The following is a 113,791-nucleotide window of genomic DNA, read 5'->3' as shown; positions in this document are numbered from 1 at the left end:
GAAGCAGAAAGCGCAGACATTTTGGCAGCGAACGAGCAGGATCTGGCGGATGCGCGCCAAAACGGTATGAGCGAAGCGCTGCTCGATCGCCTGACGCTCAACCCGCAGCGCCTGAAAGGCATTGCCGATGACGTGCGTCAGGTGTGTCGTTTGGCCGATCCGGTCGGTCAGTTGATTGACGGCGGCCAGCTTGATAGCGGCTTGCGCATCGAGCGTCGTCGCGTGCCGCTGGGCGTGGTTGGTGTGATTTATGAAGCACGTCCTAACGTGACAGTTGATGTGGCATCGCTGTGCCTGAAAACCGGCAACGCGGCGATTCTGCGCGGCGGCAAAGAGACTTATCGCACCAACGCCGCCACCGTGCGTGTGATCCAGAATGCGCTGACCCAGCACGGTTTACCGGCGGGCGCGGTGCAGGCGATTGAAAACCCGGATCGCGAGCTGGTGAATCAGCTGCTGAAGCTCGATCGTTATGTCGATATGCTGATCCCACGCGGCGGCGCGGGTTTGCACAAGCTGTGCCGTGAAAACTCTACCATTCCGGTGATCACCGGCGGCATCGGCGTGTGCCATCTCTATCTCGACGAAACCATGGAGACTGAGGCCGCACTGGAAGTGATCGTTAATGCTAAGAAGCAGCGCCCAAGCGCCTGCAACTCGCTCGAAACCTTGCTGATCCATCGCGATCAGGCGGACAACTTCATTCCGGCTTTCCTGCATCGCATGGCGCAAGAGAAGATTGCGCTGCACGCCGACGAAAATGTGCTGGCGCTGCTGCAAAACGGTGCCGCCGAGGTGGTAGCGGTGAAAGCAGAAAATTATGATGACGAATGGTTGTCCAACGATCTGAACGTCAAGCTGGTGGCGGATATCGGTGAAGCCATCGCGCATATCCGTGAACACGGCACGCAGCACTCTGATGGCATTCTGACGCGCAGCATTGGCAACGCCAATCGCTTCGTCAACCAGGTTGACTCATCGGCGGTATACGTTAACGCCAGCACACGCTTCACCGACGGCGGCCAGTTTGGCCTTGGTGCCGAAGTGGCGGTGAGCACGCAGAAGCTGCACGCGCGCGGTCCAATGGGACTTGAAGCGTTGACCACCTACAAATGGATAGGTTGGGGCGACGATACGCTGCGTCGTTAATGTTCGCCTCTGCATGACAATGGGCACCGAAAACGGTGCCCATTTTTTTTGCTTTCGATCCACTCATTCCAAGAGCTTTTTGATTTATTTCTGTCATCTATGGCGGGCTCGCGGCTTTTCACCCATTTTTTCCTTTAGATGCTGGTCTTATAGCTACAGAACAATCCTGAAAACCCCTGTCAGAACAAGCGATATAGCACTGAACACTGGTTTCGGCCTAACCGAAAGGGATAATGATTGTCCAGCTTCATTGATAAAAGCGGTTGGGTAGTAAACTGCCGGTAATATAAAATGAACTGGTAGCAAAAATGAAAATAACATTCAGTCTTTTACTGAAGGCAGATTATTAACTGATGGTTAAAAAAGAGAGTACGAGACAAGCATTCACTGCCAGGCTGATTGCCGCATGCGAAAGCGCGGGAATTGTCGGACATGGACGAAACAAACAGGTTGCGCTTGCGCTGCAAGAGAGGGGATGCAAGATCTCAACGCCGGGGGTGTGGAAATGGTTTAACGGACAATCGATACCTGATGATAATAATTTACTGGCGCTTAGCCAGTTACTCGACGTGCGCGTTGAGTGGCTGCAATTTGGCATGGAAAAACCGGCCGCTTTGCTAACGCAGCGCAGTTTGGTGAATCCACAGCATCTGTTTCGCGTTGAAAGTTTGGATATCGGCCAGCACGGCGTGCGCAGTAGTTCTACGCGCGATGAACTGGTGGAGACCATTCAAGCCATTGAATATGGGCTGGAAGAGGCGCGGGTGCTGTTTAACGGCCGCCCGGCCGAGAATATTCGCCTCATCGCACTCAATAGCGATTCGATGGCTGGCACCTTTGCGCCGCGCGATCAGCTGTTTGTCGATATCAGCGTGCATCGCTTCGACGGCGATGGCATTTATCTGTTCACGCTTGACGATCAGCTCTATCTCAAACGCCTGCAACTTCAGCACAAAAAAGTCGCAGTGATCTCCGATAACAAGCGCTATGAAACCTGGTATCTCACGCTGGAAGAAGCCAGGACGCTGCAAGTGGTGGCGCGGGTGATCATGAGCCAGGCGCGGGATTATCAAATTCTAGGCTGATCACAAAACGCCAGATTGCGACAAAAAAATATTTTGGCTGAAATCATAAATTTAACTGATGGTAAATAAAAAATTAACCATTGGTGTTTGCCAATGCATTAGAACCTGTTAATAATTTGAGCATGGATGGACAACATATCTGCTCACGGATGAGCCCGCTCTTAAACAATTGAGGCGCTGCACAAGCGCGATACATACCATCCAAAGTTAGTGAACTTTGGGATGGGGTGGATACGCACTTTGCAGCGTTGTCAGTTGCCCTCTGTTTTTCACTCTCCTCTACTTCACCCTGGCCGCGAATGCAGCCGGGTGAGTTGACGTCGAGTATTTTCCAGAGGAACAGCGAACGCGTCGGCATCAGCCGCATCGCCATGCCTGCCACCCCATCGCCAAAGACTCATTAACAGGAGGAGTTATGGCGATTATCCAGTACGGGAAGTCAGTATTTACCGGCAATGCACGCACGCGCCGCCATCGGCGACGCCAGTCCCTCAGCCGCCTTAAGCGCAGCATCGATAGCGCACTCGGCATCGAATACGAAAATGTCACCCTGCGTACTGCTGAGCGTATCTGCCAGCGCCAGACGCTGTCGCGCGTTGATTGCGCCGTGTTAGCGCCCGTTCGCGTTCAGCAGGAACAGGCGAGCGCTGATAACTGCTGTTTGCCCCATGTTTATTTGTACGCCGTGCGCTAAACCTGCATCACTTTCCCCAGTTTTAAACGGAACGTTTCATTGTTGCTCACTGTTTAACCATTCTTGAGCGTTTCGCTTATCTGACAACGCGCTCAATGTTTTAAACGATCAGCAAGATTTATGTTTTTTGCCGTTTTGCGCAGCCATTTTCGGACTGTTGCGCCCGTCAAAGAGGAATTTCTATGAGCCAGATTATTGCCATCCTGAATTTTGAAGAGGGTTACCGCGAAGCGCCTTATCTCGACACGCAGGGTTTCCCCACGGTCGCGGGCGGCATTCGCATTGGCCCCAAAGGTGCCTCGCTCAGCAACTACATCTTCCAGGTGCCGCGTCCGGTGGGCGATGTGTGGAAGCAGTGCATTGTCGAGGGCAAGGTGCAGCAGATGCATCAACGTGCGCTGGTGCAGCAGGCGCTGGCCAAATGCAATGAAGCGCGCTGCGATGTGCTGATCAGCATGGGCTATCAACTGGGTATTGATGGATTGGCGATGTTCCGCGGCATGCTCACCGCGATTACCCAGGGCGACTTCAACAGTGCGGCGAACGCCATGCTCGATAGCCTGTGGGCGCGTCAAACTTCGGGCCGCGCGCGGCGCCATGCCGAAGTAATGCGCAGCGGCACCTACGACATCTATCGGGGGCTGCTATGAATCTGAAATTGTTGATTTTTATCATTGCGGTGCTGCTGGTTATCATTGTGGTGTTGATCATGCAGCGCTTTACCACGCTGGAGTTCGTCAAACATGCGCGGCTGTTATTCAAAACCTGGTCGGTGTGGCTGGCGTCGCTTGGTTCGATGCTCAGCGCTTGGGTGCAATCGTTTCCCAGCGCTGCGCTTGATGCCTGGAACAGCATGCCACCCGATGTGAAAGAGATTCTGCCGCACAACTATTTGGGGCTGATTGGTGCCTTTATGGTGGCGATGGGCGTGATTGCTCAGTTCGTCCGCCAGAAAGGCCTTAACCAGCAGAAAATCGCCATGGAGGAAAAAGCATGACACTTCTCACCACATTGCTCGGCGGCAGCTGGCATTGGCTGGCCGCGCTGGCGGGCGTGATTGCCGCGCTGGTCGCCAGCTACTTCGGTGGCAAGAAAATCGGCAAGGTGCAGCAAGCATCCAAATCCGCCGTCGAGCGCGCCGATAAAGCCGCGGCGCAAGCGGTAGCGGTTAACCAGCAGCAGCAACAGCTGCGCGAGGAGGCCAAACGTGTGGAAGCCAGCAACCTTAATCTTGATGACGCTGCTGCTCGCGACAAGTTGCAGCAGTCGAAATATCACCAGCCCTGAAGCCCCCGTCGTCATCGACTCAGCCTGTACCCTTTTTTCCCCGATTTACACCCACGGCAATGACGCCGAGCGCATGGACATTCGCACCGTGCGCGCCATCAACAATCACAACGATCTTTGGGATCAGCACTGCGGCCAACCGGCTCACTAACGCTGCTCTCTTGCATTTGCATTACCTACCCGAAAAGCCGAGGAGGCTATAATGATCGAAGTTAACTCTTACGCAGAACTGCGCACCACTGTTCCGGCCAAAAACGGCGATCTGGCATTCTTACGTCGCTACAACGCGGACTCCACCTTTCACGGTGGCGGTGATTTTACCGGTTTTATCGGCACCACAACGGCGGTTGAAGATGGCGGTACGCTGGTGATCGGTAACGGTTTTTACTGGAAACGCGTGATTAACGATCCGTCGGATATCAACGTGTATCACTTCGGTGCCAAAGGCGATGGTTACGCCAACGATACCGATGCCTTTAATCGCATGCTGGCGTGGACGCAAAACTATTCGGGCAATATCACCGCGTTGCCGGTGCGTTTCCCAGGCGGTAAATTCCTGATCAGCCCGATCGACATCAGCGGCACCGAGCGCGCCTTCTTCGGTTTGCAAGGTGATGATGTGGAGCTGGGTTCGCTGCCGCGTACCACCATTATTTCCGACAAAAGTGCCAACACGGTGTTCAAGGTGAAGGCGCGTCGTACCTCCATTCGAGGTATCGCGTGGAACGGCCAGGCATCCGCCGATATCACCACCAACAAAAGCACCATTACCTCCGATATGTGCAGCAACGTGCAGCCGTTCTTCGAAAACACCTGCATCGAAGGTACCACCGTCAATATCTACTGTTTCCGCGCGCAGAATAACGGCGGTACGGTGATTAAAGTGCTGGATACCCTCGACAGTAAATTCGACCAGATTTACACCCTGTATACCTATGCGCGCGTGTTTGATGTTGGCTGGTCAAACTCGCCGAAAGGCGCGTGGGATCACTCCACGGCGATTGAGCTGTGTAACTGTAACTTCCAGACCGGTTATGGCGACGCCACGCTCTTCATGCCGCGTGTGACGCAGGGGATTATTCGCAACGTGTGGATCGAACACACGCGTAATCCGGGCGATCTCTCTGACGGCGGCTGGACGGTAGATACGCTGAACATTGAGGATTGCGGCACGCCGTTGAATCTCAACAATGCGCGCGTGGTGATCCGCCAGCTCAACCTGCAATCCGGTGCGAAACTCAGTCTGGATGCCGCCGCCGGACGTTGGTTGTCCACCTTTGAATATGGCTATCGTCGCGACGAAAACTACGGCACCTTCATGACCGGATCGCTGCGCGCGGGCTATTACAGCGGCTACAAAATTACCAATAACACCGATACCGATAACTGGTACCGCGTCGGGCAGCTGTTCTTCCCGAACGCCAATCAGCAGTGGGTGATGGAGTTTATTGGTAAAGCGGATGCCACCCAGCCCACCGGCACCGCCGGTTCGCCGGTCAACGTGGCGGCGACCGGTAAAACCTGGGTCAATCTGCAGCGCCTGGAAACGGTGTGGGCCGATGCCTATCACATGGGGCAACCTGCGGTGCTGGATATTCGCTACAGCCGCGTCGGCACCACCTATGCGGCGGTGTGGGTAAAACTGCGCGCCAACAGTGGCGATACCATGCTGAACCTGAAATGTACCGGTCCAACGCGTTTTGATACCGGTTCCTGCTCGCTGTTCCAGCAGGACTTCTCGGTGGTGACCGATACCACCAAGCTGGGCGGTTTCAAACCGGCGGCACGTTTTGGTCTGCATAACGGATTGGCGGGAATTGGGGCGAATGAGAAAGGGGTGCTAACCGTCGCGACGGCAGCCGGCACGCCGACCAACGCCACCGCGCCGACGGGCTTTGTGCTGGTCAACATTAACGGTGTCGATCGTAAACTTCCTTATTACGATTGAGGGCTGGCATCTTTTTGGCGAGGCTTCGGCCTCGCTTTTTTTGTTTTAGACGGAATAACGGCATTTTTACTTTAAGTCCGTTAAATCACCTCCGTATAATTTTTAAACACAAAAATTGATGTACACTTTGATGTGCATTATGCTGTGTTTAATAAATATGATGAGAGGTAATTTTATGGAACGCATTCTCGCAGAAAAATCGATAAACATTACTGAGTTGAGGAAAAATCCCGCTAAGTATTTCATTGATGAGCCGGTTGCCGTTCTCTCCAATAACCGACCCGCAGGTTATATGATCAGTGCTGAGGTGTTTGAAGAGCTTATTGATCTGTTGGAAGAGAAACAGGGAAAGGTGCATACCGTGGCGCGATTCAGACCCAACGCTAACCGCTTAAGTGATATTGCGGAGAGTGGAGAGAAACTGCTGCAAGGCGCTTCTGACAAGGATTTGACAGAGTTCACCGAATGAGCATAAGGGTTTTTAAATCAACCTTGATCCGCCAGCAATTGAGTCCGGAAGAGCTTGATGATTTGGCGGCGGATTTTCTTTCCTACAAAAAAGACGGAGAGTTGCCCGATACATTTGGTCGGGATGCTCTTTATGATGATGACCGAACCTACCCATTGGTAAAAGAAGAACAGGTGGCTCACATTCATCTTGCCGATGCGGAGGCACCTTTTCCCAAATTCTTACGTCAGTTCAAACGCACCAGCGATCAGGCCCATTTGGTTTATTGCCGGGGTGCGATGGATGCAGATGCCTATTTACTGATGATCATCCTAAAACCCGAAGCGCATAAAATGGCGCGCAATAATAACAATATGCACAAGATCGGAATGATGGCCGAAGCGTTCAGGATGAAGTATTAAGTTATTGAAATTCCCTCAATGCTTTTCAGTTAAGAAATCATTTTGCTTTAAATCTGGTGCGGGCGCTGACACATTTGCTGCGTCACGGGCTGTCCTCGCGCCGCTATCGCGGTACCTTCGGCTTTCACATTGTGCCTGACGGACCGTTCGGGGATCGGCCGTCCTGGCCGGCCCCGAACTGCCTCACGCATCCATGCGTGAGGCTCCTGGCCCAACGTAAAAGCCTCAGCGCTGCGAATAGCCCTTTTGCCGCAGCAGACGCGCCAGCGCCTCTGGCAAATGTGCCCTTTTCAATAACACGCACGGAAGTTTCAAAGCAGGCCGGGGCCGCTTTTGGGCCGGCAATCCGCAGCGCTGAACGAAGCGAGGAAGCCAGGAGAGCCCGCAGGACGCGGGCGAAAGGCGAAGCCGGGACATGGAAGTCCCGTCTTCGCCGGTCCGTCAGGCAGACGAGCGAAGTGAAGGTACCGCGCTAGCGGCGCGAGGACCGCCGGACCAAAAGTGACCCCGGCCAGCGCTTTCATCGTCGGATTAACAAACGAACATTAAGATATGCATCGTGACCCGTTGGTCCTTTACCCTTTCGGGAAGATCCACACATGGTTTTCCGGCAACGCCAGATGGCAGTGCTGCGGATCGCGCACCTCGGTGCCGTAGGCGCGAATCACAAAATCATCGCCTGAGGTGCGGAACAAATATTCCCAGCGATCGCCGAGATACATGCTGGTGAGCAGCGGCAGTTCCAGCTGATTTTCGCCCGGCCCTTCAACCAGTTTCACGCGCTCGACGCGGATCACCGCCGTGGCTTCCTGGCCGTTTTGCACGCCCGCGCCCGCCAATCCCCACAACGCCCAGCCTTTGCCCTCGATGCGCGCTTTGCCGTCGCGCAGCTCGGTGATTTTGCCGTGCAGCCGGTTGTTGCTGCCCATGAACTCGGCGGTGAACAGGGTTTTCGGCGAGCCGTACATCTCCTGCGGCGTGCCTTGCTGTTCGATTTTGCCGTTATTGAGCAGCAAAATACGGTCGGAAATCGCCATCGCCTCATTTTGATCGTGCGTCACCATCAACGCCGATAAGCCCAGCTTGATGATCAGCTCACGCAGGAACACGCGCGCCTCTTCGCGCAGTTTGGCATCAAGGTTTGATAACGGTTCATCCAGTAGGATCACCGGTGGGTTGTACACCAGCGCACGGCCAATCGCCACGCGCTGCTGCTGACCGCCAGAAAGCTGGTGCGGATGGCGTTTGCCAAGGTGGCCGAGGCCAAGCTGGTTCAACACATCCTGCACGCGTTGGGTGATCTCCGCTGTCGCCACTTTGCGCAGCTTCAGCGGATAGGCCACGTTCTCAAACACGGTTTTGTGCGGCCACAGCGCGTAGGACTGGAACACCAATCCCAGATTACGTTCTTCCGCTGGGATCTCACTGCGCGGCGTGCCGGCGTAAACCGTGTTGTTGCCAATCACAATGGTGCCCTGAGTCGGCTTCTCCAGCCCGGCGACCGCGCGTAGCAGCGTAGTTTTACCGCTGCCGGACGGCCCAAGCAGGGAAACCACTTCGCCGCGCTGCAAATTCATCGACACGCCTTTCAGCACCGGATTGTCGCCGTACGTTAAGTGCAGGTTCTCGACCGATAATTCAATCATGTAATTTGACTCCAAATCGCAGGGCAATACCCAATCCAACCACGACCAGCAGGATATTAATAAAGGAGAGTGCGGCAACGATATCAATCGCGCCCGCCGCCCACAGGGAAACCAGCATTGAGCCGATGGTTTCCGTGCCGGGCGAAAGCAGATACACGCCGGTGGAATATTCGCGCTCGAAAATCAGGAACATCAGCAACCATGAGCCAATCAGGCCGTAGCGTGATAACGGAATGGTGACGTGACGCGTGATCTGTCCGCGCGTAGCGCCGGTGCTGCGCGCCGCCTCTTCCAGTTCCGGCCCCACTTGTAATAGCGTTGAGGAGATCAGGCGCAGACCATACGCCATCCACACCACGGTGTAGGCCAGCCACACGCTGAAGATGGTGCTGCGCAGCGAACGCAGCCAGACGATCAGGTGATCGCGCAGCCACTGCGACCAGACGAAATCCGATAGCCAGCCCGATTTGAGCGAGTTATCCAGCCACATCGGCAGGAACAGGAACACCCAGAGAAACGCCAGACCGGCCAGCAAACCCGGCACCGCACGCGGCACCAGCACGCTGTAATCGAGGAAGCGCGTAGTGTTATCGGGTTTACGGTGCATGGCGATACCAATAAACAGATAACAACCCACCGCCAGCGCGCCGCCGATCACGCCGATCGCCATTGAGTTGACGATTGCGCGCAGCAGGTTGGGCTGCGCCCAGATGGTCTGGAAGGTCTTGATCGACAGCTCATCCCAGATCGAAACGCCAACGCCCCAGTTAGAGATAAACGCACGCAGCACCACGCCCAGCAGCGGCACGCCAATGGTCACCGTCAGCCAGAACGCCACGACTGCGCCCGCCACCCAGCGCCATTTGCCCAGCGGCAGCGCACGCGCCTGCGAAGCTTTACCTTTTACGGTGACAAAGCGATTGGCGGTGCGCATCAGGCGGCGTTGCAGCATCACCAGCGGAATGGTGATACAGATCAGCACTACCGCCACCGCAGCCATCAGGTGATAAGACGGCGTGCCGAGTTTATTGGTCAGCTGATAGAGATAGGTGGCCAGTACCATGTTGCCTTCGGGATCGCCCAGCACCAGCATCAAACCGAACACTTCCAGCCCAAGGAAGAACAGCAGCACGATGGCATACAGAATTGACGGGCGTACCATCGGCAAACTTACCGCCGTCATCACCTGCAACGGCGAAGCACCCGAAATACGCGCGGCTTCTTCCACATCCGATCCCACGCTGCGCAGGGCGGAAGAGATATACAGATAGGCGTGCGGGACGTGCGTCAGGCCAGCGATCACCACGATGCTCGACATGTCGTAGATATTCCACGGCACGAACCCGAGTAGTGATTGCGCCCACAGCGAGAAGAATCCCACCGGGCCCGCCGCCACCACATAACCAAAGCCCAGCACCATCGGCGAGACAAAAATTGGCACGAGGATCAGCGGCTCAATGATGCGTCTGCCGGGTAAATCGGTACGCACCATCAGGAACGCCAGAATACCGCCCAGCGGAATGGCGATGATCACCAGCCCAAAGGCGAGAATAAATCCGCTGCGCAGCGCTTTGTAGAAGTCGGGATCGGTGAAAATAAATTCAAACGATTCCAGGCTCCACTCTTTCGACGGCGCAAAGAACGGCGCGGACAAGAAACTTTGTATGACGATAAACGACAGCGGAACGTAGATAACCAGCGCGGTTATCAGCACCACAACGCCGCGCGGCAGGCTTTGCCACTTTCTATGCAATGCACGCATATTGAGACCCTGAATGGCGAAATCAGATAAGAGAAAGCTGAGCGCGGCGCAGTCGCCGCGCTTGATAACGGCGGTTATTTACCGGCGGCTTCGCGCCACTGTTTGATGTAATCCAGACGTTTTTTCGGTTGCAGATATTCCAGCAGGCTTTCATCAACCGGGATCGGTTTAAGCGCGTTGCCCAACATTTTGGTCATACCATCAATGTCGTTTTTGCCTTCAATATCGTTGCGCAGGGAAGGGATGTCGGCCTGATTAGCCAGAATGCTTTGTCCTTTCTCAGACAGCACATAATCGAGCCACAGTTTGGCGGCATGGCTGTTTTGCGCTTGCTGGCTGATGAACGAAACGCGTGACAGCACCAGCGTGTAATCCTTCGGATAAGAGATGCCCAGCGACGGATCGGTTTTAGCGCGCGCTTCAGCGTAAGAACCGAGGATGTTGAAGCCGATCAGGTTTTCACCGGATGAAACCCTTTCCATCATGGTGCCGGTGGAGGACTGCACGGCTAAACCGCCTTTCGCCACGTCGGCCAGCGTTTTGAAGTAGTTGGGATCGGCTTTGTAATCCTGCACTGAAAGCATGAAACCAAGTCCCGATTTCTCAATATCGTAAGTGGTAACTTTGCTCTTGAATTTGTCGGTCTGGCTGGCGATCAGTTTGGCCAGCGCGGCGTGCGAATCAGGCACATCACCGGCCGGGATCAGACGTTTGTTATAGATGAACACCACCGGTTCGTAGGTGGTGCCGTAGGCTTTGTTGTTCCACACCGCCCACTTCGGCAGCTGCGCCAGTTCAGGTGATTTGTACTCCTGCGCGTAGTCGGTCGCCAGCTTCAGACCGGTATCCATTGAGGAGCTCCACACCACGTCGCCGCTGGTGCCGCCCGAGGCTTGTTCGCTGATAAAACGGTTGTACAGCTCGGTGCTGTTCATATCGTTATATTCAACTTTGATGCCGGGATAGGTTTCTTCAAAACCTTTGATCAGCGGCCCCGCAGCTTTGGTATCAGTGGTGGAGTAAACCACCACTTTGCCTTCTTTGGTGGCGGCATCAATCACGCTTTGATAATCCGCTGGATAGCCTTGCGGCGGGGCAGCAACCGCTGACATAGACACAAAAACAGTTGCAGCAATCAGAGACAGAGGGAAAGTGTTCGACATTATAATTAACCTTTTAGTTACATTTGAGGAACTAAAGGTCAACATAGCCTATCGACTTTTCCACACAAGAGGTGACGGATTGTTATCTTCACGAAGTGTGATTGTTGGCGTCGTTTAGGCAATTAACACCATAAAAACCACGACAGGCCGCGCGCGAGATCTGCGCCAGATCACAGGATTTTGCGGTACAGCCGTCGCGGATGGCCGATGTTGCCGTACTGCATTTCGACGCCAATAAAACCGATCTCCACGCAATATTCCAGGTAGCGACGACCGGTGGTTTTACTGATGCCAACGCGCTCAACCACCTGTTCAACTGACCAGCTACTTTCCGGTGCAGCGCTAAAAAAGCTCTTCACCCGATCCAGCGTAATGGTTTCAATCCCTTTGGTCGAAGGCGCTGACGGCGCATCACTGGTTGGCAAATTAAACAGCTTATCCAGCGCCTGCTGATCAACGTTTTTCATCTGGCGCATGGTCTGCACCTGCAGCATAAAGCGTTCCAGCGAGGCGCGCAGACGATGGAAAAACACCGGTTTCAGCAGGTAGTCGAATGCGCCGCTGCGCATCGCGTGGCTACAGGTTTGCATGTCGCTGGCGGCGGTGATGAAAATCACCGAGCACTCAAAGCGTTTCAGCAGCGGATCGTCAATCAGCGTAACGCCCTGACCATCCGGCAAATAGTTATCGAGCAGCAGCAGCCGTGGCTGGTGTAACGCAATCAACTCGCGCGCCTGCGCCAGCGTGGCGGCGATGCCGACCACGCGCAGATGAAAGTTCTGCTCAATATATTCACGATGCAGATCGGCCAGATGCGGCTCATCTTCCACAATCACCACATCAAGCGGCTTAGCATTATTCATGAGAAAGTCCTGTTAACGCGGCGGGCTGGAACGGGATAAACACCGAGAAAATGGTGCCCTGCGGTGAGTTGTCGCTGATCTCAATGCTGCCGCCTGCCTGCTTCACATAACCCGCCGCCAGATAGAGGCCGATGCCGTGTTCTGCACCAAGCATATCGTCGCCACTGGAAGGTTTACTGGTGACGCCTTGCTCAAACAAGTGCGGTTTGATGCTGTCATCGATGCCGCAACCCTGATCGGCCACTTCGATTAACAGCTCCTGATTACGACCGGAAATATATAACTCAACCGGTGTCGCGGGCTTTCTGGCGTTGAGCGTGGCGTCCACCGCGTTATCCAGCAGGTTGCCGATCACCGACATCAACGCCGTTTCACTCAGCGCGGCAGGAATGCGGGTTAGCTGGCAGGCGGGGTCAAATTTCAGCTCGACGCCTTTTTCCCGCGCGCTAACATATTTCCCCAGCAGCAGCCCACACAGTGCGGGCGAGGTGAAGCGCGCCGAGACAAAATCCAGCACCTGCTGCGCGCCAGCAGATTGCGCATGGATGTAGCGCATCGCGTCGTCATAGCGCTGCATCTGCAGCAGGCCGACCAGCGTGGCGGTCCAGTTCAGCTGTTCATGCCGCATTATGCGTAAATTGTCCGCGTAGCGTTTTACCTGGCTGAGCTGGCTGCTCAATGTGTTGATGTCGTTTTTATCGCGGAAGCTGCACACCCAGCCGCCTGGCTCGCCGGGTTCCAGCTCAATCGCTACCCGGTTAACGATCACCTGACGCTGATTGAGCACGGTGATGTGGTCGTGGGTTTTCACCTCATGCTGGCTTAAAAACGCCGGATGGATTTGCAGCACCTGATCCAGCGGTTTCCCCAGCAGTTCACTCTCACTCTGCTGGATATCCAGCAACTCACGCGCAGCGCGGTTAATGAGAATCAGCTGCCGCTCCGCATTCACCGCAAACACACCTTCATACATCGCTTCCAGCAGCGCTTTTTGTTGCAGCACCAGCAGGGCGATATCTTTCGGCTCCAGCCAGAACATCTGTTTTTTTAGGTTGCGGCTAAACATCCACGAAAAGATAAACAGCAGCAGCAACAGCGCCACACCATACAAGCTGGCCTGCCACAGCAGGCTGACGTTGATATTGGCAATATAGGAGGTGAGATAACCCACTGAGACAATGCCAATTACCTGATGCTGCGCATTAAAGATCGGCGCCTTACTGCGGAGCGACACGCCGATGCCGCCTTTGCGCACCGAGATGATGGTTTTGCCCTGCAGCACTTCGGCATTGTCGCCGCCAATCATCGGTAAATTGAGGCGCTCCGGTGATTCCGAGTGATAGAGATGCTGTTCTTGCGTGTCGCCAATCACGATGTAGCTGGCATCGCTTTGGTTACGCAGCGGCTGGATCAACGCCGCGATACCGGCGATATCGCGGCGCGCCACTTTCTCCGCCAGACCGGGCATCAGCGCAATCTCACTGGCCTGGACCCGCGCGCGCTGCCCCAAATCGTGATGCAGTTGACGATCGATAAAATGAAACAGAATGGTGCCCAGCAAGGCGAGTAGCAGGCAGGAAAATAGCACCAGCGACAGGAAGAGTTTTACCTGGAAAGATAATCTGCGTTTCATACAACCTGCAGTAAAGGAAAACTGGAGAGAGGCATGGCTGGAGACTAGCACGCGAAAATGCGTGCTGTGACAGGCTAACATCAGAGTTGTGAACTGGCTTCAATCCCGGCGCGGCTTAGGCGCTGGTTTCTGTTGGCACGATGTCAGAGATATTCCCATCTTATTCCTGGTGATCGCCTGCTGCGGCGCTAATCAATGAATAAAAAACCAATTCACCACGGCTAATCTATGCGCCGCTATTTAATCCATCCTTTCTCTGAGTAAATTCCGTTTTAACCCGGCAGCCATTGACCTTATAACCCCGAGTGGTGAGAATGCCGGGAAAAGTTTTGAATTAGATCGCAAATTTTGGGCATCAAGCCTCTTGCAGTGCGGCTGCGATAGCCGTACTGAATTAACGCCACTTGCACTTATCGGCGCGCGAATGACGCGCCAGCGTTATTAAAGTGCAGGGCATACAGCAAATATCGTTAATGTCGTGACGTTCGTTGAGAAGGCCCGTCTTTGGATGCACCTTCTCAGCCCCGGTCGGCATTTCTTGTTTTTGGTGATGAGCACGATAAAGACGCCAGCGTTTTTTAACGTTCATTACCAGGCAGATAAAAATTTAATTTAAGTACGTCATGATTGGCGTGGTAATGGCGTTAAGCCAAATTACCAAAAGAAAAAACGTAACTGGCTGAAAATTAACTGAACTCTTATGAGCGCAGCGCAGCCTCTTTACGCCAAAAATAGGGGTTTCACTGTGGTCAGTATACAGGTAGCTGCAAGCCTGGGGCGGTAGCCTGCCTTGTTTAGCTGACGAAAACAGAATGAAACTGCACGGTTTATTTGGCGATTATCTTATTTAGTGAACTTTTTAGAGAGAATTAAAGGCCAGTTTTATTTGACCTGAGGAAACTCTGAAATAGACAAGCAACAAATGTTAAGCCGGGCGCAAGCAACGCGCAGTGTTAATCACTGCAATGTTCATAGATTACTTTTTTCGCCCGCAACTTTTACTCCGACAGAGTCCAGAGGTTATATGCAAAATCCCGTTAACGACGTTTTAATCAGCGTCATCGTGCCGGTGTATAACGCCGCGGCGTATCTGGAACGATGCATTGATAGCCTGCTTCAGCAGGAAGAGAGCCGTTTTGAAGTGATATTTATTAACGACGGCTCCAGCGATAACTCGCTCGCGATATTACAGAATTACGCCCATTACCCGCATTTTCATATCATCGACCAAGCCAATGGCGGCGTCTCGTCGGCGCGCAATCAGGGCATTCGTGCCTCGCGCGGCAAACTGCTGTGCTTTTTAGACGCCGATGATTTTCTGCCAGCCAGCGCGTTTGCCACCTATGTGCGGCTGATGCAAAACAACATCGCGATGGTGGGCGGCGAATCGCAGCACTTCACGCCGCAAGGCGAGCCGCTCGATTTCCCGGCCAACACCACTGACGCGCGCCAGCTGACCGCTTCGGCGGCGATCAACGATCTGCTCTATTTCAATCCGCGTCACGGTATCTGCGACAAGGTGTTTCGTGGTGATGTGATTCGTCAGCATCAGCTCAGTTTTAACGAAGAGATTTATAACTTCGAAGATCTGCTGTTCGTGATCAATTACCTGCATCTGCAACAGGATCGTCAGGTGATCTTCACCCAGCAAGTGGTTTATCACTATGTGGAATCCACCAACTCCGCCACGCGATCGGCATTACGGGAAAAGCATTTCTCCTTTGCGCGCTCGTTTAATGGCATGCAGGCGTTTTTATCCGCCCAGCATAATCGCTGTTATTACCATCTCTATTTAAAAGTCACCTCATCTTATATCTATAAAGCGCTGCACAGCGACGGATTCAGCCGCGCCTTTATTGATGAATATATCTCGCTCTACCGCCGCAGCTTTAAGTCCTATTTCACATCAGGATTGATGCTCAATCCGTGGAGCCTGTACTTTGTGCTGTTTTTTGTCAGTCCACGACTGGTATCGCGTCTGCGCCGCCTGGCACAGAAATAAACGCTGAGGTTAAGTTGTGAAAGATAAATTAAAAAACTCCATGTGGATGATCGCTGAAAAGCTGATTGCGGTATTCGGCCTGATATTTGTCACCTCCTATGTGGCTAAATACGTTGGGCCCACCACTTTCGGCATTATCTCGATCTCGATGCTGGTATTTCAGTTCATTCAAAGCATCGCGCTAATGGGCAGCGATGTGATTCTGCTGAAACGCTTATCGCAAAATCATCACTCTGGCATGCGCTTAATGATGGCGACCTTTCTGCTGGTGCTGGTGATTTATGGCGTGCTGGCGGCCAGCGGCATGTTGATTATGGGCGAAGAGTGGAGCGCTGAAGCGCTGGTGTTTATCTGCGCGGCGGCGATTGCCTGTCTTTTCTCTTCGCTCGATTTGGTCAATATCTACAACGAGGCGATGCTCAATGCGCGCCTGAATGTGATCGCCAATCTGGTGGGTTTGGCCATCAGTTTAACCGTGCGCTTCTTTATTTCGTATTACGGACTGGATCCGCAGCTATTATCGATTCCTATCGTGCTGGCGACCTTTATTCCGTTTGCCATCAAGCTGGCGATATTCCTGAAATATCATCGTCAGGTGCCGATTCCGGCACTGCGCCAGATGAAGAAATATTCACGCTATATGGTGGCGTCAGGTATTTCACTGGTGTTTTCCGTAATTGCGGTGGCAATTTATACCCGCGTCAATCAAATCAGCGTGTCGTATTTCCTTGGCGTGAAAGAGGCAGGAATTTTCTCCGTTGCGCTGACGCTCGCTACCGCGTGGGTATTTTTACCCAATGCGTTGCTGGCTTCCTTTTTCCCAGCGTTCTTTGCCGAGCGTGACGATCGGCAATCAATTATCAAAGCGCAGAAATTACATCTGCTGGTGATTGGTGTCTCTTCGCTGGTGATTCTGGCGATTTGGTTATTGTCCGGATGGTTTATCCGGGACTTCTACGGTGCGGAGTATCTCGATGCGGTAGCGCCAACGCTGTTACTCAGCGTCGGTGCGATGTGCGCGGTGCTGAGCAGCGTGATGGATCGTTTCATTATTAAGTACAACGGATATCGCTATTTAGTGAAGAAAACCTTCGTGGTGTTATTAATTTGCGTGGCCTCCTCTTTATTATTGGTTCCTTACTTCGGTTTAAATGGCGCGGCCATGAGCGTGGTAGTAACCGAGTTTTTATCGTTCTCCCTGCTTAATTACTTTTTCCCTGCTCAACCGGTAATGCGTATTCACCAAATCTTTATCAACCCCAGGAAACTATGGCTGTTATTCAACAATATCAAAACCTCAGACAGTAAAGAGAGTTTATCATGAATGAAAAACCACTATTTAGTCTTATCATTCCCGTCTATAACTCACAAAAAACCATTAAACGTACCTTGCTGAGCGTGCTTAAACAGACGTTCAGCAGTTACGAAGTGATTGTGGTTAATGATGGTAGCAGCGATACAACCGCAAATATTCTGCAGGAGTTCAGCGCATATTCGCAGGTCACGGTAATTCACCAAATCAATGCCGGTGTCAGCGCTGCTCGAAACAGCGGAATGCAGCAGGCCAGCGGTGAATATGTGTTATTCCTTGATGCGGATGATTGGGTGGACGATAACTTCCTGATGATCTTCAAACAGAATCTCGATGCCTGGCCAGCGGAGTCTGTCGATTTGATGGTGGGAAACCTCAACGACAACCGCGTAGGCAAAGTGTCGCAGGCGGGCTTCTTCAGCAACGAGGACATTCCTTATGTGCTTGGTGAGCTGGAGATGAGTGATAACATCGGTTATCTGCATAACAAATGTTATCGCCGTCAGATTATTGAGGAGCTGAACCTGCGCTTTTTGGAAGGTATCTCCATGAGCGAGGATTTGTTGTTTAACCTTAAATTCTTCAGCTGTATTAGCAATTTCCTGGTCACGCCGGGCGCTGCTTATCATTATGAAGATGTGGAGGGTTCATTATCGAAGCGTAAAGTGCAATACAGCGAACTGAAAGTGCGTAAACAGTTTCTCACCGCACTGTATGATTCGATCATCAGTAAATATCAGTCCAGCAATCTCGATTATTTCCTCAAGGGCATTTCCAAACGTGTGCTCGCGCTGGATATGCAAATCGTGACCGCTATGTATCACTCTTCGTTTTCACCTGCGGATATTGCCCAGGAAATTAATGAAATAAAGCGGGGTAAATACTCAAAAGGTATTTTCATTCTGCTGAATAAAAATGAAAAATTGAAGTACATGATTATGAATTTGAATACACTCACAGCGTACTATTTTCTTTATGCACTCTACAGGATGCGCGCATTCTGATTTGAAATTCTCCCGGTGTTAGTCTCTGGACGCATTTGTTGTACAGAGGCTAGTTGCCGGGGGAGTTTCACCCGATGTTATCAGCTCTACCCGTGGCAACAGCCCAGCGTTGCCACACCTTTCCACTCTCCGCACGTCTTTCTGCACACTCTCCGTTTCTCCTTCTTGCACTCATCCCGCGTCTCATGTCAAATAGCGCCCCATGCAATCGATTGCACGCATGTTTCGTGCATTTAGTGAAGCGTAAAACATCATGATGCGTGAATTTCATCTCATGAAGCGTCATCCTTTGCGTTTCGGCCGGGCGGAGCAGCCTACGCCATGATTAGTAGCCATCCTTGTGGCTGCGTGTTGATAAAGCTTGAAATTCTGGAGAGACAGATGGACAACTCACAAACCGGTACGCTTGGCACCGTAGAAACGGCGGCTAAGGGCTGGCGTAAGAGTGATACCGTGTGGATGCTGGGTCTGTACGGTACGGCGATTGGTGCGGGCGTGCTTTTTCTGCCGATTAACGCCGGTGCAGGCGGGCTGATTCCGCTGATTATCATGGCAATTCTTGCCTTCCCGATGACCTATTACGCGCACCGCGCGTTAACGCGCTTTGTACTCTCCGGTAAAAATCCCGGCGAAGACATTACCGAAGTGGTGGAAGAGCACTTCGGCGTGGGCGCTGGCAAGGTCATCACTTTGCTCTACTTCTTTGCCATCTATCCGATCCTGCTGATGTACAGCGTGGCGATCACCAATACCGTCGATAGCTTTATCGTGCATCAGCTGGGGCTGGTTTCGCCGCCGCGTGTGCTGCTGTCGCTGATTCTGATCATCGGCATGATGACGGTGGTGCGCTTTGGCGAGCAGATGATTGTGAAAGCGATGAGCATTCTGGTGTTCCCGTTTGTGGCGGTGCTGATGCTGCTGGCGGCTTATCTGGTGCCGCACTGGCATGGCGCGGCGCTGGAAACGTTATCGTTAAACGCGAATGTAAGCGGCCACGGCATTCTAATGACGCTATGGCTGGCGATTCCGGTGATGGTGTTCTCCTTTAACCATTCGCCGATCATCTCCTCTTTTGCCGTGGCTAAGCGCGATGAGTACGGCACAGGCGCGGAGAAGAAGTGTTCGCGCATTCTGGCAAACGCCCATCTACTGATGGTAGTGACGGTGATGTTCTTTGTCTTCAGCTGCGTGCTGAGCCTGTCACCCGCCGATCTGCAGGCGGCGAAAGATCAGAACATCACCATTCTGTCTTACTTAGCCAACCACTTTAATGTGCCGATGATTGCGTGGATGGGGCCGATCGTTGCGATGGTAGCCATCACCAAATCGTTCCTCGGGCATTATCTGGGAGCGCGTGAAGGTTTTAACGGCATGGTGGTGAAGTCACTGCGTAGTCGCGGAAAAACCGTCACGCCGCAGCGCCTGAATCGCCTGACCACCGCGTTTATGCTGCTGACCACCTGGCTGGTGGCGACGCTGAACCCCAGTATTCTGGGCATGATTGAAACGCTGGGCGGGCCGATCATTGCGATGATTCTGTTCCTGATGCCGATGTACGCCATCCAGAAAGTGCCGGCGATGCGTCAGTACAGCGGGAAGATCAGTAACGTGTTTGTGGTGATTGTCGGCGTGCTGGCGATTTCGTCGATTGCGTATTCGCTGGTGAGTTAGCATTGTAGGGGCGCCATTCATGGCGCTCAGTTAAGCATTTAGCGACTTTCGTTCGCCCTGTGCTGAGGCAGTTGCAGCACCTTCGTGCGGCGACCGAGCAGAGAGCGCCTGGCCGCGCCCTCTGCACTCCCGGGCCTTGCGCCAGCCCAACTCGCCGCTGCGCGGTCCCTTAACTCATTCACGATTCCTGACGGACCGGTGTCGATTCGCTCCTGCTCAACGCACCTCTCGCCGCATCCATGCGGCTCGCCCTGGAATCCTTCATTCGCTCAGCGGTTTGGGATGTCGCCTCAACACCGTCGCTGCAGCAGCCGTGCGTATTCTTAACTCAAAATCGCTATAAATCCCGTAGGGTCGCCATTCATGGCGACCTGTTTATCGTTACACCGCCGCCGTTTTAAACACACTCATCGACTGCGCCAGACGATCGGCCTGTTCCTGCAACGCCTGCGACGCCGCTGAGGCTTCCTGCACCAACGCGGCATTCTGCTGCGTCACCGCTTCCATCTGCGTAATCGCCGAGTTGATCTCGCTAATCCCGCTGCTCTGCTCGCTGCTGGCAATGGTGATTTCGCTCATGATATCCGCCACGCTTTTCACGCTGTTAACCACTTCACCAATGGTTGAACCGGCGTGCGTCACCAGACGGCTACCTTCATCCACCTGCGCCACAGAATCCTCGATCAACACCTTGATCTCTTTGGCCGCAGACGCCGAACGCGCCGCCAGATTACGCACTTCGGTGGCTACCACGGCGAAACCACGGCCTTGCTCACCGGCGCGTGCGGCTTCGACGGCGGCGTTAAGAGAAAGAATGTTGGTCTGGAAAGCAATGGAGTCGATCACGCTGATAATATCGACGATCTTCTTCGAAGAGAGCGTAATCGCTTCCATCTTCTCGATCACCTGTTCCATCACCACACCGCCTTGCTTCGCCACGTTGGAGGTATTGGCCACCAGCTGATTGGCTTCACGCGCGTTCTCGGCGTTGTGCTTGACGGTGGCGGTCATCTGCTCCATCGCTGAAGCGGTCTCTTCCAGCGAGCTGGCCTGCTGTTCGGTACGCGACGAGAGATCGATGTTGCCGCTGGAGATCTGATTTGATGCCACGGCGATGGTATCGGAGCCGGCGCGCACATCGGAAACGATGGTCAGCAAGTTGTCGTTCATCGCCTGCAGTGCCTGCATCAGCACCGCCGTTTCATCTTTGCCGTTCACTTCTATATGTGAACTCAGATCGCCTGCCGCCACTTTCCCAGCGATTTCCACCGCTTCATTCAGCGGACGCACAATCGAACGCGTCAGCATAAAGCCGAGCACGATGGCGGCCGCAATGGCGATGGCGGAGAAGATCAGCGTCATCTCAATGGCTGATGAGCCGTTATCAATAATTCGTGCGCCTTCCTGCTCCAACTGCTGTGACTGCGAGTTAGCAAATGCCACGGCGCTATCGAGAAAGGCATTCTGCGTGCTGGTAATGGATTTCAGCACATAGGCGCTGGCGGCATCAGCATCGCCCGCACGTACCAGATCCAGCAGCTCTTTCTTCTCGGCTTCAAACTTGTCGCTGGCGGCTAACAGACCGGCAATCTTCTTTTTACCCACTTCAGTCACCTGCACCGCTTTGATTTTATTCATCGCGCTGTTGGTTTTATCGGTGGCGTCCGCCAATTGCTGGTAGCGTTTTTCGTTGAATTGCGGGCGCGTGGTATCAATTACGATGCCACGCAGATATTTGATCTGTTCGTTCACGCCGTCACGCACGTCAAAGCCGAGGCGTACTTTCATATAGCGATCTTCAACGATCGAGGTAATGCCGGTTTTGATGTTATTGATTTTGGTAATCGACGTGACGCCGACGATGACCAACAGTGCCACCACTAAACCAAAGGCGATGCCCAGACGGACGCCGACCTTCATATTTTTTAAGCTCAACATTGGATCTCCCCGTAATGCCAAAAATTGATGTTTTCAAGACGGACAAGCAGGCAAGGCGCCCGCATCAGGTTGATGTTTTGTAAGATGAAAATCGTTGCGCAGCGTGACAAAACTGGTATGGCAGCACCGGCGCAAGCGCTATCAGTTATCGGTTGTTAATGTTTTAACTTTAATTTTTTAGAGGTACGTCACAGAAAGGTTAATGGTATTGAAGTTGATTTTTTGTTGGATCTAAACGTGAAGGGTTTTGCGGTCGCCATAAATGGCGACCCTACGACATATGGGCAGGGTTTTCGTAAGGTGCGCATTTATGCGCACCTGGTAGACGGTCGCCATAAATGGCGACCCTACGACAGAGGGGAAGATATTTCGTAGGGTGCGCATTTATGCGCACCTGGATATGGTAATTAACGCGGCTTTTTCAGCACGCCGTGAATGACATTCGACAGCTCGTTGATTTCGAACTTCGCCACGTAACCATCGGCGCCGACTTTACGCACGTGATCTTCGTTGGCGCTGCCGGAGAGCGAAGAGTGGATCACCACCGGAATCTGGCGCAGGTTGTTATCGCGCTTGATGTTGCGCGTTAAGGTAAAGCCATCCATTTCCGGCATTTCGAGATCGGTCAGCACCAGTGCGATTTTGTCGTGGATCGACTCACCGTTGGCTGCCGCTTCTTTCTGCATCTCGTTAATTTTGATCCAGGCTTCCAAACCGGTGTTATGCATAATCGCCGGGATGCCCATGCTTTTCAGGCCTTGCTCCAGCAGCTGACGCGCCACTTTGGAATCTTCCGCCACAATCGCCACCTGACCTGGCTTCAGATTGAAGTCTTTGGCGGTCTCTGCGCTCGGCTCAACGCCGCGCACCGAAGGAATGATGTCATACAGAATCTGCTCAACGTCCAGCACCATCGCCAGATTGTTGCTCTGACCATCGGTATCCAGACAGGCAATGCTGGTGATGTTGCGGCTGCCGATGCCCGCTTCAGCGGTATGCACCTGGCTCCAGTCGAGACGCACAATGTTCTCCACCGATTCCACGGCAAACGCCTGGGTGCTGCGTGCATATTCGGTCACCAGCAGCAGGTTAAGTCCGGTTTCCGGTTTGCAGCCGGTCACGGCAGGCAGATCGATAACCGGAATAAACTGGCCGCGAATACTCGCCATGCCGAGCAGCGGCGATTGCATGCCCGCGGCGCGGGTGATGGTTGGCATCGGCACGATTTCACGCAGTTTAAACACGTTGATGCCGTACAGCTCAGATTTGCCTTTCAGCTGATCGGAACCCAGTCGGAACAACAGCAGTTCGAATTTATTGGAAAGCGCAAGGTTGGCGCGTTCATCGATCTCTTTCTGAAAATTATCCATCATGGCCTCGGAGCAGATCTGGGCTGGGTAAAGGGCAGGGCAATATCGCCATGATTAACTTATCGGCAGAAGAGAAAAAAAATGAAGGGGAGATAACGGAAATTTTAGCGTGAGAGCGATCGCCCTCACGCGGATACAACTTACTTCAACAGAATGGCGCGCACGCTTTTGCCTTTGATCTTGCCCTCTTTCAGCTTGATCAGCGCTTTCTTCGCCTGAGCGGCGTCGATGGCCACATAGGCGTGGGTGGCGGTCATATCGATCTTGCCGATCTGATCGCCGCTGAAACCGGCTTCACCGGTCAATGCACCCAGAATATCGCCGGGACGGATTTTGGCTTTGCGGCCACCATCAATGCACAGCGTCATTTTGGTCGCCGGTAGCGATTTGGCGCCGGTGCCTTTCAGCGTGCTGGAGGAAACCCAGTTGAGCTTCTGCTGCAGATACTCTTCCAGCGCATTGGCGCGCACCATTTCGTCGGGGGCGACAAAGCTCACCGCCAGACCTTTTTCACCGGCGCGACCGGTACGGCCAATACGGTGAATGTGCACTTCCGGATCCCACGCCAGCTGGAAATTCACCACCAGCGCCAGCGACTTGATATCCAGACCGCGCGCGGCGACATCGGTGGCGATCAAGACACGGATGCTACCGTTGGCGAAGCGAATCAGCACGCGCTCACGATCGCGCTGTTCCAGATCGCCGTGCAGCGCCAACGCACTGATATCACGTTCATTCAGCGCGGTGGCAACGTCGTCACATTCGCGCTTGGTGTTACAGAACACCACGCAGGAGGCCGGTTGCTGCTGGCTGAGCAGCGCGCCGAGCAGGCTATGACGCTCTTTGGCGCTGGCTTCAATAAACTGCTGCTCGATGGTCGGTAACTCGGTTTTGTCTTCGGTGGCGACCGCCAGCGCATCGCGTTGAAAACGCTGGCTAAGGCTGGCGATGGTATCCGGCCAGGTCGCAGAGAACAGCAGCGTCTGGCGCGTTTCCGGCGTAAAGCCGATGATCGCTTCCATATCGTCGCGGAAACCCATTTCCAGCATGCGATCGGCTTCATCCAGCACCAGCGTTTGCAGCTGGCTGAGATCGAGGTTGTCGCGCTTCAGATGATCGAGCAAACGGCCCGGCGTGCCGACCACAATGTGGGGCGCATGCACTAAGGAATCGCGCTGTGCGCTCATTGGCTGGCCGCCGCACAACGTCAGAATTTTGATATTGCGGGTAAAACGCGCCAGCTGGCGCAGCACGTTGCTGACCTGATCGGCGAGTTCACGCGTCGGGCACAGAATCAGCGCCTGGGTGTGGAACTGGCTGTTATCAATGCGGTTCAGCAAACCCACGCCAAAGGCGGCGGTTTTGCCACTGCCGGTTTTCGCCTGCGCACGCACGTCGCGCCCTTCCAGAATAGCGGGCAGGGAAGCGGCCTGAATCGGCGTCATGGCGTCGAAACCCATCTCGCGCAGGTTATCGAGTTGGCTGGCGGGCAGTTGCGTCAGGGTAGAAAAAGCAGTCACGGGAAAGTCTCTAATTGCGGGTAGGATTGCGGCGGTCAGTCTGGCAGAAAGGGGCGTGATCGGCAATGGCAAAAGCGCCGCTGGTTCCCACTTGAAATCAGTAAGCGTTATACCAGACTTGTCTCTTTTTTAAGCATTAAATGGTGCGAAGTTCTAATGCTTTTAAGGTTGATTTAATCCTGAGAAGTTGCGTTAAAAAAAGACATCTTTAACGAAAAGTGAGAATTAGCGTTATGAAACAACTGTTATCACCTCTTTTGGCACCCTTTTTAGAGGTGTCTCGCTAATGAATGGCTGCGGTTAGGTAAAATTCTGATTAAAACGAATGGCTGATTTGCTTTATATTTAGCGCGCCATTTGGCTAATTATTAAAAACCCATAATATTTCAGAGGTCATTTTGAGTCATTCTGTCCAGGGACAAAACGAAGACATTCTGAAAATCGTCGGCCGCGCCGTGTTAACGCTGCATGTGCATGGAGAAACCTTATCCTCGGATAAAGTGAGTTCCATGATTGCCTGTTATGCGGAAGAAGAGCCTGTCAGTGACGATGAAAACCAGCGGCTGTACGCGCTGGCGATTCAGATGCTTTCGTAAAATCCAGCACTCATCGGGTGTGCGCATGCCGCCCTGTTTATGTCGTACGTAAAGCCTCCTTGCGGAGGCTTTTTTGTTGGTGCGGGTTTAAGACGGTCGCCATGTAAATGGTGCGTGCATTGAGACGGTCGCCATGAATGGCGACCCTACGAGTGAAGTCAGGCGCTGAATACGGGCAATCCGCGGTGGAAGGTGGCGCGTACCGGGGAGATGCGGGCGACGGCTTCGGCGGAGCAGCTGGCATCGACCAGCATCATGCTGGCTTCATCGTCGACCTTCGGCCATTGGCGTTCGCCCTGATTCGACAGCGGCAAAATCCCGCCGGTGGCGATATGCAGCGCGCGGCTTAAGCCGAACTCATCGGAACCGCGATACAGCTGCGCGTACAAGTTGGCTTTTTCCAGCATGCTGCCGGTGCCAAACGGTGACCAGTGATCGATCACGCTGTCGGTGCCGGTCATCACCGTGATGCCTGCCGCCTGCAACTGCGGCAGCGGCATGGTCAGTTTGCCAATCGGTATGGTCGAGGCCACGCTCATCTGCTGCTCGGCCATGCCGGCAATCATCTGATCCAGCGCTTTGCCTTCCAGCGTGCCAAGCGCAAAACCGTGGCTTAGTGTCACTTTGCCCTTCAGCTGCGGGTTTTTCGCGATGGTATCGATCATGTACTGAATCGCCGTCACGCCGGATGGCGAGGTTTCATGCAGATGGATATCCACGCCGCGCTGGAAATCGAGGGCGATCTGGAACATTGCATCCAGCGACGCCTGCATTGCGCCATCCACGTTGGTGGGATCGAGTCCACCGACAAACTGCACGCCCATCTGCATCGCTTCACGCATCAGGCCATCGACCTTCGAGTGCAGTAAACCGTGCTGCGGGAAGGCAACGATTTCACACGGAAATTCCGGATGATTCGCCAGCGCCAGCTTGAGGTGCTCAAGGCTTTTCAGGCCGCTGACCGGATCGATATTGCAGTGGCTGCGCGCTTCGGTGGTGCCTTTGCTGTGCAGCAAACCAATGATCGCTTCGGCACGCGCCTGCGAGGTCGGCAGCAGTTGCGGGATCAGCACCTGTTCGCGCGCAATCATATCCATGATGGTTTTGCCCTGGCGCGGACGCGGTGCTTCCCACGGGCCACCGTAAAAGGTTTTGTCGAGATGGATATGCATGTCGCGGGTGCGCGGCAGCAGCAGGGCGCCGTTGGCGTCCCATTGTGGCAAGGCGGCGTTGCGCGCTTTGCCTGCGGCATCAATTGCCGCGAAAGTGCCGTCTTTGATAGTGATGTCGTACAGCGCGGTACGCGTGGCAATCACCTCTTTACCGTCGCGCTCAAAGCCCTCTTCGAGACGGACATTGAGCAGTTGATAATGGGCAACGCGCGGTGGCGGCGTGTGCGGCTGCGTGCTGTTGGCGAGCAGCGGTGAAGCGGGCGCAGCATAGCTGATGCCGGCGGCCAGCAGGCTACCGGCGGCGGTCAGGCTAAGGAATTCGCGACGGCTGGGAGAGGTCAGTTGCATCAGAGGTTCCATCAAATGAGAAACGCTTAATCTGGCAAAACTCAACGCAGCGCGCTGCGATATTTGCCACTGATTAGCAGTGGAAAAATCACTGCCATTGCAACTGGCAAAAGGTCACCAGCGCGGCGGCTAACGCCTGCTGCAGATCGTCCTGCGGCGCACGGCAAAACAGCGCCAGTTCAAAATGGTTGATGCTGGGTAAACCATCGGCTTCGCCTAATACGCGATGTTCAGGCAAGCGGCAGCTGGCGGGCAGCAGCGTTAAGCCTAATCCGGCAGCGCTGGCGCTGGCGAGCGCCACCAAACTGGAGCTGCTGTAGCTGATGCGCCAGCTGCGGCCAAGGCTATCCAGCGTCTGCGCCATCTCTTCGCGATACAAACCGAGCTGCGGGAATACCACCAGCGGCACCGGCGTTTGCTCAAAACAGGGATGTGCGGCGCTGTCCAGCCACAGCAGCGGTTCGGGGCGCGCAGCCAGCGGACGTTCGCCGCCCGGCTGCTTGATCAGCATGATATCCAGCTCCTCGCGCTGCCAGGCGCGATGCAGATCGACATACATGCCGCTCATCACATCAAGGCGCAGTTGCGGATGTTCGCGGCTAAATTCGGCCAGCAAACCGGCGGTCGGCGCGGCGAAATCTTCCGGCACGCCGAGGCGCAGCACGCCGTCACGCCATTTATCGCTCAGCACATCATGCGCTTCTCCGTTCAGCGCGATGATGCGGCGCGCATAGCCCAGCAGTTTCTCGCCCTCTTCAGTGAGCGCCACCTGATGCGACGTGCGCTGCAGCAGCGGTTTTCCAATCATCTCTTCCAGCCGACGCACCTGCTGGCTGACGGTGGATTGCGATAGATGCACACGATCGGCGGCGCGGGTAAAGCTGGCGGTTTCGCACACTGCGACAAAACTCAGCAGTTGCTGCGGGGTAAACATCGGCTGACGATTCATTTTTCCACTGGTCGTTATAGTGTTATTTCATTTCCAAATAGTAACCACTGCTGCGATGCTGACAACCTCTTTGCAGCAGGATTGTGTATGAATCGACATTATGACGGATTAACGCTCGGCGCTTTGGTGTTGGCTGGGCTGAATATGCGACCGTTACTCACTTCTATTAGTCCATTACTCGGCCAGCTTCGCCAGACGATGGGACTCTCTTCACTGGCGGCCTCGCTGCTGCCTGCGGTACCGATGGTGATGATGGGCGCGGTCGCGCTGCTGAGCGCTTCGCTGATGCAGCGTGTGCCGCTGCAACGCTTACTGCTGGCCGGATTGACGCTGCTGCTGCTGGCGCTGGCGGCGCGTGGCGTGATCCACAGCGGCAGTTGGCTGGTGGTTAGCGCCTTGTTTGGCGGGCTCGGCGTGGGCGTGGTGCAGATGGCGATGCCGGGCCTGATTCGACAGCGCTTTGTGCAGCGCAGCGCGCCAGTCACCGGATTGTGGGCAGGCGCGTTGATGGGCGGCGGCGGTTTGGGGGCGGCGTTATCGCCGTGGCTCAGCGATCATTTTGGCTGGTCGCTGGCGCTGACCGGCTGGGCGCTGCCGGTGCTGCTGGCGATTGGATTATGGTTGTATGTGCGCGTGCCAACCGCTGCCAGCACGGAAAAGGTTGCGCTGCCGTCGTTGTGGCGCACGCCGCGCGCCTGGACGCTGGCGATCAGTTTTGGCCTGGTGAACGGCGGTTACGCCACCTGCGTTGCCTGGCTGCCGGATGCTTATCATCATCTTGGCTGGTCGGCGCAGGCTGGCGGGTCGCTGCTTGGCGCGATGATTCTGTGCCAGGTTGCGGGTGCGCTGCTGATGCCGCTGCTGGCACGCAAGGCGGATCGGCGTCCGCAGCTGATTATCAGTTTGGTTTGCCAGCTGATCGGTATGAGCGGTTTTCTGTTTGCCCCGCTGTTCGCGCCGTGGTTATGGGCGGCGATTGCCGGATTTGGACTGGGCGCGGCCTTCCCGCTAGCGATGGTGCTGGCGCTCGATCACCTGCCGCATCCGCAGGCCGGGGCGCGGCTGGTGGCGTTTATGCAGGGTGCAGGCTTTATCATCGCAGGCAGCATGCCGTTTATCGCCGGTCAGCTGCAGGCGTTGACCCACAGTTTCTCCAGCGTCTGGCTGATGCAAACGGCGGTGACGGTTGGGCTGATCTTGCTGAATCTGCGCTTTCATCCACGCAGTTATGGTCGGGCCTTTGGTCGAACTACGGTGTAATTGGTCCTACCGCATTGCGCGATTGTGGCCGCGTCGTCACATAACATGAAAAATCTCGCCTGTTTCGTTGCATAGAAATAACAAAGCATTAACCATTCTCCTCCACGAAGCCCGCCGCGCTGCATTTTGGTCCTACCAATTCAGCGTGACGGGCGTGCTTCACACAGGATAATGCGATGACGGAAAACACGCTGCGGGCGCGGCTCTGCGCCTGGATCACAGAGCACCAGCTGGAGCCGGGCATGCGCTTGCCGTCCGAACGCGCGCTGGCGGCGGAGTTTGGTTCGTCGCGCTCGTCACTGCGCGAGGCGATCCAGCAACTGATCAGCAGCGGCGTGTTAATCAGTAAACGCGGCGGCGGCACCTGGCTGCGCCAGCCCCAGCAGCCGTGGTCGGAACAGCGCATCGTTGAGCCGATTCGCCAGCTGCTGGCGGAGGATCCCGATTATCGTTATGACATCCTTGAAGCGCGCCACGCGATAGAAGCCAGCACCGCGTGGCATGCGGCGTTGCGCGCCACCGAATCGGATAAAGAGAAACTGAGCTTCGCTTTTGATGCATTGCTGAAGATAAAGCAAAGTGACGATGCCGATCTCGCGGCGCAGGCCGATCTGCGTTTTCATCTCGCCATCGCCGAAGCCTCGCATAACGTGGTGCTGCTGCAGACCATGCGCGGCTTTTTCGATCTGCTGCAATCTTCGGTGCTGCACAGCCGCCAGCGCATGTATACCCAACCGGTGATTTTCAATCGTCTTAACGAACAGCATCAGGCGATATTTGATGCGGTGATGTCCGGTGACGCGGAAGCGGCGCGCCAGGCAGCGATGGATCACCTCGGTTTTGTTCACACCACCATGAAAACCCTGCATGAAGATGAGGCGCGCCAGGCGCGCATTACGCGTCTGCCGGGCCACCAATGACCTCAGCACAAGGAAAATAAGGGATGATCATTTCTGCTGCCAGTGACTATCGCGCCGCGGCGCAACGCATCTTGCCACCGTTCTTGTTTCACTATCTGGATGGCGGCGCTTACGCCGAGCACACGCTAAAGCGCAATGTCGCCGATCTCTCCGACGTGGCGCTGCGTCAGCGCGTGTTGAAAAACATGTCGGAGTTGAGTCTTGAGACTAAACTGTTCAACGAAACTCTATCGATGCCGGTGGCATTAGCGCCGGTCGGCTTGTGCGGCATGTATGCGCGACGTGGCGAAGTGCAGGCGGCGCGCGCGGCGGCGCTGAAAGGGATTCCGTTTACGCTCTCCACCGTGTCGGTTTGCCCAATCGAAGAAGTCGCACCTGCAATTAATCGTCCGATGTGGTTCCAGCTTTACGTGCTGCGCGATCGCGGCTTTATGCGCAATGCGCTGGAGCGTGCCAAAGCCGCTGGCTGTACCACGCTGGTGTTCACCGTCGATATGCCGACGCCGGGCGCACGTTATCGAGATGCGCACTCCGGCATGAGCGGCCCAAATGCGCCGCTGCGTCGTTACTGGCAGGCGGCAACGCATCCGCAATGGGCGTGGGACGTCGGTTTACATGGCCGTCCGCACGATCTCGGCAATATCTCCACCTATCTCGGCAAACCGACCGGGCTGGAAGATTACATCGGCTGGCTGGCGAACAACTTCGATCCGTCGATTTCCTGGAAAGATCTGGAGTGGATTCGTGAATTCTGGGATGGCCCGATGGTGATCAAAGGCATTCTTGATGCGGAAGATGCGCGCGATGCGGTGCGTTTTGGTGCCGATGGCATTGTGGTGTCGAATCACGGCGGGCGTCAGCTGGATGGCGTGCTGTCGTCGGCGCGCGCGTTGCCGGCAATTGCCGATGCGGTAAAAGGCGATATCACTATTCTCGCCGACAGCGGCATTCGCAGCGGGTTGGACGTGGTGCGCATGATCGCCCTCGGCGCTGACAGCGTGCTGCTGGGACGCGCGTTTGTCTATGCGCTGGCAACGCACGGTCAGCGCGGCGTTGAAAATTTGCTCAATCTGATTGAGAAAGAGATGAAAGTGGCGATGACGCTGACCGGCGCGAAATCGATCAAAGAGATTACCCAGGCTTCGCTGGTGCAGGCTAACGCGCTGTTGAGCGAGGCGGGCTTGAGTCCGGCACGTCCTCGCGCGGTGAGCTAATCCAGCAGAATGAGTCATGTTGTCTATACTCAGTACCTGTCGAACACAACAGGAGGAATGACATGACCATTCATAAGAAAGGATCGGCCCATTGGGAAGGCGACATTAAAGGCAAAGGTACGGTAAGTACCGAAAGCGGCGTGTTGAGCAATCAACCCTACGGTTTCAATACCCGCTTTGAAGGCGAAAAGGGCACCAATCCGGAAGAGCTGATTGGTGCCGCGCATGCCGCTTGCTTCTCCATGGCGTTGTCATTGATGTTGGGCAATGAAGGGCATCCGCCAACAAGCATTGATACCACCGCTGATGTGTCGCTGGATAAAAAGGGCGACGGTTTTGCCATTACCAAAATCGCGCTGACCAGCGCCATCGTGTTACCCGGCATTGAGCAGGCGAAGTTTGATGAGATTATCCAGAAAGCCAAAGCGGGCTGCCCGGTATCTCAGGTACTGAATGCTGAAATCACGCTCGACTACACGCTGAATAAATAATCGCCCAAATGGGTGACCAGCGTTAGAATCAACGATGCGCCTTAGGGCGCATCGTTGCTTTCTGTCGTCTGGAGGATGCGTGGCAAAAAAACTGGCTGCAACCAAACACTGGAAAATGATCGTGGTGCTGTTGTGCATCTGCGGTGCGCTGATGCTGATTCGCTGGGCGGCGATGATATGGGGATGAAAGAGTGGATCAGCAGTCACAAGCTTGGCGTGTTGGTGATGGTGATTTTGGTACTGGAGTTACTGCATTATCTGCTCACGGCGTCGTGGTTCCCATGGCAGATCGGCTAATCAATCAGGCGAATTCACCGTCTGTCTGGCGTACGTTACGCACACTGCTGCGCGCAATGCGATAGGCCTTGCGTGGATCGCCCGCCACGAACTCAAAAGTAGGCGAGAAATAGAATGGCAGCCAGCCGCCGAAGCCGCTCTCCCATTCCCAACGTACGGGGCAGGGCCAGAGAATGCCATCATACAAAATGTAGTAAACCCAGCGTCCGTTTGGACGACGGGGGCGAGATGTTTTCATTGGATTCACAACGGTGATAGTGAAAAGCAGCTTATATTTTGAACGCTACAACCCATTCTTGCAATGCCGTTTGGCTAATATTTGCGCGACTGTAATAAAACTGGCACCGAATTAACGGTGCACTTCGCCACAAAGTAAGACCACGTTTGGCCGGACTTTATGGATGCGGTCGGCCATTTGCTCACAGGCCACTTTGGTCGGATAGATACGCTCTGAAACCGGTAAGGCATCACAGGCATCATGCCCACACGCGCTCACTAACAAAACAAAACCAATCAGCATAATCAGACTCCTTTAACACCTTCTCGCTGGTACGGAATGTGTGGCTGGTCGTTCCCTTTTTTGATCCAGTATAGCTAAACGCCTTGAGAGTCAATTATCACCCTGAGCGGCTTTCGTGTCCGGCTTGTAAGATTATACGCATCGCGGCGCGCAACCGTAGCTCAATCTGGGCTAAACTATGCGGCCCTGATAAAAACGATGAGTGAATTAACATGTCGAACGAAATTGCCCAGCCAGCCAGCAACCCAAAACAAGCCGCCTTGCAGCTGGTGATTGAACTGGTGCGCGCCGGAAAACTGAGCCCGCTGCAAGGTGATGCTTCTAACATGATTTCGATCTACGAGCAGTTCAAAAACCATTTCGAAGCGGAACAAGCGTAATTTTTTTGCCAGCGGTCGCCATGAATGGCGACCCTACGCGGGCTCATCTGCGTGGGTGCGATCGTACTCTTCCTGCGCACGTTCCAGTGATGGACCATGCTCCAGCGCCCAGTCATACAGCGCGATAAACGGTTGTTGCAGCGTCTGCGCCAGCGGCGTCAGGCTGTATTCCACACCGATTGGCGCTGTGTTTAACACTTCACGATTCACCAGCCCATTGCGCTCCAGCCGCTTTAACGCATCCGCCAACGCTTTGTGGGTGATGCCATCCAACCGACGACGAATCTCGTTAAAACGCGACGGCTTAGTACAAAGCACGGTGAGAATTAAAATCGACCATTTATTGGTGATGTGCTCCAGCACCGGCCGGGTTTTTCCTACATCTCTCAAGCTGTTACCTTCGATCTCCGCCATGGCGATATACTCCGCGATATCTGGTATAAACAAAGTGCGTAATTGTTATTAAGTATAAAATACATACCATTGACTTTCTACCCAAACAGGAGAGAGCAGATGAGCAGACTGGATAACAAAGTGGCGGTGGTGCTGGGCGGCGCAAAGGGAATTGGTCTGGCAATCAGCCAGCGTTTCGCTAGTGAAGGCGCGACTACCTGGTTTACTTCGCGCCGCGATGAAGAGTTACAGGCCGCCAGCAGCAGCATCACCGGCAACGCGCATCCGCTGCGTGCCGATGTGAGCCAACAGAGTGAACTAACGCGCATTATCGAGACGATCAGGTGCGAATCCGGCCAGCTGGATGTGTTGGTGATCAACGCTGGCATGGCGGAGTACGCCACCATTGATGAGATTAGCGCTGAGCATTTTGATCAAATCTTCGGCCTCAATGTGCGCTCGCCGGTGTTTGCCCTGCAGGCAGCATTGCCGCTGCTGAAGCCCGGCGCCAGCGTGGTATTGATTGGTTCGATTGCCGATGTGATTGGCACCCAGGGTTACGGCGTTTACAGCGCCAGCAAAGCCGCGCTGCGATCCTTTGCCCGCACCTGGACGCGCGAGCTCTCTGCACGCGGCATCCGTATAAACGTGGTGGCGCCCGGCCCGATCGATACCGATATGATGCAGGCGGCTTCTGAAGAGGTGCGCAACGGCATTACCAGCACCATCCCGCTCAGCAGAATGGGCAAACCCGAAGAAGTGGCCAACGTCGCGCTGTTCCTCGCCAGTGACGAGAGCAGCTACATTGCAGGCGCAGAAATCTGTGTGGATGGCGGTTTGACGCAGGTGTGAGGATCGTGCACGGCCATCTTCGGATGGCTGTTTTGCTTGATCAGGCGAAATACCAGGCGGGCAGGATAGCGATCAGGTTATTCAGCGTGTGCAGGAAAATCGGCAGCGCCAGGCTGTTACTGCGCAGACGCGCATAACACAGCAGCAGGGAAAACAGCGTTAAGGCGACCAGCGTTTCCCAGTGCACATATTGAGTGTGCATCACGGCGAACAGCAGGGAAGTGAGCAGCATGCAGGCAAAACGACTTCTCGGTGCCCACAGCAGAAAACCTTGCAGTAAAAATCCGCGGAACAGCACTTCTTCAAACACCGGCGCCAGCAATACAGCGGTGAGCAGCAGAATCAGCATCGAGCTGCGTCCCTGCTGCGATTGCGCAATCAGCCAGCCTTCCGGTTGCAGAAACTGCGTCTGCGCCACCATCAATGCAAACAGTAAACCGATAAACAGCAGCGCCTGCATTGGGCGCACATACCCCAGCGGAATGTCGCTGCGACGCTGGCAGTAAAAACGGTACAGCGGATAGATCACCGCAAACTCCACCAGGCAAAGCACCGGCATCAGCAAGCCGTTGGTGCGCAGCATCCCGTAATTGGGAAACAGCGTAACCAACATGGTCACAAGGTAATAGACCACAAAGCTACCAACGTAAAACAGCGTCAACGTAACTTTGTCGGATTGGGTGTCCATAGGCGACTCAGCGAGCAGAGGAGAGCGCATAGTAGCAACGCCGATCATCGCTGTCGAGGTGGCGTGCTGCACATTTGCGCTGCTCAAATATTCCACCAACAAGACTAAATCTGCGGCACTCCGGGCCGATAACCTTTCAAACCCTTACAGGGTGGAGATGTGCGCAGTCTGCGTTGTCATCCGCCTTTTTTGCTGCCTGTATTTCGCGAGCATTGCGCATGAATTCTGAGTTTCACCGGCACGCGGCACTGGCCGCCAGGGCCAACATGGAAGCACACACGGTACGGGTAACGCGGCGCAGCCTGCGCACCTTGTCCTCGCTGCTGTTTGGCGTGCTGCTTCTCTCGGTAGTGATGGTGCTGGTTATCGCCCATCGACAAAATATCGACGCCATCCAGCAGGATGCCAATTTGCTGCGTCAGGCGTGGCAGCAACAGCAGCAGGAGATGATCGTCGATGCGCGCGATTATGCAAACTGGGGCGAAGGCTGGAAAAACCTGCATCTGACGGTCAACAAGGTTTGGGCGTGGGACGAAGAGAACTTTGGTCCGGGGCTCTACAAGGAGTATCACTACGATGGCGTGTTCGTGGTGGATGGCAAGGGAAAAACCCGTTACGCGGTGATTCGCGGCAAATTATCCGATGTCACGTTAGAAAGCTGGTTAGGTGCACAAAGTGACCTTTTAGTGAGCACGGCACGTACGCTGCATGATGCCGTGGCACGCAATGCCAAGGTGGAGAACCATCCGGCCATTTTGGTAGCCGCGCCGATTACGCCGGGCAAAGTGCCGGATTTGCCCACTATTCCCGGCCCCGCTTCGGTGATGGTGTTCGTTAACATTTTTAGCCCAGACAAACTGCAAGCGTTGGGCAAATCCCTGAATGTGATTGAGCCGCGTATCGCCAGCGGTTTAAACGATGCGCTGTTTGAACCTCGGCTGGTGGAGCCGGTGCTGCAGGGCGAACCGCTGGTGCTGCGCTGGCAGCCAAAAAATCCAGGCTTCGGCGTGATCTGGCTGATGATGCCGCTGCTGCTGTTCACCGCGCTGGCGGTGGCGCTGGTGACGCGTCGCGTGCTGCGTCATGCGCTGCATAATGCGGTGATCTCCGATCGGCGCTTTGAAATGCTAGCGATCAGTCAGCGTGAATTAGCCAACAGCGAAGAGCGTTTTCGCGATCTGGCTGAAGCAGCCTCGGACTGGATCTGGGAAATCGACGATCAGGGCCGTCTCTGCTATCTCTCCTCACGCTTTGCGGCGGTTACCGGCCATGAAGTGAAAAGCTGGATGGGGCGTCCGCTCGATCAACTGCTCAGCCATCCCAGCCATTCACTGGTCTCGTGGCTGATGCGTCAGGGCGAAGAGGTGCAGCACGTGCCGCTGCGCTGCCAGTTTATGTCGGCGAATGGCGAGCGACGCATTGGGCAGTTAATGGCGAAAGCCATTCGGCGTAACGGCCTGCGCTCGGGATTTCGCGGCACGGTATCGGATATCACCCACGAAGTGGATGCTGAAGCGCGCATTCAGTTTCTATCACGTCATGACATGCTGACTGGCCTCGCGAACCGTATGCAGCTGCAGGAGTATTTAACTGCGTATCTGGAGAGCGTTAGCGAGGATGATCCGCTGTTTGTCATCAGTTTCGATCTCGATCAGTTCAAACCGATCAACGATACGTGGGGCCACGCGGTCGGCGATGAAGTGCTGAATGAGATCTCAAAACGGCTGAAAAGCCTGCTGGCGCCGAATGAACTGGCGGCCCGACTCGGCGGTGATGCCTTTATTTTGCTGCTGCGCGAAAGCACGCGCGCTGGCGTTGAATATCGCTGCCGTGCGCTGCAGCGCATGGTGCATCAACCGATCATCAGCGGCTCGCATCAGATCAGCCTTACCGCCAGCATGGGTATCGTTTCGGCACCGCAGGATGCAGCGCATCCGGAAGCGCTGTTACGCCTGGCCGATATTGCGCTGGCTCAGGCGCGCAGTGCCGGACGCGATCAGTGGGTGTGGTACTCCAGCGATATGGCCAACCATCTGCAGTCAAAACGCGACATGGTGCAGGCGATCGAAGCAGCGCTGCACAATCACGCCTTCACGCTGCATTATCAGCCGCGCTATCAGCTACAAAGTGGGCAATTGGCCGGTGCGGAAGCGCTGATTCGCTGGCAGATAGCCGACGATCAATGGATCACGCCCGATCGCTTTATTCCGTTAGCAGAAGAGAACGGCCTGATTGCGGCGATCAGCGATTGGGTGCTGATGCGTGCTTGCGTGGACGCCCGCGACTGGGGCGAGCAGCGCTATGTTTCCGTCAACATTTCGCCGGTTGAGTTTCGTAATAACGATCTGGTGCAGCGCGTGGCGCATGCGCTGGAGGTGAGTGGATTACCGGCCACGCGGCTGGAACTGGAGATCACTGAAAACGTCACTTTTGAAAATCCGGATCGTGCACTGGAGATCATGCAAGGCCTGCGCGCGCTTGGCGTGCGGCTGACGGTGGATGATTTTGGTACCGGTTATGCGGCGTTGGGTTATCTGAAAACCTTCCCGTTCAACGGTCTGAAGATCGATCGTTCATGGATGAAGGAGTTCCCGGAATCGCAGCAGGCGCAATCGGTAGTCGCGGGGATTGTCGGCCTGGCACGCGCGTTTGCGCTGACCATTACCGCAGAAGGGATTGAAACCGAAGCACAGCTGAAAGAGCTAAAAGCGCTGTCGTGCGAGGAAGGGCAGGGATATTTCCTTGGCCGACCCATGCCGCTGGCGGCGTTTAATGCGCGGTTGCAGGAAGAGGAAACCGTCAATTAATTTTGCACACATTGTAGCGGCGCAATTCATTGCGCGATAAATCGCGCCGCTACGAAATGTGCGGTGGCTTATTAACGCACTCTGATCGCAACAAACGTCATCAGCGCCGCAAAGCCAACAAAAATCACCAGTTCCATAACGCCTCCTAACTAAGAAAATTCTTAGTTAATTGTAGTGTTCCGACGCGTGATGTTTAGACAGTGCGTGCGATTAATCCTAACTTTTGAGAGGAAGATCGTGCTCTAAAGGGAATTTATGCGACCAATCTGCTGTAAATATTTCCGCTTCACGGTCACGCTTTGCTACTCTCAAAAACCGGTTGTCTATTAATCCAGGAGGAGAAACTTGTGACCCATTATGGAAAAGCGCTACTGGTAACGGCCTTATTTGCCCTCAGCGCCTGCCAGTCCGCCAGCAAACCTGACACCAGCGCTGCTGCCAGCCACGATCCGGAAACCGATCAGTGCGGCGCATCGCAATATCAAAACTACGTTGGTCAGCCATTATCAACGCTCGACAGCAAACGCTTCGCGGTACCGGTGCGCGCCATTCCGTGGAATTCAGCGGTAACGATGGATTTCAATCTGCGTCGGGTGAATTTCGCGGCGGATCAAAGCGGTAAGATTTCCCGGGTGTACTGCGGATAACACTAAAACGACATTGCATTGTCATCTGGCTGTCACAGCGCCGGGCGAGGATAACTGCGCACTACGGAGATTTCCTCGTCACTCTCGAATATGCAATGCTCGTCTTATTTCTTCCCGCTTCGGCGGGAATTTTTTTATCTTTCGGCCTATAAGGCTGATAGAGGAGTGATGATGAGAAAGAGTGCAAAATTGCTGCTGTTAACGCTGATGTTAAGCCCGCTGGCGCAGGCATCGAGCGAAGCGGCGTGGCAGCAAAACGACAAGAACATGCAGCAAAGCTGTCTCAAGGCCAGCGGCCTGAAGTCAGTGAAAGTGGTGGGCAAGCCGATTCAGTATGACGATAGCGTGGGCTTTGATGCGCTACTGCTGGAAGGTCGCTATCCGCAAAAACATATGAAGAACCAGGTCGGGCGCGAACTCTGCCTGTACCAGCGTCAAAGCGGTAAGGCGTTTGTCAGCGAAGCCGACCATCTGCGTACGGTAAAATAATGGCGTGGGCCGCTAGTTCTGCGGCCCCGATTCCAGCAGTTTTGCCAGTAAGTTGCGATAGCTTTGCAGCTGCTGTTCATCCCCTTCAAATTCCAGCTTATCAATCACGCGCGCAATAATCGCTTTGCTGGTGGCAGGCTGTCCGTCATCCATCAGTTCGCGCATAATCGCCGCTAACATGTCGCTCTCATGCGGTGCATGCCAGGCTGGGCTATTGAAGTAGTCGGTAATCGCCCGACTGGCGCTGTTTGGCTGGGTTCTCATAGCTGACCTCCGCAGAGACAACGATGCCCACCGCCGGATAATGGCAGCATGGGGAAATAAAGGTTAATCATGCGGACTGTCCAGAACAGACAGCGCGTCGCCAGTGATGACTGGTGGTTTTTTAAACATAGATGCGGTGTGGAATATTGTCAGTAACGTGTAGACATATTTTTTCACGTTTGCCTGCAGTAGCGATGCGCTTATCTTGCGGCAATCATTGTTTCAGCACATAAAGACACTAAAAAACGGCCCTCTGACATGATTTGCTGTGAGCAGAATCACGCTCGACAGTGTAAAACTGCGTTTTTTCGCCCATGCCATGTTTTGCCGTCCGGTAATGTTATGAGATTGTTAGACTGAACCCTCGTTTCATTCTTCTGATGCCCGCGCCCATGTTACGCTCCATCGAGTCCTGGAAAGTTAATCTGATATCCGTCTGGTTTGGCTGCTTTTTTACCGGCCTCGCCATCAGTCAGATCATTCCCTTCCTGCCGCTGTACGTTGAAGAACTCGGGATTCGTGGCGGTAACGCGCTCAGCGTTTGGTCTGGACTCACTTTCAGCGTCACCTTCATTGTTTCTGCCGCCGTCGCGCCGTTGTGGGGCAGCCTTGCCGACCGCAAAGGGCGCAAGCTGATGCTGCTGCGCGCCTCGTTCGGCATGGGCGCGGTGATTCTGCTGCAGGCGTTTGTCACCCAGGCGTGGCAGCTATTGCTGCTGCGCGCGCTAATGGGCCTCACTTCCGGCTATATTCCCAATGCGATGGCGCTGGTGGCGGCGCAAGTACCGCGCGAACGCAGCGGCTGGGCGCTGAGCTGTGTCTCCACCGGGCAGATCAGCGGCGTAATCCTCGGGCCGATGATTGGCGGTTTGCTGGCGGACTGGCTCGGTTTGCGCATGGTGTTTATCGTTACCGCCGTGCTGCTGATGGTGAGCTTCCTCGTCACCTTGTTCCTGATAAAAGAGACCGGTTATACGCCGGTCAGCAAGCAGGACAAGTTGAGCGGGCGAGAAGTGTTTCGTAGCCTCGATAATCCGCGCTTAATGATCTGCCTGTTCTTCACCACCATGGTGATTCAGATGTGCAACGGTTCGGTGAATCCGATCCTGACGCTGTTTGTGCGCGAGCTGGCACCGAATGCGCAGAACATTGCGTTTCTCAGCGGGGTGATTGCCGCGCTGCCGGGCGTATCGGCGCTGATCTCCGCGCCACGGCTGGGTAAACTTGGCGATCGTATTGGCACGCAACGCATTCTGATCGCCACCATGATTGTGTCGTTGCTACTGCTGGTGGCGATGTCGTTTGTCACCAGCGCGACGCAGTTGGGCGTGCTGCGCTTCCTGCTGGGATTTGCCGATGGCGCGATGATGCCGGCGGTGCAAACGCTGCTGGTGCGGCATTCACGCGATAACGTCACCGGGCGTATTTTCGGCTACAACCAATCGTTTATGTATCTGGGGAATGTGGCAGGTCCGCTGCTGGGTGCGGCGGTATCGGCGGCAACCGGCTATCGCTGGGTGTTCTTCGCCACGGCGATGGTGGTGTTGGTCAACGTGATCTTCCTGCGCCGTTTCTATCGCCGCCCGAAAACCACGCTGACTCCACCTTTAAGCCAGCGTGACAGTGTGGAAAAACCTACTGACGCAACGTCAGCGCGTAGTGCCAGCGCTGCTGAGAAAGCAAAAACTCCGGGCTAACGCTGGGACTCCATGAATCGTCACCGCCGACGCCCATATGGAAGCCGTCGAGGTGCAGCCAGCAGCCATCCTCTGGTTGCAATAAGTGGCGATGCGAGGTTTCACGCAGCTGTTCAAGGCTGTAGCGACTGAGCGAGAAGGCGAAGTCGCCGCTCACCTGCAAGCCATTGCTTTGTAACTGACGCGTGCCGCAGCGCAAGCCATTTTCACCGGGGAACACATACGCGGTGCTGAGTGCCGCCAGCGGCAGTTGCCAGCGTGAGAACTGCGCCGCCAGTTGGCGATCCGGATAGTTCTCGTGCGGGCCTAAACCGAGCCAGCTCACCTGCTGCGGCGACTTGACCAGTTGGCAGCGCAGTCCGATGCGTGCCGGCGGCGGCAGACCGGCGGCCTGTTCCACATTGATGCTGATGGACAACTCGCCGTTAGCATTGATTTGATAGCGTTTGTGGCTGGTGAAAGCCAGTTGCCCGTTAGCGTGCCACTGATGCCAGGTTTCAATCAGCACGCTATGTTTCAGGCTGTCGACCTGCATATCCACCAACACCGCATCCAACTCATCGTAGCCCGCACGCTTCCAGCGCTCGACCCACGCATTGGGATCAACATTGGCGGCTTCGCTGGTGCCGATATCATTATCAATCGGCGCACGAATAAAGCACTCCTGCAGCGGCGTGAGCAGCGTTTCTTCATCATCGACAAACCATTGCACCAGCTCGCCGCTGCGGCGCGAGAAGTGCCAGCGCTGCTGCGGCAGCACCACCGCCACCAGATCGTGATTGGCGATCAGTTCTGGCGCGGTAACACCGGTCTCTACAACGCGCAACGGCAGCGCAGCGGGCAGCGGCCACTGATCCCAGGCAACGCGCGCATCCGCTTCGGACCACGGCGTGGCGTTGACCTGATGCACCGCGAGATTCAGCCACGCGTTGCCCTGCAAATCGTCACTGGCCGGCAGCGTAAACGTCTGTCTGCCTTGTGCGGCGAGATCGAGTGGCAGTTCACCGCTGACGATGGCAACGCCATCCTGCTCGATCGACCAGCGCAGCACTTCGTTATCGCTGCGGCGGAACAGATATTCGCTGCTGACGGTAAAGCGATACGGCTCGTTAGCGTCACGCTGAAACTGGAAGAACTGCTGCGCGCGCTGGGCTTCAAACAGCGCCGGATGCGGGGAGCGGTCGGCAAAAACCAGCCCGTTCATGCAGAACTGGCGATCGTTCGGCGTATCGCCAAAATCACCGCCGTAGGCTTGCCAGGCTTCGCCGTTGTCGTCATAGCGCGTCAGGCTTTGATCGACCCAATCCCAGACGAAGCCGCCCTGCAAGCGCGGGAACTGGCGGAACGCATGCCAGTATTTAGCGAAGCCGCCAAAGCTGTTACCCATTGCGTGCGCATATTCGCACAGGATCAGTGGACGCGTTTCGCCCGGCAGACCAATCCACTTTTTCAGCGACCACTTGGGTACCGCCGGGAAAGGCTGATCCTGATCGACGCGCGCGTACATCGGGCAGACGATATCGGTGGCGGCCGTGTTGGCGCCGCCGCCTTCGTACTGCACCGGACGCGTTGGATCGCTGCTTTTCACCCATTGATAGAGCGCATCATGCGTGCTGCCGTGACCGGATTCGTTGCCCAGAGACCAGATAATGATGCAGGCATGATTGCGGTCGCGCTGCACCATGCGCGTGACGCGCTCGCTGTAGGCGGCGAACCAGCGCGGATCGTTGGAGAGACGGTTCATCGGCTGCATGCCGTGCGTTTCGATATTGGCTTCATCCACCACATACAAACCGTATTGATCGCACAGGCGATACCACAGCGGATGATTGGGATAGTGCGCGCAACGCACGGCGTTGAAGTTGTGGCGTTTCATCAGCTCGATGTCGCGGCGCATACTGGCTTCATCCACCACCTGACCGTTTTCCGGGTGATGTTCATGGCGGTTCACACCGCGAATCAGCAGCGGCTTGCCGTTCAGGCACAGTTGACCCTGTTCAATGCTGACGCGGCGGAAACCGACGTCATAAGCTTCGGCTTCGAGCACGTTGCCATTTTCATCCAGCAGCGTCACCACCGCGCGATAGAGATGCGGCGTTTCGGCGCTCCACAGCAGCGGCTGGTTGACCGGCAAAACCAGCAGGGCGCGTTCAGGATAATGTCCGCGCTCGTCGATGATTTCGCTGCCGGGTGCCTGTTCCTGCTCGCCAATGCAGTTCTCGCCGCGCCACAAGCTGACGCGCAAGCGGCATTGCGCGGGCTGACGATCGCCAGCGTGGATTTTGACGCTAACGCGCAGATCGCCGCGCAGGTATTCCGGGCTCAGCGCGGTTTCTATCTGCACATCGGCCAGTTGCGTTTCCGGCTTATGTAGCAAGCTGACATCGCGGAAGATACCGCTCATGCGCCACATATCCTGATCTTCCAGATAGCTGCCATCGCTCCAGCGCAACACCATCACGGCTAAACGGTTCTGGCCGGGCTGCAGCGCCTTGCTGAGGTCAAACTCGGCGGGCAGGCGACTGTCCTGCGAATAGCCGATCCACTGGCCGTTACACCACAGGAAGAAGGCCGAATTCACGCCATCGAAGATAATGCGCGTCTGGCCCTGTTGCAGCCAGTTGTCGTCAACTTTGAATGTGAGCGAGTAACATCCAGTAGGATTCTCTTGCGGCACTAAAGGCGGTGTGACCGGAATCGGGTACTGCACGTTGGTATAAATCGGCGCGTCAAAGCCGTGCAACTGCCAGTTAGCGGGCACCGGCAGGGCATCGGCGCCGGGCAGATCCTGCAGCAGCCAACTTTGTGGCACCGCTTCAGGCTGCGTGAAGTAGCTGAAGGTCCATTGGCCGTTCAATGACTGGCGCGAAGGCGAAGGGCGATCGTCGCGCGCGCTGGTTTCATCGCGCCAGCTGGCAAACGGCGGATGCGCATCCAATCGGTTCAGGCTGGTGATCACCGGGTTTTCCCAGTCACGACGCGCCAGAATTTCACTCAGGGAAACAGCAGATAAGCTCATGATGAGATCTCATTTATTGTAATGCGCTCACATTGCGCGAAATTGCACCGGCTGTAAAGCGCTAGACAGCAATTATGCGCAGCGCGATGGCATCAATCGACGCCGCCTGTGTGGTGTTTTTGCTGCTTTAGTGCCAGTGAATTGTTAAGCGTGGTGAGCAGAGATGAATAGCGCCGTGTTGCGGAGAATTCTGTATTGTCGCGCCCGATGCGGCCTCATACACTCAGCCCGATTTCACCATTCCGAGGTAATTATGGTCCGTATTATTAAAATCGCCGCAGTTGTGGCACTGGTCACCGCGCTGAGCGGTTGTATTTTCCCACCTCCGGGCGGCGGCGGTTGGGGCGGCGGTCATGGTGGTGGCGGTCCGGGACGCGGCTTTATGGGGCCTCATTAATACCCGTCATACTTCAAGCTGCAGGTGCGTTGGCGGCGTGCATTCACCTTCAGTCACTTACTGAAGTAAGCTCCTGAGGATGATCGCAATTGCCGCCTTCCTGCAACTCGAATTATTTAGGGTATAGGTAAGCGAAACGTTTCAATAAATCTTTAAACGTCCAGTGAAACGTTTCGCTATTACATATTGAAATCTAGCCGGTTTTTTTATTCTGCCGTTTGGCTATTTTTTTCTGAAAACCCTTAAAAATCCTTGTTGTTTTATTCAGCGCAATGCTAACGTCTGTTTTTCTTCTCTCATTGAGCTTGTCGCATGAAAAACCTGATTGCGGAACTCCTTCTAAAGCTGGCTGAAAAAGAAGAAGAGTCTAAAGAATTAGTGGTTCAGGTTGAGGCGTTAGAAATCGTGTTAACCGCGATGCTGCGCAAACTGAATCCCGAACAATTCCACGACATTGAGGCTGCTATTAAATTAGCTATGCCGCCCGTCGCTCCCGCTGCTGAAACGCCCGATACCACCATGCTGCGTAATTACGTAGAGAAGTTGCTGCATCATCCCCGCGTTTGACGGCTATCGCCTGTTTTTTCAGGCGAATGTCATTATCGATTTCTCGTATTTGCTTATTCCGTGCCATGCTTAGGTGGCAATAATGCTATGGAGAATCCGGTAATGAAATCGTGTCTTTTGGCAATAATGACAGCAGGCTTGCTGATCGCAGGCGGTGCGAGTGCGGCTGAGAAAACTGCACAGCAGGAAAAAATGACCATGTGTAACCAGAGTGCCGGTACACAAAATCTGAAAGGTGATGCGCGTAAAAGCTTTATGAGTGACTGTCTGAAAAAAGACAGCAAAATGGGCAATATGACGCCGCAACAAATGAAGATGAAAACCTGTAATGCTGATGCGGGCGATAAAAAGCTCACCGGCGATGCACGTAAAACGTTTATGAGTTCGTGCCTGAAGAAAAGCTGATTTAATTAACGGTTAGCCTCGTCGTTTTAAATCGAGCCTGCGAGAAAAGTAATAAGGGTTCATGTTTAACGTGAACCCTTTTTTTATTGCTGTAAGCTGCAGCGCAGTGGTATTCAATTTTACTTATCACGTCAGAGGAAAAACTCATATCAGGATCCTCATCACAAAACTGCACCGATAACGCTGCCAGGATGCTTTAGTCCTAAATAATGACTAATTATTCTAAACGCCTAATCCCCGCGAAGCCGGACCGTTCGTTGGGCAGCCTTTACCTGTGGAGTCTGCTATGAATGTGCTTGATTATGCTGTGATGGCGCTTTATGCGCTGATGATTGTGGCTATAACCTTGTGGGCGATGCGCAAGGTGGGCAGCACGCGTGATTTCTTTGCCGCCGGCGGCAAAATGCCGTGGTGGCTGTCGGGCGTGTCGCATCATATGTCGGGCTACAGCGCGGCGGTGTTTGTCGCCTATGCGGCGGTGGCCTACAACATGGGCATCACCATCTATTTTTGGTGGGCGTTTCCCATCGCTATCGCGGTGTTGATCGGTTCACGCCTGTTCGCGCCGCGCTGGGCGCGCTTGCGTATCTATATGAACATCGAATCGCCGATGGAATATCTCGCCACGCGCTACAACCTGCCCACGCAAATGGTGCTGGCGTGGAGCGGGGTGCTGCTGAAAACTTTTGACGTCGGTGCGAAGTGGGCGGCGATTGCGGTGATTATTAACGTCTTCACCGGACTCGATCCGTTGATCGGCATCTGTGTTTCCGGCGCGCTGAGTTTGTTTTACACCGTGATGGGCGGATTGTGGGCAGATGCCTGTAACGATTTCGGCCAGTTCGTGGTGCAGTTTGTCGCCGCGATTGTGATGGTGGTTGCGGTGGCGGTACATCTCGGCGGTTTTGCTGAGCTGTTCACCATCTGGGAGAAGCTGCCGTCAACCCACACGCAGATTATTCAGGAGCCGTACAGCATCGGCTTTATTCTCGCCTATTTTGTCATCTACACGCTGAGCTACAACGGCGGCACCTGGAATCTGGCACAGCGCTTTATTGCCGCGCCCGCTGGCCGCGATGCGCGCAAAGCAGCACGCCTCTCCGCCGCGCTCTATCTGATCTGGCCGCTGATTCTGTTCTGGCCAATGTGGGCGGCGCCGCTTTTGTTCCCAAATCTCAGCGATCCGTCGCGATCCTATTCGATGATGGCGATGGAACTGCTGCCGAATGGCTTAGTCGGTTTGGTGCTGGTGGCGATGTTTACTCACACGCTGTCGATGACCTCTTCGGATGCCAACGCCATTACTGCCGTGGTGACGCGCGATATCCTGCCCGGCATGCTGCCGAAACGCTTTCAGCGCGGTAAAAGCTCGCTGCTGGTGGCGCGGCTCACCGCTTTTCTCTTCATTATCACCACGCTGGTGATTGCCATGAACGCTAGCCATTTCGGTGGCGTGCTGTCGCTGCTGATCATCTGGTTTGGCGGCTTAGTCGGCCCGATCTCCATTCCGATGTTACTGGGTTTGCTGCCGGCGTTTCGTCGCAGTGGCAGCGCCGCCGCACTGGTGAGTTGGGCGATTGGCGTCGGCACCTTCTTCTGCGTGAAATTTATCTTTACCGATGTCAGCACCGCCACCGTGGTGGCCGCGCCGGTGATGTCTTCACTGGTGCTGTTCGTGGTGATGGGCTGGCTGCGCCGCGCGCCAGTGCGCCCGGAAGTGGATCAGCTGCTGAATGCACTCAATCAGGATCAGGATGCGCCCGCCGCACAGCGCTGGGCGCACAAAAGCAATATCTCTCAGGAGGGATAACATGACGTTATTACAACAGGGAACCCGAGATCGCTTACGCATCAAACGCTTCGCCAGCAGCGCGGCATTAGGTGCGGATGCGGCGCAGGATGTGGCTGCGTTTCTGCGTCAACGGCTGAGTGAACAGCATGTGGTGCGCATGGTGTTTGCCGCTGCGCCCTCGCAAAACGAGTTTCTCGCCGCGCTGGTTGCGGCTAAGGATATCGACTGGTCGCGCATTCACGCCTTCCATATGGATGAGTACATCGGGCTGGACGCGGATGCGCCGCAGCGCTTTAGTCACTTTTTACGCCAGAAACTGTTTGATGTGGTGCAGCCTGGCGAAGTCCACTTGATCCCATCTTGCGGCGATAAGGCAGAAATTTGTACGGATTACGCTGCAAAACTTAACACCGCACCGATTGATGCGGTGTGCCTCGGTATTGGCGAGAACGGCCATTTAGCCTTCAACGATCCGCCGGTGGCCGACTTCAGCGATCCTTTCACTGTGAAAGTAGTGCAGCTGGATGATGCCTGCCGCCAGCAGCAGGTCAACGATGGCTGTTTCGCCACTTTCGCTGCAGTACCGACCCATGCTGTGACGCTAACGATCCCCGCCTTGATGAGTGGATCGCGGTTGTTCTGCATGGTGCCGGGCGCCACTAAACGCGCAGCGGTGCGGGCAACGCTTGATGATGCGATTTCTACTGCGTGTCCGGCGACGTGTTTGCGTCAGCATGCCGATTGCACGCTCTATACCGACAGCGATGCCTGCCCGGAGGTGACGTTTGACTAACCTCATTTTGCGCGGCCGCGATTACCGCACGTTGCAACCGATTGAGCTGGAAATTGATCACGGCACCATTATCGATGTGCGCGCGCTGAGCGAACTGGAAGAGGAGGTTATCCTCGCGCCGGGCTTGGTCGATCTGCAGGTCAACGGCTTTCAGGGCGTCGATTTCAACCATTTTCCCTTTAGCGAAGAGGATGTGCTGCACGCCACGCGCGCGCTGTGGCAGCAGGGCGTCACCAGTTTTTTGCCGACGGTGATCACCGCCATGCCGGAGGAGATTGCGCAGGCAATGCAGCGACTCGCCAGCGCCTGCCAGCATCATCCTGACGTGGCGCGCGCCGTGCCTGGTTTTCATCTGGAAGGACCGTTTTTGTCGCCTGAAGATGGGCCGCGCGGTGCCCATCCGCGCGAGGCGATTCGCGCACCGGATATCGCGCTGTTCGACAGCTGGCAGCAAGCGGCTCAGCAGCATATTCGCCTGCTGACGCTGTCACCGGAATGGCCGCACAGCGATGCGCTGATTAAGCATTGTGTGGCGCAGCAGGTGCGCGTCGCCATTGGGCACACTTCCGCTACGCCAGAGCAAATTCATGCGGCGGTTGACGCGGGTGCCACGCTCTCCACTCATCTCGGCAACGGCGCGCATCTGCAACTGCCGCGCCATCCCAATTACATCTGGCAGCAGCTGGCTGAAGATGCGCTGACGGCTACCTTGATTGCCGATGGCGATCATCTGCCGGCGGACGTGTTGAAAGTGTTTCTGCGTGCCAAAGGCGAGCAGGCGCTGCTGGTCAGTGACGTCACTTCGTTTGCCGGGCAGCCGCCGGGCATCTATGACACCGCGATTGGCGGCCGCGTGCAGCTCAGCGCCAGCGGACGCCTGAGCATCGCCGATACGCCGCAACTGCTGGCGGGATCGGCGCGGAGTTTACTTGATGGCGTGAATTTCCTGCTGCGTCAGCAGCTGGCGACGCTGGCGCAGGCGATTGAGATGGCCTCCATACGTCCGGCGCGCCAGCTCAATCTGCCGCAGCAGCAAGGTTTAGCCTGCGGCGCTCCCGCCGATGTGTTGCTGCTTGCTGCTCAGCCCGATGGCAGCGTGGCGTTACGCGGCTGTGTGAAGCAAGGCGCTGCGGTGTGGAGTGAAAACGCAGATTATCTTTAGCGATTAAACAACGACTTACCTCTCGCTGCGCTTTGTTGTTGCGGACAAATCACCATGCTTTGCCAGGCTTACTCTTTGTAGGGATTTGCTGTTTACATCAAAAACCAGAAGAAAGGAGGCCTAACGTGAGCTATCAAACTGTCGTGGAACTCAAGTCGCTGGCGCAGCGCAAACCTACCAAATTTACCGTCGGCGACACCGATGTGGTGTTGATTCGTGATGATGAGCGTGTGCAGGCGTTTCAGGCCAAATGTCCGCACGCCGGTGCGCCGTTAGAGCAGGGCGCAGTGTGTGGCGACAAGCTGATCTGTCCGTGGCACAAAGCGGTATTTCAGCTGCAGGATGGGCAGATGTGCGAGCCGCTGGCGCTGGCGAATCTGAAGCGTTATCCGGTGCGCATTGAACAGGGTAAAGTGCTGGTTAGCCCGCAGGCGATGTCGCCCGCCAGTGCGCCTTCTGCACAAGGCGAGTCGCCGGTTTGCGTGATTCTCGGCTCGGGTGCGGCGGGCAGCGCGGCGATCTGGACGCTGCGCGATGAAGGTTTTAGCGGGCACATCGTGCTGATTGAGCGGGAATCGGCTGCGCCTTACGATCGCACCGCGCTGAGCAAATTTGTGCCATCAGGCAAAATGGCGATTGAAGATGTACCGAAGCTGCTGAAGCAGGATGTGCTGGGCACGGTGGAACGGATTCAGGGCGATGTCGAGCAGCTCAAAGCACTTGAGCAAACGCTGATCCTCAAAGGCGGCCAGCAGGTGAAGTTTGACCAACTGCTGATTGCCAGCGGCAGCGTGCCGCAACCGCTGGATATACCGGGTAAAGATCTTGAGGGCGTGCATCTGCTGCGTTCGCTCAATCAGGCCGATGAACTGTTAAAGGAAGTCGATAAGACCGAGCAGTTGGTGATTATCGGCAACAGCTTTATTGGCATGGAGATGGCGGGATCGCTGCGTAATCGTGATGTTGATGTCACGGTGATTGCGCGCCATCCGCTGCCGTTTGCTAAACAGTTTGGCGAAGAAATTGGCCGCCATTTTTACGATCTGCATCGCAGCAACGGCGTGAAGTTTGTCGAAGGCGATCCGGTGGCGCTGGAAGGCGAGGGCAAAGTGAAAGCCGTGCGCCTGAAAAGTGGCAAAAAAGTCGATGCCAGTTTGGTGCTGTTTGGTACTGGTGTGGTGCCGGCGACATCATTCATCCACGATCTGCCGCTGGAAGAGGATGGCAGTTTGCTCACCGACAGCCAGCTGCGCGTAGCCGATAACATCTGGGTGGCCGGTGATATCGCCAGTTATCCGTCGGTGCATGGCCCACAACGCATTGAGCACTATCGCGTGGCGCATCAACAAGGACGCATCGCGGCGATGAATATGTTAGGCAAACAGATTCTGTATGACCGCGTGCCGTTCTTCTGGACTGCGCATTACGGGACGCGTTATGAGTATTTAGGGCATGCGGAAGAGTGGGATAATTACCGGCTGCTGGGATCGCTGCAGAATAAGCAGTTTATCGCTTTCTATTGTCAGGAAGGGATGATTGCGGCGGTATGTTCTGCCGGACTGTATACGCTGACGGCAGCGCTGGTGCAGGAGATGCAGCAGCCCATGACGCTGGCGCAGGGTATTGCGTTGTATGAGGCATATCAGGGGTAGAATCGGTGTTCAAAGGTCGCCATGAATGGCGACCCTACAACTACGATCACTGCTTACTCAACGCCTCTGACTTCGCCATACACTGCTGCATCGCGTTAATCACCGCCGCGCGGAAGCCTTTCTCTTCCAGCACTTTCACCGCTTCGATGGTGGTGCCGCCTGGCGAGCACACCATATCTTTTAGCTCGCCCGGATGCTTACCGGTTTCCAGCACCATCTGCGCCGAGCCTTTTACCGCCTGCGCCGCGAACTGATATGCCTGCGCACGCGGCATGCCGCCGAGCACCGCTGCATCGGCCATCGCTTCGATAAACATAAACACATACGCTGGCGCTGAACCGCTCACGCCAACCACCGCGTGAATCAGGTATTCATTCACCACCGCCGCTTTGCCGAAGCTCTCGAAAATCCCCACCACTTCATCCACTTCATGCGCTTCCACCAGCACGTTTGGCGTCACGGAGGTCATGCCTTCGTTCACCAGCGAGGGCGTATTGGGCATCACGCGGATGATTTTGCGATCGTGGCCGAGCACCGACGCCAGAGAATCCAGCGTCACGCCTGCCGCAATCGAGACCACCAGCACATCTTTCTTCAGCTGGCCGGCAAGATCTTTCAGCACTTTGAGAATCACATTAGGTTTCACCGCGCCAAACAGGATATCTACTTCACGCGCCAGACTTTCCACGCTATCTGCAGCGGTCACGCCATACTGCTGCGCCATCGCCTGATTGGTGGCGGGCTTACGGTCGAATACCCAGATATTGGCGGGGGCGATCTGCCCGCTGTTGACCAGTCCGCTAATAATGGCTTTCGCCATATTGCCGCAGCCGACAAACCCGATTTTCTTCTCCAGCATCGCTTTATCCTCTAAGTGGTTCATTTTCTGTGGGGGTAAGCTTACGTCAGCAGGGATTAATAACAAGGCGGGCGGCCAGCAAAAACAGTTGCGATTCTGCCGCAGCACGGCAAGATCAGCCTCATTGCCGGTTAAGAAGGATTCATCATGTCGATTTGGGTTGATGCAGATGCCTGTCCCAATGTCATCAAAGAAGTGCTGTACCGCGCGGCCGAGCGCACCAAAGTTACCGTGACTTTTGTCGCCAACCAGCCGCTGCGCGTGCCGCCGTCGCCGTGGCTGAAAACGCTACAGGTCGCTGCGGGGTTTGATGTGGCGGATAACGAGATTGTGAAACGGGTGCAGCCTGGCGAGCTGGTGATCACCGGCGATATTCCGCTGGCGGCGGAAGTGCTGGAGAAGGGTGCTGCGGCGTTGAATCCGCGCGGAGAACGTTACTCGACAGACACTATTCGTCAGCGCTTAACTATGCGTGACTTTATGGAGACGATGCGCGCCAGCGGGATTCAGAGTGGCGGCCCGTCGACCTTAAGCCAACGCGACCGCCAATTGTTTGCTAACGAACTGGATAAGTGGTTACGTCAGCGCTAATCAGACGAAGCTGTCATCGTCATCGTAGTCACCGCCAAAATCGCCGAAATCATTGTTATCCGCAACGTTGTTATCCCAACCCGAATTATCGTTGTTGAGGAACGCGTTGTTGCTGTCGTTGCCATTAAAGGTGTCGAGGCTGTTATCCACCTGCGGCAGCGCCGGTTCGTTGATGATGTTAACGATCTCTTCCGGCTGTGAATGGTGGAACATGCTGGTCAGCATATCCGCCATCACCACGCCGCCCGCCACACCAACTGCCGTTTGCAACGCGCCGCCGAGGAAACCGGTGCCGCGTGCCGCTGGTGCGGCATATTGCTGTTGTGGCGGTGGCGCATACTGCTGTTGCGGTTGCGGCGGTGGATTACCCCACGCCGGTTGCTGTTGCGCTGCCGGGCGCGATCCGCCACCAAACAGGCTTGAGAGAAAACCGCCGCTGCTCTGCTGCGGTGCCTGTTGCTGCTGCGCCTGCGCCAGACGATTTTCCAGATCCGTAACCTGCGCGTTGAGTTTTTTCAACGCCGCTTCCTGAATCAGGATCGCCTGCGACATGTAATAAGGCGCGCCGGGCTGATTCTGTAAATGCTGTTTGATTAACTGCTCTGCGCCAGCATCACGCGGGCCGCTTTGCGTTTCAGCCTGTTTCAGTCGGCTGAACAGATTTTCAATAAGTTGTTGTTCTTCGCTTTGCATGGGGAACCCTCCTTTAAGGTATGCCTCATATATGAGGGCACGACTTGAGAAAGTAAATCAGCGGCCTGGTAAGGAAATGTTGGCCGCTGTTACATTTGGCCCGATGCACGATTCATGCATTGTTTTTCGCTGGCTTTTCAAACGGCTAGCTTAAGATGTGACTGAAATACGCGTAAATCGTGCCTCGCGGGTGGCTGATAAAATAAAATCCAGGTATTATGCGACGCATTATTGACCTGATGACGTTGCCCGCGCGGCACATTACGGCGGAGGATGAGCCCGGATGTCATTACCCATCTATCTGATCGGCGCACGCGGTTGCGGTAAAACCACAGTTGGCAAGGCGCTGTCACAAGCGCTGGGCTATGCCTTTAACGATACCGATCACTATCTGCAACTCACTACGCAACGCAGCGTGGCGGAGATTGTGGCGTCTGAAGGGTGGGATAGTTTCCGCGCCCGCGAAACGGAATCGCTGCGTGCGGTCACCGCGCCGAACACGGTCATCGCCACCGGCGGCGGCATGGTGTTAGCTGAAGTGAATTGTCGCTTTATGCGCGAACACGGCCAGGTGATTTGGCTGAATGCGCCCTCAGAAGTGCTGGCCGATCGTCTGGAACATCAGCCGGAAGCAGCGCAGCGTCCCACGTTAACCGGCCGCCCGATTGCCGAAGAGATGGGCGATATCCTGCGTGAGCGTGCCCATCTGTATCGTCAAACCGCGCATCATGAAGTCAACGCGATGCAATCGCCCGATCGCGTGGTTGAGCAAATTTTGCAATCGCTCTCTCTGGCGCGCGCCAGCTAAACCCTCAGATTTCTCTCTGTTTTTTTGCAGCGATCCTCAGTTGTCTATACTTAGCGTTAGGCAGAGGATCACCGCTGTCTGTGGACAACTGATAGAAGAGGGAAAACGATGCCAACTAAACCACCCTATCCGCGCGTCGCGCGTATTGTCGCCGTTGAAAAAGGTTCGGCGGATCAAACCGTCACCTGGTATGAATTACGTGCCGACCATCCCAAACCCGATACGTTAATCAGCGAACACAAAACCGAAGCTGAAGCGCAAGATGCAAAAGAGCGCTATGAAGATGCCGGTAAAGATTAACTTTACCCGTCATATTTCAAGCTGCCGGTGCGTTGGCTGCATGTGTTCACCCCAGTCACTTACCTAAGTAAGCTCCGGGGGATTCACACATTTGCCGCCTTCCTGCAGCTTGAACTATTTAGGGTAAAGAATCTCAGCCGAAAAACTGCAATATTCCAAAAAAGTTACACACTTTCCTGCTGAATATTTAACTCACCTGATTACGTCATTTATTTCCCACTTCACGCCGTATTTTATTCTGCCTTAAATTCCCTCAGAAACGTCCGGCTTAAAATTTGCGCTTGACCGCAAAAGCGTAGCGCTTTACTTTCTGGTTATTGATAGAGGAACTCAGTTCCATATAGTGAAACCAACGCCATGACCACACTCGAAAATGCCTCCGCCGTACTGAAGCTGTTTCAGCGCTTTGGCGTGACGCAGGGCCATCCCGGCTTAACCTTTACCGAAGTGGTGGATGCGTTGGGCTTGCCGAAAAGTACGGTATCGCGCCTGCTGGCGACCATGGAAAGTGAAGGCTTACTTGAGCGTGACACTGAAAGCCGCTGCTTCCAGATTGGTCGCGTGCTGCTGTCGGTGGCGGGTCACTATCTGTCGACGCCGTTAGTGGATAGCGCGTCGGCGCCGATGGCGCGTCTGGCGGCCAGCAGCGGCTGCATGGGCTATATCTCGGTGCTGGATGGTGACGATGTGCTGGTGATGCGCATGTATCACGGCCGTTTCTTCACCCAACTGGTGACGCCGCCGGGCACGCGCGTTTCATTAACCGGCACCTCGACCGGACGCGTGCTGTTGGCGCAGCTGAGTGATGAAGAAGTTCGCGATCGTTTTGCCAGCAACTGGCAGGCGGCGTCGATGAATTCGCCACTGAGCGTGGATGCGTTATGCAAAGAGTTAGCCGTGATTCGCCAGCAAGGCTGGGCACTGGCGCGCAACGAGACGCTGCCAGGCATCAGCTCGTTAGCGGTCGCGGTAACCAATAAACATCGCGGTGAAAGTGCCGCGCTTTGTCTCTCGTTTTTATCGCAAGAAGCGGCGCCCGGTTATCCGGAGATCCTGCTCAGCGAACTACGCGCAACGGCTGCACTGATGGCCGAAAAGTACGGCGCATAATCCTGTCCAAAACAGGAAACCCTATTTTAGTTTTGAAGGCGTTTATTCGCGCCACACCAGGGAAATAGCAGGTCTTCGGACCTGCTTATTTCAATGATCAGGGAACGATTAATATAAAAACGTTGATGTCCCGCGTGTCGGGCGCTGCGAATTAACGCGTTTTCTACAGGGTGAAAATACGGGGATCTTATGCGTCAAAATAATCCAATAAAAAGTGTTGGCGTCGCCTTAATGCTGGTTCTGCTATCCGTTGCAGGCGCCATCATTGGGGTTCAGCTTATTACCACCATTGGGGTGACACCCAATACCTCTATTATCGGCGCGCTGTTTGCCATGCTGCTGGCGCGTATTCCACTGCAATGGTTTCGTCGCTATCGCTCCATTGAAGTCCAAAACCTCGCGCAAACCGCCATCTCTTCTGCCACCTTCGGTGCGGCCAACAGCCTGTTGATGCCAATCGCGGTGCCGTGGGCGCTGGGCGAGCCGCAGCTGGTGCTGCCACTGTTTGTCGGCGTCAGCGCGGCGATGCTGCTCGATGCTTATTTACTCTATCGCCTGTTTGATACGCGCGTCTTCCCGGCCAGCAATGCATGGCCGCCGGGCGTGGCAGCAGCCGAAGCGATCAAAGCCGGTGATAAAGGCGGTCGTCAGGCCTGGTTGCTGGTGGTGGGCATTGTCGGCGGCATTGTCGGTTCGATGCTGAAGATCCCCATGTCGGCATTTGGTACCGCGTTTATCGGCAATATCTGGGCGCTGAGCATGCTCGGTATTGGTTTCCTGCTGCGTGCTTACGCGCAACCGGTTGCTGGCATTGATATCAACGCGCTCTATATTCCGCACGGCGTGATGGTCGGTGCCGGTTTGGTGGCGCTGATTCAGGTGGTGCAGGTGATTCGCAGCCGCCGCAATGATCAGGTCAACGTCAGCCGCAGCGACAACGAAGTGAAACGTTCGCTGGGTTTCGGCACCGTCGGCTACATCGTCATCTCCACGCTGCTGGCGCTGGCGGGCGGTTTGTGGAGCCAGATGGGCCTGCCGATGCTGGTGCTGTTTATCATCTACGCCGCCTTTGCTGCCTTCGTTCATGAACTAATTGTTGGTATTGCCGCCATGCACTCCGGCTGGTTCCCGGCTTTTGCGGTGGCGCTGATCACCCTGATTCTGGGTATTCTGCTCGGCTTCCCGCCGCTGGCGTTGTGCCTGCTGTGCGGCTTTACTGCCGCCACCGGTCCGGCGTTTGCCGATATGGGTTATGACCTGAAAGCCGGCTTTATCCTGCGCGGCAACGGTGCCGATGTGCAGCAAGAGCTGTGGGGCCGCCGCATTCAGCTGATCGCCGCGATGATCGCCTTTGTGATCTGTATTCCCGTGGTGTGGTATGCGCACACGATTTTCTTTGCCGAGAATCTGCTGCCGCCGGTGGCGCGCGTCTATGCCAAAACCATTCAGGCCGGAGCCGAGCCGGGTATCGCTGGAAATCTGCTGATGTGGGCGATTCCGGGCGCCATCATTCAGTTGATCGGCGGACCGAAGCGTCAGCTTGGTGTGTTGCTGGCGACCGGTTTATTGATCAACAACGCCGCTGCGGGTTGGGCGGTGATGGTGGGCATCGCGCTGCGTATCATCATCCTGCGCGTGTGGGGCGAGCGTGGACGTTCACCGATGGAGGTGATGGCCGCTGGATTTATCGCGGGCGATGCGCTCTACAGCTTCTTCCATTCACTCTTTGCCAGCGGCACTAAAAAATAATCCAGGAAATTCATTATGAGTTTACAGCAGACACTGCAGGTCTTTGAGTTACTCGATAGCGCTTACATTGATGGCCAACAGGTAGTTGATCTGTTCGCGGCCTATCCGGGCGTCACCGCCAGCACGAAACGCGTCACCGGGCCAAAAGGGCGGACCGATTTCGTTCGCATCGACATTCCCGGTGCGCAGGGTAAAAGCAACGGCGGCAATGCGCCAACGCTGGGCATCATTGGGCGTCTTGGCGGTATCGGTGCGCGTCCAACGCGTATTGGGATGGTGTCAGACGCCGATGGCGCAGTCGCGGCGGTAAGCAGTGCGCTGAAGTTGGCGCAGATGCAAACCAAAGGCGACGTGCTGGCCGGTGATGTGATCATCACGACCCACATCTGCCCGGATGCGCCAACCCGTCCGCACGAACCGGTCGATTTCATGGATTCGCCGTGCGACGACATCACCATGAATGACAATGAAGTGATTGCGGGCGTCGATGCGATTCTGTCGATCGATACCACCAAAGGTAACCGCATTCTCAATCACAAAGGCTACGCGCTGTCGCCGACGGTGAAAGAGGGTTACATCCTGCGCGTGTCAGAAGATCTGCTGCGCATTATGGAGATGACCAGCGGCAAACCGGCGGTCACCTTCCCGATCACCACGCAGGACATCACGCCATACGGCAACGGGGTTTATCACCTCAACAGTATTTTGCAGCCTTCCACCGCGACGGATGTGCCGGTTGTAGGCGTTGCGATCTGCGCCGAATCGGTGGTGCCGGGCTGCGGTACCGGCGCGAGCCACGAAGTGGATATCGCTTTAGCGGTGAAGTTTGCGGTGGAAGTGGCGAAAGAGTTCGGGCGTGAAACCTGTCACTTCTACGACGCGCAAGAGTACGCTCTGCTGCTCTCTTTGTATGGTAGTCTCAGCCATCTGCGCACCCGGAAAGCCTGATGATGAATATCTCCCTGGTCACACTGACGATTGGTCAATCACCGCGCAGCGACATTCTGCCGCTGCTGCTGGAACATCTGCCTGCCGATCAGGTGGCGCATGCCGGTTTACTCGACGGTTTGACGCTGACCGAAGTCGAGCAGCAGTATGCGCCCGCGCCGGGCGAAACGGTGCTGGTATCGCGCATGATCAGCGGCGAGCAGGTGCGCCTGTCGGGACCAAAAGTGGAGCAGGGACTGCAACGTAAGATCAACGCGCTGGAAGAGCAGGGCTACGACACCATTCTGCTGCTGTGCACCGGCGAGTTTGGCACGCTGAAAACGCAATCTGCCTTGCTGCTGGAGCCGGATCGCATCATCCCGCCGCTGGTTAAGGCGATTGTGCAACAACACAAAGTCGGCATTGTGGTGCCGGTGGCAGAGCAGATTGCCGAGCAGGCCAACAAGTGGCGCAATCTGGATACGCCGCCGTGCTTTGCCGTCGCTAGCCCGTATCTGGCGGAGCAGGCCGATTTGGTGGAAGCGGGATTGTCGCTGCAGGAGCAGGGCGCGGATGTGGTGGTGCTGGATTGCATCGGCTATCACCAGAAGCACCGTGATTTCCTGCAGAAAATGCTGGGCATTCCGGTACTGCTCTCGAACGTGCTGGTTGCCAAGCTGGCGGCAGAATTGATCGTCTAATGCGGAGAGATCACAAGTTGCGATCTGTGGCGCTAATTCGCGTGACAGATCAGCGAGTTCCTTAGTAATCTGCCAGTCACGATAATGTGCTGTGAGGAAGTAATATGCTCAATACGAGTGAGTATTTCGACGGAAAAGTGAAATCCATTGGTTTCGACAGCGTGACCATTGGCCGTGCCAGCGTTGGCGTGATGGCGGAAGGTGAATACACCTTCGGCACTAATCAACCGGAAGAGATGACGGTGGTGAGCGGAGCGCTGAAAGTGCTGCTGCCGGGTGAAACCGAGTGGAAATGGTACGAAGCCGGCGCTGTGTTCAGCGTGCCAGGCCAGAGCGAATTCCATCTGCAGGTGGCCGAGCCTTCATCTTATCTGTGCCGCTACCTCTAAACTCAACCTTTAGAACATCTTAAACCTGCGACTCTCTGTGAAGCGCAGGTTTTTTTATTTTTTGCCTCCCCAACTTTTTGGTGTACAAATTTAGGCTAAATTTGCCCTCCAAACATCCTCAATGCTACTCTTCATCAATGTTCATTTTTTGCCCGAATACCAACATTTAATGGCAAGCGGGTGAAGGTTAAATCTTCCCAGATGATTCATTATCTGCAGCGATAAGGTCACAGATAAATGGCACAGACTATGTCACAGAAGGTTGCTCGCGAAGGGTTAGGAAATCCTGAACTGTTCAAAGGTGGCGTATTTATTACGAAGAATGGTGTTGCGGAGTTATTTGTTCAGACCGCAGCAGAAAGAGAAGCGGAGTTGGTGAAAATGGAAGAAGAGCGCCAAATCAACGCCCTGTTTAAATTGGCAATGATGGCTAAACAAGAAGTAGCTGACGATGAAGGTGTGACACCGGAAGAGGTTCTGGAGAGATTACGTAATGCCAGAACGTAATAGAAGGATCGTGAAAATTGACTCGTCAGTTTCGAATTAGCGTTGCGCCACTGGCGGAATGGACTCTGAAGGATATCGAGTCTTTCAAGAGCACAACGATTGGCGGCCGTCTGGCTGCGGAATTTGTTGATCGTCTTTTGATGGATTCTGTTGCTGCGATTATGCAGGATCCTGAGCGATATCGATTTAGCCACCTGTTGTCACAACGCGGTTTAAATCTGCGAGAAAGATTGGATCCAGACAGCGACTATCGCGTGCTGTATGACTTTGATGGCAAGACCGTGCAGATATTGATGTTTTTAAGCGTGAAACAGGATTTTGTTACCACGCTGTATCGCTACCAGATAATGAAGTGAAACGAAAATTCGCGCAGGTTTGTCGTAGGGTCGCCATTAATGGCGACCAGATTCGGGGAATTAACGCTTCGCTTCGCCGCCTAACGCTTCAACCAGATTACTGATCAGCGCGGCCAGTTCGCTGGTCATCAGAATGAAATCCGCATCGAAACGCTGGGCGAAATCGTCGCGGTCGATGTCATCATTCTGCTCACGCAGCGTGTCGCTGAACTTCAAACGCTTGACTGAAGCATCATCAGCGATGACGAACTGAATGCGTTCCTGCCAGTCGAGCGCCAGTTTGGTGACCACTTTACCGGCTTCAATGTGCGTGGCGATCTCGTCAGAAATTAGGTCCTGCTTCTTACAGCGGATCACGCCGCCATCTTCCAGCATCGCTTTCAGCTCAGCTTCATCCATTAAGGCGAAACCGGCTGGCAGTTCACCTGAGCGCACCCATTCGGTCAGCGTCAGCTCGATCGGATTCTCCAGCGTTAACGGAACCACCGGCAGCGAACCGAGGCTTTTACGCAGCAATGCCAGCGTATCTTCGGCTTTCTTGGCGCTGGCGCAATCGACGATGATCAGGTTGTTAACGGTGTCGATCCACATATAAGTCTGGCTGAAACGGCTAAACGCGCGTGGCAGCAGGCTGTGCAGCACTTCATCTTTCAGCGAATCTTTCTCGGTTTTCTTCAGCTTGCGGCTCTGTTCCGCTTCCAGCTTGTCGATTTTGGCTTCCAGCGCCTGCTTCACCACCGGCGACGGCAGAATTTTCTGCTCGGTGCGCGCGCAAATCACCATCTGACCGTTGATTTCATGCGTCAGCGCTTCGCTGCGGTTGCCCATCGGTGAGACCCAGCCGGTTTTCGCCATATCCTGACTGCCGCACGGCGAAAAGGTGAAGGCGTCGAGCTGCTTTTCCAGATCGTCTGCGGACAGCGGAATGTCACGATTCAGACGATAAACCATCATATTTTTAAACCACAACATCGGGATTCCTTACCGTGGGTGCGATCGGGCGCACAAGTCTCAAAGTCAGCGCGCATGATAGCGAAACATCGGATTGGTTTCATTGCCTTTCCCGATTCAGCCTTCTACTGTATTTGTCACCAGAACGAATAATGAGGAATAAATCGTGCGCATCGGGATTGATTTAGGCGGTACCAAAATTGAAGTGATTGCACTGTCTGATCAGGGTCAGGAGCTGTTCCGTCATCGCGTTAACACGCCGCGTGACGACTACGCTGCCACGGTTCAGGCGATTGTCGATTTAGTGCTGCTGGCGGAGGAGAAAACCGGCCAGCAGGGCACGGTAGGCATCGGCATTCCCGGCACGATTTCGCCCTATACGCAGCGGGTAAAAAACGCCAACTCCACCTGGCTGAACGGTCAGCCGCTGGATAAGGATTTAGCGCAGGCGCTGAATCGTGACGTGCGCATCGCCAACGACGCGAATTGTCTGGCGGTTTCCGAAGCGGTAGATGGCGCGGGCGCAGGTCAGCCGCTGGTGTTCGCGGTGATCATTGGCACCGGATCGGGCGCGGGCGTAGCGATTGGCGGTGAGTCGCGCATTGGTGGTAACGGCAATGCCGGTGAGTGGGGCCACAATCCGCTGCCGTGGATGGACGAAGATGAACTGCGCCATCGCGCGGAAGTGCCTTGTTATTGCGGTTTGCAGGGCTGCATTGAGACCTTTGTATCGGGTACCGGTTTTGCAATCGATTATCAACGTCTAAGCGGTAAAGCGCTGAAAGGTGCGGAGATCATCAAGCTGATTGAGCAGCAAGATCCGGTGGCGGAACTGGCGATGAACCGCTACGAAATGCGCCTGGCGAAATCGCTGGCGCAGGTGGTGAATCTGCTTGATCCCGATGTGATTGTGCTGGGCGGCGGCATGAGTAATAACGATCGCCTGTATCAAACCGTGCCGGCATTGATGAAGCAGTGGGTGTTTGGCCGCGAGTGTGAAACACCGGTGCTGAAGGCGGTGCACGGAGATTCGAGCGGTGTGCGCGGTGCTGCGTGGTTGTGGCCGGTTAAGGCGTGAGTTGATGTAAAAAGGTCGCCATAAATGGCGACCCTACAAAACCCCCTGCTAACATTACTCACCCACTAACATCGAATCCTGCGGCGCGTTATCGCGCTGGGCTTTAGTGGCCAGGAAGTAGACATATCCCACCGCCATAATCGCCACAAACAGGCCGCCAATCACCGGGTTAAACCACAGCATCGCTACGAGACACACCAGCGACAGCACCAGCGCAATGCCCGGCACAATCGGATAGCCTGGCGCACGGAAGCTGCGTTCCATCTCTGGCGCAGTGCGGCGCAGTTTAAACAGGCTCAGCATACTCATCAGATACATCACAATCGCGCCGAATACCGCCATGGTGATCATCGCGGCGGTCAGCGTCATGCCTTGCAGATTGATAAAGCCATCGCTGTAGATCGCGGCGATACCAATCAAACCCCCGGCAATAATCGCGCGGTGCGGCGTCTGGAAGCGCGACAACTTCGCCAGACTCTGCGGCAGATAGCCAGCGCGGGCGAGGGCGAAGAACTGGCGCGAATAGCCGAGAATAATGCCGTGGAAGCTGGCAATCAGTCCAAACAGACCAATCCACACCAGCATGTGCATCCAGTTGGAGTTTTCACCGACGATCATCTTCATCGCCTGCGGCAGCGGATCGTTGATGTCCGACAGCTTGCGCCAGTCGCCTGCGCCACCGGCCAGCAGCATCACACCAATCGCTAACACCACCAGCGTCAGAATGCCGGTGATGTAGGCTTTGGGAATGGTGCGCTTCGGATCTTTGGCCTCTTCGGCTGCCATCGCTGCGCCCTCAATCGCCAGGAAGAACCAGATGGCGAACGGAATCGCAGCGAAGATGCCCGACATCGCGGGCATGCCGAAGTGATCGCTGCCCGCCCAGCCGTTAGCGGCAAAGTTGGCAATGCTGAAGCCCGGCGAAACCACGCCCATAAACACCAGCAGCTCCAGAACCGCCAGCACCGTGACTACTAATTCGAACATCGCCGCCAGCTTGACGCCGAGAATGTTCAGCGCCATGAAGACGATATAGGCGCCGACCGCAGCAGTTTTTGGATTGAGATCGGGATATTGCACGTTGAGGTAAGCGCCAATCGCCATGGCAATCGCCGGCGGTGCGAATACGAACTCAATCAGCGTGGCGAGGCCAGCGATCAAGCCGCCGGTTTCACCGAACGCGCGGCGGCTATAGGCAAACGGGCCGCCCGCATGCGGAATCGCGGTGGTCAGTTCGGTGAAGCTGAAAATAAAACAGGTATACATGGTGGCGATCATCGCGGTGGTGATGAGAAATCCCAGCGTGCCCGCCACGCCCCAGCCGTAACTCCAGCCAAAATATTCACCAGAAATCACCAATCCAACCGCAATGCCCCACAAATGCAGGGTGCCCAGCGTGGGTTTGAGCTTATTCGTCATCGTCTTTTCCCCGTCGTCATTGTTGGTGCGGCAGCTTCACCGCGCTTTTTTATCTTTGCGCTACAGTGAAGTGATAATGCCGCTGGCTGGCGCGGGAAAACTTGACGCGGGCGCAGTGAGTTTTGTCCTCCACGGTCAACTCTGAGGCAAGAAAAGTGCCAGATGCACGCTGCGGTCAACTTTGGGTTGTCTGCGGTCAAGCAGTCAGGACGACGTCATCCCATGCTGATACCACTTGCTTGATGCTGGAGATTGATGAATGAGTGCCGAACAATCCGATACCTTAACCGATGCTGAAATCACCCTGCTGGCGCATCAGGCGCTGGCCAGTTATCCCGCGGCACTGCGCGGCGAACTGAAGCTGTTGTGCCGCTCGGAGAATGCCACCTTCCTGTTGCAGGCGGCGGGCAAACGCTATGCGCTGCGTCTGCATCGTCCTAACTATCACAGCAAAGCGGACATTCAGAGCGAGCTGCTGTGGCTGGATGCGCTGCGTGACATCGGCATCATGGTGCCGCAGGCGATCCCGGCCAGCGATGGTGCAACTGTGCTGACGCTGCCGATGGCAAATGGCGCAGAGCGCTACGCCGTATTGTTCCACTGGATCGAGGGTGACATGCCTACCACCGATGTCGATCCCAAAGCGTTTCAGCAACTTGGTCACATCACCGCGCGCTTGCATCAGCACAGTCGCAACTGGCAGAAACCGGCGGGTTTTCAGCGCATCATCTGGGATCATCACACCATGGTCAGCGATCAAAGCCATTGGGGACGCTGGCAGGATGCGCCGAACCTCAATCCGGCCGATCACGGCATCGTCGCCGAAGCGGTGGCGCGCGTCGGGCAAGAGCTGCAAGGCTTCGGCAAAGGTGCGGATCGTTATGGTTTGATCCACGCCGATCTGCGTCTGACCAATCTGCTGCTGCATAAAGGCGAAACGCGGGTGATCGATTTTGATGACTGCGGGCTTGGCTGGTATCTGCACGATCTGGCGGCGGCGATCAGTTTCGTTGAGCACCATCCGCGCGCCGCCGAATGGGTGGATAACTGGATCCTCGGCTACGAAAAAGTGGCGCACATCAGCGATGAAGAGATGGCGCTGGTGCCGACGCTGCTGATCCAGCGTCGTATTCAGATGACGGCGTGGATGGGATCGCACGCGGAAACGGAAATGGCGCTGAGTCTCGGGCCGCGCTGGGCCGATCACTCGGTGCGCCTCTGCCGACGTTATCTGGAAACCAATCAGCTGCCGGTCGGCGTCTGATGCACCAGCAGTGAGCAGCTTTGCGCTGTCGCGGCGCAGCAAGGGTCGCCAAATAAACGTAGGGTCGCCATTTATGGCGACCTCACTACAAAATTTGCAAGTGACTCGCCTGGTACGAAAATTGCTGGAATCCTCAACCTGTTTCACTCGCGCCACACGCAGAGGTTCCGATGCAATCACTCATTACACCCACTGAAGCCTTCAGCGCCTTGTCCGTCAGCGCCAGCAATCGCGGCGTGTTGGCGGCGGCCGCCACTGGACTGAGCGGATTTATCACTGACAAAGGCGGCGATGTCGATCGCATCTTTGGCATCAGCGGCATTAACTCCGAACTGCTGGCAAGCCCCACGCTGAGCCTGGGGTTAGTGAACTACTGTCGCGTGATGGAAGAAGCGGCGCGCCATTCCGGTTTTGATAACTTCGGTTTGCATTACGGCAAGCAGTTCAAACCGCAGTCATTAGGCTTGATTGGGTATATCGGCCTCTGTTCGCCGACGCTGGAGCAGGCGCTGCACAACGTGGTGAATGCCTTTCCGTGGCATCAGCACGACACGCTGACGCGGCTGGTGGACAAAGGCGAGTGCTGGCGGCTCGATTATCAGGTACGCCACGGCGCGATCCTGTCACGACGTCAGGATGCGGAGCTAACGCTCGGCATGTTCCTTAACTTGATCCGCCACGTCGCCGGCAAAAACTGGGCGCCGCGCGAAGTACACTTCGAACATCCGCGTCCAGAACAGTGGCACGAGCACTGCAAAGTGTTTGATGCGCCGGTGTGGTTTGATCAACCGTTCAACTCGTTGTTGATCCCGAAACGCGATCTGCTGCGCAGCATGCCGGAACAGGATCCGATGCTGCTGATGGTGATGCAGGATGCCATCCGCCGCCTGAACAGTTCTGCCAGCCTGCAAAGTGTGGTGGAACAGGCGCGCTCGCAGGTGAATTTGTCACTGGTGCAGGGCGAACCGGTGCTGGAAGAGATTGCCGAAAAAATGGGCTTGTCGAGCTGGTCGCTGCAACGGCGGCTGCGCGAAGAGGGCATCAGTTTCACCGCGCTGGTGGACAAGGTGCGCTGCGAGATGGCGACGCACTATCTGCAACAGAAGCAGCTGCCGATTTCAGAAATGGCGCTGCTTCTCGGTTACTCCGAAGTCAGCGCCTTTTCCCGCGCCTTCCGCCGCTGGTTTGGCATCAGCCCGCGCCAGTGGCGCCAGGATGGCTCGGCGTCGCCGGGGCAAAACCGAACCACGCTGGCTGGTTAACCTCTGGCGGCGGCGGTAAATCTTTGCTTTGACCAATCAACTGCCACGCGCGCAGGCACAGCGTTTCGTCGCCTTGCGTCTGCGTCACTGCGTAGCGCCCGCTGTTTTGCCACTCGAGCCGCACCAGACATTGCTGACCGGCATAACGCCGCGCATCGCGGAAATGCTGGTTGAGCTGATGCTGCATCTCATCAGCCCATTTGCAGGATGCGCTGCCCGGCGCACTTTGCGGCTGGCACAGATTGACGATGCTATCCTGTTGCTTTGGCTGAGAATGCTGACAAGCACTGAGCGCCACCACAATCATTAACCCGCCCAATAATCCCGCAATTCGATTAATTAAATTCATTAATGTGCCTGTATTTTCACTAAAGATCCTTTCCCTCACTGCCGACAGTCTACAGACCGACTCAACCAATGCTATGGCATTACTCTGACTGTCGGCAGAACCAGAATTTGCCGCAGCCTCGCGGCTTTATCCCCTTTTGATTCATGGATTAGAAATGCAGAAAAAATATGCCCTTGCGGCACTCTCCTTGTTAAGCGCCACGCTGCTCAGCGGCTGCGCGACCGAATCGTCACGCGCGATTGAAGCACCACAGGTGCGTGCGGCTAGCCAGCCCGCGTATCAGGGCGTGCGCAGCCCGATTGCGGTTGGCCAGTTTGATAACCGCTCCTCGTACATGAACGGCATTTTCTCCGATGGCGTTGATCGTCTTGGCAATCAGTCGAAAACCATTTTGGTCACGCACCTGCAGCAGACCAATCGCTTCAACGTGCTGGATCGCAGCAACCTGAAAGAGTTGCAGCAGGAAGCGGGCTTTAAGAAGAGCGAGCAGAACATCAAAGGTGCGACTTACATCATCACCGGCGATATCACCGAATTTGGTCGAAAAGAAGTGGGCGATCAGCAGCTGTGGGGCATTTTGGGGCGCGGTAAAAACCAGATCGCCTATGCCAAAGTCAACCTGAATGTGGTGGATGTCACCACTTCAGAAGTGGTGTACAGCGCGCAGGGCGCGGGTGAATTCAAGCTGTCAGCGCGTGAGATCGTCGGCTTCGGCGGCACCGCCAGCTATGACTCAACCCTCAACGGTAAAGTGATGGATCTGGCGATTCGTGAAGCGGTTGATCATTTAGTGGATGGCATTAACAGCGGCGCATGGCGTCCGGCGAAATAAGGATATTGAGCATGAAAATGTTGCAACTGAGTGCGGCGTTGATCGCTGCGGGCGTGCTGGCAGGCTGTGCACCAAAAGGGCCGGAACCGATCTATTACTGGGGCGATTACCAGCAGCAGATCTACAGCTACTACAAAAAAGATAGCGACCCGCAGAAGCAGATCGAAGCACTGAATCTGGATATTGAAAAAGCCAAATCGGTCAACAAACCGGTCGCGCCGGGCTTGCACGCGCAGCTCGGTCTGCTGTACGCCAAAACCGGAGATACCGATAAAGCCTTCGGCCAGTTTGCCACCGAGAAGCAGCTGTTCCCGGAATCGGCGCCATACATGGACTTTCTGATGAAGAAAAAACAAGGAGTTGCTCAGTGAAAAAGCTGATTGTTTCTTTAGGCGTGCTCGCCACGCTGTTGTTGACCGGCTGCGCGCACAAAAAACCGTACGACTACAGCGCCTTCCGCGCCAGCAAACCGGCCTCGATTCTGGTGCTGCCTGCGGATAACCGCGCGCCGGATGTGAATGCGGCGAACAGCTTCACCTCGCTGGTAACGCGTCCGCTGGCGGAAGCGGGCTATTACGTGTTTCCGGTGGCGGTGGTGGATGAAACCTTCCAGCAAAACGGTTTAACCAACGGCCACGAAATTCAGGCTGTTAGCCCGCAGCGCCTGCATGACATCTTCCATGCCGACAGCGCGCTGTACATTTCGGTGACCGATTACGGCAGCAGCTATCAGGTGATTCAGAGCGTGACCAAGGTGTCGGCGACGGCGCGTCTGGTGGATCTGCGCAGCGGTAAAGAGATTTGGCAAGGCATTGCCACCGCCAGCGACGCGGAAGATGGCAATAACAATAACGGTGGCATTATTGGCATGTTGGTGTCAGCGGCAATCAAGCAGATTGCCAGCAATGTGACGGATAAGGCACACACCATCGCCGGTGTGACCAGCGCCCGTCTGCTGGCGCAGAACGAGCAGGGCGGTTTACTGGTCGGCCCACGTTATAAGTTGGCAACAGTGAGATAAAAAACCGGTGCGCATGAATGCGCACCCTACGAAAACCCGCCGAAGCACCGTAGGGTCGCCATTTATGGTGACCTGAATTATTCCCCTGGCAACTCCAGCTTGCTATAACCCAAACCGTTCATCTTGCGGACGCGGATCTGCACCGGAATGCGCTCTTTCATCGCTTCTACATGGCTGATCACGCCGATGGTTTTGCCGCTGGCGTTCAGGGCATCGAGCGCATCCAGCGCGGTGTCCAGCGTCTCGGCATCCAGCGTGCCGAAGCCTTCGTCGAGGAACAGCGATTCGATGCGCGTTTTATGACTCACCAAATCCGACAGCGCTAACGCCAGCGCCAGGCTGACGAGGAAACTCTCGCCACCCGACAGCGTACGCGTATCGCGCGTGGCGTCGGCCTGCCAGGTATCCACCACTTCCAGCTCCAGCTCTTCACTGACGCGGCGCTGCAGCAGATAGCGACCGTGCAGGCGATCGAGCTGGCGGTTCGCCAGCCACACCAGATGATCGAGCGTCAGGCCTTGAGCGAAGCGGCGGAATTTATCACCTTTGGCCGAACCCACCAGATCGTTCAGGCGGCCCAACTGTGCCAGCTCTACTTCATCGGTGGTGATTTGCGTCAGCAGCGATTGCTGCTGCAAACGCAGTTGCGCATCGCTGTGCAACTGCTGCTGCGCTTCGCCCTGTTGACGGGCATTGTCACGTAAAGTCACGCGCAGTTGTTCCAGCTGTTGCTGAATAGTGGCGGCGATCTCATCGTTGAGATCGGCCGGGCGCTGCTGCTGATGCGCCATCCAACGCTGCGTGAGCTGTTCGCTGAGGATAAGCTGCTGCTGGCGCTGCTGATCGAGCGTCTGCAGCTGTTGGCGCAGTTCATGCACCTCGCGCTCATCCAGCAGGGCGGCACGCAGCGCCGTTTCATCGGCAAAATCACTCTGCTGCAGCGCGGCGAGGAAGGCGCTCTCGGCCGCGGCGGCGCGTTCACGCAAGGTGTGTTGCTGCGCCGCGATCTGCTCACACTGGCCATTCAGGCTGTGCAGCGAGCTTTGCGCCTGCTGCCACTGCTGTAGCTGCTGCGCCAGCGCCTGTTCACACTGTTGCAGCGCGGCGTGCTGCTGCTGTCGGGCTTCCGCCACCCGACGATCGCCAAACAGCTGCTGACGCTGTTCTTGCTGCTGCTGGCGCTGCTGTTGCAGCGCGCTGAGCGTCTGCTGCAGCTCATCGAGCCGCTGCTGTTCACGCGCCAGATTCTGCTGCAGGCTGCTACGCTCACTCTCGGCTTTCGCCAGCTGCGGCTGCAACTCGCCGTGTAAGCGCTCATTTTCCTGCCATGCGCCCCAGCGCTGCTGTAGCGTGAGGAGCCAGCTTTCCCGCTCAGCCGCGTCTGGCAAACTGAGCTGATGCTGCGCTAACTGTTGTTCCAGCTGCTGCGCCAGTTGCTGCATGGCGCTGCGTTCGCTGGCTTCGCGCTGGATGATTTCATCCAGCGTCTGCTGCGTGCTGACGATCTGCTGCTGCGCCAGCTGCTGTTGATTTTGATGCTGCTGCCACAGCTGCTGCTGTTGCAGATGTGCATCCTTCGCCTGCTGTAGCGCACGCGCGGCGTTTTCCCGCGTCTGCAGCTGCTGTTGCTGCGTTTGTTCCTGCGCATCCTGCTGCTGTTGCCACTGCGCAAAATCGTCTTGCTGCTCCAGTGTGCAGGTAAGTGCCAGCTCACCGCTCAGCGCTTGCCATTGGGTGTTCACCGTTGCCAGTTGCTGGTCGTAATCAGCGATTTCCTGCTGCAACGCCTGCTGCTGTTGCAGCGACAGCTTCTGCTGCTCACCTTTAGCGGTGCCGGACTCTTTCAGCTGCGCCACGCGCGTTTCCAGCTCAGTCAAGCGCTGCTGATTGGCGCCGGGCTCAAGCTGTTGATATTGCGCGATCGCCGGATGCTGACACGAGCCGCACAGCGGGCAGGGTTGATCCGGCTGCAGTTTGGCACGTTCGTCGGCCAGCTGAGCGATGGTGCGCTCCAGCTCGCAGATTTTGCGCACATCGAGCAGCGCTTGATGTTCCCGCTTGTACTCGTCGCGCAGCGCCTGCAACGCCTGTTCGGCTTCCTGATGCTGCTGCTGCAACTGCGCCAGTTTCTGCTGACGCTGCAAGCGCTGCGGCTGCAACGCGCGCCACTGCGCGGCGAGCAGGCTGAGCTGCTGGCGCGCAGAACGCTGCGTTTGATGCTGCGTCAGGGCGGCACGCAGGCTTGCGCTGGTGATCTCCGCCTCAAGCGAAGTCAGTGCTTGCTCCGCTTGCAGACGCTGCTGCGCGGCCTGCGCTTCGGCTTGCTGCAACGGTTGCGCTGCCTGTTCACGTTGAGCCTGCGCCTGCTGATGCTGCTCCAGCTGGCTGCGCTGCTGTTGCTGCTGTGCGATGAGCTGCGTCAACGTCTGCTCGCGCTCATCCAGCCGGGCGATCTCCGCCTGCCAGCGCGTCAGTTCTGCGCCCCAATCGGCGACAGCGGCTTCGCGGATGCGGAATTCCTGCTGCTGCGCCAGCTGCTGTTGTAAACGTTCACTTACCTGCTGTTGCTGGCTCAGCGCGGTTTGGCTGGTTTGCAGCGCCTGTTGCTGCTGCAGGTGCAGTCGCTGCTGTTCATCCAGTTGCTGCGAGATTGTGGTGATGCGTTGATCGAGCGGGATAACCTGCTCGGTCAGCAGCGTTTCGAGCTGCTGCTGTTGCTGTAACGCCTGCTCGCGCGCCTGCTGCGCGGCCTGATAATGGCTTTCGCCCTGTTGCAGCGCGGTTCTGGCCTGCTGTTGTTGCGCCTGTAGCTGCTGCGATTGCTGTTCCAGCGTGCGGAGATCGCCCTGCAGCTGTTCGCGCTGCTGTAGCTTCTCGCGCAGTTTTTCTGCCGGTTCGGCCCGCGCCAGCCGCTGACGATCGCCATCCGCCTGCTGCCACGCCTGTTGCGCGGCAAGCAGCGTCTGCTCGGCCTGTTGCTGTTCCTGCGTCAGCTGTTGCTGCTGCACCAGCCATTGTTGCTGATGCTGCGCCAGCGTCAGCTGTTCGCTCAGCGATTTCTCCTGCTCAGCGAGTTCTGCCAGCTGCTGCGTCAGCTCTGCACGGCGCGCTTCATCAAGCAGCGACATACCACCGGCGCGGGCGCGCAGCGTATCCAGCTCGCTGCGTGCGGTGCGCCAGCGTTCGTAGATCTGTACGGAGATTTGTCCGTAGATTTCGGTGCCGGTCAGCTCTTCCAGCAATTCGGCACGTTCGCCGGGTTTGGCATTTAGGAAGGCGGCAAACTGGCCTTGCGACAACATCATTGAGCGGGTAAAACGGGCGAAATCGAGTCCCGACAGGGTTTCAATCGCTTTCAGCTTGTCGCCAACTTTATCGGCGATGATCTGATTATCCGCGACGCGCGCCAGCTCGACGCGCGGGGCCTGCAATTTGCCGTCGGCCTGACCGCGTGCGCGGTTCTGGCTCCAGAAGGCGCGCCAGGCTTCGCCTTTGATCTCAAACTCCACTTCTGCCAGACACTCGGCGGTATCGCGCGTGATCAGCTCGTTCTGGGTTTGCGACAGCGTGCCGAGGCGCGGCGTTTGGTGATAGAGCGCCAGACAAATCGCATCGAGTAAGGTTGTTTTGCCCGCGCCGGTGGCGCCAGTAATGGCAAACAATCCGTTGCTGGCAAATGGCTCGCGGCGGAAATCGATAAACCATTCGCCGCGCAGCGCATTGAGGTTCTTAAAACGTAACGTCAAAATTTTCATGCGGATGGATTCTCCAGCGCGGCAAGCTGAGTGCGGAACAGCTGCGTTAACTGCTCGGCTTGCTCGGCATCCAGCTGATCTTCCTGCGCCAGTCGGCGGGCAAACACTTCTTCCACTTTTAATTCGCTCAGGGTTTCGTTCTCCAGCCGCTCGAGGCTGCGCTGCCGCTGTTCGCGGCTGCGGCGCACCAGCAGCACTTCGACCGGCAGATTTTCGGTCAGCGCTTCAATGCGGCGTTGCAGATCGCTGAGATATTCCTGCGTAGTGATCTCAATATCCAGCCAAGTTGGCTGTTCGCTGGTGCTCCCGCTGAACTGCGCCAGCTGATGTTCAATCTCTGCCATCGAGCCTTTCAGCATCTGCATTGGCTGGAAGTGCGGAATGGTCAGCGGCGTCACTTCCTTGAGCTTGTCGCCAAACTCCAGCAGGAAGACGCTTTTCTCGCGGCCAAGCTCATCAAAACTGAGCGGAATCGGCGAGCCGCTGTAACGAATGTGCTCGCTATTGGCGATGCGCTGGGCGCGATGGATGTGACCGAGCGCGATGTAATCTGCAGGCGGAAACGCCTGCGCCGGGAAGGCATCCAGCGTGCCAATATAGATGTCGCGCACCGAATCGCTTTTGGTGACGCCAACGGTGGTGAGATGGCCGGTAGCGATAATCGGCAGCGCGCTGTTCATTGACTGCGCGGCGGCAAAGCAGTGTTGGTAATGCTGCTCAATCGCCTCCAGCAGCGAGATCTGCTTCTCGCGGCCGGATTGGCCGGCCTGGCTGCGCAGAATGTCGCGCGGTCGCAGATAAGGAATGGCGCACAGCAGCGCACCCGGCGCGCCATCGCGCTGCTTCAGGGTTAACACCTGTTGCTCGCCCTGCGGTGTGGCGCTGGTGATCACCTGCGTATTCAGGCAGGCCAGCAGCTCGCGCGATTCATTCAGCGTCGCCACCGAATCGTGATTGCCCGCCAGCACCACCAATTGACAGCCGCTGGGCTGCAGCGCCACCACAAAACGGTTAAACATTTCACGCGCGTAGCTCGGCGGCGAACCGGTATCAAACAGGTCGCCAGCAATAATCAGCGCATCCACCTGATGCTGCGCAATCTGATCCAGCAGCCAGTCGAGAAACGCCTGATGTTCCCGCGCGCGACTTTTGCTGTAAAAGAACTGACCGAGATGCCAGTCAGCAGTGTGAATGATGCGCATGTTTGCTCCGTGCTCTGTTTAGCGAAGGCGAATTATAACCACTTAAGATCACAAAGAAAAAAAGCAGATTTTTATTGTCACATTTCTGTTTTTTATCTATCTATCTTAGGGCGGTGTTTTCATAAAAGTGTCACAAAACTGACGCATAATGGCGCCGCAAATCCCAGTGACACGTTGTCACACTAGCAGGAGTTACAATGGCTAAGCGCATTTTGGTTGTGGAAGACGAAGCTCCCATCCGTGAAATGTTATGTTTCGTGCTGGAACAGAATGATTACCAGCCTATTGAGGCGGAAGATTATGACAGCGCGATTGGTAAGCTGATCGAACCCTGGCCTGATTTGATTCTGCTGGACTGGATGTTGCCCGGCGGCAGCGGAATTCAGTTTATTAAGCACTTGAAGCGTGAAGCCATGACGCGCGACATCCCGGTGATGATGCTGACGGCGCGCGGTGAAGAAGAGGATCGCGTGCGCGGTCTGGAAGTGGGCGCGGATGATTACATCACCAAGCCATTCTCACCCAAAGAGCTGATGGCGCGTATTAAAGCGGTGATGCGCCGTATTTCACCGATGGCGGTGGAAGAGGTGATCGAGATGCAGGGCCTGAGCCTTGATCCTTCCTCACATCGCGTGATGTCTGAAACCACGCCGCTGGAGATGGGGCCGACCGAGTACAAACTGCTGCACTTCTTTATGACGCACCCGGAACGCGTGTACAGTCGCGAACAGCTGCTGAACCACGTTTGGGGCACCAATGTGTATGTCGAAGATCGCACCGTCGATGTGCATATTCGCCGTTTACGTAAAGCGCTGGAATTGACCGGCCACGATCGCATGGTTCAAACCGTTCGCGGAACAGGGTATCGTTTCTCTGCCCGCTACTAAACGTAAACGGAGTTTTTACCGTGCTGGAACGACTCTCCTGGAAGAGATTGTTGACCGAGCTGGCGCTGGTCTGTTTACCTGCGCTGGTGTTGGGTCTGTTGTTCGGATATCTGCCGTGGCTGCTGCTGATTGCGGTGACCGGCGTGATGTTCTGGCACTTCAGAAATCTGATGCGTCTGTCGCACTGGCTGTGGGTCGATCGTTCAATGACGCCGCCCACCGGACGCGGCAGCTGGGAACCGCTGTTTTATGGCCTGTATCAGATGCAGTTGCGCAACCGGCGTCGCCGCCGCGAGCTGGGCAATCTGATCAAACGTTTCCGCAGCGGTGCCGAATCGCTGCCGGATGCGGTGGTACTGACCACCGAAGAGGGCACCATTTTCTGGTGCAACGGTTTGGCGCAACAGCATCTTGGCTTGCGCTGGCCGGAAGATAATGGCCAGAACATCCTCAATTTACTGCGTTATCCTGAATTCTCCCGCTATATCCGCCAGCGCAAGTTCGATACGCCGCTGACGCAGATCCTCAATAATCAGCATCATATGGAATTCCGCGTGATGCCTTACAGCGAAGGTCAGTGGCTGATGGTGGCGCGTGATGTCACCCAAATGCACCAGCTGGAAGGCGCGCGACGCAACTTCTTTGCCAACGTCAGTCATGAACTGCGTACGCCGCTAACGGTGTTGCAGGGCTATCTGGAAATGATGGACGATGCGGTGATGAACGAGCGTACGCGCAGCAAGGCGTTGCACACCATGCAAGAGCAGACGCGCCGCATGGACAGCCTGGTGAAGCAGTTGCTAACTTTATCTCGTATAGAAGCGGCACCGGCCATCGATCTGAAAGAGACGGTGGATGTGCCGGGCATGCTGCTGCTGTTGCAGCGTGAAGCGGAAACGCTGAGTCAGGGACGCCACACCATCCATTTCCATACCGATCCGCACCTGAAAGTGTTCGGCAATGATGAGCAGTTGCGTAGCGCCATTTCCAATCTGGTCTACAACGCGGTGAATCACACGCCGGATGGCACGCGCATCGACATCAGCTGGCTGCGCACCAAACAAGGCGCGCAGTTTAAGGTGTGTGATGACGGGCCGGGCATCAGCGAACAGCATCTGCCGCGCCTTACCGAGCGTTTCTATCGTGTGGACAAAGCGCGTTCGCGCGCCACCGGCGGCAGCGGCTTGGGGCTGGCGATCGTGAAGCACGCGCTGGGCCATCACAACGCGCGGCTGGAGATCAACAGCGTGCCGCATCAGGAAACCTGTTTCAGCTTCCTGCTGCCGCCACGGTTGATTGTGGCTAGCGCTCTGCAAGAGCGGGTTAATTAAGGTTTGCACATCCATTGCGTGATGCCGCTCAGTTAAGCACAGAGCATCTTTCGTTCGCCCTAAGCTGAGGTAGTTGCAGCACCCTTGTGCGGCGACCGAGCAGAGAGCGCCTGGCCGCGCCCTCTGCACTCCCGGGCCTTGCGCCAGCCCAACCCGCCGCTGCGCGGTACCTTCACTCATTCACGATTCCTGACGGACCGGTGGCGATTCGCTCCTGCTCAGCGCCACCTCTCGCCGCATCCATGCGGCTCGCCCTGGAATCCCTCACTCGTTCAGCGGGTTAGGATGTCGCCTCAACAGCCGCGCTGCACCATCAAGGCATAATTTTGACTCGCCATCGCTACAAGTCTCGTAGGGTGGCCATTCATGGCGACCAGGTGCGCATAAATGCGCACCCTACGGGATTTTCGTAGGGTAGCCATTCATGGCGACCGCTTCGCGCTTAACTGACAACCTTTACGCAATTTATTGCGCGATAAATCACGCCGCTCCAGAATAGGCGTCTCATTAAATTGCGGAATCGCCAATGAAATCGCTGTTGCTATCCCTCTTGCTGCTTTGCTCTGCTTTGGCACACGGCCAACAAACCATGCTAACCGGCAATCTGAGCAGCGTCGGATCGGATACGCTGGGTTATCTGATGACCTTGTGGGGCGAGGATTTTAGCCGCCAGTCGCCGGGCGTGAACGTTCAGGTGCAGGCGGCGGGCTCGTCTACCGCGCCGACCGCGTTGGCGGCCGGTGCTGCCCAGCTTGGCGCGATGAGCCGCCCGATGCAGATCGACGAACGCCAACTTTTCATTGCGCGCTACGGTTATCCGCCGCTGGCGGTACCGGTGGCGATGGATGCGCTGGTGGTGGTGGTCAATCAGGACAATCCGCTGCCGCGCATCGCGCCGCAACAACTCGATGCGCTGTACTCCATTACGCGCCTGTGCGGCGGACAGCAGGTGCCGCAGCGCTGGGGCGATCTCGGTTTGAGCGACAGCCAATGGGCAACGCGCAGCATCCAGCGTTATGGACGTAACTCGGCGTCGGGCACATGGGGTTTCTTCAAGCAGCAGGCGCTGTGTAAAGGCGATTTCCGTGCTGACGTCGCTGAATTCCCCGGTTCCGCTGCGGTAGTGCAAGCCGTTGCCGCCACGCCTAACAGCATCGGTTACGCCAGTTTTGGCTTTCATCTCAGCGGCGTGAAAATGCTGCCGGTGGTCACGACGAACGGCGACAGCGTGATGCCGGATACCGAATCCATTCGCAGCGGCCGCTATCCGTGGTCGCGCCCGCTTTATATTTACGTCAACAAAGCGCCCGGCAAACCACTGCCGCCGCTGGTGAATGCCTTTCTGCATCAGGTGTTGTCGCCACAAGGCCAGCGTCGGGTGAGCGAAGCTGGCTATTTGCCGTTGTCAGATAGCCAGATGGCGCAAGCGCGGGCGGCAATTGAGGGAAATTGAAGAACGTGCATCTGAACATGAAATAGTTTCATGTAAGCTGAATTTTCTTCCGTTGCCGAAATTGTAACAGCGTGGCATTCTTCTTGGACATATAGCCGTCCAGATGGCTGAAATAACCCAGCGAAATTATACCCTGACGCAACTAAGCGTCAGCCAGGAGATAAGATGCCACGTCATAACCCGTTCCGCGCCGATACCGTCGGCAGTTTTCTGCGTCCCGCTGCCATCAAGCAGGCGCGTGTGCAGTTTGCCAATGGTGACATCAATGCTGATCAACTGCGTCAGGTGGAAGATCGTGAAATCCGTCATGTGGTGGAGCAGCAGCGCGCCAACGGTCTGCAGATCGTTACCGATGGTGAATTCCGTCGCGCATGGTGGCACTTTGACTTCTTCGGCGATCTGCACGGCGTTGAGCTGTTCGAAGCGGAGCAGGGCATTCAGTTCAATGGCGTGCAGACCAAAGCGCACGGCGTGAAAGTCACCGGTAAAGTGGCCTTTAATCCCAATCACCCAATGCTGGATCATTTCCGCTTCCTGCAAAGCGTAGCGGGCGATGCGGTTGCCAAGATGACCATTCCCAGCCCAAGCGTGCTGCACTTCCGCGGTGGCCGTAAGGTGATCGATGCTACGGTTTATCCTGATTTGAAAGACTATTTCGCTGATCTGGCACAAACCTACAAAGATGCCATCAAAGCCTTTTACGATGCCGGCTGCCGTTATCTGCAGCTGGATGACACGGTATGGGCCTATCTGTGCTCTGCCGAACAGCAGCAGCAAATCCGCGAACGCGGTGAAGATCCGCAGGAACTGGCGCGCATCTATGCTGAGGTGCTGAACACCGCGCTGGAAGGTAAGCCAGAAGATCTGACCGTCGGGCTGCATGTGTGTCGCGGCAACTTCCGCTCAACCTGGATCTCTGAAGGTGGCTATGAGCCGGTCGCTGAAGTGCTGTTTGGCGGCGTGAATATCGATGCCTTCTACCTTGAGTATGACAACGAACGTTCAGGTGGCTTTGAGCCGCTGCGCTTCCTCAAGCCTGGCCATCAGCAAGTGGTGCTGGGTTTGATCACCACTAAAACCGGCGAGCTGGAAGATGCGGAGCAGGTAAAAGCGCGTCTGCAGGAAGCAGCACAGTTCGTCAGCCTCGATCAAATCTGCCTCAGCCCGCAGTGTGGCTTTGCTTCTACCGAAGAGGGCAACAGCCTGAGCGAAGAGCAGCAGTGGCAGAAGATTCGTCTGGTGGTCGATATAGCAAGAACAGTCTGGTAATTCCGTAAAGTTAGCCAAACAGGCGCGTAAATCGCGCCTTTTGTGCATCTGCAGGTCGATTTATGCAAAGAGATCTCCCGCGCTGAGGAAACTTTTAGCAAATCATCTGAGGTGTTTTCCTACAATTCCACCGTGATTCACTGCTTTCTCCCGCTATCTTGTTATATCCTTCTGGTTTTCCGATCCCGTATTGCCTTTCTTCGCTATAAACGTTCTAATTTGCGCCGTTGTCGATTTATCCCTCTGCGAACAGAAGAAAAGTAGATTAAATCACCTGCGCTTTAACGATTAGTCCCGCATAACACGCTGGTCTTGCCGAATAAGTCCTTGTTTTAGCGCATCCAGAGGACAACATGAACTCAACTTCCACCGCAACATCAGCTACAGGCAGTACAGAAGTTTATGACACATCGTTTAACCTCCAAGGATATCCTGGCGCTGGGCTTCATGACGTTTGCCCTGTTCGTTGGCGCAGGAAATATCATCTTCCCACCGATGGTGGGGATTCAGTCTGGCGAACACGTTTGGATTGCGGCCTTCGGCTTCCTGATTACCGCTGTTGGCTTACCGGTGATCACCGTTATCGCGCTGGCGCGCGTGGGCGGCGGCATTGATGCGCTGAGCTCGCCGATTGGTAAAGCCGCAGGTTTGTTGCTGGCGACCGTTTGCTACCTGGCTGTTGGCCCGCTGTTTGCCACGCCGCGTACCGCTACCGTTTCCTTTGCCGTTGGTATTGCACCGCTGACCGGCGATGGCGCGCTGCCGCTGTTCATCTACAGCCTGATTTACTTCGCGCTGGTGATTGGCATCTCTCTGTATCCGGGCAAACTGCTGGATACCGTTGGCCACTTCCTTGCACCGCTGAAAATTCTGGCGCTGATTGTGCTCGGCGTTGCCGTGCTGATCTGGCCTGCCGGTGGCGTTTCGCCGGGTACCGAAGAGTATCAGCGTGCCGCCTTCTCCAGCGGTTTCGTCAATGGTTATCTGACCATGGATACGTTGGGTGCGCTGGTGTTCGGTATCGTTATCGTCAATGCAGCGCGTTCACGCGGTGTTGAAGATGCCAAACTGCTGACGCGCTACACCATGCTGGCGGGCATCATCGCCGGTATCGGTTTGACGCTGATTTACCTGACGCTGTTCAAGCTCGGTAACGATAGCGGCGCATTAGTGGCGCAGAGCGCCAACGGTGCTGAGATTCTGCATGCTTACGTGCAGCAGACGTTTGGCGGCATGGGCAGCTTCTTCCTCGCCGCGCTGATCTTCGTCGCCTGCATGGTGACGGCGGTTGGCCTGACCTGCGCCTGTGCAGAATTCTTTGCGCAATACGTTCCGCTGTCGTATAAAACGCTGGTATTTATTCTGGGTCTGTTCTCAATGGTGGTGTCGAATCTCGGCCTGAGCCATCTGATTCAGATCTCGATTCCGGTGCTGACGGCGATTTATCCGCCATGCATCGTGCTGGTGGTCCTGAGCTTCACGCTGAAGCTCTGGAACAAAAGTTCGCGTATCATCGCGCCGACCATGCTGGTAAGCCTGCTGTTCGGTATCGTTGATGCCATCAAAACCACCAGCTTTAAAGACGTGTTGCCGCTGTTCAGTCAGCATCTGCCGCTGGCCGATCAGGGACTATCCTGGTTGCCGCCATCGCTGGCGATGCTGGTGATTGCTGCGGTAGTTGATCGGGCAAAAGGACGTGAGCAGGTCGCGGTTCATCAGTAAGCGACATTGCTGTTAATTCCAACCACGGGCTTGCCCGTGGTTTTTCATTTTCAAGGTACTGAGTGTTATGCAAGAAACCAATAAGCTCAAACGCGGACTGAGCACGCGCCACATTCGCTTTATGGCGCTGGGATCGGCGATTGGCACCGGGCTGTTTTACGGCTCGGCGGATGCCATCAAAATGGCAGGCCCAAGCGTGCTGCTGGCGTACATCATCGGCGGTGCGGTGGCGTACATCATCATGCGTGCGCTGGGTGAGATGTCGGTCAACAACCCGCAGGCCAGCTCATTCTCGCGCTATGCGCAGGATTATCTTGGCCCGCTGGCGGGTTACATCACTGGCTGGACCTACTGTTTTGAAATCCTGATTGTGGCGATTGCCGACGTAACGGCTTTTGGTATCTACATGGGCGTGTGGTTCCCCGATGTGCCGCACTGGATTTGGGTGCTGAGCGTGGTGCTGATTATCGGTGCCATCAACCTGATGAGCGTGAAAGTGTTTGGCGAAGTGGAGTTCTGGTTCTCCTTCTTCAAAGTCGCCACCATTATCATCATGATCATTGCCGGTTTCGGCATGATTTTCTGGGGCATCGGCAACGGCGGCCAGCCGACCGGCATTCACAATCTGTGGACCAACGGCGGCTTCTTCGCGCACGGTATTGTCGGCATGCTGCTGTCACTGCAGATGGTGATGTTTGCTTACGGCGGGATTGAGATTATCGGCATTACCGCCGGTGAAGCGGAAGATCCGAAGACCTCGATTCCACGCGCCATCAACTCTGTACCGATGCGTATTCTGGTGTTCTACGTTGGTACGCTGTTCGTCATCATGTCGATTTATCCGTGGAATCAGGTGGGCACTTCAGGCAGTCCGTTCGTGCTGACCTTCCAGCATTTGGGCATTGCGGCGGCGGCATCGATCCTTAACTTCGTGGTGCTGACGGCGTCGCTGTCGGCGATTAACAGCGATGTGTTTGGCGTGGGACGTATGCTGCACGGCATGGCGCAGCAGGGCCACGCACCGAAGGTATTCCAGAAGGTATCGAATCGCGGGATTCCGTGGGTGACCGTTTTGGTGATGATGCTGGCGATGTTGATCGCGGTGTATCTCAACTACCTGATGCCGGAGAAAGTGTTCCTGGTCATCGCCTCGCTGGCGACCTTTGCTACCGTTTGGGTGTGGATCATGATTCTGCTGTCGCAGATCGCCTTCCGCCGCAAGATTGGTAAAGAGCAAGCCGGCAAGCTGGATTTTGCTATGCCGGGCGGCAGCAAAACTGCATGGTTCGGCGTGCTGTTCCTGGCCTTCATTATTGGTTTGATTGGTTACTTCCCGGATACGCGCGTGTCGCTGTACGTAGGTTTCGGCTGGATTGCGTTGTTATTACTGGCGTGGCCGCTAGTGAAAAAGCGTAAAAGCTAATGTTATTGTAAGGTCGCCATTTATGGCGACCTTTTTATATATGACGATTTCAAAATAAAAATAATAACGCCATCCCCAAAGAATATAACGCACAAAAAAATATCTCGGCGCATCCTAGCGCCGAAAAGAACAACAAAAAAGGAGAAAATGAGTATTACTAAGGGATGTTTGACTTGAGCAGCATATCGTATTTTTATTGTTGCCGGGATGTTCGAAAAAAAATAGAAAAGTCTCAATTCGGAATAGAATATTACTTACAGCGCGCTTAAGTAATTTTGCTTGAAGGTTAAGTTCGCATAAATTAACCAACTTAACCCAATGTGAAAATTATAATGACAAATGCGTAGGCAACAGCGCTTTTAGCTGCGGATAAATAACTGCATTGGCCAGCAGCACCGGATTGCCGTTCTGCAAACCGTGATTAGCCAGATAATCGTTGGTGATGCCGCCCGCTTCACGCATCAGCACAATACCCGGTAAGCCATCCCACGGATTCATATGCGCTTCGTAGTAACCAATTAATCGACCCGCCGCCGCCCACGCACTCATCAACGCACCCGAACCGTTACGGATAAACATGCCGCCCTGCGCCAGTAATGCGCTGATAAAAGTGGTGAGAGGTTCAATCGGTTGGCTGTTGGAGCTGCTTAAACCCAGCAATCCCTGATCGAGCTGCTGCGCGCTGTGCGCCTGAATGCGTTTATCATTTACCCAGGCGCCTTTACCGCGACAGGCGTGAAAGGTTTCATGATGATTGGGATCGCAGACCACGCCGATCACCGCTTCGTTTTCACAAACGATCGCCAGCGAAACGCACCAGTTGTGCAAGCCGTTAAGGAAGCTGCTGGTTCCATCAATTGGATCGATCACCCAGATAAAGCGTGCGCCAGTGCTATTGCCGCCGCTCTCTTCGCCCAGCACCGCATCGTCAGGAAAGCGTTCGTGGATCAGATGCTTGACCAATTCCTCAACGTTGCGATCGGCTTCGCTGACCACATCCTGCAGATCTTTCTTATGCTCAACCACTAATTGATGACGTTGCTGATACCAGGATAAAGCCCGGCTGGCGGCGGTTTTGGCAACATCACAGGCGAAATGATAACGTGCGTCGAGTTCGGTAAGCGAAGCTGATGACATCTTTCCCTCTTATGATTTTTAGGCTGGCGAAGCGACAACAGACGCCAAAAATGGCGTATTGGCTGTGTGACGGACTTAACAAAAGTTAAGAAAGGTTTCATTAAGCCGTAGATGTTCGCGTGTGACAAGAGGGGAAGAAGGCCCGCCAGCGAAATTTTTATTTGCGCTGACGGGTTATGCGGGATGAAGCGTTAGTGGCGAGTTCTCACGCCGATCTGGCGCATGTCATTACCGGTTGGCGATTGGTGCACACGCAGACCAAAGGTCGGCAGAACCGCATATATATGGTCGAAGATATCCGCTTGAATATTTTCATACTCCGCCCATACCGTGGTGTTGGTGAATACGTATACCTCAACAGGTAAACCGTTTTCACCCGGTGCTAACTGACGCACCATTAACGTCATCTCTTTATGAATGCGCGGATGTTGCTCTAACCAACTTTGCAACCAGACGCGGAAGGTGCCGACGTTAGTCAGACGACGACCATTAAGCGGCGAATCCAAATCACAGCCGAGCTGCGCATTCCACGCGGCCACTTCTTCGCTTTTGCTATTCAGATAGGGCGTGAGCAGATGCGCACTTTTCAACTGCTGCATCATGGCGTCATTAAGGAAAGTGATGCTGGTGGTATCGATATTAATGCTGCGCTTAATGCGACGTCCGCCGGATTCCGACATGCCGCGCCAGTTTTTAAAGGAGTCGGAAATTAAGGCGTAAGCGGGAATGGTCACAATGGTGTTATCCCAGTTGCGCACTTTTACCGTGGTTAAAGAAATATCGATGACCGCACCGTCCGCGCCATATTTCGGCATCTCCAGCCAGTCATTCATTTTCAGCATATTATTAGCCGCCAACTGAATACCGGCCACCAGACCGAGAATTGGATCTTTAAATACCAGCATCAGCACCGCCGTCATGGCACCGAGACCGGTGATCAATACGCCAGGCGATTTACCCAACAGCAGCGAAATAATCATGATCACCATTAAAATGGCAGCGATCAATTTCACACTCTGGATAATACCGCGCAGCGGTAATTGCTGTGCCAGCATGCTGTTTGTACTGAGCTGCTGCAGCAGATCCAGCAGCGAGAACAGCATCAGCAGGGCGAAGATCATCATCCACAGCTGAGCGAAAATCAGCAGCGCAGGATAGATCTGAGAACTGTCGTGCAGGAAGAGTTCGGTCTGTAATTTGAATAGCACGCCTTGCATCAGCCATACGCTGCGGCTAAACAGGCGGCTGTTAATCAGCGCCTTCGGCCACTGACGGCTGCTTTTCTCGGTAGAACGACGCAGCAGCGGCAAAATGGCGCGGTGCAGAATGGCGTGAGTGATTAACGAGATGGCAAAGATAATGGCGATCACTATCCCTAACGCCATGATATGCGTGTAGCTAAGACCGGCTTCTGCGAGCCGGTTTGCAATAAGATGCTGCATGAGATTTCCCTAAGTGTGTCGAAGATTAAGGCCACGAAGGGTAGGGGATGGGAAATTTCCCGTCCAACAGACAGGTCTTGAATTACCTAATATTACAATTTCTGCGCACGCGCGGCGGCCATTAAGCGCGGATAAAACTGGAAGAACAGCGGCTCAAGCTGATCATAGTGCTCAACAAAATCCTGATAGGAATCGCGCAGCGCGGCCAGACGCGGACGGCGATGCGCCATGCCGTTTAGCACCCGCGCCAGCCGCGTCGGTTCGGCATAGTGCTCAAACCAGCGTTCGCGCCACATCACTGCGTTCAGCTCAATGAAACCTTCCGGCGTGCCCGCCAGCTGCGGCACGATGTCTTGTTCAGCCGCAGCGGTAAACGCTACCAGCGATTGCGCCGGGTGGATTTTCTCCCAGTGCAGCGCAAGGAAGTGGTCCCAAATCACGTCCAGCGTGATGGGCGCGACGCGGCGTGTTTCCGGGCGAAACAGCTCACGCGCAATACGCACTTCGGGCAGATTATCGGTTAGGACGTCGAGGCGACGATGCATGGCAATGCCAGCCACCACCGGCGCAGGCCATTGTGATTGCACGTTGCCGCGCACGAAATCGGCCATGAGATTGCCCAGCAGAGAGCTGTTAGCCAGCTGCGCCAGGTGAAGGTGAGCGAGAAAGTTCATGGCGCATTATATACACGTCATACTTCAAGTTACAGGTGCGTTGGCTGCTCTCGTTCACCGCCTTCCTGTACCTCGAATTATTTCGTGTATAAGCAGAATCACAGAAACTCAGCCAGTTGTTCAGAATTTGCCGCTTTTCCGCTAGACTATGCCGCCTGATTTTAAGTCCTGAAGAAGTGAAGCATGCGCGTAGCCGATTTTACCTTTGAGTTGCCAGAATCCTTAATCGCCCACTATCCGCAGGCGCAGCGAAGCGGTTGCCGCTTGCTGTCGCTGGATGGTCCAAGCGGCGCATTAAGCCACGGCGTATTTACAGACGTGATGGATAAGCTCAATCCGGGCGATCTGCTGGTGTTCAATAACACCCGCGTGATTCCGGCGCGCGTCTTTGGCCGTAAAGCCAGCGGCGGGAAAATCGAGATGCTGGTTGAGCGCATGCTGGACGACAAACGCGTGTTGGCGCACGTGCGCGCTTCTAAAGCGCCCAAGCCGGGCGCAGAGTTGCTGCTGGGCGATGACGAAAGCGTTAAAGCCACAATGGTGGCGCGTCATGACACGCTGTTTGAGATCGCTTTCGAAGACGACCGTGCAGTGCTGGATATTCTCAACAGCGTCGGCCATATGCCGCTGCCACCTTATATCGATCGTCCGGATGAAGATGCTGACCGTGAGCTGTACCAAACCGTGTACGGCGTGCGTCCAGGCGCCGTCGCCGCGCCGACCGCCGGTTTGCACTTTGACGAGCCGCTGCTGGAGGCGCTGAAAGCCAAAGGCGTTGAGATGGCGTTCGTCACGCTGCACGTCGGCGCAGGGACTTTCCAGCCGGTACGTGTGGAAACCATCGAAGATCACATCATGCACGCCGAATACGCGGAAGTGCCGCAGGATGTGGTGGATGCGGTGCTGGCGTGTAAAGCGCGCGGCAATAAAGTGGTTGCCGTGGGCACCACCTCAGTGCGATCGCTGGAGAGCGCCGCGAAGGCCAGCCAGGACGCGCTGATTGCCCCGTTCTTCGACGACACGCAGATTTTTATCTATCCCGGCTATCACTATCAGGTGATCGATGCGCTGATCACCAACTTCCACCTGCCGGAATCGACCCTGATTATGCTGGTTTCGGCTTTTGCCGGTTATCAGCACACCATGGCGGCTTATCACAGCGCGGTGGCAGAGCAGTACCGTTTCTTTAGCTACGGGGATGCGATGTACATCACCCGTAATCCACAGGCACCTGACGAAACCGTTGGGGCTTAATAATCAGACTGTTTCTCTGATTATCTAATGAGGTTAATGTGAAATTTGAATTAGATACTACCGACGGGCGCGCGCGCCGTGGCCGTCTGGTCTTTGATCGTGGCGTTGTTGAAACCCCGGCATTTATGCCCGTGGGAACCTACGGCACGGTGAAAGGCATGACGCCGGAAGAAGTGAAAGAGACCGGCGCGCAGATCCTGCTCGGCAACACCTTCCACCTGTGGCTGCGCCCTGGTCAGGAGATCATGAAACTGCACGGCGACCTGCACGATTTCATGAACTGGCAAGGGCCGATCCTCACTGATTCCGGCGGCTTCCAGGTATTCAGCCTCGGCGATATCCGTAAGATCACCGAAGCGGGCGTGCATTTCCGCAACCCGATTAACGGCGACCCGATTTTCCTCGATCCGGAAAAGTCGATGGAGATCCAGTTCGATCTCGGCTCTGACGTAGTCATGATCTTCGACGAATGTACGCCATATCCGGCGGATTGGGATTACGCCAAACGTTCGATGGAGATGTCATTACGTTGGGCCCAGCGCAGCCGTGACCGCTTCGATTCGCTCGGTAATAAAAATGCATTATTCGGCATTATTCAGGGCGGTGTTTACGAAGATTTACGAGATGTCTCCGTTAAAGGTCTGGTAGAGATTGGCTTTGATGGGTACGCTGTGGGCGGCCTGGCGGTGGGTGAACCTAAAGAGGACATGCACCGAATCCTGGAGCACGTCTGTCCGCAAATTCCGCAAGACAAACCGCGTTATTTGATGGGCGTCGGCAAGCCAGAAGATCTGGTGGAAGGCGTTCGCCGCGGTATCGATATGTTTGACTGCGTTATGCCAACGCGCAATGCGCGTAATGGTCATCTGTTTGTTACGGATGGCGTGGTGAAAATTCGTAATGCCCGGTATAAAGATGACACCGCAACGCTTGATGCAGAGTGTGATTGTTACACCTGTCGCAATTATAGCCGCGCCTACTTGCATCATCTTGATCGCTGTAACGAAATACTGGGCGCACGCCTGAATACGATTCACAATCTGCGCTATTACCAGCGTTTGATGGCCGGTTTACGTAAGGCTATCGAAGAGGGTAAATTAGAGCACTTTGTTAGCGAGTTCTACCAACGGACGGGGAAGGCGGTTCCTCCGCTGAACGTCTGATAATTCATCAATGAGGGAAATTTAATGAGCTTTTTCATTTCTGACGCCGTAGCCGCAGCAGGCGCACCGTCTCAGGGAAGTCCGTATTCTCTGGTGATCATGCTGGTGGTATTTGGTCTGATCTTCTACTTCATGATTCTGCGTCCGCAGCAGAAGCGTACTAAAGATCACAAGAAGCTGATGGATTCCATCTCTAAAGGTGATGAAGTGCTGACCAGCGGTGGTTTAGTTGGCCGTGTGACCAAAGTGGCAGAAACTGGCTATGTTTCTATTGCCCTGAACGACACCACTGAAGTAGTTGTTAAACGTGATTTCGTGGCCGCCGTTCTGCCGAAAGGTACTTTGAAGGCGCTGTAATTTTTTCTTCCCGAAGGGAACTGCCGTGTTAAACCGTTATCCTTTGTGGAAGTACATCATGCTGGTCGTCGTGATTCTCGTCGGCCTGCTCTATGCGCTTCCTAACCTTTATGGTGAGGATCCGGCCGTTCAGATCACTGGTGCGCGCGGTGGCGCCGCCAGTGAGCAAACGTTGGATCAGATCCAGACCGTATTAAAACAAGACAATATCGAGAGCAAATCGCTCGCTCTGGAAAATGGTGCCATTTTGGCCCGCTTTGCAACGCAGGATGTGCAGCTGCGCGCGCGTGATGCTATCACCACCGCGCTGGGCGAAGACTACATTGTGGCACTCAACCTCGCGCCGGCAACCCCTCGCTGGCTGAGCATGCTGGCCGCGGAACCGATGAAACTCGGTCTTGATCTGCGCGGCGGCGTTCACTTCCTGATGGAAGTGGATATGGATACGGCTCTGGGCAAACTGCAAGAGCAGAACGCCGACAGCCTGCGCAGCGATCTGCGCGACAAAAGCATTCCGTATACCACCGTTAATAAAATCGCGAACTATGGCGTTGAAGTGCGTTTCCGTGACGGCGCCAGCCGTGACGCGGCAATCAGCTACTTGTCTACTCGCCACCGCGATCTGGTGATCTCAAGCCAGGGCAGCGATTCGCTGCGTGCGGTGATGAGCGATGCGCGTCTGAGCGAAGCGCGTGAATATGCGGTGCAGCAAAACATCACTATCCTGCGTAACCGTGTGAACCAGCTTGGCGTTGCCGAACCGCTGGTGCAGCGTCAGGGTTCTGACCGCATCGTGGTCGAACTGCCAGGTATTCAGGACACCGCGCGCGCTAAAGAGATTCTGGGCGCAACCGCCACGCTGGAATTCCGTCTGGTTAACACCAGCGTTGATCCAACTGCTGCGGCCAGCGGCCGTGTGCCAGGCGATTCGGAAGTGAAGAAAACCCGCGAAGGGCAGCCAGTGGTGCTGTACAAGCGTGTGATTCTGACCGGTGACCACATCACCGATTCCACGTCGAGCATGGATGAATACAACCAGCCGCAGGTGAACATTTCACTGGATGGCGCGGGCGGCAACATGATGTCGAACTTCACCAAGGACAATATCGGTAAGCCGATGGCGACCCTGTTTGTGGAGTACAAAGACAGCGGTAAGAAAGATGCCAACGGCCGTTCGATTCTGGTGAAACAGGAAGAAGTGATTAACGTGGCGAACATTCAGTCGCGCCTCGGTAACAGCTTCCGTATCACCGGCATCAACAATCCAAACGAAGCACGTCAGCTGTCGCTGCTGCTGCGCGCGGGTGCGTTGATTGCGCCAATCCAGATTGTAGAAGAGCGCACTATCGGCCCAACCATGGGTCAGCAGAACATCACACAAGGCCTCGAAGCCTGCCTGTGGGGTTTGATCGCATCCATCCTGTTCATGGTGGTGTTCTACAAGAAGTTTGGTCTTATCGCGACCAGCGCACTGCTGTGTAACCTGGTGCTGATTGTCGGCATCATGTCACTGCTGCCAGGCGCGACGCTCACCATGCCGGGTATTGCCGGTATCGTGTTGACGCTGGCGGTTGCTGTCGATGCTAACGTGTTGATTAACGAGCGTATTAAAGAAGAGTTGCGTAACGGACGCTCGGTACAGCAGGCGATTCATGAAGGCTATAAAGGCGCCTTCTCCAGTATCGTCGACGCCAACGTCACTACGCTGATTAAAGTCATCATTCTTTATGCGGTCGGTACCGGTTCAATCAAAGGTTTTGCGATTACTACCGCTATCGGTATCGCAACCTCAATGTTTACCGCTATCGTCGGCACCCGTGCCATCGTTAACCTGGTGTACGGCGGCAAACGCATCAACAAGCTGTCTATCTGAGGAGTGCGTTGTGGCACAGGAATATAGTATTGAGCAGCTAAACCACGGGCGTAAAGTCGTCGACTTTATGCGCTGGGATAAGCTGGCTTTCATCATCTCCGGTTTGCTGATTGTGGCGTCAATCGCCATCGTTGGTGTCAAAGGCTTCAACTGGGGCCTCGACTTTACCGGCGGAACGGTGATTGAGATTAACCTGGAAAAACCGGCGGATCTCGACGCGCTGCGTGAAGGTTTGGTGAAGGCGGGCTTTGAAGAGCCGCTGGTGCAGAACTTTGGTAGCAGCCGCGACGTGATGGTGCGTATGCCTCCGGCGACCGGCAATGCCGGTACCGAATTGGGCAACAAAGTGCTGGCGTCAATCAGCCAGACCACCCAGCAGAACGCCACCGTGAAGCGTGTCGAGTTCGTTGGCCCAAGCGTGGGCAGCGACTTGGCTCAGGCGGGCGCAATGGCGCTGCTGTCGGCGTTGATTGCGATTTTAATCTACATCGGCTTCCGCTTTGAGTGGCGTTTGGCGCTCGGCACCGTACTGGCGCTGGCGCACGATGTGATCATCACCTGCGGAATTCTGGCGCTGTCACGGGTTGAAATTGATCTGACGATTGTCGCCTCGCTGATGTCGGTGATTGGTTACTCGCTTAACGATAAGATCGTGGTCTCTGACCGTATTCGTGAGAACTTCCGCAAGATTCGCCGCGGTTCTTCTTACGACATCACCAACGTGTCGCTGACCCAAACGCTGAGCCGTACCTTGATTACCTCCATCACTACGCTGGCGATGATCATGATCCTGTTCGTGTTTGGTGGTGCGTTGCTGAAAGGCTTCTCACTGACCATGCTTATCGGTGTCACCATCGGTACCATTTCATCGATTTATGTCTCTTCAGCGCTGGCGCTGAAACTGGGCATGAAGCGTGAACATATGCTGGTGCAGAAAGTGGAAAAAGAGGGCGCAGATCAGCCTTCGATTCTGCCGTAACGCTAAGTCAGAAAGTAAACGGGCTGCCAGTGGCAGCCCGTTTTTTTATGCCTGTCGATCAGGACATCGTGCACAGAGGTCACCATAAATGGCGACCCTACTAATGCGTATTCAAGGCGCGGTTTTATTTACCGCTGTGCCTTCCACATCGTGCACGCGCACGTAGCCGAGTTGATCCGGGGTTAAGCCGCTGAGTCGCAGCGGCACGCTAACCGAACTGCGTGGCATTAACTCGGCGGGAACGTCGATGGTCTGGCTCAGGCTGCCCGCGTTAAGCGGTTTGCCGCTGGCCGGATCCATTTCGCCCCAAACCACGGTAGCGCGCAGCGCCGGAACAGGCTGGTCATCGGTCGAGCGGATATTCAGATTGGCGCGACTGCCGCTAGCTTCACCCGCCACCTGCGAGAGTGACAAGCGCAATTTACCCAGCTGCGTCTGCAGTTCCACCGGCGTATTGGCTTGCGGCAACAGCCACGCGCCTTGGGTGGATTGGCTGTTCAGCTGTCCCTGAATCTCCAGCGCCGTTGCCTGATTAGTCAGCTTGCGCATCTGCTGATTAAGCTGACTCACTTCCTGATGCAACTCTTTGACCTGCGGTGAAACCGGCGTTGAACTGCAACCACTGAGAACCAGCAAAGAGAGTGCTGCCGGAGCCCAAAACGTCCTGATCGTCATGCAATGTCCTTTCTTTATTCGGGAATTCGTAAAACCTGGCCAGGGTAGATCTTATCAGGATGCGTCAGCATTGGCTTGTTTGCCTCGAAAATCTTGTTGTATTGATTAGGATTTCCGTAGACCTCTTTCGATACCGCACTCAAGGTATCGCCTTTTTTCACGGTGTAGAACTTCGCGGGCGTAGCAGCATCGCTGGTGGTGACCTTGTCATCGACCTTGGTGATCCCTGCGACATTACCGGCTGCCACCAGAATCTTCTCTTTCAACTCCTGAGAAATGCCATCACCAGTTACGGTAACGGTATCGCCTTTCACATCAACCTTGACCTTATCGCTGTCGGGCAAACCGAGTTTGTTGATGTGATCCTGCAATTTCTTGCTGGCATCGTCGCCACCGCCACTCACGGCATCCCACAGTTTTTCTCCAGCATCTTTCACGAAATCAAACAGACCCATACATCCTCCAGATTTTTATGATGTTGGCCGCCTTGCTGGCGGCTCTCTAAGCGTAGTGGTTTTTTGACGAGGGAACATGAGGGAGATGTCTTGCATTTGGCTTAATGTCACAAATCGCGATTCACACATTATGTGCCACACACATACATTTTGTGGCGCGATCGCGCTACACTGTGTGGCCTATTTATCTCGCATCAGGAAGCCTCATGCATTGCCCATTCTGCTCCGCTGTGGACACCAAAGTGATTGATTCTCGTCTGGTTAGTGAAGGATCGTCGGTGCGTCGCCGTCGTCAGTGTCTGGTGTGTCATGAGCGTTTTACCACCTTTGAAGTAGCGGAGTTGGTGATGCCGCGCGTGGTGAAAAGCAATGATGTGCGTGAACCCTTCAATGAAGACAAGCTCAGCAGCGGCATGATCAAGGCGCTGGAAAAACGCCCGGTGAGCGCCGATGCGGTTGAGAGCGCGGTCAATCATATTAAAACCCAGCTGCGTGCCACCGGCGAACGCGAAGTGCCAAGCGCATTGATCGGCAATCTGGTGATGGATGAGCTGAAAAAGCTCGATAAAGTCGCCTACATTCGCTTTGCCTCGGTCTATCGCAGCTTCGAAGATATCCGCGATTTTGGTGAAGAGATCGCCCGCCTACAGGACTAATCCATGACTGACGAACGCTATATGGCGCGCGCGCTGGAACTGGCGCGCCGCGGACGCTTTACCACCACTCCTAATCCCAACGTCGGCTGCGTGATTGTGCGCGAGGGCGAGATTGTCGGCGAAGGCTGGCATCAGCGCGCCGGCGAACCGCACGCCGAAGTGCATGCACTGCGCATGGCGGGCGAACGTGCCGTTGGCGCAACCGCGTATGTCACGCTGGAACCTTGTAGTCACCATGGACGCACACCGCCGTGCTGCGATGCGCTGATTGCCGCTGGCGTGACGCGCGTAGTCGCCGCGATGCAGGATCCCAATCCGCAGGTGGCGGGACGTGGACTCTATCGTTTACAGCAGGCGGGCATCGACGTCAGTCATGGCCTGATGATGAACGAAGCGGAAGCGCTGAACCGGGGTTTTCTGAAACGCATGCGCACCGGATTCCCGTGGATCCAGCTAAAACTCGGCGCATCCCTTGATGGGCGCACCGCCATGGCGAGTGGTGAAAGTCAGTGGATCACCTCCGCAGCCGCAAGGCGCGATGTGCAACGTTTACGCGCTCAGAGTTCAGCTATTCTTAGCACCAGCGCCACCGTGTTAGCGGATAACCCATCGTTAACGGTGCGCTGGAGTGAATTAAACGATGAAGTGCGTGCGCAGCTCGACGAAAGCCAGCTGCGCCAGCCGGTGCGTGTGGTGATTGATAGCCAACAGCGAGTCACGCCGCAACACCGCTTGATTGACCAACCAGGCGAAACCTGGCTGATGCGCACCGAGCCCGATGAACAAGCGTGGCCCGCCAGCGTGACCCAGATCGCCGTGCCGCAGCGTGGCGAACAGCTTGATCTGGTGGCAATGATGATGTTGCTCGGCCAGCGGCAGATCAATAGCGTGTGGGTAGAAGCCGGTGCCGGTTTAGCGGGCGCGCTGCTGCAAGCGGGCTTGGTGGATGAGCTGATCGTTTACATGGCGCCGAAGCTGTTAGGTAATGCTGCTCGCGGCCTGTGTACGCTGCCGGGACTGGAACAGCTGGCCGATGCGCCGGCCCTGAATTTTAGCGATGTACGCCGGGTTGGCGAGGACCTGCGCCTGACGCTGACACCGCGTTGAAAGCGCGCGGAAAAGCCTGAGCGCGTCGCCAAAGAGTATGATAGAATCCGCCCCCTTCTGCGGGGCCATAAAACAACCCAAAGGATATGTATGAAAGTTATCGAAGCTCCTGTTGCCACGCCTGATGCAAACATTGCCATCGTAATTGCGCGTTTTAACAACTTCATTAATGACAGCCTGCTGGACGGCGCGATTGACGCACTTAAGCGCATCGGCCAGGTGAAAGCAGATAACATCACCGTTGTCTGGGTTCCGGGTGCATACGAACTGCCGCTGGCAGCACGCGCGCTGGCGAAAACCGGTAAGCACGACGCCATTGTTGCGTTGGGCACCGTGATCCGTGGCGGCACCGCACATTTCGAATATGTGGCCGGTGAAGCCAGCTCGGGCATTGCGCACGTTGCGATGACCAGCGAAATCCCGGTGACCTTCGGCGTGTTGACCACTGAAAATATCGAGCAGGCGATTGAACGCGCCGGCACGAAAGCAGGTAATAAAGGTGCCGAAGCGGCCCTGACTGCACTCGAAATGATCAACGTATTGAAAGCCATCAAAGCCTGATTTTTGTAAGGGGAATTTTGTGAAACCTGCTGCTCGTCGTCGCGCCCGTGAGTGCGCTGTCCAGGCGCTTTACTCCTGGCAGCTGTCCAAGAACGACATTGCCGATGTGGAATACCAGTTTCTGGCGGAACAAGACGTCAAAGACGTCGATATTAGCTATTTCCGCGAATTGCTGGCCGGTGTGGCGACTAACAGCGCGTACCTGGACGGTCTGATGAAGCCTTACCTGTCGCGTCAGCTGGAAGAGCTGGGCCAGGTAGAAAAAGCCATCCTGCGTATTTCGCTGTATGAGCTGAGCAAGCGTTCTGATGTGCCGTATAAAGTGGCCATCAACGAAGGCATTGAGTTGGCAAAAGTGTTTGGTGCTGAAGACAGCCACAAATTCGTCAACGGTGTCCTCGACAAAGCTGCCCCGCAAATTCGACCGAATAAAAAATAGTCTTAAAGGCCGGTTTTCCGGCCTTTTTCTCATTGAGACCTGACTTATGTCTTGTGGTGAATTCGAACTGATCGCACGTTACTTTAACCGCGTCACCAGCTCCCGCCGCGATGTGGAGAAAGGAATTGGTGACGACTGCGCGTTACTCAACGTGCCAGAAAAACAGACACTTGCCATCAGCACCGACACGCTGGTTGCGGGCGTCCACTTCTTACGTGATATCCATCCCGCCGATCTCGGCTACAAAGCCGTCGCCGTTAATCTCAGCGATTTAGCCGCTATGGGCGCCGATCCGGCCTGGCTGACGCTGGCATTAACGCTGCCTGAAATCGATGAAGAGTGGGTAGCGGCCTTTAGCGATAGCCTGTTTGAGCTGCTGGATTACTACGATATGCAGCTGATTGGCGGCGATACCACGCGCGGACCGCTGAGCATGACGCTCGGCATTCACGGTTTAGTGCCGGTGGGAAGGGCGCTGAAACGTTCGGGTGCGAAGCCCGGCGACTGGATTTTTGTCACCGGCACTTTGGGTGATAGCGCAGCCGGTTTGTCGCTGCTGCAGCATCGCCATCGCCTGAACGATCCGGCGGTGCACGAAGCGTTGATCAAACGCCATCTGCGTCCAATGCCGCGCGTGCTGCAAGGCCAGGCGCTGCGTGGACTGGCGACCTCGGCGATCGATATCTCTGATGGCCTGATTTCCGATCTCGGCCATGTGCTGACCGCCAGCCGCGTTGGTGCGCGTATCAATCTCGACGCGTTACCGCTTTCAGCGGCCCTGCGCGATCACTTCGAGCCTGAGCTGGTGTTGAAATGGGCGTTGAGCGGCGGCGAAGATTACGAGCTGTGCTTTACCGTGCCGGAAGTGAACCGCGGCGCGCTCGATGTGGCGTTGGGGCATTTTGGTGTGCCTTATACCTGCATTGGTCAGATTGCACCGGAATCGGAAGGGCTGAGTTTGCTGGAGAACGGCAAACCGCGCAGCGTGGATGTGAAAGGGTTTGATCATTTCGGTGTGAAGTGAATGAGGTGGCCATGAATGGCCACCTGGTTTCTCAATCACTCAAATCCCACCACCGGATGCGGTTGATACACCGTTTCCAGCTCGGCAATCTCATTCTCACTCAACTCCACATCCACCGCTTTCACCAGCTCGGCGAACTGCTGCTCGCGCGAGGCGCCAATGATTGGCGCGGTAACCGCCGGTTTATGTAACAGCCATGCCAGCGCCACTTGGGCGCGCGTCACACCTTTATCGGCGGCAACATTAGCCAGACGCTCGGCAATCGCCGCATCGTTCTCTTCGGTGCCGGTATAAAGCTTCTCCATCACATTATCCGATACCGAACGTGCGGTGGTTTCACCCCACGGACGCGTGAGTTTACCGCGCGCCAGCGGGCTCCACGGCAGCACAGCGATCCCTTCGCGCTGACACAACGGATGCATGTCATTCTCCTCCTCACGCTGAATCAGGTTGTACTGATCCTGCATGCTGACAAAGCGCGCCCAGTTGTTCTGCTTCTGCAGATCCAGCGCCTGAGCAAATTGCGATGCGTGCATTGATGATGCGCCGATGTAACGTGCCTTGCCGGATTTCACCACTTCATGTAGCGCTTCCAGCGTCTCTTCAATCGGCGTGTCGTAATCCCAGCGATGGATTTGCAGCAGATCGACGTACTCCATGCCAAGACGCGTCAGGCTGTCATCAATCGATTGCAGGATATTCTTGCGCGACAAGCCTTGTGACAGATTGCTCAGCGGGAAATAGACCTTGGTGGCGACCACAACCTGATCGCGGCGGGCAAAATCTTTCAGCGCGCGGCCCACGATCTCTTCGCTGCTGCCGTCGGAATAGCTGTTGGCGGTATCGAAGAAGTTGATGCCGGCTTCCAGCGCCTGCTTGATCAGCGGTCGGCTGCTCTCTTCGGGCAGCGTCCATGCGTGATTACCACGCGTGGGATCGCCGTAAGTCATGCAGCCTAAACAGAGACGCGAAACCTGCAAGTCAGTCTGGCCTAAGGGAATGGTTTTCATGTATTTGGGCTCCTGCTCTTATGCTTGAGGGAAAATCGTTCCCTAAGCATAGCAGCAGGCTCGCTCACCGGGCGGTGAGCGAGTCGGGCAGATTACTGGGCGAGCCAGTCAGCGATTTGCTGCTGAATACCGGCGGCATCCAGCTGGTAATCCTGACGCACTTCTTCCTGCGTACCTTGTGGGATGAACTCATCCGGCAGGCCGAGGTTAAGTACCGGCACGCGCAGGCGTTTTGCCATCACGTACTCGTTAACGCCGCTACCGGCGCCGCCTTTAATGGCGCCTTCTTCCAGCGTTACCAGCGAATCGTGGCTGGCCGCCAGCTCGGCAATCAATGCTTCGTCGAGTGGCTTCACAAAACGCATATCCACCAGCGTGGCATTCAGCGCTTCCGCCGCGGCAGCGGCTTCTGGCAGTAAGGTACCAAAGTTAAGGATCGCCAGCTTTTCGCCGCGACGCTTCACGATGCCTTTGCCCAGCGGCAAGCTCGCCAGCGGTTCCAGCGTTGCGCCAGTGCCGGTGCCGCGCGGGTAACGCACCGCACTCGGGCCAGCCTGATAGTGATAACCGGTGTACAGCATCAGACGACATTCGTTCTCATCGCTTGGCGTCATGATCACCATCTCTGGCACGCAGCGTAAGAACGCGATATCGAATGCGCCCTGATGGGTTTGGCCATCCGCGCCGACAATGCCGCCACGATCGATGGCAAACAGCACCGGCAATTTCTGGATGGCGACATCGTGGATCAGCTGATCGTAGGCGCGCTGCAGGAAGGTCGAGTAGATCGCCACAACCGGTTTGTAACCACCAATTGCCATGCCCGCTGCGAACGTCACGGCGTGCTGCTCGGCAATCGCCACATCAAAATATTGCTGCGGATAATCGCGCGAGTAGCTCACCATGCCGGAACCTTCGCGCATCGCTGGCGTTACCGCCATCAGGCGCGCATCGTCAGCGGCCATTTCGCTCAGCCAGTTGCCGAAGATTTTCGAGTAGCTTGGCAAACCCGGCACGCTTTTTGGCAGCGCTAAGCTGGCGGGATCGAACTTCGGTACCGCATGCCAGGTGATCGGATCTTCTTCCGCCGGTGCATAACCTTTGCCCTTTTTGGTCATGATGTGCAGGAACTGCGGACCTTTCAGATCGCGCATGTTCTTCAGCGTGCTTACCAGCGTCAGCACGTCGTGGCCATCTACCGGGCCGATATAGTTAAAGCCCAGCTCTTCAAACAGCGTGCCCGGCACCACCATGCCTTTCAGGTGCTCTTCGGTGCGCTTCACCAGCTCTTTAATCGGCGGCAAACCGCCCAATACACGCTTGCCGCCTTCGCGCAGGCGTGAATAGGTTTTTCCGGAGAGAATCTGTGCCAGACGATTGTTGAGTGCGCCGACGTTTTCGGAGATCGACATCTCGTTGTCGTTGAGGATCACCAGCATATCCGGCTTGATGTCACCGGCATGGTTCATGGCTTCAAACGCCATGCCCGCCGTAATCGCGCCATCGCCAATAATACAGGCGGTGCGGCGGCCTTTGCCTTCACGCTCGGCAGCAACCGCCATGCCGAGTCCGGCGCTGATCGAGGTGGAAGAGTGGCCCACGCTTAACACGTCGTACTCACTCTCACCGCGCCACGGGAACGGATGCAGGCCATTTTTCTGACGGATGGTGCCGATGCGATCGCGGCGTCCGGTCAGAATTTTGTGCGGATAAGCCTGATGGCCCACGTCCCACACCAGATGATCAAAGGGGGTGTTATAAACATAATGCAGCGCCACTGTTAGCTCGACGACGCCCAGACCCGATGCAAAGTGGCCGGAAGAACGGCTCACGCTATCCAGCAGATACTGACGCAGTTCGTCACACAGCTCCGGAAGTTTTTCTTTCGGTAATAAACGTAATTCCTGAACCGTGTTGGCTAACGCCAGTGTCGGGTATTTTGCAATATCAAAACTCATCAGAGACTCATTATGAAAGTTATTTATCGCGTTCAATTATGAAGCTTGCCAGCGCTTGTAAGGCGATTGTGTTGTAAGACTGTGCCGCCAGAATATCGAGCGCGCCGAGCGCCTCTTGATAAAGATCCCATGCTTTACTGCGGGCATTTTCCAGCCCCATCAGTGCAGGATAGGTGCTTTTACCCAATGCCTGATCTGAGCCCTGTGTTTTCCCTAACACGGCGGTATCGCCGACCACATCGAGGATGTCATCCTGCACCTGAAACGCCAGTCCGATGGCGTTGGCGTAGGTATCCAGCACCGGCAACGCGGCGCGGCCACGCTCGCCGGCGGCTAATGCGCCAAGACGTACCGCGGCACGAATTAACGCGCCGGTTTTATGACGGTGAATCTGTTCCAGCTGCGCCAGATCGATACTTTTGCCTTCCGCCGCCAAATCCAACGCCTGACCGCCGCACATACCTGCAACGCCGCTGGCCTGCGCCAGTTCGGAAATCATCGCAATACGCGCTTCGGCGTTAACGCCAGGCATTGGCTGATCGGCCAGAATCGAAAAGGCCAGAGTTTGCAGAGCATCGCCGGCGAGAATCGCCGTGTCTTCACCATATTTTATATGGCAGGTTGGCTGCCCGCGGCGTAACGCATCGTCATCCATCGCCGGCAGATCGTCATGAATCAGGGAATAAGCATGGATGCATTCCACGGCCGCAGCCGGCACATCCAGACTGGCCGCATCGGCCTTTAGCATTTCGCCTGTTGCGTACACCAGAAAGGGACGCAGACGCTTACCGCCTAATAATGCCCCATACTCCATGGCATTAACCAGAGGAGAACTCTGAAAAGGAAGTGGATCTATTAAGCGCGTCAAAGCCTGATTGACGCGTTGATGGTACGCGCTCAGCAGTTTAGCGAAATCCATTACTCATTTTCCGGGGTAAAAGGGGCGAGGGCGGCATCTTTCTCGTCGCTGAGCAGGATTTGCACGCGCTGCTCTGCCTGCTGCAGGGTTTGCTGACCGGTACGTGCCAATTGTACGCCGCGTTCGAATTCGTTCAGCGCATCTTCCAGCGGCAGCTCGCCACTTTCCAGGCGGCTGACAATCTGTTCCAGCTGCTGCAATGCGCTTTCAAAACTGGCAGGCGCTTCGGCTTTTTTCGGCATAATCAGTGTCGACTCACAGGTTAGGACATTATCTTGCAATCGGTCATGGTAGCCGACAGGGATTAATTAGCAAAATAATGAATGTGACTGCGGTTGCAGAAGCAGTCACCCGGCAAAGGTGATATACTTTTGCGCCTCGGATGCGGGGGCTCCTGAATCAACCCGCAATTATATGATTTTAACAGCTAAGTGCCGATGCTTTTAGCACTTATTTGCCCAAACGAACCCCTGTCGCCATGAAGTTTATCATCAAGCTGTTCCCAGAAATCACCATCAAAAGTCAGTCGGTGCGTCTGCGCTTTATCAAAATTCTCACCAGCAGCATTCGTAATATTTTGCGCACTGTCGATGAAGACATCAAAGTGGTGCGTCACTGGGACCACATCGAATTGCGTTCCAAAAATGAGTCGCTGCGTGAAACCATCGTTACCGAATTAACGCGCATTCCGGGTATTCACCATGTGCTGGCGGTGGAAGACCGCGCCTATACCGATATGCACGATATCTTCGAGCAGACGCTGGTATTGAACCGCGAGCGTCTGGAAGGCAAAAGCTTCTGCGTGCGCGTGAAGCGTCGCGGCAAGCACAGCTTCAGCTCGCAGGACGTGGAACGCTACGTTGGCGGTGGCCTTAATCAGCACATCGCTAGCGCGCGCGTGCAGCTCAATCGCCCGGACGAAACGGTGAATCTGGAGATTGAAGACGATCGCCTGTTGCTGATCACCGCACGCTATGAAGGCTTAGGCGGTTTCCCGATTGGTACGCAGGAAGATGTTCTGTCACTGATTTCCGGCGGTTTCGACTCCGGCGTGTCGAGCTACATGCTGATGCGTCGCGGCTGCCGCGTGCATTACTGCTTCTTCAACCTTGGCGGTGCGGCACACGAGATTGGCGTGCGTCAGGTTGCGCATTACCTGTGGCAGCGCTTTGGTCGTTCGCACCGCGTACGTTTCGTGGCGATCAACTTCGAGCCGGTAGTCGGTGAGATTCTGGAGAAAGTGGACGACGGCCAAATGGGCGTGGTGCTGAAGCGCATGATGGTGCGTGCGGCATCGATGGTGGCGGAACGTTACGGCGTGCAGGCGCTGGTGACCGGCGAAGCGCTGGGCCAGGTTTCCAGCCAGACGCTGACTAACCTGCGTTTGATCGATAACGCCTCCGATACGCTGATTCTGCGTCCGCTGATCTCCCATGACAAAGAGCACATCATTGATGTGGCGCGTAAGATCGGCACCGAAGATTTTGCCCGCACCATGCCAGAATATTGCGGCGTGATTTCGAAAAGCCCAACCGTTAAAGCGGTGAAAGGGAAGATCGAAGCGGAAGAGCAAAACTTCGATTTCGAGATTCTTAATCGTGTGGTGCAGGAAGCCAGCAACGTCGATATCCGTGAAATCGCCGAGCAGACGGAAGAAGAGGTGGTGGAAGTTGAAACCGTTGACTCTTTTACCAGCAACGACGTAGTGCTGGATATCCGTTCGGCCGATGAGCAGGACGCCAAACCGCTGGAAGTTGAAGGCGTTGAGGTGAAAACCCTGGCGTTCTACAAACTCAGCACCCAGTTTGGCGATTTGGACCAGAGCAAAACCTGGCTGCTGTATTGCGATCGCGGTGTGATGAGTCGCCTGCAGGCGCTCTATCTGCACGAGCAGGGCTTCAAAAACGTTAAGGTTTATCGCCCGTAATAAGTAGGGTCGCCACTTATGGCGACCTCTATTATCAACGCTCTTCAAACTCTTGATAATTATAAATTCCCGCCGCCAGAACCAGCTGTGAAGCCACTTCACGCGCGGTCTCTTTATCCACCAGCAAATCAATCAGCTTCAACGCAAAATCAATGGCGGTGCCCGGTCCCTGGCTGGTCAGCAGATTAACGCGCGGATCCCACACCACGCGGCGTTCCATCCATTTACTGTCTGGAATGGTGTCACGCAGGCCGGGAAAACCGGTCATATTGCCGACGGGAAACAGATCGTGCGGAACCAAAACCGTGCCCGGCGCGGCACAAATCGCCGCTACGATTTTGCTGGAGAGATGGAACTGGCGCACGGTCTCGACAAGCAGCGGGCTGTCGCGGAAGGTCTCCGCGCCTTTCAAACCGCCGGGCAGTACAATCGCATCGTAATCGTTGTCCGCGACCTCAACCAAAGGCGCATCCGCCAGCAGCCGCACACCGCGCGAGCAGACGATCTCACGCGTGCCATCGCTCTCCACGCTGGCGGTGGTGACGCTTAATCCGCCGCGTACCAGCAAATCGATAGTGGTGACCGCTTCGGTCTCTTCACTTCCATGTGCCAGGCAAACCAGAACCGATGCGTTCGCGCTCATAGTGGGACTCCTTACGTTTAATCAGAGCGTACAAACGGGTATTTTCCGGCAGTGAAATGCCCTGCGCGCGGGCGCGACGCAACAGGTAACCGGTGATGTAATCAATTTCGGTCAGGCGCTGCGCCCGCACATCCTGCAGCATTGATGAGGTATTGGCAGCGGTGCTATCGATCACGTCATAAATAATGTCGCGCAGATTATCCACCGCCATGTGCTGGCCTTCGCGCTCCATCACCCAGGCGATCTCTTCGCACAGCATTGCTATTTGTTCCGGCCAGGCACGTAGCGCACCGTTCTGGCAATCGTGCTCAACGGTCATCGGATTGATCACGCAGTTGATGGCCAGCTTGCGCCAGCTGGCGGCGGCGATGTTGTCATGCCAGGCCACATCCGGCAGCGCATGATGCAGAATATCGGCGATATCACTCAGCGCGGCGCTCTCACGATTAGCAGGGCCAATGTGCGTGATGCCGTGCGCGATATGTTTGATCACCGTGCCATCGCGCATCGCGGCGTGCGTGGTGATGCCGCGCAGCAGCGGCTGACGCAGATCTTTCAACTCTTCCAGCGTACCCATACCGTTATGCAGTAGCAGAATCGGTGCGTGCGTCGGCAACACGCTTTGCAGGTTTTTCACTGCAGGGGAAACCTGCGGCGCTTTGAGCGTCACCAGTAACAGCTGGCTTTCGGCGAGGAACAGCGGATCGTTGGCAATAAAGGTGTGATTGCTCACCTGGCCTTGTGGATCGACCACGTTGGCGGAGCAATACGGCTGCGGCACACGTAACCAACCCTGCACCTCATGTCCCTGACGAGCGAGAGCGGCGAGCCAAATTTGACCTAAGGCGCCACACCCCAACACGGTAATTTTCATTTTGCCTCCCGTGGGCGGGTTCCTGTTTTCACGTTACGAGTAAGTATAGCTTTCCATGTATCGTGTTTTATTAGCGCCACAAGACGCGTATTATGCATGTCACTTTAGTATCAGGAGAAGAAAAGATGCCATCTTTCGATATCGTTTCCGAAGTCGAATTGTCGGAAGTGCGAAATGCCGTGGAGAATGCGAGCCGCGAGATCTCAACCCGTTTCGATTTCCGTAACGTGAGTGCAACCATTGAGCTCAACGAAAAGAATGAGACCATCAAACTCAGCAGCGAATCTGATTTTCAGGTAAAGCAGCTGGTGGATATTCTGCGCGAAAAGCTGCTGAAGCGTGGCATTGAAGGCGCGGCGATTGAAGTGCCAGAAGAGATCGTGCACAGCGGTAAAAGCTGGTCGGTGGAAGCCAAGCTGAAGAAAGGTATCGAAAGCGATATCGCGAAAAAGCTGGTGAAGCTGATTAAAGACAGCAAGCTGAAAGTGCAGACGCAGATTCAGGGTGAAGAACTGCGCGTAACCGGTAAGTCACGCGACGATCTGCAAGGTGCGATGGCGCTGGTGCGCGGTGGCAACCTTGGTCAGCCTTTCCAGTTCAAAAACTTCCGCGACTAATCGCGTTTGTCGCGCGCCGCACGACGATAGAGCGTGCTGCGCGCGACGCCTAAGGCTTCCGCCGTTTTACTGATATTGCCATTAAAGCGCTGCAGCGTTTCGCTGATCAATCGTTCATCATGACTCTGCCGATCGGGCTGTGGCGGCAACGCCGCGCGACGATACTCGGCCGGTAAATGCACCTCAGTCACTTCCTCACCTTCATCCGCCAGCGCCAGCAGCACGCGTAACAAGCTGCGCAATTGCCGCACGTTCCCCGGCCACGGCAGCTGTGCCAGTGCTGTTAATAAAGCAGGTGAAAGCTGAATATCTCGATCCGCGCCGCCCAGCTCCAGCCATAAACGGCTGATAAAACCCTCTACGTCCGGCCAGTCGCGCAGCGGCGGAATGGTCATCGAGAATTCCTGCAGGCGATAGAGCAAATCTTCGCGGAATTCGCCTTCATTTACGCGCTGTGCCAAATCGCGGTGCGTGGCGCTGATCACCGCAAAATTCACCGGCCAGCTGCGGCTGGAGCCGAGCGGCGCCACCTCTTTCTCCTGCAACACCCGTAGCAAGCGGGTTTGCAGCGCCAGCGGCATATCGCCAATTTCATCGAGAAACAGCACGCCGCCATCCGCTTCACGGATTTTACCGATATAGCCATTCTTGCTGGCACCGGTGAACGCGCCGGGTTGATAGCCAAACAGCTCAGATTCAATCAACGCTTCGGGGATAGCCGCGCAGTTAATGGCAACGAATTTACCTTCGCGCCAGCGGCTCTGCTGATGCAGTGCGCGGCTGACATACTCTTTGCCGCTGCCGGTTTCGCCGTGAATGCACAGTGAAACGCCGGCATTGAGCAGTCGCACCATCTTCTCGCCATCGCGGCCCAGCGAGAAGGGCAGATCGCTGGCGGGTTCGCTCGGCGTGGCAAAATGGCTGCGCTGCGGCGCGCGCAGGCGGAAATAGTAGCGCTGCGTGGCGTAATCGAGCGGAACGGGAATGGTGTTGGCTTGCTGCTGCTGTTGCGGGAACAGTTGTTGAAAGGTCACGCTGCCGAGTTGTTCGACGCTCAGCGCCAGTTCGCGCATCGCCAGACGATTAGCGGCCGTCAGGACGTTATCTGAGAACACCAGCAGCAGCTCATCGCTGGTATCGATGCCCTGCGGCTGCAGATGCAGGCTCATCAACCATTGCTGCGGGTGCAGGCTCTGTTTTACCCACAGGTATTCGATCTGTTTCGCCGCCGCTTTCACCCAATTAAAGGTTTGCGGATGCGGGAAGTGCGCCGGGCCGGAAATATCCAGCACGCCAGCAATCTGACCGTTCGGCATTTGCAGCGGCATCGCCGCGCAGTACAAGCCTTGGTTGAGCGTCAGGAAGTGCTGATGACCTTCAATTTCGCAGCCGTCATCAATCGCCAGCGCGGTGCCAATCGCATTGGTGCCACGCCCGCATTCACTCCACAAATTGCCCGGAGCCAGCGCATAACGTTGGGCTTTTTCCATCGAAGGCATATCGCCAAAGGTATTAAGCACCAAACCGGTGGCATCCGACAGAATCACCACCGATTGCTTCTCGGCCAGTTTCTGCGCCAGCTGTTTGATCACTGGCTGCGCGAACTGCTGTAGCCCGGCATTGCTGGCGAGCACATCGGCCAGTTCACCCTGGCGAACACGAGGAAAATCATCGGCGGTGCGATCGAGACCATACAGCTGGCTACGAAACCAGGAGTCGCTTAACAGCGGATTGGCGTTAACGGCAGACGCGGATGGATTTCCCTGCATTGATGACCTCATGCCCAAGCGAAAGTGTTGCAGCATTGTAGCGGGTCGGTTTCTGTACTGTTGCGATACGCAACACAGATGGTGAACTTTTCTGCACAACATCTGCAAATCAAGCCGTGTGTGGGTTTATAACTTAATGATTAAATTTATATTTTTTCAAATGATCAGCTGATGAAAAAAGCTGGCACGCCCGCTGCAATAGCTCCTTTGACAGCACGTTCTCTGAATGGCGACTGAGCCTTCAGATTATCTGACCCTACATAAAGGAGTTTGCGATGCGTTATGCACATCCCGGCACGCCCGGCGCTTTGGTTTCATTTCAGGCGACTTACGGCAACTACATTGCGGGCAAATTCGTCGAGCCGCTCAGCGGCCAATACTTCACCAACACCTCGCCAGTGAATGGCAGCGATATCGCGCAGTTCCCGCGTTCGGATGCGCGCGATATCGATTTAGCGCTGGACGCGGCGCATCAGGCGGCCGATGCCTGGGGAAAAACCAGCGTGCAGCATCGCGCCAACATCCTGCTGCAGGTGGCGGATCGTATCGAGGCCAATCTTGAAAAACTGGCGGTGGCGGAGAGTTGGGATAACGGGAAACCGATCCGCGAAACCCTGAATGCCGATCTGCCGCTGGCGGTGGATCACTTCCGTTATTTCGCCGGTTGCCTGCGGGCGCAAGAGGGCAGCACTGCGGAGATCGATGAAACCACTGTTGCGTATCACTTCCATGAGCCGCTCGGCGTGGTTGGGCAGATCATTCCGTGGAACTTCCCGTTGTTAATGGCGGCGTGGAAATTGGCGCCGGCGCTGGCGGCGGGGAACTGTGTGGTGCTGAAACCGGCGGAACAGACGCCGCTGGGCATTACGCTGCTGATGGAGGTGATTGGCGATCTGTTCCCGGCTGGCGTGTTGAATGTGGTGCAGGGCTTTGGCCGTGAAGCGGGTGAAGCGCTGGCGACCAGTAAACGCATCGCCAAAATCGCCTTTACCGGTTCAACGCCGGTGGGTCGTCACATCATGACCTGCGCCGCTGAAAACATCATTCCTTGTACCGTTGAGCTGGGCGGCAAGTCGCCGAATATCTACTTCGCCGATGTAATGGACGGCGAGGATGAGTTTATTGAGAAAGCGGTGGAAGGGTTAGTGCTCGGCTTCTTTAATCAGGGCGAAGTCTGTACCTGTCCGTCACGCGCTTTGATTCACGAATCGATCTATCAACCCTTTATGGATCGCGTGATGGCGAAGGTGGCCAACATTCGTCGTGGCGATCCGCTCGATACCGACACCATGATTGGCGCGCAGGCTTCGCGCCAGCAATTCGACAAAATCCTGTCATATATCAACATCGCTCGCGACGAAGGCGGTCAGATTCTCACCGGTGGCGATCGCGCTAGCGTGGCCGCAGAACTGAATGACGGATTCTACATTCAGCCGACCTTAATCAAAGGAACTAACCAGATGCGCTGTTTCCAGGAGGAAATTTTTGGACCGGTGATTGGTGTCACTACTTTTAAGGATGAAGCAGAAGCCCTCGCCATCGCCAATGAAACCCAGTTTGGCCTTGGCGCGGGCGTGTGGACGCGCGATACCAATCTGGCTTATCGCATGGGACGCGGCATAAAAGCCGGTCGCGTCTGGACCAACTGCTATCACATCTATCCCGCTCACGCGGCATTCGGCGGCTATAAGCAATCGGGTGTTGGCCGTGAGACGCACAAGATGGCGCTCAGCGCCTATCAACAAACCAAAAATCTGCTGGTCAGCTATGGCACCGCGCCTTTGGGCCTGTTCTAAGTCCGCATCCGATCAAATGGAGAGTGAAAGATGAATATGCAAATCAAAACCACCATGAAAGCCGCTGTTGTGAAGTCTTTTGGTGAACCGTTAGTGATTGAGCAGGTGCCGGTGCCGCAGGTCGGGCCGGGGCAGATTTTGGTGAAAATCGCGGCTACCGGCGTGTGCCATACCGATCTCCACGCAGCCGAAGGCGACTGGCCGATAAAACCTAATCCGCCGTTTATTCCGGGCCATGAAGGTGTGGGCCAGGTTGTGGCGCTGGGCGAGGGCGTTAAGCACCTGAAAATGGGCGATCGCGTTGGCGTACCGTGGCTCTATTCGGCGTGCGGCCACTGTGAACATTGTCTGGATAGCTGGGAAACGCTGTGTTTATCGCAGCAAAATGCCGGTTACTCAGTGAATGGCAGCTTCGCGGAATATTGCCTCGCCGATGCCAACTATGTCGGCATCATCCCGGATAACGTCGACTACAACGAAATCGCGCCGATCCTCTGTGCGGGCGTCACCGTGTATAAAGGGTTGAAAATGACCGACACTAAACCTGGCGATTGGGTGGTGATTTCGGGTATTGGTGGTTTAGGGCATATGGCGGTGCAGTACGCCGTGGCGATGGGCCTGAACGTGGCGGCGGTGGATATCGATGATGAGAAGCTTGAGTTTGCTAAACGTCTCGGTGCCAGCGTGGTAGCGAATGCGAAAAATGTCGATCCGGCCAAAGTGTTCCAGGAGAGTTTCGGCGGCGCGCATGGTGTGCTGGTGACGGCAGTTTCCCCGAAAGCGTTCGAACAGGCGATTGGTACGCTGCGTCGTGGCGGCACCATGGTGCTGAACGGCTTGCCGCCGGGCAAATTCGATCTGTCGATCTTCAATATGGTGCTGGATGGCATCACGGTGCGCGGTTCCATCGTGGGTACGCGCAAAGATCTGCAGGAAGCTCTGGATTTCGCCGGTCGTCACAAGGTGAAAGCCACCGTGGCGGTTGAACCGCTGACTAACATCAACGATATCTTCGCGCGTATGCACGCTGGCAAGATTGAAGGGCGTATTGTGGTGGATATGTCGCTGTAACAAAAAGCCCGACGCAGTGGTCGGGCTTGTCATTTAACAGCTGGCGAGCAGCGCTTCAAGTTCGACGCGGCTCGTCACTTTACTGTCGATTTTGATGTAGGCACTTTTCTCTTCCGGCACGATAAACACCGACGCCACGCCGGGCTGCGCTTTTAATCGTTTCTCAAGATTCGGCACCGCCAGCACCGCATCACTGAGCATAATGCGCAGGCTGCTGACGTACGGTGGTTCCTGCATCGACATTGCCACAAACAGCCAGGCAGCAGCGACAATCGCGCCGACCAGGAATACGGTTTGTGCATCTACATGACCATAGATCCATCCGCCCATGCTGCCGCCAATCGCCACGCCAATGAACTGGCTGGTGGAGTAGATGCCCATCGCGGTGCCTTTATAGCCCGGCGGCGACTCTTTACTGATCAGCGATGGCAGAATCGCTTCCATCAGGTTGAAGGCGAGGAAGAACAGCTGCACGCCAATCACCAGCGTCCAGAAGTGGCCTGCCGCGCCCCATAGTACGATTTCCGCGATGATGATGATCGCCACGCAGCCAACGAACACGCGCTTCATGCGGCGCTTCACTTCGGCATAGATAATGAAAGGCACTACGGCGACAAACGCCACCAGCATCGTCACCAGATAAACTTTCCAGTGTTCTGCCGCCGGTAAACCGGCTTGCTCAAACTGTCCCGGCAGCGCCACGAAGCTCGACATCAACAGAATGTGCAGGCAGAGAATGCCGATATTCAGTTTTAATAGTTTTGGATTGGTCAGCACCGCACGGATGCTGCCTTTCACCATGCCAGATTCGCGGTTCAATACGTGGTTCGGCGCATTCGGTACCACTAATAAGGTGATGACGATGCCAAGCGTCGCGAGGATAGCGATCATCCAGAACAGCGCATGCAAGCCGAGCGCGTGGGTGACAATCGGGCCAACTACCATGGCAATGGCAAAGGTAACGCCAAAGCTGATGCCGATAAACGCCATCGCTTTGGTGCGGTTCTGTTCACGGGTTAAGTCCGACAGCAACGCCATTACCGCAGCGGCGATCGCGCCGGAACCTTGTAATGCGCGGCCTAAAATCACGCCCCAAATGGTGTCGGAGGTGGCAGCAATAACACTGCCGAAAACGAACAGCAGCAGTCCGCCGACGATCAGTGGCTTACGGCCGACGCGATCGGAGAGCAGACCAAATGGAATCTGGAAGATGGCTTGTGCCAAACCATAGATACCGATTGCGAGACCAATCAGTGTTTCACTGGCGCCCTGTAACGCCATGCCGTACGTGGTGAGTACCGGCAAGACCATAAACATTCCCAGCATGCGCAGGGAAAAAACGGTACCTAAACCCCATGTAGCGCGAAGCTCTACTGGCGTCATTTTATTGTCGTTCATGTTTACCTCAAAATTATACTGCGCCCATTCTAGGCAGCAGGGCAGGGCGGGTAAAACATTTGTTCTTAAGCAGTGGTAACAAAAAGAAAGGGCGCGAAATTCGCGCCCTTTCTGGTTTTGCGGAGCTGAATTACCAGACGTAAGTCAGCAAATCTTTCGACGCTGGCGTCATGAAATCAACCGACATCATCACGCTCAGGGCGGTGATAGCGACAATCGAGAACACAAACAGTTTACGCGCCCAAACTTTGTCGTTTGAGGTTTTGTAACCAGAAAGTGCCATGCCGAGCCACCACACGCTAACGGCCGCAGCCACCACCAGATATTTGTAGCCCGCGTAACCGCCAAGGGTCAGCATCAGCGTGGCAATCATGAACGCCAGGATATATAGCGTAATATGATTTTTTGCCACTGAGATGCCTTTCACCACCGGCAGAACCGGAATGTTGGCAGCCTGGTAATCTTTAAAGCGGAAGATGGCAATCGCATAGGAGTGCGGCATCTGCCACAGGCTAAAGATAGCCAGTAAAATCAACGCGCCAGCATCAAACTGGTTGGTCACTGCGCAGTAGCCAATCACAGGCGGCGCAGCGCCAGAGAGACTACCAATCAGTGTGCCGTAGACAGAGTTACGCTTCATATAGAGGCTGTAAACGCCTACGTAAACCACGAAGCCCATCACCGCCAGCCACATGGCCAGCGGGTTAGCGCCGAAATACAGCAACGCAAAGCCAGCAATACCCAATGCGGTTGCATAAACCAGGCTTACTTTCGCCGAGATCAGGCCTTTGACCAGAACACGGTTCCGCGTTCTCTCCATTTTGATATCGATATCGCGGTCAATCACGTTGTTGAAAACACAACCTGATGCGACAACCAGCGATACGCCAACCAGCGAGGCGAGAAACAGGGTGTAATCAATGCTGCCTTTCGAAGCCAGCAGGAATCCACCGATCACAGAAATTAAATTGCCGAAAATAATTCCTGGTTTTGTTACTTGCAGGTATTGCTTAATCATTACGCGACTCTTTAGTGGGCCATCATGTTGTAGTTGAGGTTCCACATAATCCACAGTGAGCCTACAACAACAATCAAGATAATGAGTGCTGAGAAGACGATGGCCACCATGTTCCAGCCACCTTCTGATTTGCTGTCTAAGTGCAGGAAGTAGACGAGGTGAACCAGCACCTGAACTACCGCACACACCAGAACCACACCCAGAATAGTGCCGTGTGAAGCGCCGCCATCCATTACCATCCAGAACGGAATACCGGTCAGGATGATAGAGAGGACGAAGCCGATCATGTAAGACTTCACGCTACCGTGCGAAGCGCCATGTTCGTTAACAGAATGACTCATTACATGGCTCCCATCAGGTAGACAACGGTGAATACGCAGATCCAAACCACATCCAGGAAGTGCCAGAACAAGCTGAGGCACATGATACGGGTGCGGTTGGTTGCAGTCAGACCACGTTTAGAAATCTGGAACATCATCACTGCCATCCAGATCAGGCCAGAGGTCACGTGCAGACCGTGCGTGCCGACCAGCGTGAAGAACGCTGACAGGAAGCCGCTGCGATCAGGACCGAAGCCTTCTTTGATCAGGTGATGGAATTCATAGATTTCCATGCCGATAAAGCCAGCACCGAACAGGAAGGTCAACGCTAACCAGCTGATGACCGAGCCCTTGTTCTGGTTGTTCATCGCAATCACTGCCATACCATAGGTAATGGAGCTGAGCAGCAGCAGCGCGGTTTCGACCAGGACGAACGGCAGTTCGAAGATGTCTTTACCTGCCGGGCCACCGGCAGTGTTATTGACCATTACTGCATAGGTCGCAAACAGGGTTGCGAAGATAATGCAGTCACTCATCAGGTAGATCCAGAAGCCAAAGACTTTATTGGCTCCTGCATCGTGATGCCCATGCTCCGCATGGGCGTCGTGGTGGTGTTTTGCAGTTTCAGTTGACATTATTTCAGACCTGCTTTGCTGATTTCGTCAAAGTGCTTCTTCTCGATCTGCTCGACTTCGGCAACCGGTACGTAGTAATCCACGTCTTCATCGAAGCTCTTCACAATCCAGGTCACGATAGTGCCCAGGAAGGTAAGGCCAGCCAGCCACCAAATGTGCCAGATCATAGCGAAACCGAAGACAGTCATCAGGGCCGCGATAACAATGGCTGCGCCGCTGTTTTTCGGCATATGAATTTCTTCATATTTTTCTGGCTGCTTGTACGCTTCGCCTTTCTCTTTCATTTCCCAGAACGCATCGCGCTCGTGGATATGAGGGATAACAGCAAAGTTGTAGAACGGCGGCGGTGAAGAGGTTGCCCACTCCAGCGTACGTCCACCCCACGGGTCACCGGTCAGGTCACGGTTCTGGTCGCGGTCACGCACAGAAACGTAGAACTGGGTAATCTGGCACAGGATACCGCAAGCGATCAGCGCCGCACCGCCTGCTGCAACGACCAGCAGTGAGTGGAACTGAGGATCGATGTCCTGGCTGATACGACGCGTCATACCCATGAAGCCCAGCGCATACAGCGGCATGAATGCCACGAAGAAGCCGATGATCCAGAACCAGAACGCGCGGATGCCCCATTTTTCATTCAGCGTGAAGCCGAATGCTTTCGGGAACCAGTAGGTCACGCCAGCCATACAACCGAACACCACACCACCGATAATCACGTTATGGAAGTGCGCGATCAGGAACAGGCTGTTGTGCAGAATGAAGTCCGCACCCGGAACCGCCAACAGAACACCTGTCATACCACCAATCGAGAAGGTAACCAGGAAGCCGATGGTCCACAGCATCGCTGAGTGGAACTCAACGCGACCCTGATACATGGTGAACAGCCAGTTGAAGATTTTCACGCCGGTCGGGATAGCGATGATCATCGTCATGATACCGAAGAAGGCGTTTACGTTCGCGCCCGCACCCATGGTGAAGAAGTGGTGCAGCCAAACGATGAACGACAAGACGGTAATCGCGATGGTCGCCCACACCAGAGAGGTGTAACCGAACAGACGCTTTTTAGAGAAGGTAGCAGTGACTTCAGCGAAGACACCAAACACCGGCAGAACCAGGATGTACACTTCCGGGTGACCCCAGACCCAAATCAGGTTGACGTACATCATCATGTTACCGCCCATTTCATTGGTGAAGAAATGGAAGCCAAGGTAACGGTCAAGCGTCAACAGTGCCAGCGTAACGGTCAGTACCGGGAACGCAGCGATGATCAGGACGTTAGTACACAGTGATGCCCAGGTGAATACCGGCATTTTGAACAGGTCCATGCCCGGTGCACGCATCTTCAGAATGGTAACGAAGAAGTTGATACCGGTCAGTGTCGTACCGATACCGGACAGCTGGAGACTCCAGATCCAGTAATCGACCCCGACGCCAGGACTGTACTCCGCACCCGAAAGCGGCGGATAAGCCAACCAGCCGGTCTGTGCGAACTCGCCCACACCCAGAGAGATGTTCACCAGGATCACACCGATCGCGGTAAACCAGAAGCTCAGGTTGTTCAGGAACGGGAAGGCAACGTCACGTGCACCGATTTGCAGCGGTACCGCGATGTTCATCAGACCTACCACGAATGGCATCGCCACGAAGAAGATCATGATCACGCCGTGAGCGGTGAAGATCTGGTCGTAGTGGTGCGGCGGAAGTATGCCGGCTTCCCCAGCGGAAGCCATCACTTGTTGGGTACGCATCATTACCGCATCGGCAAAGCCGCGCAGCAACATGACGAAAGCCATGATGATGTACATGATACCCAGTTTTTTGTGGTCGATGGAGGTGAACCATTCTGACCACAGGTACTGCCACTTACCAAAATAGGTAATCGCAGCAACCAGTGCCAGACCACCTAAGATGATAGCGGCGACCGTAACCACGATAATGGGTTCGTGGTATGGCACTGCATCCAGTGTTAATTTTCCGAACATCGTATTATTCCTCGGCTCCCGCGGAAGCGGCGTGACTCATGTCCATGCCTTTATGCTCTGGCATGTCCATCTTCCCGTGGCTCATCTTGAACTTATCAATAACTTGCTTGAACAGTTCAGGATTCGTCGTAGAGAAATATTCCACCGGGTGATTTTCGCTTGGCGTAGCCAGTTTCTCGAAATCATCCATGGTGTTCAGCGCGTTAGGTGCCGCTTTAACTTTGGCAACCCACTGCTGGAATTCCGCATCGTCTTTAGTTGCAATGGCTTTGAACTTCATGCCAGAGAAACCACGACCACTGAAGTTCGCAGAGATACCGTCAAATGTTCCTGGCTCGTTGGCGATCAGATGCAGTTTGGTCTGCATACCGGCCATCGCGTAAATCTGGCTGCCGAGAGTAGGAATAAAGAAGGAGTTCATCACGGAGTTGGAGGTGATCTTGAAGTTCACCGGAGTGTTTGCCGGGAAGGCAATCTGGTTAACGGTTGCAATACCCTGTTCCGGGTAAATGAACAGCCATTTCCAGTCCAGTGCCACTACGTCGATCTCAACCGGTTTAACGTCAGAAACCAGCGGTTTGCTCGGCTCCAGCGCGTGGGTTGATTTCCAGGTCAAAACGCCGAGGAAGATAATGATCAGGATCGGAATGGTCCAGACCACGGCTTCCACTTTGTTCGAGTGTGACCAGTTAGGGCTATATGTTGCGTTAGTATTGGTTGCCCGATATTTCCAGGCAAAGAATACTGCCATGAAGACTGCCGGGATAACGACGATCATCATCAAGCCGAAAGCTGTCAGAATCAACGAACGTTGCTCCAGTGCAATCTGTCCTTTGGGATTTAACAACGCACTATCGCAGCCACTGAGTAATACAGCGCCTGCAATTAATGACAAAATCCCCAAACTTTTATTGTATTTACTGAGTCTCATTTAACGACCTCAATGACAAAGGGCTCTATTGTCGTTTAAGTGTGCGCGCATTTTACGGGAAGGTTTATGCAGTGTAAACCAGCTTAAGGATGTGTCAGAAGGCTGTTGACACCTTTTGCTAAGGGTGTCACAGATGTTACGCAGGGTGACAAATTATTAACTGCGACAAGCAGTTGGCATCAATATAACAAAAACCAATGGTAGAAACCGCAGAAAAATCAGGGAAAGTAT

The 113,791-nt window shown here is 55.3% G+C and carries 110 protein-coding genes (1 of these 110 running past the window's edge); 68 read left to right on the top strand and 42 right to left on the bottom strand.

The annotated features are described in order from the left end of the window. Positions 1-1,149: the 3' portion of a glutamate-5-semialdehyde dehydrogenase gene (proA, locus tag FHW71_RS10615; protein WP_179451756.1), read on the top strand. It extends 105 nt beyond the left edge of the window; only the last 1,149 of its 1,254 coding nucleotides appear in the window; the start codon falls outside the window, past its left edge; its stop codon occupies positions 1,147-1,149. A 353-nt stretch (positions 1,150-1,502) separates the two neighbouring features. Beyond that, positions 1,503-2,234 carry a S24 family peptidase gene (locus tag FHW71_RS10610; RefSeq protein WP_008108954.1) on the top strand — a complete coding sequence of 244 codons (732 nt, stop codon included), beginning with the start codon at positions 1,503-1,505 and terminating at the stop codon, positions 2,232-2,234. 73 nt (positions 2,235-2,307) lie between these two features. On the opposite strand, the gene FHW71_RS10605 is transcribed toward FHW71_RS10610, so the two are convergent. Then, entirely contained in the window at positions 2,308-2,607 is a 300-nt protein-coding gene (locus FHW71_RS10605) for a hypothetical protein (protein WP_154191670.1), read from the bottom strand. Positions 2,608-2,649: 42 nt separating this feature from the next. Between FHW71_RS10605 and FHW71_RS10600 the strand changes: the two genes are divergently transcribed. The 7 genes from FHW71_RS10600 (at position 2,650) to FHW71_RS10570 (ending at position 7,033) form a co-directional block, all read left to right on the top strand. Beyond that, entirely contained in the window at positions 2,650-2,928 is a 279-nt protein-coding gene (locus tag FHW71_RS10600) for a hypothetical protein (protein ID WP_179451755.1), read from the top strand. A gap of 182 nt (positions 2,929-3,110) precedes the next feature. Then, the gene (locus FHW71_RS10595) at positions 3,111-3,578 is read left to right on the top strand and encodes a hypothetical protein (RefSeq protein WP_061717525.1); all 468 of its coding nucleotides are present in this window, start codon (positions 3,111-3,113) and stop codon (positions 3,576-3,578) included. 2 nt (positions 3,579-3,580) lie between these two features. Then, positions 3,581-3,925 carry a hypothetical protein gene (locus tag FHW71_RS10590; RefSeq protein WP_175501737.1) on the top strand — a complete coding sequence of 115 codons (345 nt, stop codon included), beginning with the start codon at positions 3,581-3,583 and terminating at the stop codon, positions 3,923-3,925. Beyond that, positions 3,922-4,215 (top strand): hypothetical protein, encoded by a 294-nt coding sequence (locus FHW71_RS10585; protein WP_061717524.1) that lies wholly within the window; start codon positions 3,922-3,924, stop codon positions 4,213-4,215. Before FHW71_RS10590 ends, FHW71_RS10585 begins: the two co-directional genes overlap by 4 nt. Before the next feature lie 202 nt (positions 4,216-4,417). Further along, positions 4,418-6,163 (top strand): glycosyl hydrolase family 28-related protein, encoded by a 1,746-nt coding sequence (locus tag FHW71_RS10580; RefSeq protein WP_179451754.1) that lies wholly within the window; start codon positions 4,418-4,420, stop codon positions 6,161-6,163. Positions 6,164-6,338: 175 nt separating this feature from the next. Further along, complete coding sequence (gene yafN, locus FHW71_RS10575) at positions 6,339-6,632, top strand: type I toxin-antitoxin system antitoxin YafN (RefSeq protein ID WP_179451753.1); 294 nt, start codon at positions 6,339-6,341, stop codon at positions 6,630-6,632. Continuing rightward, the gene (locus tag FHW71_RS10570; protein ID WP_218889167.1) at positions 6,629-7,033 is read left to right on the top strand and encodes a type II toxin-antitoxin system YafO family toxin; all 405 of its coding nucleotides are present in this window, start codon (positions 6,629-6,631) and stop codon (positions 7,031-7,033) included. The genes yafN and FHW71_RS10570 overlap by 4 nt, the downstream gene beginning before the upstream one ends. Before the next feature lie 575 nt (positions 7,034-7,608). On the opposite strand, the gene FHW71_RS10565 is transcribed toward FHW71_RS10570, so the two are convergent. The 5 genes from FHW71_RS10565 to FHW71_RS10545 form a co-directional block, all read right to left on the bottom strand. After that, a complete protein-coding gene (locus FHW71_RS10565) occupies positions 7,609-8,679 on the bottom strand; it encodes an ABC transporter ATP-binding protein (RefSeq protein ID WP_179451752.1) in 1,071 nt (356 codons plus the stop codon). Next, positions 8,672-10,441 (bottom strand): iron ABC transporter permease, encoded by a 1,770-nt coding sequence (locus FHW71_RS10560; RefSeq protein ID WP_008108966.1) that lies wholly within the window; start codon positions 10,439-10,441, stop codon positions 8,672-8,674. Before FHW71_RS10560 ends, FHW71_RS10565 begins: the two co-directional genes overlap by 8 nt. A gap of 74 nt (positions 10,442-10,515) precedes the next feature. Further along, a complete protein-coding gene (locus FHW71_RS10555) occupies positions 10,516-11,604 on the bottom strand; it encodes an ABC transporter substrate-binding protein (protein WP_179451751.1) in 1,089 nt (362 codons plus the stop codon). A gap of 170 nt (positions 11,605-11,774) precedes the next feature. Next, entirely contained in the window at positions 11,775-12,467 is a 693-nt protein-coding gene (locus tag FHW71_RS10550) for a response regulator (protein WP_179451750.1), read from the bottom strand. After that, positions 12,460-14,100 carry a sensor histidine kinase gene (locus tag FHW71_RS10545; RefSeq protein WP_179451749.1) on the bottom strand — a complete coding sequence of 547 codons (1,641 nt, stop codon included), beginning with the start codon at positions 14,098-14,100 and terminating at the stop codon, positions 12,460-12,462. The genes FHW71_RS10550 and FHW71_RS10545 overlap by 8 nt, the downstream gene beginning before the upstream one ends. 1,024 nt (positions 14,101-15,124) lie before the next feature. Between FHW71_RS10545 and FHW71_RS10540 the strand changes: the two genes are divergently transcribed. From FHW71_RS10540 to FHW71_RS10525, 4 genes are all read left to right on the top strand, one after another. Next, positions 15,125-16,102 (top strand): glycosyltransferase, encoded by a 978-nt coding sequence (locus FHW71_RS10540; RefSeq protein WP_179451748.1) that lies wholly within the window; start codon positions 15,125-15,127, stop codon positions 16,100-16,102. 16 nt (positions 16,103-16,118) lie between these two features. Further along, positions 16,119-17,426, top strand: a complete 1,308-nt coding sequence (locus FHW71_RS10535) for an oligosaccharide flippase family protein (RefSeq protein ID WP_179451747.1) — start codon at positions 16,119-16,121, stop codon at positions 17,424-17,426. Beyond that, complete coding sequence (locus FHW71_RS10530) at positions 17,423-18,418, top strand: glycosyltransferase family A protein (RefSeq protein WP_008108972.1); 996 nt, start codon at positions 17,423-17,425, stop codon at positions 18,416-18,418. Before FHW71_RS10535 ends, FHW71_RS10530 begins: the two co-directional genes overlap by 4 nt. Positions 18,419-18,799: 381 nt before the next feature. After that, on the top strand, positions 18,800-20,089 hold the full coding sequence (locus FHW71_RS10525) for an HAAAP family serine/threonine permease (protein ID WP_179451746.1): 1,290 nt from the start codon (positions 18,800-18,802) through the stop codon (positions 20,087-20,089). A gap of 381 nt (positions 20,090-20,470) precedes the next feature. On the opposite strand, the gene FHW71_RS10520 is transcribed toward FHW71_RS10525, so the two are convergent. The 3 genes from FHW71_RS10520 to dbpA all read right to left on the bottom strand — a co-directional run bounded on the left by FHW71_RS10520 (position 20,471) and on the right by dbpA (position 24,917). After that, positions 20,471-22,027 carry a methyl-accepting chemotaxis protein gene (locus FHW71_RS10520; protein WP_179451745.1) on the bottom strand — a complete coding sequence of 519 codons (1,557 nt, stop codon included), beginning with the start codon at positions 22,025-22,027 and terminating at the stop codon, positions 20,471-20,473. A 407-nt stretch (positions 22,028-22,434) separates the two neighbouring features. Beyond that, on the bottom strand, positions 22,435-23,397 hold the full coding sequence (locus FHW71_RS10515) for a chemotaxis protein (protein ID WP_008105989.1): 963 nt from the start codon (positions 23,395-23,397) through the stop codon (positions 22,435-22,437). Positions 23,398-23,537: 140 nt separating this feature from the next. Further along, entirely contained in the window at positions 23,538-24,917 is a 1,380-nt protein-coding gene (dbpA, locus tag FHW71_RS10510) for an ATP-dependent RNA helicase DbpA (protein ID WP_179451744.1), read from the bottom strand. Positions 24,918-25,315: 398 nt separating this feature from the next. Between dbpA and FHW71_RS10505 the strand changes: the two genes are divergently transcribed. Next, positions 25,316-25,513 carry a hypothetical protein gene (locus FHW71_RS10505; RefSeq protein ID WP_008105993.1) on the top strand — a complete coding sequence of 66 codons (198 nt, stop codon included), beginning with the start codon at positions 25,316-25,318 and terminating at the stop codon, positions 25,511-25,513. A 158-nt stretch (positions 25,514-25,671) separates the two neighbouring features. Here the strand turns inward: FHW71_RS10505 and FHW71_RS10500 are convergent, their stop codons facing one another. Together FHW71_RS10500 and FHW71_RS10495 are read right to left on the bottom strand one after the other, a co-directional pair. Then, the gene (locus tag FHW71_RS10500; RefSeq protein WP_179451743.1) at positions 25,672-27,033 is read right to left on the bottom strand and encodes an amidohydrolase family protein; all 1,362 of its coding nucleotides are present in this window, start codon (positions 27,031-27,033) and stop codon (positions 25,672-25,674) included. Between the two features lie 88 nt (positions 27,034-27,121). After that, complete coding sequence (locus FHW71_RS10495; RefSeq protein ID WP_008105998.1) at positions 27,122-27,982, bottom strand: LysR family transcriptional regulator; 861 nt, start codon at positions 27,980-27,982, stop codon at positions 27,122-27,124. Between the two features lie 87 nt (positions 27,983-28,069). Between FHW71_RS10495 and FHW71_RS10490 the strand changes: the two genes are divergently transcribed. From FHW71_RS10490 to yniD, 5 genes are all read left to right on the top strand, one after another. After that, positions 28,070-29,242 (top strand): cyanate transporter, encoded by a 1,173-nt coding sequence (locus FHW71_RS10490; protein WP_179451742.1) that lies wholly within the window; start codon positions 28,070-28,072, stop codon positions 29,240-29,242. 176 nt (positions 29,243-29,418) lie between these two features. Then, positions 29,419-30,162: a transcriptional regulator LldR gene (lldR, locus tag FHW71_RS10485; RefSeq protein ID WP_179451741.1), complete on the top strand. Its 744-nt coding sequence runs from the start codon at positions 29,419-29,421 to the stop codon at positions 30,160-30,162. 23 nt (positions 30,163-30,185) lie between these two features. Further along, entirely contained in the window at positions 30,186-31,376 is a 1,191-nt protein-coding gene (gene lldD / locus FHW71_RS10480) for an FMN-dependent L-lactate dehydrogenase LldD (protein ID WP_008106005.1), read from the top strand. Between the two features lie 62 nt (positions 31,377-31,438). Further along, positions 31,439-31,867, top strand: coding sequence for an OsmC family protein (locus FHW71_RS10475; RefSeq protein ID WP_061717507.1), 429 nt, complete (start codon positions 31,439-31,441; stop codon positions 31,865-31,867). Between the two features lie 79 nt (positions 31,868-31,946). Beyond that, entirely contained in the window at positions 31,947-32,054 is a 108-nt protein-coding gene (gene yniD, locus FHW71_RS24015) for a small membrane protein YniD (protein WP_021507251.1), read from the top strand. Between the two features lie 114 nt (positions 32,055-32,168). Here yniD and FHW71_RS10470 read toward each other — a convergent pair whose 3' ends face one another. Both FHW71_RS10470 and FHW71_RS10465 read right to left on the bottom strand, forming a co-directional pair. Beyond that, entirely contained in the window at positions 32,169-32,402 is a 234-nt protein-coding gene (locus FHW71_RS10470) for a hypothetical protein (protein WP_008106011.1), read from the bottom strand. Between the two features lie 111 nt (positions 32,403-32,513). Next, positions 32,514-32,684: a hypothetical protein gene (locus tag FHW71_RS10465; RefSeq protein ID WP_007887091.1), complete on the bottom strand. Its 171-nt coding sequence runs from the start codon at positions 32,682-32,684 to the stop codon at positions 32,514-32,516. A gap of 212 nt (positions 32,685-32,896) precedes the next feature. Between FHW71_RS10465 and FHW71_RS10460 the strand changes: the two genes are divergently transcribed. Next, on the top strand, positions 32,897-33,064 hold the full coding sequence (locus FHW71_RS10460) for a hypothetical protein (RefSeq protein WP_179451740.1): 168 nt from the start codon (positions 32,897-32,899) through the stop codon (positions 33,062-33,064). A 33-nt stretch (positions 33,065-33,097) separates the two neighbouring features. Here the strand turns inward: FHW71_RS10460 and FHW71_RS10455 are convergent, their stop codons facing one another. Continuing rightward, on the bottom strand, positions 33,098-33,478 hold the full coding sequence (locus FHW71_RS10455) for a helix-turn-helix domain-containing protein (protein ID WP_179451739.1): 381 nt from the start codon (positions 33,476-33,478) through the stop codon (positions 33,098-33,100). A gap of 99 nt (positions 33,479-33,577) precedes the next feature. Between FHW71_RS10455 and FHW71_RS10450 the strand changes: the two genes are divergently transcribed. Further along, the gene (locus FHW71_RS10450; RefSeq protein ID WP_179451738.1) at positions 33,578-34,309 is read left to right on the top strand and encodes an SDR family oxidoreductase; all 732 of its coding nucleotides are present in this window, start codon (positions 33,578-33,580) and stop codon (positions 34,307-34,309) included. A 40-nt stretch (positions 34,310-34,349) separates the two neighbouring features. Here the strand turns inward: FHW71_RS10450 and FHW71_RS10445 are convergent, their stop codons facing one another. Then, positions 34,350-34,997, bottom strand: coding sequence for a CPBP family intramembrane glutamic endopeptidase (locus FHW71_RS10445; RefSeq protein ID WP_008106020.1), 648 nt, complete (start codon positions 34,995-34,997; stop codon positions 34,350-34,352). Between the two features lie 218 nt (positions 34,998-35,215). Here FHW71_RS10445 and FHW71_RS10440 point away from each other — a divergent pair, with 218 nt between their 5' ends. From FHW71_RS10440 to FHW71_RS10430, 3 genes are all read left to right on the top strand, one after another. Further along, positions 35,216-37,804 (top strand): EAL domain-containing protein, encoded by a 2,589-nt coding sequence (locus tag FHW71_RS10440; RefSeq protein ID WP_179451737.1) that lies wholly within the window; start codon positions 35,216-35,218, stop codon positions 37,802-37,804. A gap of 347 nt (positions 37,805-38,151) precedes the next feature. Then, positions 38,152-38,451 carry an I78 family peptidase inhibitor gene (locus FHW71_RS10435; RefSeq protein ID WP_179451736.1) on the top strand — a complete coding sequence of 100 codons (300 nt, stop codon included), beginning with the start codon at positions 38,152-38,154 and terminating at the stop codon, positions 38,449-38,451. Between the two features lie 171 nt (positions 38,452-38,622). Next, positions 38,623-38,940 carry a hypothetical protein gene (locus tag FHW71_RS10430; RefSeq protein ID WP_008106025.1) on the top strand — a complete coding sequence of 106 codons (318 nt, stop codon included), beginning with the start codon at positions 38,623-38,625 and terminating at the stop codon, positions 38,938-38,940. Between the two features lie 12 nt (positions 38,941-38,952). Here the strand turns inward: FHW71_RS10430 and FHW71_RS10425 are convergent, their stop codons facing one another. Continuing rightward, the gene (locus tag FHW71_RS10425) at positions 38,953-39,204 is read right to left on the bottom strand and encodes a biofilm development regulator YmgB/AriR family protein (RefSeq protein WP_008106027.1); all 252 of its coding nucleotides are present in this window, start codon (positions 39,202-39,204) and stop codon (positions 38,953-38,955) included. Between the two features lie 392 nt (positions 39,205-39,596). Between FHW71_RS10425 and FHW71_RS10420 the strand changes: the two genes are divergently transcribed. Then, positions 39,597-40,901 (top strand): multidrug efflux MFS transporter, encoded by a 1,305-nt coding sequence (locus FHW71_RS10420; protein WP_179451735.1) that lies wholly within the window; start codon positions 39,597-39,599, stop codon positions 40,899-40,901. Here FHW71_RS10420 and FHW71_RS10415 read toward each other — a convergent pair. After that, positions 40,840-43,920 carry a beta-galactosidase gene (locus FHW71_RS10415; RefSeq protein ID WP_179451734.1) on the bottom strand — a complete coding sequence of 1,027 codons (3,081 nt, stop codon included), beginning with the start codon at positions 43,918-43,920 and terminating at the stop codon, positions 40,840-40,842. The two genes, FHW71_RS10420 and FHW71_RS10415, sit on opposite strands and share 62 nt — an antisense overlap. Positions 43,921-44,173: 253 nt before the next feature. On the opposite strand from FHW71_RS10415, the gene FHW71_RS10410 reads away from it, so the two are divergent. The 7 genes from FHW71_RS10410 to FHW71_RS10380 all read left to right on the top strand — a co-directional run bounded on the left by FHW71_RS10410 (position 44,174) and on the right by FHW71_RS10380 (position 50,688). Then, positions 44,174-44,317, top strand: coding sequence for a hypothetical protein (locus FHW71_RS10410; RefSeq protein ID WP_008106033.1), 144 nt, complete (start codon positions 44,174-44,176; stop codon positions 44,315-44,317). A gap of 312 nt (positions 44,318-44,629) precedes the next feature. Further along, the gene (gene iraP / locus FHW71_RS10405) at positions 44,630-44,884 is read left to right on the top strand and encodes an anti-adapter protein IraP (RefSeq protein WP_008106035.1); all 255 of its coding nucleotides are present in this window, start codon (positions 44,630-44,632) and stop codon (positions 44,882-44,884) included. A 102-nt stretch (positions 44,885-44,986) separates the two neighbouring features. Next, positions 44,987-45,289: a PsiF family protein gene (locus tag FHW71_RS10400; protein ID WP_008106038.1), complete on the top strand. Its 303-nt coding sequence runs from the start codon at positions 44,987-44,989 to the stop codon at positions 45,287-45,289. Between the two features lie 286 nt (positions 45,290-45,575). Beyond that, entirely contained in the window at positions 45,576-47,099 is a 1,524-nt protein-coding gene (locus FHW71_RS10395; protein ID WP_179451733.1) for a sodium:solute symporter family protein, read from the top strand. Position 47,100: 1 nt separating this feature from the next. After that, complete coding sequence (locus FHW71_RS10390; protein ID WP_179451732.1) at positions 47,101-47,874, top strand: glucosamine-6-phosphate deaminase; 774 nt, start codon at positions 47,101-47,103, stop codon at positions 47,872-47,874. Then, positions 47,867-49,036 (top strand): amidohydrolase family protein, encoded by a 1,170-nt coding sequence (locus FHW71_RS10385; RefSeq protein ID WP_179451731.1) that lies wholly within the window; start codon positions 47,867-47,869, stop codon positions 49,034-49,036. Before FHW71_RS10390 ends, FHW71_RS10385 begins: the two co-directional genes overlap by 8 nt. A gap of 125 nt (positions 49,037-49,161) precedes the next feature. Further along, positions 49,162-50,688 (top strand): FAD-dependent oxidoreductase, encoded by a 1,527-nt coding sequence (locus tag FHW71_RS10380; protein WP_179451730.1) that lies wholly within the window; start codon positions 49,162-49,164, stop codon positions 50,686-50,688. Between the two features lie 46 nt (positions 50,689-50,734). Here FHW71_RS10380 and proC read toward each other — a convergent pair whose 3' ends face one another. After that, positions 50,735-51,547, bottom strand: coding sequence for a pyrroline-5-carboxylate reductase (gene proC, locus FHW71_RS10375; protein WP_064740399.1), 813 nt, complete (start codon positions 51,545-51,547; stop codon positions 50,735-50,737). A 147-nt stretch (positions 51,548-51,694) separates the two neighbouring features. On the opposite strand from proC, the gene FHW71_RS10370 reads away from it, so the two are divergent. Next, positions 51,695-52,138, top strand: a complete 444-nt coding sequence (locus FHW71_RS10370; protein WP_008106050.1) for a YaiI/YqxD family protein — start codon at positions 51,695-51,697, stop codon at positions 52,136-52,138. Here FHW71_RS10370 and FHW71_RS10365 read toward each other — a convergent pair whose 3' ends face one another. After that, positions 52,139-52,831 (bottom strand): DUF2076 domain-containing protein, encoded by a 693-nt coding sequence (locus FHW71_RS10365; protein ID WP_179451729.1) that lies wholly within the window; start codon positions 52,829-52,831, stop codon positions 52,139-52,141. 283 nt (positions 52,832-53,114) lie between these two features. Here FHW71_RS10365 and aroL point away from each other — a divergent pair, with 283 nt between their 5' ends. The 9 genes from aroL to FHW71_RS10320 all read left to right on the top strand — a co-directional run bounded on the left by aroL (position 53,115) and on the right by FHW71_RS10320 (position 59,678). Next, entirely contained in the window at positions 53,115-53,639 is a 525-nt protein-coding gene (aroL, locus tag FHW71_RS10360; RefSeq protein WP_008106055.1) for a shikimate kinase AroL, read from the top strand. Between the two features lie 108 nt (positions 53,640-53,747). Beyond that, the gene (locus FHW71_RS10355) at positions 53,748-53,939 is read left to right on the top strand and encodes a YaiA family protein (protein ID WP_008106056.1); all 192 of its coding nucleotides are present in this window, start codon (positions 53,748-53,750) and stop codon (positions 53,937-53,939) included. 357 nt (positions 53,940-54,296) lie between these two features. Then, on the top strand, positions 54,297-55,049 hold the full coding sequence (locus FHW71_RS10350; protein WP_179451728.1) for an IclR family transcriptional regulator: 753 nt from the start codon (positions 54,297-54,299) through the stop codon (positions 55,047-55,049). Positions 55,050-55,238: 189 nt separating this feature from the next. Then, positions 55,239-56,798: an OPT/YSL family transporter gene (locus FHW71_RS10345; RefSeq protein ID WP_179451727.1), complete on the top strand. Its 1,560-nt coding sequence runs from the start codon at positions 55,239-55,241 to the stop codon at positions 56,796-56,798. Positions 56,799-56,813: 15 nt separating this feature from the next. Beyond that, a complete protein-coding gene (locus FHW71_RS10340) occupies positions 56,814-57,746 on the top strand; it encodes a DUF1177 domain-containing protein (RefSeq protein ID WP_061717490.1) in 933 nt (310 codons plus the stop codon). 2 nt (positions 57,747-57,748) lie between these two features. After that, positions 57,749-58,426, top strand: coding sequence for an AroM family protein (locus FHW71_RS10335; protein WP_179451796.1), 678 nt, complete (start codon positions 57,749-57,751; stop codon positions 58,424-58,426). A 104-nt stretch (positions 58,427-58,530) separates the two neighbouring features. Then, the gene (ppnP, locus tag FHW71_RS10330; protein WP_008106067.1) at positions 58,531-58,815 is read left to right on the top strand and encodes a pyrimidine/purine nucleoside phosphorylase; all 285 of its coding nucleotides are present in this window, start codon (positions 58,531-58,533) and stop codon (positions 58,813-58,815) included. 237 nt (positions 58,816-59,052) lie between these two features. After that, positions 59,053-59,322 (top strand): hypothetical protein, encoded by a 270-nt coding sequence (locus FHW71_RS10325; RefSeq protein WP_061717489.1) that lies wholly within the window; start codon positions 59,053-59,055, stop codon positions 59,320-59,322. A gap of 17 nt (positions 59,323-59,339) precedes the next feature. Next, positions 59,340-59,678 (top strand): hypothetical protein, encoded by a 339-nt coding sequence (locus FHW71_RS10320; protein WP_061717488.1) that lies wholly within the window; start codon positions 59,340-59,342, stop codon positions 59,676-59,678. A gap of 60 nt (positions 59,679-59,738) precedes the next feature. On the opposite strand, the gene rdgC is transcribed toward FHW71_RS10320, so the two are convergent. Further along, entirely contained in the window at positions 59,739-60,650 is a 912-nt protein-coding gene (rdgC, locus tag FHW71_RS10315) for a recombination-associated protein RdgC (RefSeq protein ID WP_008106069.1), read from the bottom strand. A gap of 145 nt (positions 60,651-60,795) precedes the next feature. Here rdgC and mak point away from each other — a divergent pair, with 145 nt between their 5' ends. After that, positions 60,796-61,707 carry a fructokinase gene (gene mak / locus FHW71_RS10310; protein ID WP_008106071.1) on the top strand — a complete coding sequence of 304 codons (912 nt, stop codon included), beginning with the start codon at positions 60,796-60,798 and terminating at the stop codon, positions 61,705-61,707. A 54-nt stretch (positions 61,708-61,761) separates the two neighbouring features. Here the strand turns inward: mak and eat are convergent, their stop codons facing one another. Beyond that, positions 61,762-63,126 (bottom strand): ethanolamine permease, encoded by a 1,365-nt coding sequence (gene eat, locus FHW71_RS10305; RefSeq protein ID WP_179451726.1) that lies wholly within the window; start codon positions 63,124-63,126, stop codon positions 61,762-61,764. Between the two features lie 259 nt (positions 63,127-63,385). On the opposite strand from eat, the gene FHW71_RS10300 reads away from it, so the two are divergent. Further along, positions 63,386-64,390 carry a phosphotransferase gene (locus FHW71_RS10300; RefSeq protein ID WP_179451725.1) on the top strand — a complete coding sequence of 335 codons (1,005 nt, stop codon included), beginning with the start codon at positions 63,386-63,388 and terminating at the stop codon, positions 64,388-64,390. Between the two features lie 170 nt (positions 64,391-64,560). Then, positions 64,561-65,652 carry an AraC family transcriptional regulator gene (locus FHW71_RS10295; protein ID WP_179451724.1) on the top strand — a complete coding sequence of 364 codons (1,092 nt, stop codon included), beginning with the start codon at positions 64,561-64,563 and terminating at the stop codon, positions 65,650-65,652. Here the strand turns inward: FHW71_RS10295 and FHW71_RS10290 are convergent. Next, complete coding sequence (locus FHW71_RS10290) at positions 65,582-66,001, bottom strand: cell envelope integrity protein TolA (protein ID WP_179451723.1); 420 nt, start codon at positions 65,999-66,001, stop codon at positions 65,582-65,584. The genes FHW71_RS10295 and FHW71_RS10290 overlap by 71 nt on opposite strands. Positions 66,002-66,155: 154 nt before the next feature. On the opposite strand from FHW71_RS10290, the gene FHW71_RS10285 reads away from it, so the two are divergent. Genes FHW71_RS10285 through FHW71_RS10275 form a run of 3 tightly spaced genes read left to right on the top strand, consistent with a single transcriptional unit; the run spans position 66,156 to position 67,854 of the window. Beyond that, a complete protein-coding gene (locus tag FHW71_RS10285) occupies positions 66,156-66,833 on the top strand; it encodes a CsgG/HfaB family protein (protein ID WP_101762459.1) in 678 nt (225 codons plus the stop codon). Between the two features lie 11 nt (positions 66,834-66,844). Then, positions 66,845-67,204, top strand: a complete 360-nt coding sequence (locus FHW71_RS10280) for a DUF4810 domain-containing protein (RefSeq protein ID WP_154153651.1) — start codon at positions 66,845-66,847, stop codon at positions 67,202-67,204. Further along, the gene (locus tag FHW71_RS10275) at positions 67,201-67,854 is read left to right on the top strand and encodes a DUF799 domain-containing protein (RefSeq protein WP_008106085.1); all 654 of its coding nucleotides are present in this window, start codon (positions 67,201-67,203) and stop codon (positions 67,852-67,854) included. The genes FHW71_RS10280 and FHW71_RS10275 overlap by 4 nt, the downstream gene beginning before the upstream one ends. A gap of 77 nt (positions 67,855-67,931) precedes the next feature. Here the strand turns inward: FHW71_RS10275 and FHW71_RS10270 are convergent, their stop codons facing one another. Then, positions 67,932-71,609, bottom strand: coding sequence for an SbcC/MukB-like Walker B domain-containing protein (locus FHW71_RS10270; protein ID WP_179451722.1), 3,678 nt, complete (start codon positions 71,607-71,609; stop codon positions 67,932-67,934). Continuing rightward, entirely contained in the window at positions 71,606-72,811 is a 1,206-nt protein-coding gene (sbcD, locus tag FHW71_RS10265; RefSeq protein ID WP_179451721.1) for an exonuclease subunit SbcD, read from the bottom strand. The genes FHW71_RS10270 and sbcD overlap by 4 nt, the downstream gene beginning before the upstream one ends. 197 nt (positions 72,812-73,008) lie before the next feature. Between sbcD and phoB the strand changes: the two genes are divergently transcribed. The 6 genes from phoB to proY all read left to right on the top strand — a co-directional run bounded on the left by phoB (position 73,009) and on the right by proY (position 80,896). Next, on the top strand, positions 73,009-73,698 hold the full coding sequence (phoB, locus tag FHW71_RS10260; RefSeq protein ID WP_007887040.1) for a phosphate response regulator transcription factor PhoB: 690 nt from the start codon (positions 73,009-73,011) through the stop codon (positions 73,696-73,698). Between the two features lie 20 nt (positions 73,699-73,718). Next, positions 73,719-75,029 carry a phosphate regulon sensor histidine kinase PhoR gene (gene phoR / locus FHW71_RS10255; protein WP_179451720.1) on the top strand — a complete coding sequence of 437 codons (1,311 nt, stop codon included), beginning with the start codon at positions 73,719-73,721 and terminating at the stop codon, positions 75,027-75,029. A 526-nt stretch (positions 75,030-75,555) separates the two neighbouring features. After that, a complete protein-coding gene (locus FHW71_RS10250) occupies positions 75,556-76,482 on the top strand; it encodes a PstS family phosphate ABC transporter substrate-binding protein (protein ID WP_179451719.1) in 927 nt (308 codons plus the stop codon). A gap of 165 nt (positions 76,483-76,647) precedes the next feature. Next, entirely contained in the window at positions 76,648-77,751 is a 1,104-nt protein-coding gene (locus FHW71_RS10245; RefSeq protein ID WP_179451718.1) for a cobalamin-independent methionine synthase II family protein, read from the top strand. A gap of 402 nt (positions 77,752-78,153) precedes the next feature. After that, positions 78,154-79,473: a branched-chain amino acid transporter carrier protein BrnQ gene (gene brnQ / locus FHW71_RS10240; protein ID WP_008104007.1), complete on the top strand. Its 1,320-nt coding sequence runs from the start codon at positions 78,154-78,156 to the stop codon at positions 79,471-79,473. A gap of 67 nt (positions 79,474-79,540) precedes the next feature. Further along, positions 79,541-80,896 (top strand): proline-specific permease ProY, encoded by a 1,356-nt coding sequence (proY, locus tag FHW71_RS10235; RefSeq protein WP_154153636.1) that lies wholly within the window; start codon positions 79,541-79,543, stop codon positions 80,894-80,896. 327 nt (positions 80,897-81,223) lie between these two features. Here the strand turns inward: proY and FHW71_RS10230 are convergent, their stop codons facing one another. From FHW71_RS10230 to FHW71_RS10220, 3 genes are all read right to left on the bottom strand, one after another. After that, on the bottom strand, positions 81,224-82,033 hold the full coding sequence (locus tag FHW71_RS10230; protein ID WP_179451717.1) for an inositol monophosphatase: 810 nt from the start codon (positions 82,031-82,033) through the stop codon (positions 81,224-81,226). A 191-nt stretch (positions 82,034-82,224) separates the two neighbouring features. Next, positions 82,225-83,475, bottom strand: a complete 1,251-nt coding sequence (locus FHW71_RS10225) for a mechanosensitive ion channel family protein (RefSeq protein ID WP_179451716.1) — start codon at positions 83,473-83,475, stop codon at positions 82,225-82,227. A gap of 92 nt (positions 83,476-83,567) precedes the next feature. Next, complete coding sequence (locus FHW71_RS10220) at positions 83,568-84,149, bottom strand: ACP phosphodiesterase (RefSeq protein WP_179451715.1); 582 nt, start codon at positions 84,147-84,149, stop codon at positions 83,568-83,570. A gap of 183 nt (positions 84,150-84,332) precedes the next feature. Between FHW71_RS10220 and queA the strand changes: the two genes are divergently transcribed. The 5 genes from queA to secF are packed head-to-tail and all read left to right on the top strand — an operon-like array spanning position 84,333 to position 89,775. Then, positions 84,333-85,403 carry a tRNA preQ1(34) S-adenosylmethionine ribosyltransferase-isomerase QueA gene (queA, locus tag FHW71_RS10215; protein ID WP_061717470.1) on the top strand — a complete coding sequence of 357 codons (1,071 nt, stop codon included), beginning with the start codon at positions 84,333-84,335 and terminating at the stop codon, positions 85,401-85,403. 38 nt (positions 85,404-85,441) lie between these two features. Next, positions 85,442-86,566 (top strand): tRNA guanosine(34) transglycosylase Tgt, encoded by a 1,125-nt coding sequence (gene tgt, locus FHW71_RS10210; protein WP_061717469.1) that lies wholly within the window; start codon positions 85,442-85,444, stop codon positions 86,564-86,566. 24 nt (positions 86,567-86,590) lie between these two features. Then, the gene (gene yajC, locus FHW71_RS10205; RefSeq protein ID WP_008103990.1) at positions 86,591-86,923 is read left to right on the top strand and encodes a preprotein translocase subunit YajC; all 333 of its coding nucleotides are present in this window, start codon (positions 86,591-86,593) and stop codon (positions 86,921-86,923) included. Between the two features lie 25 nt (positions 86,924-86,948). Then, entirely contained in the window at positions 86,949-88,796 is a 1,848-nt protein-coding gene (secD, locus tag FHW71_RS10200) for a protein translocase subunit SecD (RefSeq protein ID WP_071531647.1), read from the top strand. Positions 88,797-88,806: 10 nt separating this feature from the next. After that, entirely contained in the window at positions 88,807-89,775 is a 969-nt protein-coding gene (secF, locus tag FHW71_RS10195; protein ID WP_008103986.1) for a protein translocase subunit SecF, read from the top strand. A 111-nt stretch (positions 89,776-89,886) separates the two neighbouring features. Here secF and FHW71_RS10190 read toward each other — a convergent pair whose 3' ends face one another. Then, a complete protein-coding gene (locus tag FHW71_RS10190; RefSeq protein ID WP_179451714.1) occupies positions 89,887-90,450 on the bottom strand; it encodes a DUF3251 domain-containing protein in 564 nt (187 codons plus the stop codon). Between the two features lie 14 nt (positions 90,451-90,464). Continuing rightward, positions 90,465-90,905 carry a peptidoglycan-binding protein LysM gene (gene lysM, locus FHW71_RS10185; protein WP_008103980.1) on the bottom strand — a complete coding sequence of 147 codons (441 nt, stop codon included), beginning with the start codon at positions 90,903-90,905 and terminating at the stop codon, positions 90,465-90,467. A gap of 206 nt (positions 90,906-91,111) precedes the next feature. On the opposite strand from lysM, the gene nrdR reads away from it, so the two are divergent. The 5 genes from nrdR to thiL all read left to right on the top strand — a co-directional run bounded on the left by nrdR (position 91,112) and on the right by thiL (position 94,692). Further along, on the top strand, positions 91,112-91,561 hold the full coding sequence (nrdR, locus tag FHW71_RS10180; protein ID WP_008103978.1) for a transcriptional regulator NrdR: 450 nt from the start codon (positions 91,112-91,114) through the stop codon (positions 91,559-91,561). Between the two features lie 3 nt (positions 91,562-91,564). Next, entirely contained in the window at positions 91,565-92,668 is a 1,104-nt protein-coding gene (ribD, locus tag FHW71_RS10175; RefSeq protein ID WP_179451713.1) for a bifunctional diaminohydroxyphosphoribosylaminopyrimidine deaminase/5-amino-6-(5-phosphoribosylamino)uracil reductase RibD, read from the top strand. Positions 92,669-92,758: 90 nt separating this feature from the next. Then, positions 92,759-93,229: a 6,7-dimethyl-8-ribityllumazine synthase gene (gene ribE / locus FHW71_RS10170; protein WP_008103973.1), complete on the top strand. Its 471-nt coding sequence runs from the start codon at positions 92,759-92,761 to the stop codon at positions 93,227-93,229. 19 nt (positions 93,230-93,248) lie between these two features. Then, the gene (nusB, locus tag FHW71_RS10165) at positions 93,249-93,668 is read left to right on the top strand and encodes a transcription antitermination factor NusB (RefSeq protein WP_007887007.1); all 420 of its coding nucleotides are present in this window, start codon (positions 93,249-93,251) and stop codon (positions 93,666-93,668) included. Positions 93,669-93,714: 46 nt separating this feature from the next. Next, entirely contained in the window at positions 93,715-94,692 is a 978-nt protein-coding gene (gene thiL / locus FHW71_RS10160; RefSeq protein ID WP_061717466.1) for a thiamine-phosphate kinase, read from the top strand. A 35-nt stretch (positions 94,693-94,727) separates the two neighbouring features. Here the strand turns inward: thiL and FHW71_RS10155 are convergent, their stop codons facing one another. The 4 genes from FHW71_RS10155 to xseB all read right to left on the bottom strand — a co-directional run bounded on the left by FHW71_RS10155 (position 94,728) and on the right by xseB (position 98,821). Beyond that, positions 94,728-95,702: an aldo/keto reductase gene (locus tag FHW71_RS10155; protein ID WP_179451712.1), complete on the bottom strand. Its 975-nt coding sequence runs from the start codon at positions 95,700-95,702 to the stop codon at positions 94,728-94,730. A 92-nt stretch (positions 95,703-95,794) separates the two neighbouring features. Beyond that, positions 95,795-97,660, bottom strand: coding sequence for a 1-deoxy-D-xylulose-5-phosphate synthase (dxs, locus tag FHW71_RS10150; protein WP_176971259.1), 1,866 nt, complete (start codon positions 97,658-97,660; stop codon positions 95,795-95,797). A 19-nt stretch (positions 97,661-97,679) separates the two neighbouring features. Further along, positions 97,680-98,579, bottom strand: a complete 900-nt coding sequence (gene ispA, locus FHW71_RS10145) for a (2E,6E)-farnesyl diphosphate synthase (protein WP_008103965.1) — start codon at positions 98,577-98,579, stop codon at positions 97,680-97,682. Continuing rightward, positions 98,579-98,821, bottom strand: coding sequence for an exodeoxyribonuclease VII small subunit (gene xseB / locus FHW71_RS10140; protein ID WP_008103963.1), 243 nt, complete (start codon positions 98,819-98,821; stop codon positions 98,579-98,581). The genes ispA and xseB overlap by 1 nt, the downstream gene beginning before the upstream one ends. A 236-nt stretch (positions 98,822-99,057) precedes the next feature. Between xseB and thiI the strand changes: the two genes are divergently transcribed. Continuing rightward, positions 99,058-100,506 carry a tRNA uracil 4-sulfurtransferase ThiI gene (gene thiI / locus FHW71_RS10135; RefSeq protein WP_008103962.1) on the top strand — a complete coding sequence of 483 codons (1,449 nt, stop codon included), beginning with the start codon at positions 99,058-99,060 and terminating at the stop codon, positions 100,504-100,506. Between the two features lie 34 nt (positions 100,507-100,540). Here the strand turns inward: thiI and yajL are convergent, their stop codons facing one another. Then, positions 100,541-101,149, bottom strand: a complete 609-nt coding sequence (yajL, locus tag FHW71_RS10130) for a protein deglycase YajL (protein WP_154191751.1) — start codon at positions 101,147-101,149, stop codon at positions 100,541-100,543. Continuing rightward, positions 101,103-102,023 (bottom strand): 2-dehydropantoate 2-reductase, encoded by a 921-nt coding sequence (panE, locus tag FHW71_RS10125; protein WP_179451711.1) that lies wholly within the window; start codon positions 102,021-102,023, stop codon positions 101,103-101,105. Before panE ends, yajL begins: the two co-directional genes overlap by 47 nt. A 125-nt stretch (positions 102,024-102,148) precedes the next feature. Between panE and FHW71_RS10120 the strand changes: the two genes are divergently transcribed. Further along, positions 102,149-102,640, top strand: a complete 492-nt coding sequence (locus tag FHW71_RS10120) for a YajQ family cyclic di-GMP-binding protein (protein ID WP_008103954.1) — start codon at positions 102,149-102,151, stop codon at positions 102,638-102,640. Here FHW71_RS10120 and FHW71_RS10115 read toward each other — a convergent pair. After that, positions 102,637-104,409, bottom strand: coding sequence for a sigma-54-dependent Fis family transcriptional regulator (locus tag FHW71_RS10115; RefSeq protein WP_154183102.1), 1,773 nt, complete (start codon positions 104,407-104,409; stop codon positions 102,637-102,639). The genes FHW71_RS10120 and FHW71_RS10115 overlap by 4 nt on opposite strands. A 275-nt stretch (positions 104,410-104,684) precedes the next feature. On the opposite strand from FHW71_RS10115, the gene FHW71_RS10110 reads away from it, so the two are divergent. Further along, entirely contained in the window at positions 104,685-106,205 is a 1,521-nt protein-coding gene (locus tag FHW71_RS10110; protein ID WP_179451710.1) for an aldehyde dehydrogenase family protein, read from the top strand. Positions 106,206-106,235: 30 nt separating this feature from the next. Then, positions 106,236-107,276 carry an alcohol dehydrogenase AdhP gene (gene adhP, locus FHW71_RS10105; protein ID WP_061717460.1) on the top strand — a complete coding sequence of 347 codons (1,041 nt, stop codon included), beginning with the start codon at positions 106,236-106,238 and terminating at the stop codon, positions 107,274-107,276. A 33-nt stretch (positions 107,277-107,309) separates the two neighbouring features. On the opposite strand, the gene FHW71_RS10100 is transcribed toward adhP, so the two are convergent. The 6 genes from FHW71_RS10100 to cyoA all read right to left on the bottom strand — a co-directional run bounded on the left by FHW71_RS10100 (position 107,310) and on the right by cyoA (position 113,560). Then, a complete protein-coding gene (locus FHW71_RS10100; protein ID WP_008103947.1) occupies positions 107,310-108,674 on the bottom strand; it encodes an MFS transporter in 1,365 nt (454 codons plus the stop codon). Positions 108,675-108,804: 130 nt separating this feature from the next. Next, positions 108,805-109,692, bottom strand: coding sequence for a heme o synthase (cyoE, locus tag FHW71_RS10095; RefSeq protein WP_008103945.1), 888 nt, complete (start codon positions 109,690-109,692; stop codon positions 108,805-108,807). Positions 109,693-109,703: 11 nt separating this feature from the next. After that, positions 109,704-110,033, bottom strand: coding sequence for a cytochrome o ubiquinol oxidase subunit IV (locus FHW71_RS10090; protein ID WP_007886986.1), 330 nt, complete (start codon positions 110,031-110,033; stop codon positions 109,704-109,706). Next, positions 110,033-110,647 carry a cytochrome o ubiquinol oxidase subunit III gene (locus FHW71_RS10085; protein ID WP_007886985.1) on the bottom strand — a complete coding sequence of 205 codons (615 nt, stop codon included), beginning with the start codon at positions 110,645-110,647 and terminating at the stop codon, positions 110,033-110,035. Before FHW71_RS10085 ends, FHW71_RS10090 begins: the two co-directional genes overlap by 1 nt. Next, complete coding sequence (gene cyoB / locus FHW71_RS10080; protein ID WP_008103943.1) at positions 110,647-112,629, bottom strand: cytochrome o ubiquinol oxidase subunit I; 1,983 nt, start codon at positions 112,627-112,629, stop codon at positions 110,647-110,649. The genes FHW71_RS10085 and cyoB overlap by 1 nt, the downstream gene beginning before the upstream one ends. A gap of 4 nt (positions 112,630-112,633) precedes the next feature. Further along, complete coding sequence (gene cyoA, locus FHW71_RS10075) at positions 112,634-113,560, bottom strand: cytochrome o ubiquinol oxidase subunit II (RefSeq protein ID WP_008103941.1); 927 nt, start codon at positions 113,558-113,560, stop codon at positions 112,634-112,636. Positions 113,561-113,791 lie beyond the last annotated feature (231 nt).

The sequence above is a fragment of the Enterobacter sp. Sphag1F genome (assembly GCF_014193275.1).
GTDB lineage: Bacteria > Pseudomonadota > Gammaproteobacteria > Enterobacterales > Enterobacteriaceae > Pantoea > Pantoea symbiotica.
Note: the sequence above shows the minus strand (reverse complement) of the source record. Positions and strands in the feature narration are given on the sequence as shown.

Excerpts from the sequence above, each read along its gene's own strand:
- FHW71_RS10610 (WP_008108954.1), top strand. The coding sequence starts at position 1,503 with ATGGTTAAAAAAGAGAGTACGAGACAAGCATTCACTGCCAGGCTGATT.
- FHW71_RS10605 (WP_154191670.1), bottom strand. The coding sequence starts at position 2,607 with ATGGCGATGCGGCTGATGCCGACGCGTTCGCTGTTCCTCTGGAAAATA.
- FHW71_RS10600 (WP_179451755.1), top strand. The coding sequence starts at position 2,650 with ATGGCGATTATCCAGTACGGGAAGTCAGTATTTACCGGCAATGCACGC.
- FHW71_RS10595 (WP_061717525.1), top strand. The coding sequence starts at position 3,111 with ATGAGCCAGATTATTGCCATCCTGAATTTTGAAGAGGGTTACCGCGAA.
- FHW71_RS10585 (WP_061717524.1), top strand. The coding sequence starts at position 3,922 with ATGACACTTCTCACCACATTGCTCGGCGGCAGCTGGCATTGGCTGGCC.
- FHW71_RS10580 (WP_179451754.1), top strand. The coding sequence starts at position 4,418 with ATGATCGAAGTTAACTCTTACGCAGAACTGCGCACCACTGTTCCGGCC.
- yafN (WP_179451753.1), top strand. The coding sequence starts at position 6,339 with ATGGAACGCATTCTCGCAGAAAAATCGATAAACATTACTGAGTTGAGG.
- FHW71_RS10570 (WP_218889167.1), top strand. The coding sequence starts at position 6,629 with ATGAGCATAAGGGTTTTTAAATCAACCTTGATCCGCCAGCAATTGAGT.
- FHW71_RS10565 (WP_179451752.1), bottom strand. The coding sequence starts at position 8,679 with ATGATTGAATTATCGGTCGAGAACCTGCACTTAACGTACGGCGACAAT.
- FHW71_RS10560 (WP_008108966.1), bottom strand. The coding sequence starts at position 10,441 with ATGCGTGCATTGCATAGAAAGTGGCAAAGCCTGCCGCGCGGCGTTGTG.
- FHW71_RS10555 (WP_179451751.1), bottom strand. The coding sequence starts at position 11,604 with ATGTCGAACACTTTCCCTCTGTCTCTGATTGCTGCAACTGTTTTTGTG.
- FHW71_RS10550 (WP_179451750.1), bottom strand. The coding sequence starts at position 12,467 with ATGAATAATGCTAAGCCGCTTGATGTGGTGATTGTGGAAGATGAGCCG.
- FHW71_RS10545 (WP_179451749.1), bottom strand. The coding sequence starts at position 14,100 with ATGAAACGCAGATTATCTTTCCAGGTAAAACTCTTCCTGTCGCTGGTG.
- FHW71_RS10540 (WP_179451748.1), top strand. The coding sequence starts at position 15,125 with ATGCAAAATCCCGTTAACGACGTTTTAATCAGCGTCATCGTGCCGGTG.
- FHW71_RS10530 (WP_008108972.1), top strand. The coding sequence starts at position 17,423 with ATGAATGAAAAACCACTATTTAGTCTTATCATTCCCGTCTATAACTCA.
- FHW71_RS10525 (WP_179451746.1), top strand. The coding sequence starts at position 18,800 with ATGGACAACTCACAAACCGGTACGCTTGGCACCGTAGAAACGGCGGCT.
- FHW71_RS10520 (WP_179451745.1), bottom strand. The coding sequence starts at position 22,027 with ATGTTGAGCTTAAAAAATATGAAGGTCGGCGTCCGTCTGGGCATCGCC.
- FHW71_RS10515 (WP_008105989.1), bottom strand. The coding sequence starts at position 23,397 with ATGGATAATTTTCAGAAAGAGATCGATGAACGCGCCAACCTTGCGCTT.
- FHW71_RS10500 (WP_179451743.1), bottom strand. The coding sequence starts at position 27,033 with ATGCAACTGACCTCTCCCAGCCGTCGCGAATTCCTTAGCCTGACCGCC.
- FHW71_RS10495 (WP_008105998.1), bottom strand. The coding sequence starts at position 27,982 with ATGAATCGTCAGCCGATGTTTACCCCGCAGCAACTGCTGAGTTTTGTC.
- FHW71_RS10490 (WP_179451742.1), top strand. The coding sequence starts at position 28,070 with ATGAATCGACATTATGACGGATTAACGCTCGGCGCTTTGGTGTTGGCT.
- lldR (WP_179451741.1), top strand. The coding sequence starts at position 29,419 with ATGACGGAAAACACGCTGCGGGCGCGGCTCTGCGCCTGGATCACAGAG.
- lldD (WP_008106005.1), top strand. The coding sequence starts at position 30,186 with ATGATCATTTCTGCTGCCAGTGACTATCGCGCCGCGGCGCAACGCATC.
- FHW71_RS10475 (WP_061717507.1), top strand. The coding sequence starts at position 31,439 with ATGACCATTCATAAGAAAGGATCGGCCCATTGGGAAGGCGACATTAAA.
- FHW71_RS10470 (WP_008106011.1), bottom strand. The coding sequence starts at position 32,402 with ATGAAAACATCTCGCCCCCGTCGTCCAAACGGACGCTGGGTTTACTAC.
- FHW71_RS10465 (WP_007887091.1), bottom strand. The coding sequence starts at position 32,684 with ATGCTGATTGGTTTTGTTTTGTTAGTGAGCGCGTGTGGGCATGATGCC.
- FHW71_RS10460 (WP_179451740.1), top strand. The coding sequence starts at position 32,897 with ATGTCGAACGAAATTGCCCAGCCAGCCAGCAACCCAAAACAAGCCGCC.
- FHW71_RS10455 (WP_179451739.1), bottom strand. The coding sequence starts at position 33,478 with ATGGCGGAGATCGAAGGTAACAGCTTGAGAGATGTAGGAAAAACCCGG.
- FHW71_RS10450 (WP_179451738.1), top strand. The coding sequence starts at position 33,578 with ATGAGCAGACTGGATAACAAAGTGGCGGTGGTGCTGGGCGGCGCAAAG.
- FHW71_RS10445 (WP_008106020.1), bottom strand. The coding sequence starts at position 34,997 with ATGGACACCCAATCCGACAAAGTTACGTTGACGCTGTTTTACGTTGGT.
- FHW71_RS10440 (WP_179451737.1), top strand. The coding sequence starts at position 35,216 with ATGAATTCTGAGTTTCACCGGCACGCGGCACTGGCCGCCAGGGCCAAC.
- FHW71_RS10430 (WP_008106025.1), top strand. The coding sequence starts at position 38,623 with ATGAGAAAGAGTGCAAAATTGCTGCTGTTAACGCTGATGTTAAGCCCG.
- FHW71_RS10425 (WP_008106027.1), bottom strand. The coding sequence starts at position 39,204 with ATGAGAACCCAGCCAAACAGCGCCAGTCGGGCGATTACCGACTACTTC.
- FHW71_RS10420 (WP_179451735.1), top strand. The coding sequence starts at position 39,597 with ATGTTACGCTCCATCGAGTCCTGGAAAGTTAATCTGATATCCGTCTGG.
- FHW71_RS10415 (WP_179451734.1), bottom strand. The coding sequence starts at position 43,920 with ATGAGCTTATCTGCTGTTTCCCTGAGTGAAATTCTGGCGCGTCGTGAC.
- FHW71_RS10410 (WP_008106033.1), top strand. The coding sequence starts at position 44,174 with ATGGTCCGTATTATTAAAATCGCCGCAGTTGTGGCACTGGTCACCGCG.
- iraP (WP_008106035.1), top strand. The coding sequence starts at position 44,630 with ATGAAAAACCTGATTGCGGAACTCCTTCTAAAGCTGGCTGAAAAAGAA.
- FHW71_RS10400 (WP_008106038.1), top strand. The coding sequence starts at position 44,987 with ATGAAATCGTGTCTTTTGGCAATAATGACAGCAGGCTTGCTGATCGCA.
- FHW71_RS10395 (WP_179451733.1), top strand. The coding sequence starts at position 45,576 with ATGAATGTGCTTGATTATGCTGTGATGGCGCTTTATGCGCTGATGATT.
- FHW71_RS10390 (WP_179451732.1), top strand. The coding sequence starts at position 47,101 with ATGACGTTATTACAACAGGGAACCCGAGATCGCTTACGCATCAAACGC.
- proC (WP_064740399.1), bottom strand. The coding sequence starts at position 51,547 with ATGCTGGAGAAGAAAATCGGGTTTGTCGGCTGCGGCAATATGGCGAAA.
- FHW71_RS10370 (WP_008106050.1), top strand. The coding sequence starts at position 51,695 with ATGTCGATTTGGGTTGATGCAGATGCCTGTCCCAATGTCATCAAAGAA.
- FHW71_RS10365 (WP_179451729.1), bottom strand. The coding sequence starts at position 52,831 with ATGCAAAGCGAAGAACAACAACTTATTGAAAATCTGTTCAGCCGACTG.
- aroL (WP_008106055.1), top strand. The coding sequence starts at position 53,115 with ATGTCATTACCCATCTATCTGATCGGCGCACGCGGTTGCGGTAAAACC.
- FHW71_RS10355 (WP_008106056.1), top strand. The coding sequence starts at position 53,748 with ATGCCAACTAAACCACCCTATCCGCGCGTCGCGCGTATTGTCGCCGTT.
- FHW71_RS10350 (WP_179451728.1), top strand. The coding sequence starts at position 54,297 with ATGACCACACTCGAAAATGCCTCCGCCGTACTGAAGCTGTTTCAGCGC.
- FHW71_RS10345 (WP_179451727.1), top strand. The coding sequence starts at position 55,239 with ATGCGTCAAAATAATCCAATAAAAAGTGTTGGCGTCGCCTTAATGCTG.
- FHW71_RS10340 (WP_061717490.1), top strand. The coding sequence starts at position 56,814 with ATGAGTTTACAGCAGACACTGCAGGTCTTTGAGTTACTCGATAGCGCT.
- FHW71_RS10335 (WP_179451796.1), top strand. The coding sequence starts at position 57,749 with ATGAATATCTCCCTGGTCACACTGACGATTGGTCAATCACCGCGCAGC.
- ppnP (WP_008106067.1), top strand. The coding sequence starts at position 58,531 with ATGCTCAATACGAGTGAGTATTTCGACGGAAAAGTGAAATCCATTGGT.
- FHW71_RS10325 (WP_061717489.1), top strand. The coding sequence starts at position 59,053 with ATGGCACAGACTATGTCACAGAAGGTTGCTCGCGAAGGGTTAGGAAAT.
- rdgC (WP_008106069.1), bottom strand. The coding sequence starts at position 60,650 with ATGTTGTGGTTTAAAAATATGATGGTTTATCGTCTGAATCGTGACATT.
- eat (WP_179451726.1), bottom strand. The coding sequence starts at position 63,126 with ATGACGAATAAGCTCAAACCCACGCTGGGCACCCTGCATTTGTGGGGC.
- FHW71_RS10300 (WP_179451725.1), top strand. The coding sequence starts at position 63,386 with ATGAGTGCCGAACAATCCGATACCTTAACCGATGCTGAAATCACCCTG.
- FHW71_RS10295 (WP_179451724.1), top strand. The coding sequence starts at position 64,561 with ATGCAATCACTCATTACACCCACTGAAGCCTTCAGCGCCTTGTCCGTC.
- FHW71_RS10290 (WP_179451723.1), bottom strand. The coding sequence starts at position 66,001 with ATGAATTTAATTAATCGAATTGCGGGATTATTGGGCGGGTTAATGATT.
- FHW71_RS10285 (WP_101762459.1), top strand. The coding sequence starts at position 66,156 with ATGCAGAAAAAATATGCCCTTGCGGCACTCTCCTTGTTAAGCGCCACG.
- FHW71_RS10280 (WP_154153651.1), top strand. The coding sequence starts at position 66,845 with ATGAAAATGTTGCAACTGAGTGCGGCGTTGATCGCTGCGGGCGTGCTG.
- FHW71_RS10270 (WP_179451722.1), bottom strand. The coding sequence starts at position 71,609 with ATGAAAATTTTGACGTTACGTTTTAAGAACCTCAATGCGCTGCGCGGC.
- sbcD (WP_179451721.1), bottom strand. The coding sequence starts at position 72,811 with ATGCGCATCATTCACACTGCTGACTGGCATCTCGGTCAGTTCTTTTAC.
- phoB (WP_007887040.1), top strand. The coding sequence starts at position 73,009 with ATGGCTAAGCGCATTTTGGTTGTGGAAGACGAAGCTCCCATCCGTGAA.
- FHW71_RS10250 (WP_179451719.1), top strand. The coding sequence starts at position 75,556 with ATGAAATCGCTGTTGCTATCCCTCTTGCTGCTTTGCTCTGCTTTGGCA.
- FHW71_RS10245 (WP_179451718.1), top strand. The coding sequence starts at position 76,648 with ATGCCACGTCATAACCCGTTCCGCGCCGATACCGTCGGCAGTTTTCTG.
- brnQ (WP_008104007.1), top strand. The coding sequence starts at position 78,154 with ATGACACATCGTTTAACCTCCAAGGATATCCTGGCGCTGGGCTTCATG.
- proY (WP_154153636.1), top strand. The coding sequence starts at position 79,541 with ATGCAAGAAACCAATAAGCTCAAACGCGGACTGAGCACGCGCCACATT.
- FHW71_RS10230 (WP_179451717.1), bottom strand. The coding sequence starts at position 82,033 with ATGTCATCAGCTTCGCTTACCGAACTCGACGCACGTTATCATTTCGCC.
- FHW71_RS10225 (WP_179451716.1), bottom strand. The coding sequence starts at position 83,475 with ATGCAGCATCTTATTGCAAACCGGCTCGCAGAAGCCGGTCTTAGCTAC.
- FHW71_RS10220 (WP_179451715.1), bottom strand. The coding sequence starts at position 84,149 with ATGAACTTTCTCGCTCACCTTCACCTGGCGCAGCTGGCTAACAGCTCT.
- queA (WP_061717470.1), top strand. The coding sequence starts at position 84,333 with ATGCGCGTAGCCGATTTTACCTTTGAGTTGCCAGAATCCTTAATCGCC.
- yajC (WP_008103990.1), top strand. The coding sequence starts at position 86,591 with ATGAGCTTTTTCATTTCTGACGCCGTAGCCGCAGCAGGCGCACCGTCT.
- FHW71_RS10190 (WP_179451714.1), bottom strand. The coding sequence starts at position 90,450 with ATGACGATCAGGACGTTTTGGGCTCCGGCAGCACTCTCTTTGCTGGTT.
- lysM (WP_008103980.1), bottom strand. The coding sequence starts at position 90,905 with ATGGGTCTGTTTGATTTCGTGAAAGATGCTGGAGAAAAACTGTGGGAT.
- nrdR (WP_008103978.1), top strand. The coding sequence starts at position 91,112 with ATGCATTGCCCATTCTGCTCCGCTGTGGACACCAAAGTGATTGATTCT.
- ribD (WP_179451713.1), top strand. The coding sequence starts at position 91,565 with ATGACTGACGAACGCTATATGGCGCGCGCGCTGGAACTGGCGCGCCGC.
- ribE (WP_008103973.1), top strand. The coding sequence starts at position 92,759 with ATGAAAGTTATCGAAGCTCCTGTTGCCACGCCTGATGCAAACATTGCC.
- thiL (WP_061717466.1), top strand. The coding sequence starts at position 93,715 with ATGTCTTGTGGTGAATTCGAACTGATCGCACGTTACTTTAACCGCGTC.
- FHW71_RS10155 (WP_179451712.1), bottom strand. The coding sequence starts at position 95,702 with ATGAAAACCATTCCCTTAGGCCAGACTGACTTGCAGGTTTCGCGTCTC.
- dxs (WP_176971259.1), bottom strand. The coding sequence starts at position 97,660 with ATGAGTTTTGATATTGCAAAATACCCGACACTGGCGTTAGCCAACACG.
- ispA (WP_008103965.1), bottom strand. The coding sequence starts at position 98,579 with ATGGATTTCGCTAAACTGCTGAGCGCGTACCATCAACGCGTCAATCAG.
- xseB (WP_008103963.1), bottom strand. The coding sequence starts at position 98,821 with ATGCCGAAAAAAGCCGAAGCGCCTGCCAGTTTTGAAAGCGCATTGCAG.
- thiI (WP_008103962.1), top strand. The coding sequence starts at position 99,058 with ATGAAGTTTATCATCAAGCTGTTCCCAGAAATCACCATCAAAAGTCAG.
- yajL (WP_154191751.1), bottom strand. The coding sequence starts at position 101,149 with ATGAGCGCGAACGCATCGGTTCTGGTTTGCCTGGCACATGGAAGTGAA.
- panE (WP_179451711.1), bottom strand. The coding sequence starts at position 102,023 with ATGAAAATTACCGTGTTGGGGTGTGGCGCCTTAGGTCAAATTTGGCTC.
- FHW71_RS10120 (WP_008103954.1), top strand. The coding sequence starts at position 102,149 with ATGCCATCTTTCGATATCGTTTCCGAAGTCGAATTGTCGGAAGTGCGA.
- FHW71_RS10115 (WP_154183102.1), bottom strand. The coding sequence starts at position 104,409 with ATGCAGGGAAATCCATCCGCGTCTGCCGTTAACGCCAATCCGCTGTTA.
- FHW71_RS10110 (WP_179451710.1), top strand. The coding sequence starts at position 104,685 with ATGCGTTATGCACATCCCGGCACGCCCGGCGCTTTGGTTTCATTTCAG.
- adhP (WP_061717460.1), top strand. The coding sequence starts at position 106,236 with ATGAATATGCAAATCAAAACCACCATGAAAGCCGCTGTTGTGAAGTCT.
- FHW71_RS10100 (WP_008103947.1), bottom strand. The coding sequence starts at position 108,674 with ATGAACGACAATAAAATGACGCCAGTAGAGCTTCGCGCTACATGGGGT.
- cyoE (WP_008103945.1), bottom strand. The coding sequence starts at position 109,692 with ATGATTAAGCAATACCTGCAAGTAACAAAACCAGGAATTATTTTCGGC.
- FHW71_RS10090 (WP_007886986.1), bottom strand. The coding sequence starts at position 110,033 with ATGAGTCATTCTGTTAACGAACATGGCGCTTCGCACGGTAGCGTGAAG.
- FHW71_RS10085 (WP_007886985.1), bottom strand. The coding sequence starts at position 110,647 with ATGTCAACTGAAACTGCAAAACACCACCACGACGCCCATGCGGAGCAT.
- cyoB (WP_008103943.1), bottom strand. The coding sequence starts at position 112,629 with ATGTTCGGAAAATTAACACTGGATGCAGTGCCATACCACGAACCCATT.
- cyoA (WP_008103941.1), bottom strand. The coding sequence starts at position 113,560 with ATGAGACTCAGTAAATACAATAAAAGTTTGGGGATTTTGTCATTAATT.